Raw genomic sequence first — 86113 nt, 5'->3', positions numbered from 1 at the left:
CCCGGAAACCTCACCGCGCTGCGCGAGTTGGCGCTGCTGTGGGTGGCGGACCGGGTCGACGAGTACCTGAACGCCTACCGCAGCGAACACCGGGTCTCCAAGATCTGGGGCTCCCGCGAGCGGATCGTGGTCGGGCTGACCGGCGGCCCCGAGGGGCGCACCCTGATACGGCGTGCCGCGCGGCTCGCGGAGAAGGGCGCCGGCGGCGAGGTGCTCGCCGTGTACATAGCCCGCAGCGACGGGCTGACCTCGGCCTCCCCGAAGGAGCTGGCCATCCAGCGCACCCTGGTGGAGGACCTGGGCGGCACCTTCCACCACGTGGTCGGCGATGACATACCGGCCGCCCTGCTCGACTTCGCGCGGGGCGTGAACGCGACCCAGATCGTGCTGGGCTCCTCGCGCCGCAAGGCCTGGCAGTACGTCTTCGGGCCGGGCGTCGGCGCCACGGTCGCCCGAGAGTCCGGTCCGGACCTCGACGTCCACATCGTCACCCACGAGGAGGTCGCCAAGGGCCGCGGACTGCCCGTGGCCAGGGGCGCACGGCTCGGGCGGGCCCGGATCATCTGGGGCTGGGCGGTGGGCCTGGTGGGCCCCGCGGTCCTCGCGGTACTGCTGAACAGCGTCGCCCTCGGCCTCGCCAACGACATGCTGCTGTTCCTGACCCTGACGGTCGCGGCGGCCCTGCTGGGCGGGCTCTTCCCGGCGCTGGCCTCGGCGGCCTTCGGCTCGCTGCTGCTGAACTACTTCTACACCCCGCCCCTGCACCGGCTGACCATCGCCGACCCCAAGAACATCGTCGCCATCGCGATCTTCTTCGGTGTCGGCATGTCGGTCGCCTCGGTGGTCGACCTCGCCGCCCGGCGCACCCACCAGGCAGCCCGGCTGCGCGCCGAGTCGGAGATACTCTCCTTCCTCGCCGGGAACGTGCTGCGCGGCGAGACCAGCCTGGAGGAGCTGCTGGAGCGGGTCCGGGAGACCTTCGCGATGGAGTCGGCCGCGCTGCTGGAACGGGCGAGCGACACCGAGCCGTGGACCTGCGCCGGGCGCGCCGGATTCGGGCGCCCGCTGGAGCGGCCCGAGGACGCCGACGTCGACATGCCGGTCGGCGACCACATGGCGCTCGCGCTCACCGGGCGGGTGCTGCCCGCCGAGGACCGCCGCGTGCTCGCCGCCTTCGCCGCGCAGGCCGCCGTCGCCCTGGACCGCCGGCGCCTGCAGGAGGAGGCCGACCAGGCCCGTGCGCTCGCCGAGGGCAACCGCATCCGCACCGCCCTGCTCGCCGCCGTCAGCCACGACCTGCGCACCCCGCTGGCCGGCATCAAGGCGTCGGTGTCCTCGCTGCGCTCCGACGACGTCGAATGGTCCGCGGAGGACAGGGCGGAGCTGCTGGCCGCGATCGAGGAGGGTGCCGACCGGCTGGACCACCTCGTCGGCAACCTCCTCGACATGTCCCGCCTGCAGACCGGTACGGTCACCCCGCTGATCCGCGAGATCGACGTGGACGAGGTCGTGCCGATGGCGCTCGGGGGCGTCCCGGAGGGCAGTGTCGAGCTGGACGTGCCCGAGAGCCTGCCGATGGTCGAGGTCGATCCCGGGCTGCTGGAGCGGTCCGTGGCCAACCTGGTGGAGAACGCCGTCAAGTACAGCCCGAAGGAGTGTCCCGTGCTGGTGTCCGCCAGCGCCATAGCCGACCGGGTCGAGGTCCGCGTCGTGGACCGCGGGCCGGGCGTGCCGGACGAGGCCAAGGACCGGATCTTCGAGCCGTTCCAGCGGTACGGTGACGCCCCGCGCGGCGCCGGGGTCGGGCTCGGCCTCGCGGTCGCCCGCGGATTCGCGGAGGCCATGGGCGGCACCCTCGACGCCGAGGACACGCCGGGCGGCGGACTCACCATGGTCCTCAGCCTCCGCGCGGCAGGATCGCGTCCCGAGGCCCTCGTTGCGGGCCGGGACATCGCAGAACCAGAAAGGCAGGCCTCATGACCCGGGTGCTCGTGGTCGACGACGAGCCGCAGATCGTGCGCGCCCTCGTGATCAACCTCAAGGCGCGCAAGTACGAGGTCGACGCCGCGCCCGACGGCCGTACCGCCCTCGAACTCGCCGCCTCCCGGCACCCCGACGTGGTCGTGCTCGACCTGGGCCTGCCGGACATGGACGGCGTCGAGGTGATCAGGGGCCTGCGCGGCTGGACCCGCGTGCCCATCCTGGTCCTGTCCGCCCGGCACTCCTCGGACGAGAAGGTCGAGGCGCTGGACGCGGGCGCCGACGACTACGTCACCAAGCCCTTCGGCATGGACGAGCTGCTGGCCCGGCTGCGGGCCGCCGTACGCCGGGCCGAGCCGAGCGGGCCCGGCGAGGACGACCTGACGACCGTGGAGACCGAGGGCTTCACCGTCGACCTGGCCGCCAAGAAGGTCAACCGCGCGGGCAAGGACGTCCGCCTCACCCCGACCGAGTGGCATCTGCTGGAGGTCCTGGTCCGCAACACCGGCCGCCTGGTCAGCCAGAAGCAGCTGCTGCAGGAGGTGTGGGGGCCGTCGTACGGCACCGAGACCAACTACCTGCGCGTGTACATGGCCCAGCTGCGGCGGAAACTGGAGACGGATCCCTCGCACCCGAAGCACTTCATCACGGAGCCGGGTATGGGCTACCGGTTCGAGAAGTGAGCGGGCCGCGCAGTGAGCTGGGCTACGGCGCTGTCGGTGTGCCCCGGTACGCTTCAGGTATGAGTGCTGTTCCTCGTTCGGAAAAGCCGGCCGGCCGGTTCCGGCGCATGCTCGACCGGCTCTCCTCGTCGCAGGAGGACCTGGAGTCCGAGGAGCTGCGTGAGGACGCGGACGCCGCGGGCTGTACGAAGATCGGTGACTGCCACGACCGGCAGATCGTCACCGTAACTGGTACCTTGCGCACGGTCACCTTGCGTCCCCGCGCCGGGGTCCCCGCCCTGGAGGCCGAGCTGTTCGACGGCTCCGCCGCGCTGGACGTGGTGTGGCTCGGCAGGCGTTCCATCGTGGGCATAGAACCGGGGCGCAAGCTGATCGCATCGGGCCGGATCTCCATGAGCCGGGGCCGCCGGGTGCTGTTCAACCCGAAATACGAACTGCGACCCCTCGGACGGGAGTAGCCGGTGACGTCCCTCGACAAGCCGACCGAAGGCACCGACCAGAGTCCGCCCGACGGAACCGGCGATGCCCGTGCGGTGACCGAGGCCGCCCTGTTCGAGGCGTTCGGCGGTGTCCGCGGCATGGTCGAGACGGTCGTGCCGGGCCTGCTGTTCGTCGCGATCTTCACGGTGAACAAGGACCTGCACGTGTCGGCGCTCGCCGCGCTGGCCGTGTCCCTGGTCCTGGTCGTGGTCCGGCTGGCGATGAAGGACACCGTCAAGCACGCCTTCAGCGGCGTCTTCGGCGTGGCCTTCGGTGTCGTCTTCGCGATGTTCACCGGAAACGCCAAGGACTTCTACCTCCCGGGCATGCTCTACACACTGGGCCTGGCGCTGGCGTACATCGTCACGACCCTGGCCGGTGTGCCCCTGATCGGCCTCATACTCGGCCCGGTCTTCAAGGAGAACCTCTCCTGGCGCACCCGCAACCCCGGCCGCAAGAAGGCGTATGCGAAGGCGAGTTGGGCCTGGGGCCTGATCCTGCTCGCCAAGTGCGCGATCCTCTTCCCGCTCTACTGGTGGTCCGACACCACCAAGCTCGGCTGGGTCCTGGTCGCCCTGAAGATCCCGCCGTTCCTGCTGGCGGTCTGGCTCACCTGGATCTTCCTCGCGAAGGCCCCCGCGCCCATCGACGTCTTCGCCGAGATGGAGGCCGAGGAGAAGGCCGAGCAGGAGCGCAAGGCGGCACTGGCCACCGAGAGCGGCGAGTCGACCGGGGGACGGCACCGCCGGGAGGCCTGACCGACGGCGGCACCGCGGCTTCGCAACGGCCCGTGACCTGCGGAGGTCCCGGGCCGTTCGCATGGCCTCGACACCCTTGTGGCGACGGTGGCGGGTGGTGCCGCGGCACCGGCGTGAGCGGCGTGCGGCCGGTGGTCGGGGGCGGCGTACCTGAGCCTGTGCACGGGAAGGGCCCGGTGGATCGGATGATCCCCGGGCCCTCTGCGTGTCCTTGCGCCGGCTAGCTCTGCGTGTCCTCGCGCCGTACCGACAGCAGCTCCTCCAGCTGCTCCTCGCGGGCCTGGGCGGCCACGAAGAGGAGTTCGTCGCCCGGCTCCAGGGAGTCCTCCTTGGACGGGGTCAGGACGCGGGTGCCGCGGATGATCGTGACCAGGGAGGTGTCCTCGGGCCACTGGACGTCGCCCACCTGGGTGCCGGCCAGGGCCGACTCCTCGGGCAGGGTCAGCTCGACGAGGTTGGCGTCGCCGTGGCTGAAGCGGAGCAGACGGACCAGGTCGCCGACGCTCACCGCCTCCTCGACCAGGGCGGACATCAGACGCGGGGTGGAGACGGCCACGTCCACACCCCAGGCCTCGTTGAACAGCCACTCGTTCTTCGGGTTGTTGACGCGGGCGACGACGCGCGGGACGCCGTACTCCGTCTTGGCGAGCAGCGAGACGACCAGGTTGACCTTGTCGTCGCCGGTCGCGGCGATGACGACGTTGCAGCGCTGCAGCGCCGCCTCGTCCAGGGACGTGATCTCACAGGCGTCGGCCAGCAGCCACTCCGCCTGCGGCACCCGCTCCACCGAGATGGCGGTCGGGGCCTTGTCGATCAGCAGGACCTCGTGACCGTTCTCCAGCAGCTCGCCCGCGATCGAGCGGCCGACGGCGCCGGCTCCGGCAATGGCGACCCTCATCAGTGACCGCTCTCCTCTTCCGGGCCCTGGGTGAACGCCGCCTCGACCTTCTCGACGTCGTCCGACCGCATCATCACATGCACGAGGTCGCCCTCCTGCAGCACCGTCTGCGAGGTCGGCAGGATCGCTTCGCCGAGGCGGGTCAGGAACGCCACGCGGACGCCCGTCTCCTCCTGCAGCTTGCTGATCTTGTGCCCGACCCACTTCGGGGAGGCGTGCACCTCGGCGAGCTGCACCCCGCCGGTGGGGTCGCGCCACAGCGGCTCGGCACCGGAGGGCAGCAGCCGGCGCAGCATCTGGTCGGCGGTCCAGCGGACAGTCGCCACGGTGGGGATGCCCAGGCGCTGGTAGACCTCGGCGCGGCGTGGGTCGTAGATCCGGGCGGCCACGTTCTCCACCCCGAACATCTCGCGGGCCACGCGCGCGGAGATGATGTTGGAGTTGTCACCGCTGGAGACGGCGGCGAAGGCGCCGGCCTCCTCGATGCCCGCTTCGCGCAGGGTGTCCTGGTCGAAGCCGACACCGGTGACCCGGCGGCCCCCGAAGCCCGGGCCCAGCCGACGGAAGGCGGTCGGGTCCTGGTCGATCACGGCGACCGTATGGCCCTGTTGCTCCAGGGTCTGGGCGAGAGCGGAACCCACTCTCCCGCAGCCCATGATGACGATGTGCACGACCGTCCTTCCGAGGTCAAGAGTCATGACTTGGCCTTAACAGGTTCTCAGACCGAGGCCCAAAGCTACACACGGGCGCAGGGGGGTTGGCACCCACCTGCGCGGGTTCCCGTGATCACGGTCCGCGATCATGCGCGTGAGCAGCGTCAGCCATCCGCGTCGGCGGCCGCCGGGGCCGGGCGCCGGCGCGTGATGCTGCGCACGCTGCACAGGGTCAGGATTCCGAGGCCGAGGAGGGCGAGCGTCGCCCCGATCAGCTCTGCGGTGGCGGGCATGGGTCCTCCGAGGTGCGATGACAAGCGGGGTTTGCCATCTAGGCACGGAGAGCGCGCGGACTTCGGAATCCGCAATTCCATGCGCCCCTGATTTCACTCGTGAGGCAGATCCCTGAGACCGGGTGGGCGGCTGCCTGTTCGAAGGCCTACGATCCTCTCTCGTGTCCAAACTGACCGACGTGCCCAAACGGATTCTGATCGGGCGCGCACTGCGCAGTGACCGGCTGGGTGAAACGCTCCTGCCGAAGCGCATCGCACTCCCCGTCTTCGCCTCCGACCCGCTGTCCTCCGTCGCCTACGCGCCGGGGGAGGTCCTGCTGGTCCTGTCCATCGCGGGCGTGTCGGCGTACCACTTCAGCCCGTGGATCGCCGTCGCGGTCGTGGTGCTGATGTTCACGGTCGTCGCCTCCTACCGGCAGAACGTCCACGCCTACCCGAGCGGCGGCGGTGACTACGAGGTCGCCACCACCAACCTGGGCCCCAGGGCGGGCCTGACCGTGGCCAGCGCCCTGCTCGTGGACTACGTCCTCACCGTCGCCGTCTCCATCGCCTCCGGCATCGAGAACCTCGGCTCCGCGGTCCCGTTCGTGGTCGAGCACAAGGTGCTGTGCGCGACCGCCGTGATCGTGCTGCTGACGCTCATGAACCTGCGCGGTGTGAAGGAGTCCGGCAAGCTCTTCGCGATCCCGACGTACGTGTTCGTCGGCGGCGTCTTCATCATGATCGTGTGGGGCGCCGTACGCGGCCTTGCCCTCGGCGACACCATGCGCGCGCCGACCGCGGCCTTCCACATCAAGGCCGAGCACCAGGGCCTCGCGGGCTTCGCGCTCGTCTTCCTCCTGCTGCGGGCCTTCTCCTCCGGCTGTGCCGCGCTCACCGGTGTGGAGGCCATCTCCAACGGCGTCCCGGCCTTCCGCAAGCCCAAGTCGAAGAACGCGGCGACCACGCTCGCGATGATGGGTCTGCTGGCCGTCACCATGTTCTGCGGCATCATCGCCCTCGCCATGTCGACCAAGGTCCGCATGGCGGAGAACCCGGCCACCGACCTGATCCACAACGGTCACCCGCTCGGCTCCGGCTATGTCCAGAACCCGGTGATCTCCCAGGTCGCCGAGGCGGTCTTCGGCAAGGGCAGCTTCCTGTTCGTCGTCCTCGCCGCCGCCACGGCCCTGGTCCTGTTCCTCGCGGCGAACACGGCGTACAACGGCTTCCCGCTGCTCGGCTCGATCCTCGCCCAGGACCGCTACCTCCCGCGCCAGCTGCACACCCGCGGCGACCGCCTCGCCTTCTCCAACGGCATCGTGCTGCTCGCGGGCGCCGCGGCTCTGCTGACCGTCATCTACGGTGCGGACTCCACACGTCTGATCCAGCTGTACATCGTCGGCGTGTTCGTGTCCTTCACGCTCAGCCAGACCGGCATGGTGCGGCACTGGAACCGCCACCTCGCGGTCGAGCAGGACCAGGCCAAGCGCCGCCACATGATGCGCTCCCGCGCGATCAACGCCTTCGGCGCCTTCTTCACCGGCCTGGTGCTCGTCGTCGTCCTGGTCACGAAGTTCACGCACGGCGCCTGGGTGGCGCTCTTGGGCATGTGCATCTTCTACGCGACGATGACCGTGATCCGTAAGCACTACGACCGCGTCGCCGAGGAGATCGCGGCCCCCGAGGGCCCGGCCGACGACATGGTCCGCCCGTCCCGCGTGCACTCGGTCGTGCTGATCTCGAAGATCCACCGCCCCACCCTGCGAGCCCTGGCCTACGCCAAGCTGATGCGCTCGGACACCCTGGAGGCGCTGACGGTCAACGTCGACCCGGCGGAGACCAAGGCGCTGCGCGAGGAGTGGGAGCGGCGCGGCATCGACGTACCGCTGAAGGTCCTGGACTCGCCGTACCGCGAGATCACCCGCCCGGTGATCGAGTACGTCAAGAGCCTGCGCAAGGAGTCGCCGCGCGACGCGGTCTCCGTGATCATCCCCGAGTACGTGGTCGGCCACTGGTACGAGCATCTGCTGCACAACCAGAGCGCCCTGCGCCTGAAGGGCCGCCTGCTGTTCACCCCCGGCGTGATGGTCACCTCCGTGCCCTACCAGCTGGCGTCCTCCGAGGCGGCGAAGGTGCGGGCCCGCAAGCGGCAGGAGTGGAACGCACCGGGTGCGGTGCGGCGGGGTCCGGCGGCGGAGCGGCCGAAGGAGGCGTCGGCGGCCAAGGACTGAGCCCGGACGGAGCTGGGGCCTCGGTCTGTGGTGAACGGCCGGACGACAGCCACGTAGACTGGTGGGCTGTTGTCCGGCCGTTTCCCGTTCCCGATCTGGAGTCACCCCGCCATGCAGGCAGAAGAGAAGAAGTCGCTGGTCGGGGAGGAGTACGAGGTCGAGATCGGCCCCGTCGCCCACGGCGGCCACTGCATCGCCCGCACGGCCGAGGGCCAGGTGCTGTTCGTCCGGCACGCGCTGCCCGGTGAGCGAGTGGTGGCGAGGGTGACCGAGGGCGAGGAGGGCGCCCGCTTCCTCCGCGCGGACGCCGTACGGATCCTGGAGGCTTCCAAGGACCGCGTCGACGCCCCCTGCCCCTTCGCCGGGCCGGGCCGCTGCGGCGGCTGCGACTGGCAGCACGCCAAGCCGGGTGCCCAGCGCCGCCTCAAGGGTGAGGTGATCGCCGAACAGCTCAAGCGGCTCGCGGGCCTCACGCCCGAGGAGGCCGGCTGGGACGGCACGGTGGTGCCGGCCGAGGGCGACAAGCTGCCGGCCGGCCAGGTCCCGCAGTGGCGCACCCGCGTCCAGTACGCTGTCGACGCCGAGGGTCACGCGGGCCTGCGCCGCCACCGCTCGCACGAGATCGAGCGCATCGACCACTGCATGATCGCGGCAGAGGGCGTCAGCGAGCTGGGCATCGAGCGGCGGGACTGGACCGGCATGGAGTCGGTCGAGGCGATCGCGGCCACGGGCTCCCAGGACCGCCAGGTGATCCTCACGCCGCGTCCGGGCGCCCGGCTGCCCCTGGTCGAACTGGACAAGCCGGTGTCGGTCCTGAGGGTCGACGAGAAGTCCGGTGGCGTCCACCGCGTCCACGGCCGCCCCTTCGTCCGCGAGCGCGCGGACGGCCGTACGCACCGGGTTGCGGGCGGCGGCTTCTGGCAGGTCCACCCGAAGGCGGCGGACACCCTTGTGACGGCGGTCATGCAGGGCCTGCTCCCCCGCAAGGGCGAGATGGCCCTGGACCTCTACTGCGGAGTGGGGCTGTTCGCGGGGGCACTGGCCGACCGGCTCGGCGAGAAGGGCGCGGTCCTCGGCATCGAGTCCGGCAAGCGGGCGGTGGAGGACGCGCGGCACAACCTCGCGGACTTCCCGCGCGTCCGCGTCGAACAGGGCAAGGTCGAGTCGGTCCTGCCGCGCACGGGCATCACCGAGGTCGACCTGATCGTCCTCGACCCGCCCCGCGCCGGCGCCGGCCGCACCACGGTCGCCCACCTCTGCTCCCTCGACGCCCGCCGCATCGCCTACGTCGCCTGCGATCCCGCTGCGCTGGCCCGCGACCTGGCGTACTTCCGCGAGGGCGGGTACCGGGTGCGCACGCTTCGGGCGTTCGATCTGTTTCCGATGACGCACCATGTGGAGTGCGTGGCGATTCTGGAGCCGGCACAAAAGGGCGCCTGACCTGCTGTTTCTCGATCGAGTCCGGTCTTTGGCCGGTGGAGTCGACCGGGCGGGCCGTTCCGCTTCCCAGGAGGTGGCTTGGGGGCACGCGTTGCCGTGCGGTGGAAACCGGCCGCCCGCAGTCGTGTCCGGTGAGGTGCCCCCTGTAGCAACCCGCGTTCGACGGCCGGTCTCCCACCTGGGACGGGCCCGCCATGCTGGGCGGCCACCGCGCGACCGGGTGAGGCGGCTCTGTGCCGATCCACTCCAGGTGAGGTGTTCCACCGGCACGTAATCCGGGAGGACACGACAGCCGAGGACACGCGAGCGTCAGGTCGTCGATCAACAGGTCCGTTCGCCGGCGTTCGGCGGGCACGGAGGACGGGGAGAGGCGCGGTGCACCATGAGACCGCACGCGGCGACCTGGTGCTGGAGGTCGGGATCACCGGACCTCCGCTCGACCCGGACACCACCGACCGCCGCTTCGAGCCGTTCTGGCGCGCACGCTCCGCATCGCCCGCGACCCACCCCGCCACGGCCTCGGGCTCGCCGTCCGTGCGGAGTTCCCGGGGCACGACCGGGACTGAGGGGCGCGCACAGCCCCGATCGGGGATCGGCAGTCAGCCAGCCAGGAGTCGGCAGCCGCAGGGCCGCGGTCGGCAAAGGCCGACCCCGCGCGGGGGCCGACCCACACCAGATCGGTATCCGGCACGCGTGCTGCAACACGCTGAAGCGTTGGCCCGTCCGCGGCGACCTCCTGCACCAAACCGATGCGGTGCGCCTCGTCCCGGCCGACCTCAGTGCCTGGGGCGACCGCCGGCTGAAGGAGGACATGGTCCAGTCGTGTTCAGGGGTCGTACCCGCGGTTACCCGCTGGTGTCCCGAGCGCCCCACGAAGCCGCCTGACGGCCCCTCATCAGTAGGCGTGCCGGTCGGGCTTCGTCTCCCAGGCTTCGTATGCCGTCGCGCCCAGCTCCGGGAGGATCTGCTCGATGTGGATCCGGCGCCGGTCCATCGGCTTCTGGAAGTCCTCGTACTGGAAGGCGTCGTCGAAGCCGATCTTCCGCGTGGCGTCCAGGTCGCAGCTGAAGTAGACGTTGTCGATGCGCGACCAGTAGATGGCGCTCATACACATGGGGCACGGTGCGCCACTGATGTAGATCGAACAGCCCTGTAGCATCCGGGCCCGCTCCGGGACCGGGTCGGGGGAGCCTTCGGGGCGCTGGACGTATTCCAGGGTGCCCTCGTTGTGGTGCTCTTCCGGGATGGTGGGCGCCTGCGGGTTGAGGAGTTGGGACGCCTTGCGGATGGTCTCCACCTCGGCATGTGCGGTCGGGTCGCCGGTCAGGAGGACACGGTTCTGGCCACGGGCGATGATCTCGCCGTCCCGGGTGAGCACGGCGCCGAACGGGCCGCCCCAGCCGTGCTCCACCGACTCCGTGGCCAGCCGTACCGCTTCCGTCAGGAACTCCTTGTGATCCATGACGCCCTCCGCTCCGCACCAGCTAGGCATTCGATCGGCGAGTTGCGATAACTTGATTACCTTTCCCCCATTTGTCCCATAAGTCCCTTTGTGATTAGGCTACCTCGCATGAGCGCCAGCGCAAACCGCGGCCGTGGTGGGGCCGGAGCAACCGTGGTGACCTCGCAGAAGGTCGTCCCCGGTCGCGAGGAGGACTACAAACGCTGGCAGGAACAGGTGAACCGGGCCGTGCGGGTCTTCGACGGCTTCGAGGGAACGGAGCTGTACCCGCCCGACTCCGCCGAGGACAACCAGTGGGTCGTGGTGTTCCGTTTCTCGGACGTCGGCCGGTTGAGCGCCTGGCTCGGGTCGGCCAACCGCCGAGAACTCCTCGACGACGGCCGCGACTTGTTCGAGGAGGAGCCCTCCCAGGAGGTTCTGTACGGAGGGCAACCGGCTCAGGAAGCCGTGACGGCCGTCGTCTCCCACACGGTGCGGCCGGGTCGCGAGCAGGACTTCGAGCGCTGGCAGGACAAGGTCCTGAAGGCCCAGCAGAAGTACCCGGGTTTCATGGGGTCCGAACTCTTCGCGCCCGTCGAGGGCGTCCAGGACCGCTGGGTCGTTGTGTTCCGGTTCGACACCCGCGAACACCTCGACCAGTGGCTGCAGTCGGACGCTCGCAGGAAACTGCTGGACGAGGGGCGCGACTCCTTCGCCGACTACGACGTGCGCGAGATCGCGTCGGCCTTCAGCGGATGGTTCGGCTTCGGCGAAGGGGAGCAGGCGGGTGTCCCGCCCAACTGGAAGCAGGCCATGTCCGTTCTTCTCGCGCTCTATCCCACCGTCATGGTGCTCAACCTCACCGCAGGGCGCGCCCTCACGTATGCCGGCGTTCCGGGGTACCTCGGCCTTTTCATCTCAAACGTGCTGAGTGTTGCGATTCTGACCTGGATTCTGATGCCGCTGGTCGTCAACCGCACCCTGGCCTTCTGGCTGGCACCCGACCGGCCGCGTTCGCGCCGCACCGACCTGGCGGGTGCGGTCGTCGTGGCGGTGTGTTACGCGGTGCTCCTCGCGGTTTTCGGTCTCACCGTCTGAGGGCGTCACCCGCCGTCAACCGCCAAAGTGGATCAGTGGCTTGATGATGCCGTCGACCCTGGCTTCCATCATCCGGAATGCCCGTTCGACCTCGTCGAAGCCGAACGCATGGGTCGTCATCGGGGTGGGGTCCACCCTGCCGTGCTGCATCAGCCGGAAGATCCGCCTCAGGCGCTCCCTGCCCCCTCGGTTCAGCCCGCCGTGGACATGCTTGTCGGACATGCCGTATCCGAAGGGCTCCAGCGGGATCCTCAGCGGTTCAGGCACTTCGCCGTGATAGCCGACATTGGAGATGTGGCCGCCCGGCTTGGTGACGCGGAACGTCGCTTCCCAGGTACCCGGTGTGCCCAGCGCCTCGACGGCCGCATCCACACCCTGCCCGTCCGTCAGTTCAAGGACTCGCTCGACGGGATCGCAGTGCGTGTGATCGACGATCGCATCGGCGCCGAAGTGGCGGGCCAGGTCCTGTCGTTCGGGCCGCGATTCGACGGCGATGATGAATCCGGCGCCGCGCAGCCGACACCCGATGGTGGCAGAAAGGCCCACTGCTCCCTGAGCGAAGACGGCGACGGTCTGCCCGAAGTCGAGCTCGGCGTGTTCGGCGGCGACGAATCCGGTCGACAGCATGTCCGTCGCGTACAAAGCTTGGTGGTCGGACAGGTCCCCGGGAATCGGAGCGAGATTCGCCTGTGCGTTGTTCACGAGGAAGTACTCCGCCAGGCTGCCGTCCCTCTGCACGGTGAATCTGGCTCCGCCCATCATTCTGCCTCCGCACTGCGAGGACAGACCGCGCTGGCAGAATTCGCACTGAAAGCAGGGCGTGACTCCACCCACCGCCACGCGTTCACCTTCGGTGAGTCCTTCCACCGCGGAGCCGAGCGCATGGACCGTTCCCACGGCCTCGTGTCCCAGGGTGACATCGGGGGCGACCTGGATCGCTCCCCTCACCGTATGGACGTCGGAACTGCAGATCATCGCGGTGGTCGTACGCACCACGGCCTCATTCGGTCCCGGTTCCGGAATGCGTTTGTCGAGGACGGCGACCTCGCCGACCTTCCTCATGACGAAGGATTTCATGGTGTCCGCGGCAATCCCTGCCCGCCACGAGTCGTTTCGCTGCGGGCCGCGAGGTAGGCTGTAAAGGCCCGAACCATCCTGGCTCATCACTGAATAGCGTAAATGACGTCTTTTCAGCGTCGTGTACAGCAGCGGTCTGCGCAACTTCTCTGCCCGAGGACGTGCAGCGGACCGCGGTAGCCGGGGCAAGGAGTGCAGGATGAGCCGCCACACGCAGACTCGCGGTCTCGGCGGACTGTCGGTATGGCGGGATGACGCCGGTTACGAAGACATCCGCAGGGCCGTCGTCTGGAACGCGCTGACACCGGCGCGGTTCCCGGACGTCATGGTCCGCGCGGCGTCGGCCGGTGACGTCGTGGAAGCGGTGCGCCTGGCCCGGTCCCAGCGCCTCCAGGTCGCCATAAGGTCGGGGGGACACAGCTGGTGCGGGTCGCCTCTGCGCGACGGGGGCATGCTCATCGACCTGTCCGGGCTCCGCAGCTGTGACGTCGACCCCGCCTCCGCGACGGCGACGGTGCAGCCCGGTGTCACGGGCTCGCAGCTCACCGCGGAACTCGGCCGTCACGGACTTGCCTTCCCCACAGGCCACTGCGGGTCCGTCGCCGTCGGCGGATACCTCCTCAGCGGAGGGCTCGGCTGGAATTCCGGCGTCCGCGGGCCGGCGTGCGCCAGTGTCGAGCGGATAGAAGCCGTGACCGCGGACGGGGAACGGGTCACCTGCAGCGAGAGCGAGCACAGGGACCTGTTCTGGGCGGCCCGGGGAGCGGGTCCCGGCTTCTTCGCCGCGGTCACCGCCTTCCGCCTCAGGCTGTATCCCCACCCCGGCGCGATCACGAGCACCAGGTGGACCTTCCCCCTCGCGAACGTCACCGAGGTGACGCACTGGGCCACCGAACTGGCCGCAGGGCTGTCCCCGAACGTCGAGTTGAGCTTCTCCCTCGACATGGTTGACCCCGGTTCGAACCCGGGCCCCAAAGTGGTGACCGTCACCGGTACCGCCTTCGCCGCGTCGCGACAGGAAGCCGGCGAGTTCCTCCTGCCGCTGCGCCACTGTCCCCTGCGCCAGAGCTCCCTCTCCCGCCAACTGGACGAGCCGACGACGTTCAAGGCCCTGTACGACTCCTCCGCCGCCATGTGGCCTCCGCAACTCCGCTATGCGGCGGACACCCTGTGGTCGGACGCCGGCTTCCCCACGCTGCTCAGCGAACTCGCGGATGTCGTCGACTCGGCCCCTTCGAACAGATCGCTGGTCCTCGCACCGTTCTCGCCGGCCGGCCGGCCGGCGCCGGACATGGCCTTCTCGGTGCTCGGGGAGAGCTATGTCGTTCCCTACGCCGTCTGGGACGACCCCCGCCAGGACGCTGCCAACATCGCCTGGCTGCGGGAAGCGATACAGAGGGTGGAACCCCTCGGGACGGGGCACTACATCGCCGAGGCGGACCTCACCGCGGCCTCGTCCCGTGCCCGCCGCTCCTTCACCGCGGACGACTGGCAGCGCCTGCGCAGCCTGAGGGAGCGGTACGACCCGGACGGCGTCTTCTGCTCCTACCTGTCACCGGACGAGGCCGCGCTGTAGCGCCACTCCTCTGCCCGGGCGGCTCTCCGGTCACTCTCTGTCCAGTCGGCAAGACTCCTTGCGGTCGGTCCCGCGTCCGTGCCTGCTTGCGGCGTACCAGGACCAGGCCGCGCCGGCCGGTGACCGGCGACGACCGTCCGCACGAGCGGGCCCTGGCAGGGCCGGCACCCCGCAGGGCACGGGGCCACCGGGCGCGCGGCGAAGTCGGGGTTGAGCTGGTTGCCCGCCGCGCACGTCAGGCCGTCGAGGACCGGCGCTGGGTGCCGATGCCGGTGGGGACCGTCAGCAGGCCCGGACTCGGAGCGAGGACACCCGGTCCGCATCAGGAGGCGGCCGACAGCCGTTCATCGAGGACGGTGACACCCAGGACCGCTGCCACGGCGAGCTCGGCCCGGGCCGGCGTGGTGGCCACCTGCGCCGGGGTGCGGCGCGTTCCGTGGCCGAAGAGCCGGTATGCCAGGAAGCCGGTGAACAGGGCGCGGTACACGGCCACCGCAGCCCCGCCGGTGGTGGCGAGCCACAGCGTGCCGAGGAGCAAGACGAGCGGCACGACGAGTAGCCCGGCCGAGCCGGGCAGTGGCGCCGGTCCAGCATGCGGTGGTCGTGACGCTCATTTGACGCTCTGAGGCCTGACAGCCCGCCCGAAGGGCTGAGAAACAGTGTCACGTGGAGTGCGTGGGCGATTCCGGAGCCGGCCACCAAGGAGTCCTGCACGCTGCCGGCGGCCGGTTCCAGGGGCCGGTCAGCGGCGTCGCGTGGGTTGCGGCGCGGACAGGCTCTGGCCGGCGGCTCTCCATGCGCAGCTGCGCGATGGCCAGCCGGGTCACTTCCTCCCAGGAATCGCGGGGTACGGCTGCCGGCATGACACCGGGAAGGCGCGCTGTGAGAGGGAGGAAAACTTCCCCCGGACACGGTTCTCCGAGGCGGAACGGCCATGGAGAAAGTCCCCGAGTGGGAAATCAAGCGGGAGCGGGATCCCGTTATGGCGTCGTTCGTCCTGCCCGGCATCGCCGGTCGAAGCAGCTCGGGGCCGGGCCGAGGAGGGAGGCCCCCGTGACGACTCAGCTGCCCGTCGGCGGGGTCATACTCCCCCCGAAGGCCTCCAGGATCCGTTCCGCCGCCAGGGTCGCCGTCAACCGGCCCTCCCTGACCTGCCGTTCGAGGTCCGGCGCGGCCTCGCGTACCGCCGGGTCGGAGTGGAGGCGGCCGAGCAGTTCGTCGCGGACCATCGCCCAGGTCCAGCCGACCTGCTGGTCGCGTCGCTTGGCGGTCAGCCGGCCGGTGGAGCCGAGCAGGGTGCGGTGCTGTTCCAGGCGCTCCCAGACCGTGTCCAGGCCCGTCGCCTCCCGGGCGCTGCAACTCAGCACCGGCGGGGTCCAGAACGCCTCCTTGCCGTGCATCAGGCGCAGCGCGCCCGCCAGTTCGCGGGCGGCGGCCCTCGCGTCGCGCTCGTGCGGGCCGTCCGCCTTGTTGACGGCGATCACGTCGGCCAGTTCCAGGACGCCCTTCTTGATGCCCTGCAGCTGGTCGCCGGTGCGGGCCAGGGTCAGCAGGAGGAAGGAGTCGACCATGTCGGCCACCGTCGTCTCCGACTGGCCCACGCCTACGGTCTCGACGAGGATCACGTCGTAACCCGCCGCCTCCATCACCACCATCGACTCCCGGGTGGCCTTGGCGACCCCGCCCAGCGTGCCCGCGCTGGGGGAGGGGCGGACGAAGGCCGCGGGGTCGACCGCCAGGCGTTCCATGCGCGTCTTGTCGCCCAGGATCGAGCCGCCGGTGCGGGTCGAGGAGGGGTCCACGGCGAGGACCGCGACCCGGTGGCCCAGCGAGGTCAGCATCGTGCCGAACGCGTCGATGAACGTCGACTTGCCGACACCCGGCACCCCGCTCACGCCGATCCGCCGCGCCCGGCCGCTGTGCGGGAGCAGCTGGGTCAGCAACTCCTGCGCCAGCGAGCGGTGCGCGGGGCGCGTGGATTCCACGAGCGTGATCGCGCGGGCCACGATCGCTCGCTTTCCGTCCAGCACGCCCTTCACATACGTGTCGAGATCGATCCCCGCCACCCCGAGAGCCCCCGCTACAGCTCGTGGCCGAGGTCGGCCGACAGCCGCTTGACCAGGTCGTACGCCGCGTCCGGGATCACCGTCCCGGGCAGGAACACCTCCGCCGCGCCCATCTCCCGCAGAGTCGGCACGTCCTGCGGCGGGATCACCCCGCCGACCACGATCATGATGTCCTCGCGGCCCTCCTCGGCGAGCTTCTCACGCAGCGCCGGGACGAGGGTGAGGTGACCGGCGGCCAGCGAGTTCACGCCGACCACGTGCACGTCCGCCTCGACCGCCTGCCGGGCGACCTCCTCCGGCGTCTGGAACAGCGGGCCGACGTCGACGTCGAAGCCGAGGTCGGCGAACGCGGTCGCGACCACCTTCTGGCCGCGGTCGTGGCCGTCCTGGCCCATCTTGGCGACCAGGATGCGCGGGCGGCGCCCCTCGGCCTCCTCGAACGCGTCCACCAGGGCACGGGTGCGGTCCACGTTCGGGGACTGGCCTGCTTCGTTGCGGTACACGCCGGAGATCGTACGGATCTGGCTCGCGTGCCGGCCGTACACCTTCTCCAGGGCGTCGGAGATCTCGCCGACCGTCGCCTTGGCGCGGGCCGCGCGGACGGCCAGCTCCAGCAGGTTCTCCTTGCCGTCGGCGGCCCGGGTGAGCGCGTCCAGGGCGTGCTGGCAGGCCTGCTCGTCCCGCTCCGCGCGCAGCCGCCGCAGCTTCTCGATCTGCTGGGCGCGTACGGCGGAGTTGTCGACCTTGAGGACCTCGATCGCCTCGTCGCTGTCCACGCGGTACTTGTTCACGCCGATCACCGGCTGACGGCCCGAGTCGATGCGGGCCTGGGTGCGGGCCGCCGCCTCCTCCACACGCAGCTTCGGGATGCCGGCGTCGATGGCCTGCGCCATGCCACCCGCCTGCTCGACCTCCTGGATGTGCGCCCAGGCCTTGCGCGCGAGGTCGTACGTCAGCTTCTCCACGTACGCGCTGCCGCCCCAGGGGTCGATGACCCGGGTGGTGCCCGACTCCTGCTGGATGAGCAGCTGGGTGTTGCGGGCGATGCGCGCGGAGAAGTCGGTCGGCAGGGCGAGCGCCTCGTCGAGGGCGTTGGTGTGCAGCGACTGGGTGTGGCCCTGGGTCGCCGCCATCGCCTCCACGGCCGTACGCGTGACGTTGTTGAACACGTCCTGCGCGGTCAGCGACCAGCCCGAGGTCTGCGAATGCGTGCGCAGGGACAGGGACTTGGTGTTCTCCGGCTCGAACTGCGAGACCAGCTTGGCCCACAGGAGCCTGGCCGCGCGCATCTTGGCGATCTCCATGAAGAAGTTCATGCCGATCGCCCAGAAGAAGGACAGGCGCGGTGCGAACGCGTCCACGTCCAGGCCCGCTTCCCGGCCCGCGCGGAGGTACTCCACGCCGTCCGCGAGCGTGTACGCCAGCTCCAGGTCGGCCGTCGCGCCCGCCTCCTGGATGTGGTAGCCGGAGATGGAGATCGAGTTGTAGCGGGGCATCCGCTGCGAGGTGTACGCGAAGATGTCGGAGATGATCCGCATCGACGGCTTCGGCGGATAGATGTAGGTGTTGCGGACCATGAACTCCTTCAGAATGTCGTTCTGAATGGTTCCGGCCAGCTTCTCGGGCGGTACGCCCTGTTCCTCCGCCGCCACGATGTACAGCGCGAGCACCGGCAGCACAGCGCCGTTCATCGTCATCGACACGGTCATCTTGTCCAGCGGGATCCCGTCGAACAGCTGCCGCATGTCGTAGATCGAGTCGATCGCCACGCCCGCCATGCCGACGTCACCGGTCACGCGCGGGTGGTCGCTGTCGTAGCCCCGGTGCGTGGGCAGGTCGAAGGCGACCGACAGGCCCTTCTGGCCGGCCGCCAGGTTGCGCCGGTAGAAGGCGTTGGACTCCTCGGCGGTGGAGAAGCCCGCGTACTGGCGGATCGTCCAGGGCTGGTTGACGTACATCGTCGGGTAGGGGCCGCGCAGATACGGCGCGATGCCCGGGTAGGTGCCCAGGAAGTCCAGGCCCTCCAGGTCACGGCCGGTGTACAGCGGCTTGACCCCGATGCCCTCCGGGGTCTCCCACAGCGGCTCTTCGCTCCCGGTGGCCCGCGCGACGGCCGCACGCCACTGATCGGCACTGCCGTCGGCGACCGGTGTCCCCAGCTCGATGCCGGAGAAGTCGGGGATTCCCATCAGGACACTCCCATGCGGTCGAGGGTCGCGGACAGCACGTCGATGGCGTCGCAGCCCGCGAAGACGTACGAGTCGATGCCGGCGTACTCGCCCCGGCCCGCGAGGAACACATGCCGGGCGCCGGCTGCCCTGAGCGACTCGGCGGTCTGCTCGGCCTGTTCGGCGTACAGGGCGTCGCTGGAGCACAGCACGGCCTCGGTGGCGCCGCTGTCCTCGAAGGCGCCCTCGGTGACCGGCTCGATGCCGCCGGCCTGGAAGAGGTTGGCGGCGAAGGTGGCGCGCGCGGTGTAGGCGGCGGCCGAGCCCATGGTCGCCAGGAAGATCCGGGGGCGGGCGCCGGTCGCGGCCAGGTGGGCGTCGGAACGGGCGCGCAGGTCCTCGTACGCCTCGTCGCGGCGCACCCGCGGCAGACCGCCCGACGGCTGCTCCGGCGCGGGCTCGCGCTCCACCGGCTTCTCCGCCAGCAGCGGGAACTCGCTGACGCCGGTGATGGGTTCGCGCCGCTTGGCGAGCTTCTTGGAGCGCTCCGCCCAGGTCGTCGCCAGGTCCGTGCGCAGCCGGCCGGAGCGCAGCACGGCCGCCTGGCCGCCGTCGCGCTCGATCGTCCGGAAGAACTCCCAGGCGGCCGCGGCGAGTTCGTCGGTCAGCTGCTCGACGTACCACGAGCCGCCCGCCGGGTCGATGACCCGGGCCAGGTGGGACTCCTCGATGAGGATCGTGGAGGTGTTGCGGGCGATCCGGCGCGCGAACGCGTCGGGCAGACCGAGCGCGTGGTCGAACGGCAGCACGGTCACGGAGTCGGCGCCGCCGACCCCGGCGGCGAGCGTCGCGACCGTCGTACGGAGCATGTTCACCCACGGGTCGCGGCGGGCCATCATCACCGGCGAGGTCACCACGTGCTGCACCTGCGCGCCCGGGGCCCCGCAGACCTCGGCGACCCGGGCCCACAGCCGGCGCGCGGCGCGCAGCTTGGCGATGGTGAGGAACTGGTCGGCGGTGGCCGCGTAGCGGAACTCCAGCTGCCCGGCGGCCTGTTCGACGCTCAGCCCCGCCTCGGTGAGTTCCCGCAGACAGGCCACCCCGGTGGCGAGCGAGGCGCCCAGCTCCTGCGCGGCCGAGCCGCCCGCCTCGTGGTACGGCAGCGCGTCCACGGTCAGCGCGCGCAGCCCGGGGTACTGCTCGGCGCAGCGCGCGGCCAGGGCGGCGTACGGCGCGAAGTCCAGCGCGGTGCCGGTGCGGGCCTCGTACCCGAGCGGGTCGCCGCCCAGATTGCCGCGTACGGCCTCGGCGGCCACGCCCTTGTCCGCGTACAGCCGCAGCAGCGCCTCGGCGGCCCGCCCGGTGTCCCGGCCCGCGTCTAGCACGACCGGCGCCAGGTCGAGGTACACGCCCTCCAGCGCCCGGCCCAGCTCGCCGACCGGGATGCCGCCCTCGCCCAGCACGAGCCAGAGCGAGGTGCCGCCGTTCTCCAGGTCGGCCAGGACGGCGTGCTCCGCGAGGGCGGTGTGCCGCTGCCGTACGTCCCAGCCGCCCGCGGTGCTGCCCTCGGGGCGGCTGCCGCGCACATACGGCGCGAAGCCCGGCAGACCGGGGTCGGGCGCGGTGTCGCGCGCGGTGTACAGGGGCCGGGTGCGCAGCCCGTCCTCCAGCGTCGTGGACAGAGCGTCCTCAGCTGCCGCGCCCGAGACTTCCTTGCCCGACTTGCGCAGCACGCCCTCGACCAGGCGTTGCCACTGCTCGTGTGTCGCGTCAGGGAACTCGGCGGCCAGTGAGAGCCCGTCGTCAGGCAGGACCGTCATGGCTCGGATGCTAGGGCAGCATGCTCAAGTGAGTGCAGAGCGGGGGCTGTGAGGTTTCCCTCCTTGCGCTTGTGACCTGCGCCGCTCAGCCGTCGGAGGGCTCCTCGTCCGGGTCCGGCAGATCCGGTACGAGCGCGCACATCGCCGCGCGTTGGTCGGGGCCCATGGAGTCGGCGAGGGCCTGGCGGACGGTGCCGGCGAGCAGGGTGGAGGTCTCGCTCAGGAGGTCGCGGGACTTGTCGGTGAGGGCGACCTGGACGCCGCGCTTGTCGCCACACACGGAGGTGCGGGCGACCAGTCCGGCCCGCTGGAGGCAGGCGATCTGGTAGGTGAGCCGGGTCTTGGGGCGGCCGAGGAGGTCGGCCACCTGGGTCATGCGCAGTCCGGTGCGGGGCTGCTCCGCCAGCAGGCACAGGATCAGGAACTCGTCGTGGGAGACGTCGAGCGTCTCCTTCACGACCGACCGCAGCCGCTGCTCCACGGCGCCCGTGGCGGCCAGCAGGATCATCCAGGCGCGCAGCTCGGCGGGCAGCAGGCTGCCCGCCGAGGCGGGACATTCGAGCTGGTGGGCGGGGTGCGCGTCGGAGGCGGACATGGGTCGAGTCTACCTGTTGTCCAATTTTGGACCAGAAGGTTGTCCAGTTTTGGAGGAGTGGGTTGTTCAAATTTGGATGACGCGCTAGCGTGACCGTCATTCATCCAAATTTGAACCACTCGATTCCGGAGTACGACCATGACCGTCGCCGTGCAGACAGGCACCTGGCAGCTCGACCCGGCCGCGTCCACCGTGGGACTGCGGCACAAGACCATGTGGGGACTCGTGACCGTGAAGGGCACGTTCGCCGCCGTCGCCGGCGGAGGCGAGGTCCACGCCGACGGCTCGGCCAGCGGCACCGTGACCCTGGAGGCGGCCTCCCTGGACACCAAGCACGCCAAGCGGGACACCCACCTGCGCTCGGCCGACTTCCTCGACGCAGACAACCACCCCGAGATCACCTTCGCGGTGCGCGGCGCCGACCGCCTCGACGGCGACGGCGTACGGGTGACCGGTCAGCTGACCGTGCGGGGCATCAGCAGCCCCGTGACCTTCACCGCGCGCCTGACCGACGCGGACGCCGCAGCGCTCACCCTGGACGCCGAGTTCACCGTGGATCGCGAGCAGTTCGGCATGGGCTGGAACCAGCTCGGCATGATGCGCGGACTCACCACGGTGTCGGCGAGCCTGCGTTTCGCACGGGTCGAGGGATGAGCAGCCCGCTCAGCCCTTGAGGCCCAGCTCGGGCCGGCGCACGTCCTCGGTGGAGAGCGTCTGCGGGGTCGCCGTGAAGGCGCGCAGCCGGATGTGCGTGTACTTCTTCGTGGGCAACGGGAAGCCGCCCTTGGGCGCCCGCAGCTCGACGGTCGCCGTGGTGTGCGCGGGGATCGTGGCCGGGCCGTGCGCGAGCGTCCAGTACCGGCTCATGCCCTGACCCGTCGTCAGCATGTAGTGCGGGGTCAGCGCGGTGCTCCCGGTGTTGGTGACCTTCACCGTCACCGTCGAGAGGGTGCGCGCCGAGCCGTGCCGGGCCGCCGTGATGTCCATCCGCAGCGGCGGCCCGCCCGTCACCGCCAGGGTCGCGCTCACCAGCGCGGGCGTGATCAGCAGGACGACCGCGGCGACCAGGGCCGGCCTGCGGCGCGGACCGGTCAGCCACCGGGGGCGCGGCTGCCACGCGTTCCTGAACTCCGACAGGGGCACGGTGATCGCCGCCGCCAGCCACAGCGGCGTGTACATCAGGTAGTAGCCGTCCTGGGACCGGGTCGCCAGGTAGAAGGCGCACCAGGGCAGCACGGTCGCGGCCGGGCCCAGCCGCCGTACGAACAGCACGAACAGCACCAGCAGGGCCGCGGCGAGCAGCGCGCTCGCGTGGCCGTACCAGTCGAGCCGGTCGCTGCCGTGGGTGAAGTACAGGGAGATGTCGACCAGACCCTGGCCGTGCAGTACCGCGCCCTGGGTCAGCGGCAGGGCGACGCCCTCAAGCCACGGGCCCGGCTCGCTCACGATGAAGTACGCGTTGATCAGCAGCCAGGTGACGACCGCGATCCCGGCGATCCGCAGCACCACCCGCGCGGCCGCCCGCCCGCCGACTTCACCGCGGCGCAGGGCATAGATCCCGGCCAGCAGGAACGGCGTGACGAACCAGGGGAGTTGCTGTGCCGCGCACGCGGCCCCGATGCACACGGCCCGCGCGATCCCGGCGGGACCCAGCCGGCCGCCGGCGCCGAACCGCGGCCAGCGCACCACCACCGGCACCAGCAGGACCAGGCCGACGATCGCCGGGTAGCCCTGACGGGCGTACATCGGCAGGAAACCGAAGCCCAGACAGACCATCGTGGCCGCCGACCGCCACGGCGTCGGCAGCAGCCGCCACAGCATCACCGCGCCCACGATCAGTACGACCGTCACCGCCGCGGTCGCCGGGGCGCCGCCGTGGCCCAGGGCCAGGAACGGCACGGTGAGCAGCGGGGTCAGCGGCGGATAGCCGTACGTGAAGTCGTAGCCGCCGTCTATCGTCGGCGTCAGGGCGACACCCTTGGTGTGGAACAGCCACGGCCACGGCTGTCCGTACACCGTGTGCCCGTTGACCAGCTCCCTGGCGGCCTGCGTGGTCAGGACCGCCTCGTCGCCGCCGGCGTGGTTCAGCGCCCAGGCGCACAGGGCCAGGACGATCGCCGTGACCAGCACCACCAGGTCCAGGCGGGCCAGCGAGCGCGCCCGGCGGACCGTGAGCGCGAGCACGCCGGTCACGAGGATCGAGGCGTAACAGACCGAGATGGCCGCCGCGAGGACCAGGTTGTGGGTGGCCGCCTGCGTCCACACCGCGCGCGTCCCGATGAACAGGCTGACGTCGGCGAGCAGCGTCAGCACGCGATGCCACTGCGCGGGTGGCTCATGGAGCGTCGCGCGGGCGACCGGGACGGCGGACACCGCCGACTGCGTCCGCCGGCTGGCTGTCACCTGCTGGGTTTCTGCCAAGTGCACGGCATTGGACGCTAACGGCAGCCGGTGAGCGCGGCGTGGCGGCATGTGAAGAGTCCGGTATGAGGGCGGTAAGAAGCGGACGTAAACGTACATGTGACGCGGGTCGCTCCCGGCCGTGGCGCGCCGGAGCGGTCGCGCAGTGTGTCGTTGTTGGGCCGAACGGGTGACTTGGCGTAAGAATTGGCCGGTGCAGGCATGGAGTGCGAGTCAGGTCAGGGGGAGCCGGTGAGCCGCTACGACGTCACCGATGAACAGTGGGAAGGGCTCGCCCAGGTCGTGCCGCTGCGGGGCCGGGACGCCTGGCCGTCCGCGGTGAACCACCGCTCGCTGCCGGACGCCGAGACCGAGACGCGGCGCCGGTTCGTCGTCCTGCGCGTCAACGTCTTCGCCGACGCCCGGGAAGTCGCCGAGACCCTGATGGCCGGCGCGCCGGTCCTGCTCGACCTCTCCGGCGCGGAGACCGAGGTCGCCAAGCGCGTCCTCGACTTCAGCACGGGCGTGGTCTTCGGCCTGGGCAGCGGAATGCACCGCGTCGACCGCAACGTGTTCCTCCTCACCCCACCCGGCACCGAGGTGAGCGGGCTGATGGAGGGGGCGGGGGTGTCGAGGGGCTGAGGAGGCCTCCGGCGGCTGAGCGGTGGCCTTCGGCGGTTGGGCGGTGGCCTTCGGCGGTTGGGCGGGGCGTTCTCCGGCGGGCTGAGTGGATGCTTCGGCGGATGCGCGGAGCAAGGGCCGCGCGGGTGACCCGATGGGTCGGTGACGCGCCGGCCGTACCGGGTGGCCCCGGAACCCGGTCTTGCGTGGAGGCCGCGTGCCGGTGGCCCCCGATGCCGGTCGCTCGTTGTCACCCGACCGAGTGGCCCCTCGTCCCGTTTGCTCCCGCTCGACCGCCCGATCGTAGGAAGGTGCCGGCGCGAAACGGTTCGGCAGGTGGCGGGAGTTCTACGGTCCGGGCATGGCCGTGCCTTCCGTGTCCGCTGAGCCCCCCGCCGCCGACGCGCCCGCCGGGACCGTGCCCGCGCAGTCCCGGCGGTCCCTCGATGTGCGTGCCCGGATCACCGAGTTGCGGCTGTCGGCCTTCGCCGGGCACCGGCGGGCCGGGTTTCCGCTGGGGGCCGTCACCTTGTTCGCCGGGCCCAGTGGCGCGGGGAAGACGACCGCGCTCACGGCGTACGAGGCGCTGGCCCGGCTCGGGGGCGGAGCCTCGCTCTTCGAGGTGTTCCCGGACCCGGTGGCCTGTGTGCCGCAGCGGGCGCGCCCCGATGCCGGAGGGCGGCGCGGCTTCCGGATCGGCTGTACGGCCGACGGCGCCGAGGGGCCGGTCCGGCTCGACGTCGCCGTACAGGCCGAACCGGACCTCAGGATCGTGGGGGAGCGGCTGACCGCGGGCGGGGTCGTCCTGCTGGAGACAGCGCTGCGCGACCCCGGGCGCGGTACCGTCCAGGCCGCCTGGCACACCGCCGGCTCCGCCCCGGTGACCCGCGCCCCGCTCCCCGACGACCGTCTCGGCACCGCTCTGCTGCCGCTGCGCGTGGCGGGCAAGACCGACGGGCAGCGCCATGTGCTCGCCGCCGCCGAGCAGATGGTGGTCGCCCTGCGCTCCGTCTTCCCCTGCGACCCCCGCCCCGAGCGCATGCGCGCCCCCGTGCCCGCCGGTACCGGCCGGCTGCTGTCCGGCTGCGACAACCTCGCCGACGTACTGTGGCGCACCCGCGCGGAATGCGGCCGCCGGCACGGACTGCTGGTCGACGCCCTGCGCGCGGGCTGCGCGGGGCCGGTGACCGATCTCGTCGCGGAGCCGCTGCCGGCCGGCACGGTACGGGCGTTGCTCGACCGCGGCGACGGCCTGCGCACCGAACTCGCCCGGCTCGGCGACGGCGAACTGCGCTATCTCGCGCTGACGCTGGTGCTGCTGACCGGTCCCGGCGTCCTGGACGTGGACACCCCGGGCGAGGTGCCCGACGCCCTGCGTAGCCTCTCCGTCCTCGCCGACGGCTTCGACCGCGGCCTCGACCCCGCCCAGCGGCGGGAACTGCTGCGGACGGCCGCCCGGATGGGCGAGCGCGGGCACATCCGGTGCGTGGGCGCGGTGAGCGACGCCTCGTGGGCCACCGGGACCGAGGGCGTCACAGTGGTACACCTGGACGCGTGACGGAACCCCTCGACCTGGCCCGACTCCAGCGCAGGCTCGCCGAGTTCGCGGCCGCGCGCAACTGGCAGCCCTACCACACCCCCAAGAACCTCGTCGCCGCGCTTAGCGTGGAGGCTTCCGAACTGGTCGAGATCTTCCAGTGGTTGACGCCGGAGGAGTCCGGCCGTGTGATGGCGGACCCGGACACCGCGCACCGGGTCACCGACGAGGTCGCCGACGTCCTCGCCTATCTGCTGCAGTTCTGCGACGTCCTCGGCGTCGACCCGCTGGCCGCCCTGGCCGCCAAGATCGACCGCAACGAACGGCGCTTCCCGGTGCAGGGGGCGCAGGGCGCGTCCGAGCGCCCCCAACGGCCGGAGGGCTGAACTCCGCTATGACTCTCCGGAGTTGAATCGTCTGTCGAATCCGAATTGTTGTCCACAGATTTCCGTCTACCTCTGGCTTTTCACCCCGAGCGGTTTCACTCTGGGTAGTGACCAAGAGCGTTCAAGCGGGCGTGCGAGGAAGCACGCGGAAGGACGGGGGCGACGCATGGATGCGATAGGGCTCATCCTCACGAGCAGGCGTGCGCTGGCGTGTGGCGCCGACGCGGCCGAGATCATGGCGGAGGTGTGGCAGGCGCAGGCCCTGGCCCAGGCGATCGGCAGCAGGCTCGCGGTCTCCGGCCCGCCCGAGCTGCGCGGCGAGGCGCTCGGCCTGACCGAGCTGGCGGGCCGGGGCTGCGGGGTCCTGGACCCGCCCGAACTCGACCTGGGCGACCTGCGCGCCGCCCAGCTCACCGAGCTGGCCGACGCCCGCGAGACCCTGCTCTGCCTGGGGGGTCTGCTCGGCGAGGTCGGCATGGCCCTGGTCGGCATGGCCAGCGGGGCTGACGACGAGACGACGTACTGGCAGTGCATGGAGGCCATCGACGCGGCCGACGAGTCCCGTGACCGTGTCCTGGAGATGCTGCGCAAGCTGGCGGCGCGGGAGGAGGCCGTACAGGAGAGCGGCGATCAGAACAGCCTGAACGGCAACCGCAGCAGCCCGTCCGGCGTTTGAGGACGAGGCACGCCCGGCGGGCGATTTTCACCCGGCCGGGGACAGCCGTGCCGGGGGGTACCGGCGAGTCCCACGGACGCCTGGATCACGCTCGCCGGACTGGCCCGCGAGACCAGGCGCATCCGCCTCGGCACGCTGATGACGGCCGGCACCTTCCGGCATCTACGCCCACGTGTTCCGTGACGGCGACGTCGTCCCGATGGACGCCTCGGTCGTCCGGAAGGTGCTGGAGCCCCACGCCCCGTACGACGTGTCCGACGACGAGCCGGTCGAGTGGGTGCGGGCCGCCGACGGCAGTGACGCGGAGGTGTACACGGGACACGGGGTGTACCTCGACCGGCCGGGCCCCGGTGTCCTGGACATCATCGCCGAGCTGGCCAGTCGTACCGGCGCCGCGATCCCGCTGCTGAGCGAGCCGACGGCGATCGTGACCGGCGAGGAGGGGCTGCGGCACCTGTCGGAGGATCTGCGGGCGGGGGCTGTCGTCGTGCCGCCCGCCCTCCTGACCGGCCAGGCGATCGCACAGGTCCTCAGGCCGCGGCCGGAACCCCGGCAACGGCCGATGCTGCCGCCGTTCCCCTACCACCCGGACCTGATGACCACCGGATCGATCGTGGCGGCCGACGAGACGTGCGCGTGCTGCGGGCACGACCAGGGCTGGATCTACACCGGACCGGTCCACGGCGAGGACGTGCCGGAGGGACGGCTCTGCCCGTACTGCATCGCGTACGGCACCGCGGCCAAGCGGCACGGCGCGTTCTTCAACGAGGTCGAGGCGCGCCGGATGCCGGAGGAGGCGGCCGCGCTGATCCGTGAGCGCACCCCCGGCTTCGCGACCTGGCAGGACTGGGGCTGGCCCGCGCACTGCGGCGACGGAGCGGAGTTCCTCGGCGTGGTCGGGGCGAAGGAACTGGCGCCCCACCCGGACCCACTCGATCATCTGCGCCTGCGGTGCGCCGAGTGGGGCTGGGAGTCCGGGGCGACCGAGGAGTTCCTCGCGGCGCTCAACAAGGATGGGCAGCCGACCGCGTACCTCTTCCGCTGCCGCGCCTGCGGGACCCGTCTCGCCGAGGCCGACTTCACGTGAGCCGCCCCCCGGCGAAAGGCCGCCGCCGTGCAGCACGGCGGCGGCCCCCCATCTGCCTCAGCCGCGCTGCGCGAAGCCGTAGTCGAGGATCTTCGTCGCGTCCTGGAAACGCTGGTCCACCGAGGTGTCGGCGAGCACCGTGCCCACGACGGTCCGGCCGCCCCGGGTCGCCGCGAACACCAGGCAGAACTGTGCCTCCGGACCGGAGCCGGTCCTCACGCCGATCGCGCCCCGGTAGGAGCCGAGCAGCTTGTTGGTGTTCTCCCACGGCGCCATCGCGTGCGTTCCGCCGCCCGGCCGGTAGGACTGCATGTCCTTGTACACCGGGGTGCCGACGACCCGCTTGAACGTCGCGTTCTTCAGCGCGACGGCGGCCAGTTTCGTCAGGTCGCGCGGCGAGGCGTAGTTGTTGCCGTTGGACACCCCGTCGAAGGAGTCGAAGTGGGTGTTGGTCAGGCCCAGTTCGCGTGCCTTGCCGTTCATCTTGGCGATGAAGGACTTGGTCCGCTGGGCCGTCGTCGACCCGGTGCCGTAGGTGTCCGCGAGTGCGTAGGCCGCGTCGCAGCCCGAGGGCAGCAGCAGCCCGTACAGCAGGTCGCTCACCTTCATCGAGTCGCCGAGGATCAGGTTGGCGCTCGAATAGCGCTGGGTGTGCGTGGTGGGGTCGATGACGTAGTCCGTGTACTCCTTCTTGATCTTCACCTTCCTGCCGAGGTCCAGGTGCGGCTGGGACAGCACCACGAGCGCCGTCACGATCTTCGTCGTGGACCCGGTCCGCAGCCGTCCGTCCGGCGCCTTGCCGAACAGCGTCTTGCCCGTGGCCGGGTCGAACGCGTACGCGCCCTGGGCCGACACCTGCGGTGCCGTGGCCGCCTGGGCGGGAGCGGCCGCGAGGATGCCCGTACCGAGGACCGCACCCGCCAGTGCCGCGACGACGGCTCTTCTGCCGGCGCGGACTCCGTGGCCGTGGGACATGGTTCCCCCCTGAGTCAGTGGTCAGTTGACGGTTGATCACTATGCCGTAACTGTGGACGTTCCGTGTCGGAAGTGTGGGCTCCACCACAGCGCTACCGATCAGGGCCTGATCGGATGACCGGGTGCGCAAAGTGCTCCCTCTCGCCCTCACCGGCCTGTTCGCCCTGTCGGCATGCCAGTTCGCCGGTCACGACGACCCCGCCGGCAAGGCCCGCCACCTCAACACCACGGCGTCGTTCCCGCTGCGCGCCTACATCCCGGATCCCGCGTCGGACGGCGCCAAGGCCGTCACCCGGGCGCAGTGGATCCTCGGCAAGCAGTGCATGGTCCGGCTCGGCTTCGCCGGCTTCGCGACGCTCGACCCCAAGGGCGTCGAGTCGACCTACCCGGTCCGGCAGGGAACGCTCAGCAGCGAGGGCACGCCGGGGGACGACAGCCCGTACGGCGTCGTCGATCCCGACCTGGCCGCCGAGCACGGCTACCACAACCGGACACCGGACACCTCCGCCCAGCCCCAGGAGTGGCCCGCCGACCAGTACACCGCCCTCACCGGCACCTTCGAGTCCGGGGACAGCCACGTCTCGCACGGGCACCGCATCCCCGAGGGCGGCTGCCTGGGACAGGCGACACGGAAGATCTACGGCGCGCCGCCCAAGGCGGTGAAGGTCAACGGCGCGAGGCTGTCCGGCTATTACTCGCTCGCCCTCGCCCTGTGGAACGAGGCCCACGAGCAGGCGAGCAAGGACCCGGCCTGGAAGAAGGCCGACCGCGCCTGGTCGGCCTGCATGAAGAAGAAGGGCTTCCACTATCCGGACCCGGAGGAGGCGTCCCTGGACTTCGACTGGTTCGGGCACGAGAAGCCGTCGGCGAAGGAGAAGGAGACCGCGTCCGCCGACGCCCGGTGCAAGCTCGACACCGGTTACGTCCCCGCCGTGCACTCCCTCGACGTGCGCACGCAGAAATCCTTCATCGGCAGGAACAGGGAGAAACTGGAGGATCTGCGGGCGGCCGACGAACGGGCGGTGCGAAACGCCCGGACGATCATCAGCCACGCGTCCTGACCGGTGCACACGGAGAAAACCGGTGGGCAACGGGTTTTCCGAGCGGAAGACTCGGTCATGTGTTCCTGACGATCTCCACGCGCGGCGACGCCGCCCACCCGGCCACCGACCTCGGGTACCTGCTGCACAAGCACCCCGACAAGGCGCAGAAGTTCTCCACGTCCTACGGCACGGCGCACGTCTTCTACCCCGAGGCGGACGACCGGCGCTGCACGGCCGCGCTGCTGCTGGAGATCGACACGCTCGCACTGGTCCGGCGGGGCAAGGACAAGGGCCGCGGCGGCGCCCCCGACGCGGCGCTCGCGCAGTACGTGAACGACCGTCCCTACGCGGCCTCCTCGCTGCTCGCGGTCGCGCTGAGCGGCGTGTTCTCCAGCGCCCTGCGCGGCGTGTGCGCCGCCCGCCCCGAGCGGGCCGCCACCCCGCTGCCCCTGCGTATCGAGGTACCGGCCCTGCCCGCCCGTGGTGGCCCTGGCCTCGTACGACGGCTGTTCGAGCCATTGGGCTGGACGGTGACCGCCGAGCCCGTCCCGCTCGACACCGAGTTCCCGGAGTGGGGCGACTCGCGGTACGTCCGCCTGGTCCTGGAGGCGGAGACGCTGACCCTCGCCGAGGCGCTGCGCCATCTGTACGTGCTGCTGCCGGTCCTCGACGACGCCAAGCACTACTGGGTCTCCTCCGACGAGGTCGACAAGCTGCTGCGGGCCGGTGAGGGCTGGCTGCCCGCCCACCCGGAGCAGAAGCTGATCACCAGCCGGTACCTCTCCCGCCGCTGGTCGCTGACCCGGAAGGCGATGGAGCGGCTGGAGCTGGTGCGCCTCGCCGAGGCCGACGACAGCGAGGTCGAGGAGATCGACAACGCGGTCGAGGCCGAGACCGAGGCGGAAGAGCGGCCCACCCCGCTCGCCGTCCAGCGCAGGGAGGCGATCCTCGCCGCCCTGCGGGACTCCGGCGCCGCTCGCGTCCTCGACCTCGGCTGCGGACAGGGCGAGCTGGTCCGGGAGCTGCTGAAGGACGTTCGGTTCACCGAGATCGTCGGCCTCGACGTGTCCGTGCGGGCGCTCACCATCGCCTCCCGCCGGCTGAAGCTGGACCGCATGGGGGAGCGGCAGGCCGCCCGCGTCAAGCTGGTGCAGGGCTCGCTCGCCTACACCGACAACCGGCTCAAGGGCTACGACGCCGCCGTTCTCAGCGAGGTGATCGAGCACCTCGACCTGCCCCGGCTGCCCGCCCTGGAGTATGCCGTGTTCGGGCACGCCCGCCCGCGCACGGTCCTCGTGACCACCCCGAACGTCGAGTACAACGTCCGCTGGGAGACCCTGCCCGCCGGACACGCCCGGCACGGCGACCACCGCTTCGAGTGGACCCGGGAGGAGTTCCGCACCTGGGCGCACAAGGTAGCCGAACGGCACGGCTACACGGTGGAGTTCGGGCCCATCGGCCCCGAAGACCCCGAGGTGGGCCCGCCCACCCAGATGGCACTGTTCGTGATCAGGACCGAGAAGGAGGCGAAGGCAGCATGACCGAGTCGACAGAGCACAAGGGACGGGTCCTCCCCGTCACCGACCTCTCCCTCGTCGTCCTCGTCGGTGCCTCCGGCTCCGGCAAGTCCACCTTCGCCCGCCGGCACTTCAAGCCCACCGAGGTGATCTCCTCGGACTTCTGCCGCGGTCTCGTCTCCGACGACGAGAACGACCAGAGCGCGAGCAGCGACGCCTTCGACGTCCTGCACTACATCACCGGCAAGCGGCTGGCCGCCGGCCGCCGTACCGTCGTGGACGCCACCAGCGTGCAGCAGGACGCCCGGCGTCAGCTGATCGAGCTGGCCAGGAAGTACGACGTGCTGCCCATCGCCGTCGTGCTGGACATGCCGGAAGACGTGTGCGCCGAGCGCAACGCGGCCCGTACCGACCGCGCCGACATGCCCCGCCGGGTCATCCAGCGGCACATCCGCGAACTGCGCCGCTCTCTCCGGCACCTGGAGCGGGAGGGCTTCCGCAAGGTGCACGTCCTGCGCGGGGTCGAGGAGGTGGAGCACGCCACCGTCGTCACCGAGAAGCGCTTCAACGACCTGACCCATCTCACCGGCCCCTTCGACATCGTCGGCGACGTCCATGGCTGCTCCGCCGAACTGGAGGCACTGCTCGCCGAGCTGGGCTACGCCGACGGCGTCCACCCGCAGGGCCGTACCGCCGTCTTCGTCGGCGACCTGGTCGACCGCGGCCCGGACACCCCGGGCGTGCTGCGCCGGGTGATGTCGATGGTCGAGTCGGGCAACGCGCTGTGCGTGCCCGGCAACCACGAGAACAAGTACGGCCGCTACCTCAAGGGCCGCAAGGTCCAGCACACCCATGGGCTCGCCGAGACCATCGCGCAGATGGAGGGCGAGAGCGAGGAGTTCAAGGAGCGGGTACGGCGGTTCCTGGCGGGCCTGGTCAGCCACTACGTCCTCGACGGCGGCAAGCTGGTCGTCTGCCACGCCGGCCTGCCCGAGAAGTACCACGGCCGCACCTCCGGCCGGGTCCGCTCGCACGCCCTGTACGGCGACACCACGGGCGAGACCGACGAGTTCGGGCTGCCGGTGCGCTACCCGTGGGCGGAGGACTACCGGGGCCGCGCGGCGGTCGTCTACGGCCACACCCCGGTGCCGGAGGCATCCTGGCTCAACAACACCATCTGCCTGGACACCGGCGCGGTCTTCGGCGGCAAGCTGACCGCGCTGCGCTGGCCGGAGCGCGAGCTGGTCGACGTACCGGCCGAGCGGGTCTGGTACGAGCCGGCGCGCCCGCTGCGCTCCGAGGCGCCCGGCGGGCAGGACGGCCGGCCGCTGGACCTGGCGGACGTGTACGGCCGCCGGGCCGTGGAGACCCGGCACGCCGGCAGGGTGGCGATCCGCGAGGAGAACGCGGCCGCGGCCCTGGAGGTGATGAGCCGCTTCGCGACCGACCCGCGCCTGCTGCCGTATCTGCCACCGACCATGGCACCGACGCCGACGTCCCAGGTGGACGCCCGCGGCGGAGCCGCTGATGGACACTTCCTGGAGCACCCGGTGGAGGCCTTCGCGCAGTACGCGGCGGACGGCGTCGAGCGGGTCGTGTGCGAGGAGAAGCACATGGGCTCGCGGGCCGTGGCCCTGGTGTGCCGGGACGCGGAGGCGGCGCGCAAGCGGTTCGGCGTGGACGGGCCCACCGGCTCCCTGTACACCCGTACCGGACGGCCGTTCCTCGACGACGAGCGGGTGACCGAGGAGATCCTCGGCCGACTGCGCGCGGCGATCACGGACGCGGGCCTCTGGGACGAACTGGCCACAGACTGGCTGCTGTTGGACGCCGAGCTGATGCCGTGGTCGCTGAAGGCCTCGGGGCTGCTGCGCAGTCAGTACGCGGCCGTCGGCGCCGCGTCCGGCGCGGTGTTCCCGGGCGCGCTCGCGGCCCTGGAAGCCGCCTCGGCCCGGGGCGTCGACCTCACCGCACTGCTGGACCGGCAGCGGGACCGGGCCGCCGACGCGGCCGCGTTCACCGCCACCTACCGCCGTTACTGCTGGACCACGGACGGCCTGGACGGCGTACGCCTGGCGCCCTTCCAGCTGCTGGCCGTCCAGGGCCGCAGCCTCGCCGCGCTGCCGCACGACGAGCAACTGGCCCTGATCGACCGGCTGGTGGAGCACGACGGCACCGGACTGCTGCAGACCACCCGGCGGCTGTACGTCGACACCGGTGACCCGGAGTCGGTGCGCACGGGTGTCGACTGGTGGCTGGAGATGACCGGCCGCGGCGGCGAGGGCATGGTCGTCAAGCCGCTCGGCGCTCTGGTCCGGAACACGGACGGACGGCTGGTCCAGCCCGGCGTCAAGTGCCGTGGCCGGGAGTACCTGCGGATCATCTACGGCCCCGAGTACACCCGCCCGGACAACCTCGCGCGGCTCCGGCAGCGCTTCCTGAACCACAAGCGGTCCCTCGCCCTGCGTGAGTACGCTCTCGGCCTGGAGGCCCTGGACCGCCTCGCGGACGGGGAGCCGCTGTGGCGGGTGCACGAGGCGGTGTTCGGGGTGCTGGCCCTGGAGTCGGAGCCGGTGGACCCGCGCCTGTAGCCCGGCACGCCGGGCCAGGCCGCATCCGCTCGTCACAGAAGCCCTTGTGTCGCACACACATCTGTCCATATGGTGGACACCCGGTGCGACACAAGGGTGTTCGCGCGTCGCGCGGGGAGGGGTGGTGGACGTGGAGATCAAGAAGGTCGTGGTCCGTGAGGAGGAGCGGGGCACCGGCCGTCGGCCGGCGATCCTGGAGAAGCGGCCGACCCGCTGAGCATGCGCGTCCACCTGGTCACGATGCCCTGGCATCCGCTCGACCTTCCGTCACTGCAACTCGGCCTGCTGAACCGGCTGGTCCGGCAGGCCCGCCCCGAGGCCCAGGTGACGGAGTTCCACGGCTCCCTGCGCTGGGCCGAGTTCCTGATGGAGCGCTCCGGGGGCCGGCTGCGGCCGGGTGACTACGTCTCCGTCGGCGGCGACGCCATCTTCCACGGCCTCGGCGACTGGGTCTTCTCCGGCGTCCTGTACGACGATCCGGACTGGGGCCTGGCCCGGCTGCGGGACTACGCCGCCGACCGGGACGTCTTCGTCGACACGGCTGTCGCCATGCGGCCGTACGCCACCGCCTTCGTCGCCGCCTGCGCCGACGAGGTGCTGACGGCGGAGCCCGACGTCGTCGGGTTCACCACCACCTTCATGCAGAACATCTCCTCCCTCGCGCTCGCCCGCGAACTGAAGCGAAGACGGCCCGAGTTGACGGTCGTCTTCGGTGGCAGCAACTGCGACGGGCCGATGGGCCACGCCCTGCACCGCAACCACCCCTTCGTCGACCATGTGGTGCGCGGCGAGGCCGAGTACGCCTTCCCGGCCCTGTTACGGCACCTGGCCGAGGGCACCGAACCCGTCGACGTGCCGGGCCTGTGCTGGTGGGACGGCCCGGTGTCACGCGCCAACCCCGCGACCCGGCGGACCGTGGTCCCCGCCGACATCCCTTCGCCCGACTACGACCAGTGGCAGGCAGCGCTGGACGCCTCCCCGGTGCGGGAGTACGTCCATCCGAAGCTCGTGGTGGAGGGAGCGCGCGGCTGCTGGTGGGGCGAGAAGCACCACTGCACCTTCTGCGGGCTCAACGGCTCCGCCATGGCCTTCCGCGCCAAACCCGGGGAGCGGCTGTGGGCGGAGATCGACCGGCTGGTGCGCCGGCACCGCATCCTCGACGTGGTCACCGTCGACAACATCATCGACATGGCCTACTTCCGGGACTTCCTGCCCCGCGTGGCCGGGAGCGGCTGGGACCTGCGGCTGCACTACGAGGTCAAGTCCAACCTCACCCCGGCCCAGCTGAAGCTCCTCGGGGAATCCGGCACCGTGCACGTCCAGCCCGGCATCGAGAGCCTGGGCAGCAGGGTGCTGGACCTGATGGACAAGGGCGTCACCGGCGCCCGTAACGTCCGCACCCTGCGCGAGTGCGAGGACCACGCGCTGACCTGCTCCTGGAACCTCCTCTACGGCTTCCCCGGCGAGACGGCCGAGGACTACGCACCGGTGATCGACCAGCTCCCCGCGCTGGTCCACCTCCAGCCGCCGAGCGGCGCCCATCGCATCCAGCTGGAGCGGTTCAGCCCGCACTTCACCGACCCGGACCTCGGCTTCGGCAAGCGCCGCCCGGCCCGGATGTACCAGCACGTCTACGAGCTGCCCGAGAGTGAACTCGCGGACTTGGTCTACCTGTTCGACACCGAGGACGCGGGGATCGCGGGCCCGGTCGAGCGACGGCTTCTGGCCGCCGTCGCCGCGTGGCGGGCCGGGCACGCGCATTCCCGGCTGCTGTTGGAGGAGGACGGCGAGGAGCTGCTGGTGCACGACCGGCGGCACGGCCGGGCACCCGTCACCCACCGCTTCTCCGGCTGGCGCGCGGAGGCCCTGCGCCGCCTGGCGGACGGCCGTACCGTACCGGCGCTGCACCGGCTGCTGACCGCCGACGGCCACGGGCCGGCCGTCGACGCCCTGGTCAAGTGGGTGCAACAGGCCTTCGAGCTCGGCCTGTTGTTCCGCGACGGGACCACCTATGTGTCCCTGCCGACCTGGGGCGAGCCGGTCCGCCTGCCCGAGGGCGCCGTATGAGCGCACTGTCCGCCGCCGTGCCGTACCGGCTCACCGGACGGCGGGTCGAGGTGACCGGGCCGCTGGATCTGAGCGGCGCGGGGCGGGAGACGGCGGAGGCGGTGTGCTTCCTGCGCGAGTGCCAGAGCCAGGGCTTGCGGGTGACCTGGCGGGCCATCGGCAGACCGTCGTACGACACCGGGCTGCTGAGCCATCTGCCTCCCCCGACCGAACTGCCGGGCGCAGGAGGCGAGTTGGCGGTCTGGCGGGCCGGATACGTCCACGGCAGCCTCTACCACCGGCGCGGGCCCGGCTTCGTGGCCGTCCTCGACCGGCGGGCGGGGCTGGGCACGGCCGTACGGCTCACCCTCGACCACCCCGAGCTCCTCGCCGCTTTCCTCCGCCTCCAGGAGCCGACACCGGTGGGCGCGGTCGACCGGGAGGCCGTGGGCCTGCTCGTCGCCGAGCGGCTGGTGCTGGCCGCCGGAGGCTGGGCGGTGGCGCTGCCCCCGCGCATCCGGCGCTGGCCGGTGCCCTGCACGGCGATCTAACCGACCGGCCGCAGCCGCTGTCCGCACACCCCGACCCGGACCGTCTGCCCCCAGACCGTCGCCTGGACGGACACGTCCTGGAAGTCGGACGTGCGGGCGTGGAAGGTCATCGCCAGTTCGCGGTCGTCGACCGGCACCTCGGACGGCGCCGCGCTCAGCGGCCGGAACCAGAAGCCGAGCCCGGGACCGTCGTGCACCAGCGTGCCCGAGCGGTGGTGCCGGATGTGCGCGGTCGGTGCGCCGCGCAGATGGCGCCAGCCCAGGCGCCGGGTGATGTCGGCCATGGATCCCCCCTCGTCCGCGAACCCCTGTTTTTCGTCATAACGACGATAAGTGACAGTGTCGTTTCTCGTCAAGGGGACGAAAACAGGAGGGGTCGGAAACGGTCAACAAGGGCGTGAAGACGGGCGGGGACGGCCAGGATGGAGGCATGGCATACCACGTCGACTCCGAGGCCGGGCGGTTGCGCCGCGTGATCCTGCACCGGCCCGACCTGGAGCTCAAAAGGCTCACCCCCAGCAACAAGGACGCCCTGCTCTTCGACGACGTGCTGTGGGTGCGCCGGGCGCGCGCCGAGCACGACGGATTCGCCGACGTCCTGCGTGACCGCGGGGTCGCCGTCCACCTCTTCGGCGACCTGCTCACCGAGACCCTGGAGCTCCCCGAGGCCCGCGCCCTCGTCCTGGACCGGGTCTTCCACGAGAAGGAGTACGGTCCCCTCGCCGCCGACCACCTGCGCGCCGCTTTCGAGTCCCTGCCCGCACGCGAGCTGGCCGAGGCGCTCGTGGGCGGCATGACCAAGCGCGAGTTCCTCCAGGCGCACGCGGAGCCGACCTCCGTCCGCTTCCATGTGATGGACCTCGACGACTTCCTCCTCGGCCCCCTCCCCAATCACCTCTTCACCCGCGACACCTCCGCCTGGGTCTACGACGGGGTCGCGATCAACGCCATGCGGCTGCCCGCGCGGCAGCGGGAGACCGTCCACTTCGAGGCGATCTACCGGCATCACCCGCTGTTCCGTGACGAGATGTTCCATGTCTGGTCCCAAGGGCAGGCCGACCATCCCTCCACCATCGAGGGCGGCGACGTCCTGGTGATCGGCAACGGCGCCGTGCTGGTGGGCATGAGCGAGCGCACCACCCCGCAGGCCGTGGAGATGCTGGCGTACAAGCTGTTCGCGGCCGGCTCGGCGCGCACCATCGTCGCGCTCGACATGCCCAAGCGGCGCGCCTTCATGCACCTCGACACGGTGATGACCATGGTCGACGGCGACACCTTCACCCAGTACGCGGGGCTCGGCATGCTGCGCTCGTACACCATCGAGCCGGGGGTCTCCGAGAAGGAGCTGAAGGTCACGGACCATCCGCCGGAGCACATGCACCGCGCCATCGCCGCCGCCCTCGGCCTCGGCGAGATCCGGGTGCTGACCGCCACCCAGGACGTGCACGCCGCCGAGCGCGAGCAGTGGGACGACGGCTGCAATGTGCTCGCCGTCGAGCCCGGGGTCGTCGTCGCCTACGAGCGCAACTCGACCACCAACACGCATCTGCGCAAGCAGGGCATCGAAGTGATCGAGATCCCGGGCAGCGAGCTGGGCCGGGGCCGGGGTGGCCCGAGGTGCATGAGCTGCCCCGTGGAGCGGGACCCCGTATGACCGATATGTCTTATATATCTGATGTAGTCGATATGGCCGGTGTGGGCGGTGTGGCCGAGTCGACTCGCTGCGGCCGTATATAAATGCTGCTTGTCGTATAGAATTCCAAGCGTCATGTCCCCCCTGTCCCTGGAGCGCCCCATGGCGACTGTCCCGACCGCCCTCGCCGGCCGCCACTTCCTCAAGGAGCTGGACTTCACCGAGGAGGAGTTCCGCGGCCTGGTCGAGCTGGCGGCCGAGCTGAAGGCGGCCAAGAAGGCGGGGACCGAGACGCAGTACCTGCGCGGCCGGAACATCGCGCTGATCTTCGAGAAGACCTCGACGCGCACCCGCTGCGCGTTCGAGGTCGCCGCCGCCGACCAGGGCGCCCACACGACCTACCTGGACCCGTCCGGCTCGCAGATCGGCCACAAGGAGTCCGTGAAGGACACCGCGCGGGTGCTGGGCCGGATGTACGACGGCATCGAGTACCGCGGGGACAGCCAGGCCAAGGTCGAGGAGCTGGCGGCGCACGCCGGCGTGCCCGTCTACAACGGGCTCACCGACGACTGGCACCCCACCCAGATGCTCGCCGACGTGCTCACCATGACCGAGCACAGCGCCCGGCCGCTGACGGAGATCGCCTTCGCCTACCTCGGCGACGCCCGCTTCAACATGGGCAACTCCTACCTGGTCACCGGCGCCCTGCTCGGCATGGACGTGCGGATCGTCGCCCCGAAGGCCTACTGGCCCGCCGAGGACGTCGTCACCCACGCCCGCAAGCTCGCCGAGGCGAGCGGCGCCCGGATCACCCTCACCGAGGATGTCCGCGAGGGCGTGTCGGGGGCGGACTTCGTCGTCACCGACGTGTGGGTCTCCATGGGCGAGCCGAAGGAGGTGTGGGCGGAGCGCATCGCCGCGCTGAAGCCGTACGCCGTGACCATGGACGTCCTGCGCGCCACCGGCAACCCGGACGTGAAGTTCCTGCACTGTCTGCCGGCCTTCCACGACCTCGGCACCAAGGTCGGCCGCGAGATCCACGAGACCTACGGGCTCGACTGGCTGGAGGTCACCGACGAGGTCTTCGAGTCCGCCCACTCGGTCGTCTTCGACGAGGCCGAGAACCGCCTGCACACCATCAAGGCGGTGCTGGTCGCCACACTCGCCCGCTGACCCTGGTCCACCGCCCCGACCAGCCCTTATCCTGACCGGCGGCCCGGCACCACCCCAGCCCGAGCCGCCGCCGCGACCTCACCCGGTCGCCCGCACCACCCAGAAACGAGCACCACCCGCAATGCCCGCTCCCCGCATCAAGTCCCCGCACCTGCTCGTCGCCGAATCCGGCGCCGACCGCGAGGGCCACGGCCTCAAGCGCACGATGGGCCTCTTCCAGCTCATCTGCTTCGGCGTCGGCGCCATCGTCGGCACCGGCATCTTCGTCGGCCTCTCCGACTCCGTCGCCCAGGCCGGCCCGGCCGTCGTCGTCTCGTTCATCCTCGCCGCGATCACCTGCGTCTTCACCGCCTTCTCCTTCGCGGAGCTGGGCGGCGCGATCCCGGTCTCCGGCTCCTCGTACTCCTTCGCCTACGCCGGACTCGGCGAGTCCACCGCCTTCCTGGTCGGCTGGTGCCTGCTGCTGGAATACGGCATCTCCATCTCGGCCGTCGCCGTCGGCTGGAGCCAGTACGTCAACGAACTGCTGCACAGCCTCACCGGCGTCCAGCTCCCGTCCGCGCTGTCCGCGGGCCCGGGCGACGGCGGGATCATCAACCTCCCCGCCGTGATCGTCATCGCCATGGCCTCCGTCCTGCTGGTGCGCGGCGTGCGCGAGAGCGCCCGGGCGACCGCCGCCATGGCCGCGGTCAAGCTCGTCATCCTGCTGGCCTTCTGCGCCGTCGGCTACAGCGCCTTCAAGCACGGCAACCTCACCCCGTTCTCCCCGGCCGGTCTCGGCGGCATCGGCGCGGGCACCACGGCCGCGTTCTTCTCCTACATCGGCTTCGACGCGATCACCACGGCCGGCGAGGAGGCCAAGAACCCGCGCCGGGACATCCCGGTCGCGATCATGGTCTGCATGGGCATCGTGACCCTGCTGTACTGCGCGGTCGCGCTCGCCGCGATCGGCGCCATCGGCGGCAGGCAGGTCGCCGGCCGGCCCGCCGCCCTCTCCTACGTCGTCAACGAGGTCACCGGCTCGGCCGTCGGCGGCGGAGTGATCGCCTTCGGCGCGGTCGTCGCCATCGCCTCGGTCGTCCTCGCGGTGATGTACGGCCAGACCCGCATCCTGATGTCGATGTCCCGCGACGGTTTGATCCCGCGCGTCTTCGAGAAGGTCAACCCGAAGACCTCCACGCCGGTCGCCGGCACCCTGATCGTCGCCGTGGTCTTCGCGCTCCCGGCGGCCTTCGCCTCGCTCGACGCCGTGATGAACCTGTGCACCATCGGCACGCTCGCCATCATGGCCGTCGTCAACATCGTGGTGATCGCGCTGCGCCGCCGCGAACCGGGCCTCACCCGCAGTTTCCGGGTGCCGCTGTACCCGGTGGGCCCGCTGCTCGGCGTCGCCTTCTGCCTGTACCTGATGTACGAGACCGGCTGGCAGACCTGGGTCCAGTTCGCCGTGTTCCTCGTGGTGGGCCTGGCGATCTACGCCGGCTACGGCCGCCGGCACTCCACGCTGGCGCGGACGGCCGCCCCCGAGGTCACGCCGAGCGCCGACGCTGAGCGGGAACCGCAGGCAGTCTGAACCACACCGCCTTGCCCGACGGGGTGGGGCGGTGACCGCAGGACGAGCTGAGGGCGCGGATCAGCAGCAGGCCGCGCCCGCCCTCCTGCCAGACGTCGGGCTCCTCGATGGCCGGCGCGGTCAGCCGGCCGGGCGGCGCCGGGTCCGGGTCGTGCACCTCGACCTGGCAGCCGGTCGGCAACAGCTCCACCACCAGCTCTATCGGGCCGCGCCCGGCGGTGTGCTCCACCGCGTTGGCCACCAGCTCCGCCGTGAGCAGCTCAGCGGTGTCGCTGTCGGCCGGGTGCTCCACCTCGGCGAGGGCCGTACGCACCAGGGCACGGGCCACGGGTACCGCCGCTGCGGTGTGCGGCAGTGCGATGCGCCAGGAGGCCGGTTCGGTGGGGCGTTCGTGCAAGGCGAGTCCGTTCATGGAGCAGGCTGTCCTGCTTTCGACTGTGGGAATGGTACGGGCCCGGCCACTTCGGACCGTCGGCGGGCTTCGCCCGGGACCCTCGGCCCCGGTACGAGCGGCCTACCCAGGCGAACGCCCCGCCTCGCCCGCCCGCGCCCCTTGTTACGGCGCTGTCGCCGACCGGTGACGCACGTGACCGGATCCGGCCGATCGACCGGCGCTTGTCGCGCACTCGTGACGACAGTCACAAACAAGTGATAACTTCATGGGACAGCGCAACGTACGGCACCGCCGCCCTAGGAGGCCGCACGTCATGAGTCCCTTCACCGGCTCCGCCGCCCGCACCTCCGACTGGGAGCATCTGCGGGTCCGGCTCGCCGACGGGGTCGCCACCGTCACCCTCGCCCGTCCCGAGAAGCTCAACGCGCTCACCTTCGGCGCCTACGCCGACCTGCGCGACCTGCTGGCCCAGCTGTCCCGGGAGCGTGCCGTACGCGCCCTGGTGCTGGCCGGTGAGGGACGCGGCTTCTGCTCCGGCGGCGACGTCGACGAGATCATCGGCGCCACCCTCGGCATGGACACCGCCCAGCTGCTCGACTTCAACCGGATGACCGGCCAGGTCGTACGGGCGATCCGCGAGTGCCCGTTCCCCGTGATCGCCGCCGTCCACGGCGTGGCGGCCGGCGCCGGAGCGGTCCTGGCGCTGGCGGCCGACTTCCGCGTCGCGGACCCGACCGCACGCTTCGCCTTCCTCTTCACCCGCGTCGGCCTGTCCGGCGGCGACATGGGCGCGGCCTACCTGCTGCCCCGCGTCGTCGGCCTCGGCCACGCCACCCGCCTGCTCATGCTGGGCGAACCGGTCCGGGCCCCCGAGGCCGAGCGCATCGGCCTGATCAGCGAGCTGACGGAGGACGGCCGGGCCGACGAGGCGGCTCAAGCGCTGGCCCGCCGCCTGGCCGACGGCCCGGCCCTGGCCCACGCCCAGACGAAGGCGCTGCTGACGGCCGAGCTGGACATGCCCCTGGCGGCCTCGATCGAGCTGGACGCCTCGACCCAGGCGTTGCTGATGAACGGCGAGGACTACGCCGAGTTCCACGCGGCCTTCTCGGAGAAGCGCCCGCCGAAGTGGCGGGGGAGGTGAGCTTTCATGCGTGTGGCCATCATCGGTGGCGGCCCGGGTGGCCTGTACGCCGCCGCGCTCCTCAAGCGGCTCGATCCCACCCGTGAGGTCACCGTCTGGGAACGCAACGCCCCCGACGAAACCTTCGGCTTCGGAGTCGTCCTCTCCGACGAGACCCTCGGCGGGATCGAACACGCCGACCCCGTCGTCTACGAGGCCCTGCAACGCGACTTCGTCCGCTGGGACGACATCGACATCGTCCACCGGGGTGTCACCCACCGCTCCGGGGGCCACGGCTTCGCCGCCCTCGGCCGGCGCCGTCTCCTCGCGATCCTGCACGAACGCTGCCGCTCCCTCGGCGTGGACCTGAGGTTCTCCACCGAGGCGCCCCACCCGGACCCGCTCTCCGCCGAGTACGACCTCGTGATCGCCGCCGACGGAGTCAACAGCACGACCCGTGCCGCCCATGCCGATGTGTTCGGACCGCAGGTGACGACACACCGCTGCCGCTACATCTGGCTCGCCGCGGACTTCGCGTTCGACGCCTTCCGCTTCGAGATCGCCGAGACCGAACACGGCGTGATGCAACTGCACGGCTACCCCTACGCCCACCCGTCTCCCGACCCCCACCCCTCAACGAGGCCCTCCGGGCCGACGAATCAATTCGGCGCCTCCACCGTGATCGTCGAGATGCGCGAGGAGGTCTGGAAGGCGGCGGGATTCGACGACGTCACCCCGCGGGAATCCATCGAGCGCTGCGCCAAGATCTTCACCGACGCACTTCGCGGTCGCCCCCTGCACTCCAACAACTCGGCCTGGACCACCTTCCGTACGGTGGTCAACGACCGCTGGTCCCACGGCAACGTCGTCCTCCTCGGCGACGCCGCCCACACCGCCCACTTCTCCATCGGCTCCGGCACCAAACTCGCGGTGGAGGACGCGCTCGCCCTCGCGGCGTGCCTGCGCGAACAGCCCACACTCGCAACGGCGCTGGCGGCCTATGAGGAGGAGCGCAAACCCGTCGTCGCCTCCACCCAGCGCGCCGCCCGGGCCAGCCTCGAATGGTTCGAGGACCTCTCCCGCCACCTCGGCCAGCCGCCCCGCCAGTTCGCCTTCAACCTGCTCACCCGCAGCCGCCGCGTCACCCACGACAACCTGCGGCTGCGCGACGCCCACTTCACCGGGGCGGTCGAGCGCGAGTTCGGCTGTCCGCCCGGGACACCCCCGATGTTCACCCCGTTCCGGCTGCGCGGCCTGACCCTGCGCAACCGGGTCGTGGTGTCGCCGATGGACATGTACTCCGCCACCGACGGCGTCCCCGGCGACTTCCACCTCGTCCACCTCGGCGCCCGCGCGCTCGGCGGGGCCGGGCTGGTCATGACCGAGATGGTGTGCGTGAGCGAGGAGGGCCGCATCACGCCGGGCTGCGCCGGTCTCTACACCGGCCGGCAGGCCGAGGCGTGGCGGCGGGTCACCGACTTCGTGCACACCCGGGCGCCCGGCACCGCGATCGGCGTGCAGCTCGGGCACTCCGGCCGCAAGGGCTCCACGAAGCTGATGTGGGAGGGCATGGACGAGCCGCTGCCCCACGGCAACTGGCCCCTCGTCGCCGCCTCCCCGCTGCCGTACAAGCCGGGCAGCCAGACCCCGCGGCAGCTCTCCCGCGCTCAACTCACCGACGTCCGTGAGCAGTTCACCGCCGCGGCCTGGCGGGCCGCACGGGCCGGCTTCGACCTGCTCGAACTGCACTGCGCGCACGGCTATCTGCTCTCCGGCTTCCTCTCCCCGCTCACCAACCGGCGCACCGACACCTACGGAGGCTCGCCGGAGCGACGGCTCAGATTCCCGCTGGAGGTCTTCGACGCCGTACGCGCGGTGTGGCCGGCGGAGCGGCCCATGACGGTGCGCATCTCGGCCACGGACTGGGCCGGGGGCGGCACGACCGCCGAGGACGCGGTGGAGATCGCCCGCGCCTTCGCCGCGCACGGGGCCGACGCGATCGACGTCTCCACCGGGCAGGTGGTGGCCGAGGAGCGGCCGGAGTTCGGGCGGTCGTACCAGACGCCGTTCGCCGACCGGATCCGGCACGAGGCGGGTGTCCCGGTGATCGCGGTCGGCGCGATCTCATCCTGGGACGACGTCAACTCCCTGATCCTCGCCGGGCGTACGGACCTGTGCGCGCTGGGACGCCCGCATCTGTACGACCCGCACTGGACCCTGCACGCGGCGGCCGAGCAGGGGTACGAGGGGCCCGGTGTCGTCTGGCCGGCGCCCTATCGGGCAGGCAGCCGGCGCCCGCAGACCGGTCGAACGGACGCCCCGAAGCCGCGGCTGTCCCTCGGCGGGTGAGTTGTCGGTGCCGACTGCTGTACTCGACCCGTGAGCGTGATCTTCGAGTACTTCTGGGCGGCCGACCGGGACGTGGCGGTGGAGTGGGCGATCGGGCCGGGCGGGGACTGGCTCGGCGAGCGGCCACGCGAGGAGACGGGCGTGGACGGGTTCGACGTGAAGCGGATCGATGCGCACGTCGTGCTGGGCCAGTTGGTCGCATTCGCCGAGGGCAGGCCGTTCGACAGCCGGACCGGACCGCGGCTGGTACGGCCCGACCCGGACGAGGTGCCCTACCCCCACGACACGTGTCCCTCGGCCGGCACCGCCTGGGACAGCGGGGTGATCCTCGAGCGCACACCCGAGAGCTGGCGGGACACGCTCGCCGGGGTCGTGGAGGACGCCGTGCCGATGCTCTCGCTCCAGTGGTGCGACATCGAGGAGATGCGCTGGGACTACGAGGAAGCGGCGGAATGCGTGCGCATGTTCGCCGGCCTGGCGCGCCGGGCCAGGGCGGCCGGGGCGCAGTTGTACTGCCGGTTCTGCGCCTGACGCCTCACACCCCCGCGAACTCCGCCCCCGCGTCCCGCAGTCGCCGGTGCAGCCCCTGGAACACCTCCGCCGAGCGCACGCCCGGCCAGCCGGCGGGCAGCAGCCGGGCGGGCAGCCCCGGGTCGGTGTACGGCAGATGGCGCCAGGAGTCGAGGGCGAGGAGGTAGTCCCGGTAGGCCTCCTCGGGCGGGGTGCTCGTGCGGCGCTCCCAGGCGCGCAGCACCGGGGCGTGCGCGTCCAGGAACCGCTCGTGCTCCTTGGCGATCGCGGCCAGATCCCACCAGCGGGCGACCGACTCGGCCGTCGGGGCGAAGCCCAGGTGCTCGCCGCGGAAGAGGTCCACGTACGGATCCAGGTGCAGCCGGCGCAGGGTGTGCCGGGTCTCCTCGTACAGCCTCGCCGGGGCGATCCACACCCCGGGGGCCGCCGTGCCGAAGCCCAGGCCGGCCAGCCGGGAGCGCAGCACATGCCGCTTCTGCCGCTCCGACTCGGGCACGGAGAACACCGCGAGCACCCAGCCCGCGTCCGCCACGGGCGTGGTCGCGTAGATGCGCCGGTCGCCGTCCTCCAGCAACTGCCGTGCCTCCGGCGAGAGTTCATAGCCGGCCGCGCCCTGCTCGGTGCGGGCCGGCAGCAGCAGGCCGCGCCGTTTGAGCCGGGACACCGAGGAACGGACGGAGGGCGCGTCCACGCCGACCGCGGCCAGGAGCCGGATCAGCTCGGCGACGGGCACCGGGCCGGGCATGAAGCGGCCGTACGCGCCGTAGAGCGTGACGATGAGGGACCTGGGGGCGTGCTGCTCGGACACGTTGATCATTTTAGGTCGTCGGCATCACTGCCGGTCACCTTCGCTGCGCAGCCGGAAGCGCTGGAGCTTGCCGGTGGCGGTGCGGGGCAGGGCGTCGAGGAAGACGAACTCGCGCGGGCATTTGTAGGGTGCCAGTTCGGACCTGAGGAAGGTGCGCAGGGCCTCCGGGTCCCGCCGGGCGCCCTCGCGCAGCACGGTGTAGGCGACCACGAGCTGTCCGCGGGCCTCGTCCGGGCGGCCCACGACCGCCGTCTCCACCACGTCCGGGTGCCGCAGCAGCGCGTCCTCCACCTCGGGCCCGGCTATGTTGTACCCGGCGGAGATGATCATGTCGTCGGCGCGGGCCACATAGCGGAAGTAGCCGTCGGGCTCGCGGACGTAGGTGTCACCGGTGATGTTCCAGCCGCCGCGCACATACGTGCGCTGGCGCGGGTCGGCGAGGTAGCGGCAGCCGACCGGACCGCGCACGGCGAGCAGGCCGGGCTCGCCGTCCACCACCGGCGTGCCGTGCGCGTCCTGCACCCGCGCCTGCCAGCCCGGTACCGGCACGCCGGTGGTGCCCGGCCTGATCCGTTCGTCGGCCGCGGAGACGAAGATGTGCAGCAGCTCGGTCGCGCCGATGCCGTTGATGACGCGTAGTCCCGTGGCCTCGTGCCAGGCCCGCCAGGTGGCCGCGGGCAGGTTCTCGCCGGCCGACACACAGCGCCGCAGCGACGAGACGTCGTACCCGTCGAGCTGCTCCAGCATGGCGCGGTACGCGGTCGGGGCGGTGAACAGGACCGAGACGCGGTGCTCGGCGATCGCGGGGAGCAACTGGCGGGGGCCGGCCTGTTCCAGGAGCAGGGAGCTGGCGCCGGCCCGCATCGGGAAGACCACCAGACCGCCCAGGCCGAAGGTGAAGCCGAGCGGGGGGCTCCCGGTGAAGACGTCGTCCGCGCGGGGGTGCAGCACATGCCGGGAGAAGGTGTCCGCGATCGCCAGCACGTCCCGGTGGAAGTGCATGCACCCTTTCGGGCGACCCGTGGTGCCCGAGGTGAACGCGATCAGGGCCACGTCGTCGGCCGCGGTGCCGACCGCCGGGTACGGCGTGCCGGGTGCCGGGCGGTGTAGGAGGTCGTCCCGGCCGTCACCGCCGTACGTCGTGATCCGCAGGCCGGGTATGTCGGCCTTCGCCAGGTCCTCCACCGACCGGATGTCGCACAGCGCGTGGCGCACCAGGGCGATCTCGCACATGGTGGCCAGCTCGTGCGGGCGCTGCTGGGCCAGCACGGTGACGGCTATCGCGCCCGCCTTCAGCACGGCCAGCCAGCAGGCGGCCAGCCAGGGCGTGGTGGGGCCGCGCAGCAGCACCCGGTTGCCGGGGACCACGCCGAGGTCGCCGGTGAGCACGTGCGCGATCCGGTCGACCCGCGCGCGCAGCTCGCCGTACGTCCAGCTGGGCCCGTCCGGGGTGTGGAAGACCGGGCGGTCCGCCTCGGCGTGGTCGAGGAGTTCGGCGGCGCAGTTCAGCCGTTCGGGGTAGCGCAGCTCCGGCAGGTCGAACCGCAGCTCGGGCCACTCGTCGGGCGGCGGCAGATGGTCGCGCGCGAAGGTGTCGGCATGGGCCGAGCGGTGCATGGCGGTTCGCCCCCTTGTCGTGACAGACGTCGAGACGGGCGTCGTGGTGGGCACCGGCGTCCTGGTGGGCTCGCGGAACGAGCGTATCGTCTTGGTGACGGCAGTCAAGGTTGCGCGATAACGTGGGTGGGGAGCCGGGGTAGGCCAGGAGGGCGCCCGGCGGTGACGGGAAGGGCTGCCGTGGCCCGACCCCGCGACACGACGGGGAGGCCGCGGCGGCTCGACCCCGGACATGGTGCGAGGGGTCCTGCCGACCCGTCGCCGCAAGGCACTGGGGCGGGTCGCGGTGGTCCCGTCCCGGACGGTGAACGGGAAGGGCCAGGGTGGCCCGGACCGGAGGGAGGACCGGCAGTGCCCGCATTCTCGCTCGAACCGCAGCAGAAGGCCTGGTGTGCCGAGCTGCGCACGGTGGCCGCCGAACGGCTGCGTCCGCTCGCCGACAAGGGCGAGCCCGGACACGTCAATCGCCCGCTCCTCGCCGAGCTCGGCCAACTCGGTCTGCTCGCCCGGCTGTTCACCTCCGGCGCGCTGGATCTGTGCCTGATGCGGGAGTCCCTCGCCCAAGCCTGCACCGAGGCCGAGACCGCGCTCGCCCTGCAGGGCCTGGGCGCCCGTCCGGTGCACGCCCACGGCGGCCCCGCCCAGCGAGAGCGCTGGCTGCCCCGGGTCGCCGACGGCAGCGCGGTCGCCGCCTTCGCGCTGAGCGAGCCGGGGGCCGGTTCGGACGCGGCCGCGCTGTCCCTCGCGGCCGAGCCCGACGGCGACGGCCGCTGGCGGCTCACCGGCGCCAAGCGCTGGATCTCCAACGCCCCCGAGGCCGACTTCTACACCGTCTTCGCCCGCACCACACCGGGCGCCGGAGCCCGCGGCGTGACCGCCTTCCTCGTCCCCGCGGACCGTCCCGGCCTCACCGGCACCCCGCTGGACATGCTCTCGCCGCACCCCATCGGCGCCGTGGATTTCGACGCCGTGCCGGTCTCCGCCGACGACATGCTCGGCGAGCGCGACCGCGGCTTCGCCGTCGCCATGGACACCCTCAACCTCTTCCGGCCCAGCGTCGGCGCCTTCGCGGTCGGCATGGCCCAGGCCGCGCTCGACGCCACCCTCGGCCACACCCGCCGCCGCGAGGCCTTCGGCGGCCGGCTGAGGGACCTGCAGACCGTCTCCCACCAGGTCGCCGAGATGGCCCTGCGCACAGAGGCGGCCCGGCTGATGGTGTACGCGGCGGCGACGGCGTACGACGAAGGCGCGGCGGATGTGCCGGGGCGCGCCGCGATGGCCAAGCTGCTCGCCACCGAGACCGCGCAGTACGTCGTCGACGCCGCCGTCCAGCTGCACGGCGCCCGCGCCCTGCGCCGCGGCCACCTCCTGGAACACCTCTACCGCGAGGTGCGCGCCCCGCGCATCTACGAGGGCGCGAGCGAGGTCCAACGGGGCATCATCGCCAAGGAGTTGTACGCCAAGACCGAGGAGGCCCCCCGGTGACGACCGAGCGCGTCAACCCGCCCGAGCTGTCCCCGCCCACGGGGTTCTCGCACGCCGTGGTCGCCTCCGGCTCACGCGTGGTGTTCCTCGCGGGCCAGACCGCCCTCGACGCCGACGGCAAGGTCACCGGGGACACGCTCCCCGAGCAGTTCGAGCGGGCCCTCGGCAATCTCCTCGCGGCCCTGCGCGCGGCCGGCGGCACCCCCGCCGACCTCGCCCGGGTCACCGTCTACGCCACGGACGTCGCCGCGTACCGCGCCCACGCCGGCCGACTGGGCCGCGTCTGGCGGGACTTGGCGGGCCGGGACTACCCGGCGATGGCCGTCGTACAGGTCGTACGGCTGTGGGACGAGCAGGCGATGGTGGAGCTGGACGGTTTCGCGGTGCTGCCGTAGGCAGCCGGGGTCAGGCCGCTGTGGCGAGCCGTTCCGCCGGGACGCGGCACGGCGGGACCACGCTGCCGTCCGGGTGCAGTTCGCCCGTGTCGTCGAACACGATCGAGCCGTCGCACAGCAAGGTCCAGCCCTGCTCGGGGTGGGCGGCCACCGGGTGCCGCAGGGCGGGGCCGGACGCGGGGCACGAGGACTGGTTGGAGCACATGGCGCACCTCCACATCGGGATGTGAGGGGCCGGCGGATGCGGCCGCCGCCCGTCATGCTTAGACCATGCTCCCGTCGTGAACGCCCCGGAACAGCGCGCCGTGAAGCGTGACAACTCCCGGACAACTCCCGAACGGTTCCATGACGCGCCACCGATGGAGTGACGATCACGTACGGTGACACGGCCGACCGGTACGAGTGGAGACCCCCGTCCCCACGGAACCGGGAGGTTCCCCATGCCCGTTCGCCCCGCCCTCGCCGCGGCCCTCGGCGCCGCCGCCCTGCTGTGTGCCGCCGTCGGCCCGGCCGGCGCCGACCCCTCCGAGACCGTCACCGTCGACACCGCCGGCCATATCGCGTCCGACGGCACCATCACGCTCTCCGGCAGCTACCGCTGCACCGCCGGCACCGGGCCGGTGTTCGTCAGCTCCTCGCTCAGCCAGAGCGACGCCCAGGTCAAACACGGCATCGGCGGCGGCGTCGCCCAGTGCGACGGCGCCCAGCACCGGTGGCAGAACACCGGCAAGGCCGACTCCGAGGCCCTCAAGACCGGCCCGGCCCATGTGCAGGCCACACTCATGGAGCTGCGCCCCTCGGGCCTCGCCCCGCTACCCGCGTTCCACGCGGTCACGGACCAGGACATCACCCTCGACCAGCGGTGAACGGCGGCCTCGGCGTGCACGCCGTGCGCCGCCGAGGCCCTTCCGGAGGCGCCCGGCGCGGCCGTCACATGCCGTGCATCGGCGACTCGTCGCTGCACGTGAGATGGATCGTCAGATCGGCCGGACCGGCGTCGTGCCGCTTGTTGCCCGTGCCGTGCGGGTGCCCGCCGGGCTTGATCCAGCGGCTGGCGTTTTCGTTGGACCGGTTGTCCAGGACGTCGGCCGCCTCCTCGGAGAGCCGGGTGCCGTTCCGGGCGGAGAGGCCGTGGCCGCCGCCGTACGCGTGCTGTCGGGCGGGGCAGAGCACCTCGTGGCGGGTGCCGTCGGCACCTCCGGGAATGAGCGTGCCGGCGACGTGCTGCGGCGGCTCCGGTGGGTCGGCTAGCGCCGCCGCCGGTACGACGGAGCAGCCGAGCAGGGCGAGGGCTCCCGCGGCGTCGGTGAAGCGGTCCTCCGCCGGCCGGTCCTCGATGTGACGGCCTTCGGGCAGCCGGTGGTCGGCCAGGCGGTCCCCGTTCAGACGCTCTTCGGTCAGACGATCCTCGTCCAGGCAGTCGTCGGCCAGACGGCCACCGCCCGGCGGCGAGGGGGACTCGGGCGCGCCCGACCTGGTCCGCAGGGCCGTGCTGATGGCGCCCATCACCTCCACCCACTCGGTGGACACCAGCCGGCGCCGGATCGAGCTGCCGATCACGGGACGGGCCGGCAACACGATCGAGCCGGGGAGCCCGCGGTCCGCCAAGGACGCCCCGTCCGGCTACCGCCTGCTCCACCTCCTCGACGCCAGAGGCGTGCCGGGAATCGCCAAGTGGGTGCAGCTGCGGCCCGGTTGCTGACCTCCCACCGTCCCCTGCCGCCGGAGGCCGGGCGGCCCCGCCCACGGGCCGCCCGGACGCTTCCCCTTCCCCGCACCACCCCGGGAGATCCGCTGGAACAGCCTGTCCGGCGTCAGCCGCGTCGCCGTCGGCCGCTGGACGGCGTCACCCGGGCGGGCGCCTTCCTGTTCGTCCCCGGCAAGTTCCGCACTGGTGGCAAGAGCTGGTGCTGGGTGCAGCACGACGGCGGCCGGTACCGCACGATCTCCATCGCCGACGGATTCGGCCACCAGGACGAGCTGGTCCGCGACTCCCGCCCGAACGCCCCCTGGTTCCGCCGGGGCTGAACCGTGGTCACCCCTGCGCCGGCCCCGGCACCGGCCGGCGCAGAGCCGCCACGAACTTGTACCGCGAACCCCGGTACACCGAGCGCACCCACTCCACCGGGGTGCCCTCCGCGTCCCGCGAGTGCCGGGACAGCAGCAGCATCGGCAGCCCCACGTCGGTGGCGAGCAACTGCGCCTCGCGCGGGGTGGACAGCGAGGTCTCGATCGTCTCGTCGGCCTCGGCGAGATGGACGCCGTACACCTCGGCGAGCGCCGTGTACAGCGAGGGGTAGGTCGCCAGCGAGCGGCGCAGGCCGGGGAAGCGCCGCGCGGACAGGTGGGTCGTCTCGATCGCCATCGGGTCGCCGCTGGCCAGCCGCAGCCGCTCGATGCGCAGGACACGCTCGCCGATGCCGATGCCGAGCAGCTCCGCCAGCCGCTGGTCGGCCGGGATCTCCCCGATGTCCAGCACCTGAGAGGCGGGAGTCAGGCCCTGGGCGCGCATGTCCTCGGTGTGCGAGGTCAGCTGGAGCGTGCGGTACAGCTTGGGCTGGGAGACGAAGGTGCCCTTGCCCTGGATCCGGTCCAGCCGGCCCTCGCCGACGAGTTCCGTGAGCGCCTGCCGGATGGTGGTCCGCGAGGTGTCGAACCGGACGGCGAGCTGCCGCTCGGCCGGCATCGCCGAACCGGGCTGCAACTCCTCGGCCATGGCGAGCAGTCGCTGTTTGATCCGGTAGTACTTCGGCACGCGCGCGGTGCGGCCGGATGCCCCTGCGTGCGGCTGGGCACTGCTGACGTCGGTGGTCATGCCTGCCTTCCCGGCTGTGTCGACGGTCTCCCGTTATAGCGACCAACTGCCCTATGGTCTAGTCCAACTCGCCCGCTCAGGTCCGGCCCAACCGATGGCCGGGCGAAAGGGGCGGATGCGGACGGGGGCGCTCCGGTGACGTTCTCGTAACGGCCGGAATCGGCTTCCCGAACCACCCTTGACACCCCGAAAGGTCTAGGCCAAGCTCCACCGTACTGGTCTACACCATTAGTGGCCAGGTCCCGAGCCCTACGTGCAACAGCGTCGTACGCAGGTCACCGCCGAGGGCGTGGGGGGTTAGTGGCATCCCTGAGGAGGGTGGCGTGAAGCGCAAGCTCGCTGCCGCGATCGTGATCGCGGGCATGATGGTCTCCGTTGCGGCGTGTGGCGGAAACGACGGCAAGGACAGCGGCAAGGACGCGGGACCGGACAGCTGGAAGGGCCAGACGCTCACCGTCTGGACCATGGACGGCTCCGCGCCGCCGCAGTGGAGCAAGGACGTGCAGGCCGCGTTCGAGAAGAAGACCGGCGCAAAGCTGAAGTTCGAGATCCAGAAGTGGGACGGGATCCAGCAGAAGATCACCACCGCCCTCTCCGAGGACAACCCGCCGGACGTCCTGGAGGTCGGCAACACCCAGACCCCGGCCTACGCGGCCACCGGCGGCCTCGCCGACCTCGCCGACCTCAAGAAGGAGATCGGCGCCGACTGGACGCCGTCGGTCTCCCAGTCCTCCGTGTACGACGGCAAGCAGTACGCCGCCCCCTGGTACTTCGCCAACCGCGTCGTCATCTACAACAAGGCGATCTGGGCGAAGGCCGGCATCAAGTCCACCCCGAAGACCCGCGACGAGTTCTTCAAGGACCTGGACACCATCGGCAAGAAGACCGACGCCGAGCCGCTCTACCTGCCGGGCCAGAACTGGTACTTCTTCGACGGCCTGACCATCGGCCAGGGCGCCGACCTGGTGAAGAAGCAGGGCGACAAGTACGTCTCCAACCTCGCCGACCCCAAGGTCGCCGCGGCCATGGAGACCTACAAGAAGTACGCCTCCTACTCCAAGGCACCCAAGGACAAGGACGAGGCCACCCCGCAGCAGGCCACGATCTTCGCCAAGGGCAAGACCGGCGCGTTCATCGGCATGGGCTGGGAGGCCGGCACCGCCATCCAGGCCAACAAGGCCATCGAGAAGGACCTCGGCTACTTCACCATCCCCGGCGCCACCGCCGACAAGCCCGAGGGCGTCTTCCTCGGCGGCTCCAACCTCGCCGTAGCCCAGAACAGCAAGAAGCAGTCCCTGGCCAAGGAGTTCCTGAAGGTCGCCCTGTCCGACCAGTACGAGGGCGAACTGGCCAAGCTCAACGGCGTCATCCCGAACAAGACGTCCCTGCAGAGCAACCTCCAGGGCAACGGCGCCGCCGAGGCCGCCGCGCCCGGCGCCGCGGTCGGGGGCACCACCCCGCTGATCCCGGAGTGGGCCGCGGTGGAGAACACCCCGAACCCGATCAAGGCCTACATGACCGCGGTGCTGAACGGTAAGTCCCCGGCGGACGCCGCCAAGCAGGTCGAGGGCGAGATCAACAAGCGCCTGGCCCAGCAGAACTGATGACCCTGCCGGGGGCGCCGCGGCAGGCGCCCCCGGCTCAGTCGTTCGTACGGCCGGTTCGGCCACGGAAGAGATGGCAACTCATGTCAGTGCAGACCCAAGGCACGGACACGGCCGGGGAGCCCGCTGTCCGCAAGGCCCGGATACCGGGGCCGCCGCGGGGCGCGGACCGTGACTCCGGGTCCCCGTCCCGCCGCGGTGCCGCCGCCCCCTACCTCCTGCTGCTGCCCGCACTGCTGGCCACAGTGGTCCTGCTCGGCTGGCCGCTGGTCAAGAACGGCATGCTGTCGTTCCAGAACCTCAACCCGCGGCAGCTCATCCAGCACCTCACCGAGTGGAACGGCGTCGACAACTACCGGCAGGTGCTGTCCGAGTCGGAGTTCTGGCACGTCCTGGAGCGCTCCGTCTTCTTCACCGTCGCCAACGTCGTCCTCATCATGGGCATCGGCACCCTGATCGGCCTGTTGCTGGCCCGGCTCGGCAGGAGGATGCGGCTGCTGCTCATGGTGGGCCTCGTCCTCGCCTGGGCCATGCCCTACGTCGCGGCCACCACCGTCTACCAGTGGCTGTTCGCCCAGCGCTTCGGCGTCGTCAACTGGGTGCTGGACAAACTGGGTTGGCACTCCATGGCCGACTACAACTGGATGGGCTCCCAGTTCTCCACCTTCTCCGTGGTCATCCTGCTGATCGTGTGGCAGTCGGTCCCGTTCGTGGCGATCAACCTCTACGCCGCCACCACCACGATCCCCAGGGAGCTGTACGAGGCCGCGTCCCTGGACGGCGCCGGCGCCTGGCAGAGCTTCACCTCGGTGACCCTGCCCTTCCTGCGGCCGTTCCTGTACGCCACGACCTTCCTCGAGGTCATCTGGGTGTTCAAGTCGTTCACGCAGCTCTTCGCGATGAACGAGGGCGGCCCCGACCACCTCACCGAGACCCTGCCGATCTACGCCTACGTCGAGGGCGTCGGCAACCAGCACTTCGGGGTCGGCGCGGCCATCTCCTTCCTGACCATCCTGGTGCTGCTCGTCATCACCTCGTACTACCTGCGCATGGTGCTCAAGCAAGAGGAGGAGGAGCTGTGAAGCGCTCGCTCTTCGGCCGTATCTGGCCCAACGCGACCGCCGTCGTCCTCTTCGTCGGCTTCGTGTTCCCCGTCTACTGGATGTTCGCGACGGCCTTCAAGCCGACCGGCGACATCATCGCCGAGAACCCGGTGTGGTTCCCGACGAACGTCACCCTCGGCCACTTCAAGAAGGCCGTCGACGCCGACCACTTCTGGACCCTGGTCGCCAACTCCATCACCGTCACGGTCCTGTCGGTCGTCTTCTCGCTCGTCATCGCCCTGTTCGCGGCCTTCGCCCTGGCCCGGATGCGGTTCCGGGGCCGACGCGGGCTCATCGTGACGTTCATGCTGGCGCAGATGGCCCCCTGGGAGGTCATGATCATCGCCATCTACATGATCGTCCGCGACAACGACATGCTGGACAGCCTGGTCCCGCTCACCGTCTTCTACACGATGATGGTGCTCCCCCTGACCGTCCTGACGCTGCGCGGGTATGTGGCCGCCGTGCCGAAGGATCTGGAGGAGGCGGCGATGGTCGACGGCTGCACCCGCACGCAGGCCTTCGTCCGGGTCATCTTCCCGCTGCTCGCGCCCGGACTGATGGCGACCTCGCTGTTCGGGTTCATCACCGCCTGGAACGAGTTCCCGCTCGTCCTGATCCTCAACAAGGACGTCGAGAAGCAGACCCTGCCGCTGTGGCTGTCGCAGTTCCAGACCGCCTTCGGCGACGACTGGGGCGCCACCATGGCCGCCTCGTCCCTGTTCGCGCTGCCCATCCTGATCCTCTTCATCTTCCTGCAACGCAAGGCTGTCAGCGGCCTGACCGACGGCGCCGTGAAGGGATGACACCGCCGATGACCACACTCGCCACCGGCCCGGACACCCTCACCCGGGACGCTCTCGCGGTGCTGCAGCCGGGGTTCGACGGCACCACCGCGCCCGACTGGGTGCGCCGCCGCCTCGGTGAGGGCCTTGCCTCCGTCGCCCTGTTCGGCCGCAACGTCGTCAGCGAGGAGCAGGTCACCGCCCTCACCGCCGAGCTGCGCGCCGAACGCGACGACCTGCTGGTCGCCATCGACGAGGAGAGCGGCGACGTCACCCGCCTGGATGTGCGCACCGGCTCCTCCTTCCCCGGCAACCACGCCCTCGGCGCCGTCGACGACCCCGGCCTCACCCGGGCCGTCTCCCGCGAGCTGGGCCGGCGCCTGGCCGCCTGCGGCGTCAACTTCGACTGGGCGCCCTCCGCCGACGTCAACGCCAACCCCGACAACCCCGTCATCGGCGTCCGCTCCTTCGGCGCGAGCACCGACCTGGTCGCCCGGCACACCGCCGCCTGGGTCGAGGGCCTGCAGTCCACCGGCGTCGCCGCCTGCACCAAGCACTTCCCCGGCCACGGCGACACCAACGTCGACTCCCACCACGCCGTACCCCGCATCGACGTCGACGCCGACACCCTCTACGCACGCGAACTGCCCCCGTTCCGTGCGGCCATCGCCGCCGGCACCCGGGCGATCATGAGCGCCCACATCCTCGTCCCGGCCCTCGACCCCGACCGGCCGGGCACCCTCTCCCGCCGCATCCTCACCGAGCTGCTGCGCGACGAACTCGGCTACCGGGGCCTGGTCGTCACCGACGGCATGGAGATGCGCGCGATTTCCGGCACGTACGGCCTGGAGCACGGCGTCGTCCTCGCGATCACCGCCGGCGCCGACGCCATCTGCGTGGGCGGCGGGCTGTGCGACGAGGGCACCGTGCTGGGGCTCAGGGACGCGCTCGTGGCCGCCGTACGCTCCGGCGAACTGCCCGAGGAACGGCTCGCGGACGCGGCGGCCCGGGTGCGGGACCTGGCCGCGTGGACCGCAGGGGCGCGTGCCGCCGCCTCCCAGACCGTGCCCGAGCCCGAGGTCGGCCTGGTCGCGGCCCGCCGCGCGCTGAGAGTGACCCGGGCCGGCGCCGCCGTACCGACCGGTAAACCTGTGTACGTCGCCCAGTTCGAGCCGGCCCGCAACATCGCCGTCGGCGACCAGACCCCGTGGGGCGTGGCCGCCGAGCTGGAGCGGCTGCTGCCCGGCACCGCGTCCGGGTCCTTCACCGGTGAGGGCGCCGGATCGCAGGCCCTCGCCGCCGCCGACGGCCGCCGGATCGTCGCCGTGGTCCGCGACGAACACCGGCACGACTGGATGCGCTCCGCCCTCGACACCCTGCTCGCCGCCCGCCCCGACACCGTCGTCGTGGAGATGGGCCTGCCGCAGGCCGCCCCGCGCGGCGCCCTGCACATCGCCACCTACGGCGCCGCCCGGGTCTGTGGTGTGGCGGCGGCGGAGGCCGTCGTCGCGGGCTGACCGAAGCGGCCACCACCGGCCGCCCGCTTCATCGCGGGCGGCCCGATCCATCGTGCTCTTCTCCCGGATCCCAACCGCACCTGCTCGCACGTGTTGTCCAGAGGAATCGCATGCAGACGCCCCACCCCCACCTCCACCGAGCAGCCTCCACCCGCCCCTACTTCAGCGCCGACGGCGAGACCTACCTCGCCCCGACCCCGCTGCGCCACATCGAGAAGTCCCAGCCCCTCAGGGTGCTGTCGGACGAGGACTTCGCCTTCTGGCAGACCTACGGCTACGTCGTCGTACGGGAGGCCATCACCCCCGGCGAGGCCAAGCAACTCCTCGACTTCGCCTGGCAGTTCCAGGGCCTCGACCCCGACCGCCCCGACACCTGGTACGAGGAACCGGAGTTCCGCTCCGAACTCGACCGGCACCTGTTCATCTACGGCTTCGTCGAGGCCTACCACCACCAGCTCCTCTGGGACAGCCGCCAGACCCGGCGGGTCTACGACGCGTTCGTGGACGTGTGGGACTGCCCGGAGCTGTGGGTCACCCTGGACCGGCTCAACCTCAACCCGCCCAACACGCGGACCCGTTCGCGCTCCCTGATCGAGCCCACCGACGAGGGCTTCGACATCGAGCTGCACTGGGACGTCGACACGACCCTCGCCGTCCTCCCGCAGCGCGTCCAGGGCATCATCGCTCTCCACGACACCCGGCCCGAACTCGGCGGCTTCCAGTGCGCCCCCGAGCTCTTCCGCCGCTTGGAGGAGTGGCGCGTGGCCCAGCCACCCGGCCGCGACCCGGTCCGCCCCGGCACCGACCGCGCCGAGTTCCCGGTGATCCGCCCCGACCTCCAGGCGGGCGACCTGCTCATCTTCAACGGGCTCCTGGCGCACGGCGTGGCACCGAACCTCTCTGACAACGCTGTCCGAGCCGTCCAGTACCTGTCGATGATGCCCGCCCTGGAGGAGGCGACCGCCCTGCGCGACTCCCGCGTCCACTCCTGGCGCACCCTCGCGACCCCCGACTGGAACGCCACCCTCCTCGGTGACGCCCGTGAGCCGGAGGCCGACCGCTACGGCCCCGCCACGCTCACCCCGCTCGGCAGAAGACTGCTCGGCCTGGACTCCTGGACCACCGCCGCGGAAGAGGCACAGTGAACCGGATCTGCCTCTGCCTGCCCACCAACCGGGCCTGCTCCGCCACCCTCACCGCCCTCCACGACGAGGCCGCCCACGCCACCCGGCGCTTCGGCGCCGACGTCCAGCTGCTCATCCTCGACTCCTCCGACGCCCGCACCCGCGCCGAGCACGCCCGCGTCGTCGCCGGACTCCACCCGGTGACCGGCGTCACCGTCCACCACTTCGACGAGGACGCCCAGCGGACCTTCCTGCGCCGGACGATCGAGCGAGCGGGACTGGCAGAGCCCGGCCGCCTCCTGCACCTGATGCTCCCGCCCGCCGTCTCCTACGGCGCCTGCACCAACCGAGCCTTCCTGCTCGCCGCCGCCCTCGGCTGCGACTCGCTGCACCGCAGGGACTCCGACAGCGCCTACCAACTCCACGCCGGACACCCGGTGTTCCCTGTCCACCATGAGCTGCCCTGGCTGGGCGGTCCAGCCGCCGAGGCCACGGCCGCCGGCCTGCACACCGACCTCGACCCGTCGCTGCTGGGCCGCCCGGTGTCACTGGCCGGAGCCTCCTTCATCGGCGAACTCTCCGTCGACATAGGGGAGATACGCCACCTGGACGAGGGCGTGTACCACGACGTCGTCAGCCTCTGGGCGCCCGGCGACTGGCCCGAGGAACGCAAACGGAACCTGGTCGAGGAGTCCTTCACCGGAGCGGGCACGGCACCCTTCACCGGCGACCGGGCGACCCTCACCGTGGTCGACCCCATGCGCGTCGACATGTGCAACATCGCCTTCGACCGCGCGATCTACGAACGCATCCCACTCCCACCCGCCACCGACACCATCGGCAGCGACTACTTCCTCCTCCATCTGGTCCACGACGTCGGCCTGCCCGGCATCCTGCACAACCGGCACATAGAGAACTTCCACACCCCCGAACGCCGCACCGACACAGGTTTCCCGGCCTACCAGCGGCGATTCGTGAAGTTCCTGCTGTCGATGCTCTACTTCCACCGCGTCTACGACCGCATGGCCGTGGAGGGCGCCGGTCTGCTGGACGAGCGGCATCAGGTACGGCCCGACCGGATCGTGGAGTTCCTGCGGGAGAGCACGGGCCTGGACCGTGCGGAGAACGTGTGGCGACTGGACCGGGTGGACACGGCATACCGCAAACTCGGCGGCCGTTACGCCAACGTCGCCAGCCAACTGGCCGAGGTGCGCGACCAGTTACTGGACGAGGCCGTGTCGGACATCGAGGACTACGCGTACCTCGTCGAGGCTTGGCCGGCACTTATGGAAGCGACCAGCACATGAGTGCCCCGAAGGGGCGCGAGGAACTGCGCGACCTGCCACAGCGAACCCGCAGAAGTCCACTCGGCGAACCCCTCACCACAGAACTCGCCGCAGCCGAATCCGACCGCATCATCTACGACCTCACCGGCATAGAGCACCAATACGACGCCCTGATGGGCGAGTTGCCCGGCATCCACATCCGCTTCGCCCTGAAAGCATGCCCCGTGGACGGAGTCCTCCGCTGCCTCGCGGAGCGCGGCGCAGGCTTCGACGCAGCGAGCCCCGCCGAGATCACCCAAGCCCTTCACTCCGGCGCGCAACCAGACCGCATCCACTACGGCAACACCATCAAGTCCGACCAGGACATCGCCGAAGCCCACCGCCTGGGTGTCCGTACCTTCGCCACCGACAGCGTCGAGGACGTCACCGCCATCGCCGCGCACGCGCCCCGCGCCCGGGTGTTCTGCCGCCTCGCCACCAGTGGGGACGGCGCCCTGTGGGGCCTGAACCGCAAGTTCGGCTGCTCCCCCGACGACGCCGTCCGCGTGCTGGAGACGGCCCGTGAGGCCGGACTCACGCCGGCCGGCCTGTCCGTGCACGTCGGCTCCCAGCAGATGACCGGCGAGGCCTGGCAGCAGGCCCTCGACGCTCTCGCCGGGACCCTGACGGCGCTGGCCGGGCGGGGGATCGTACCCGACCACGTCAACCTCGGCGGCGGCCTGCCCGCGCTCGGCTACCGGGACCGCCACGGCAACCCCCTCGACCCGCCGCTGGACAAGATCTTCACCGTGCTCCGCGAGGGCATGGACCGGCTGCGCGGCCTCACCTCCTCCCCGCTCGACTTCCTCATGGAACCGGGCCGCCACCTGGTCGCCGACCACGGTGCCGTGCGCGCCCACGTCTCCCGGCTGACCCGGCGCCGGCAGCTGGACGGAACCGAGGCCCACTGGCTCTATCTGAGCTGCGGCAAGTTCAACGGGCTCTACGAAATGGACCAGTTGACCCACCGGATGGTGTTCCCGGACCACCTTGAGGCGCGGGAGCACGTCTTCGCCGTCGTCGCCGGTCCCACCTGCGACAGCGACGACGCCTACGGCGCGGGCCGGTACCCGGTGCGCGTGCCGGCGTCCGTCACCTCCGGCGACCCGGTCTGGATCCTCTCCGCCGGCGCCTACGCCACCAGCTACATGACCCAGGGGTTCAACGGCGTCCGCCCGCTGCCCTGCGTGTGCGTCCGCGGCCAGGAAGGACACCACTGACATGACCCACCTGATACGCGGCATCACCGAGGCCGACTGGCCCGAGGTCGTGGCCCTGGAAGCGGAGGCGTACGCGGACACCTCCTTCACCGAGGGGGAGGCCGCGCTGCGCTCCCGGGCCGCGGCGGGCAGCTGCTTCGTCCTGGACCTCGACGGCCGGATCGCGGGCTATGCACTGGCCCTGCCCTACCCGATGTTCCGCTGCCCCGACCTGACCCGCGCCGAGCAGGCCGCCCACTGCTCCACCAACCTGCACCTGCACGACCTCGTCGTCACCGCGCCCCTGCGGCGCAGAGGGCTCGGCAGCCGCATGGCCCGCCACCTGACGGACGCGGCCCGCACCCGCGGTTTCCGCACCGTGTCCCTGATCGCCGTCGCAGGCAAGGAACCCTTCTGGCGGGCCAACGGCTACCGCGCCCACCACGAGGCGCATGTCCCGGCGGGCTACGGCAGCGGCGCGGTGTACATGTCGGCGCGGATCACGGCCGTACGGAAGGCGAGCTGATGCCCACACCCTCCTTCCCACGCGCCAAGTGGTCGATCGCGGCGCTGTTCTGCTTGCTCGGCTTCCAGTACGGCACCTGGGTCTCCCGCCTTCCCGCGCTCAAGACCCGGCTGGACCTGGGTGCCGGGGAGGTGGGCCTGCTGCTGATGGTGTGCGGGGCCGGCGCCGCGGCCTCCTTCCCGCTGGTCGCCGTCCTGATGCGGCGCCTCGGTTCCCGGCGGCTGTCCCTGGCCTCCGCCCTCGGCCTGGTGGCCGTACTGGCCGCCCTGTCCGCCGTACCGAACTACCCGCTCGCCCTCCTGGCCGTCTGCGCCGACGGAGTCGCGGTCGGCTGCCTCAACGTCGCCATGAACGCCCAGGGCGCCGCGCTGGAGAAGGCGTACGACCGCACCGCCATGTCCCAGCTGCACGCCACCTTCAGCGCCGGTCTGCTCACCGCCGCCCTGCTGACCTCGGGCGTGACCACGCTGACCGCGTCGGTGCCGGCGCATTTCGCCGTGGCCGGGGCGCTGTTGCTGCTCCTGCTCGCCGGCGCCCGCTCCGGGCTGCTCACCCATACGGAACCGGGCACACCGGGCGAGCCGAAGCGGAACCGCCGCCCGGCCCTGCCCTCCTGGACGACCCTGCTCATGGGCTGCGCCATGGCCTTCGGCACGATCACCGAGGGCGCGATGAACGACTGGTCGACGCTCTACCTGAAGGACGTCGTCAAGGCCTCGGCGTCCGTGGCGCCGCTGGGCATCGCGGTCGTCTCCGTGATGATGCTGCTGGCCCGCCTCCGCGCGGACCGCTGGCGCAGCCGCTGGGGCGACGGCCGGGTGGTACGGGCCGGCAGCGCGGTGGCCGCCGCCGGCCTGGCCCTCGCCCTGCTCGCCGGCGGGCTGGTCCCGACCCTGCTCGGCTTCGCCTGCGTCGGCCTCGGCGCGGCCGCCGTCACCCCGTGCGTCTACGTCGCCGCCGCCGGCCACGGCTCCGACGCCCTGGCCCTGGTCGCCGCGATGGGCACCACGGGCCTGCTGGCTGGCCCGGCCCTGATCGGCTTCGTCGCGAGCACCACGAGCCTCACCCTCGGCATGGCGACCGTCGCCGCGTCGGCCCTGATCGTGACACTGACCGCGTTCCGGATCCCCTGGCCCGCCCACCGCACCCCGGCACCCGCGGCCGAACCCCGCCCATCGTTCAGCGGTCCCTGAGGATCTCCAGATGGTGGCGGTTCTGCATGATGCCGAGGACGTTGGCTGAGGGATCGACGCCCGAGGCGACGATGAAGTCCCTGTTCTTATCCGTGGCGGGATGGCACGGGCGTCGATGCGATGGTGCCGACAGCTTTGAGGGTCCGCAGGACGGGCGCCGTCTCCAGGGTGCGGATTGCCTTCACCGAGCCCAGGCCATGGGTGAGGTAGTGGTACAGCCCTGCGGTGTCCCTGCACAGGGCGTGAGCCACGAGGTTGGTGGGACCGGTGGTGTGGGCCACGAAGGCGAGTTCCTCATGGTGGGCCAAGGTTGTGGCCACCTCGTCGAGATGGGCGGGAGCGACTGCCATCCACAGCAGGACCCTGGCGCTGCCACCCAGGAGCGCGGGATCGATCTCCACATCGAAGAAGATCGCTCCGCAGTCGCGGAGGCTGTCCAGCCGACGCGACACCGTCGCGGGCGACCAGCCTGTGGTGGCGGCGAGGTCGCCGACACCTGTTCGGCCGTCCTGCCGCAGGGCTTCCATCAAGGCGTGGTCCGCGGGGGAGAGCCGCACCTGCCGGTACCGCTCCGGGGAGAGGGGCTCGTTGCGGCTGGTGGGTTTCGCGCCGCCCAACAGGCGAAGCTGTCGTGGTCTGAGGGCATTGGCGCTCATGCGCCACGGGGTACGCCAGCCGACATAGGTGTGCAGCAGATGGTGGGCGGACACGGCGCTGAGCCCGACACTGGGGGGCAGCTCGTGCAGGAGCAGGGAGTGGCCGTGCGCCGTACCGAGCGGGGTTTCGAGCACCGCGACGATCTCGGTGCCGCCACCGGTGAGATAGACCCACGATGTGTCCGGGCGCCGGATCAGTGCATGGGCGAGATCCAGTGCGGTCTCGGGGGCGGCGGTCAGCCGCAGCAACCACTGCTCATGGCCCGTCAGATGGGGGTCGGGCAACCCTACGACGCGGAGCGCGGCGTGCTCGCGCAGCCTGTCGTAACGACGGGAGACCGTCTGCGGGGAGACCGACAGTACGTGGGCTATCTGTGTGAAGGGGGCACGTCCGTCGATGTGCAGCGCATGGATCAAGGCGCGATCGAGGTCGTCGAGCATTCGCACACCATCCTTCACGCACCGCGTGGCAGGCCGCGGCGAGTCGCCGGAGGCGATGCCTGCACACGTCGGTGCTCCGCTCGGTCTGGACCCGGGTCCGGCGGCCCGGAAGTCGAAGGGGAGGAGTTTGTCGCCGTCGACCGTGGCGGCGAGCGTTCGCCGCCACGGTCGACGGTCAGCCCCTGATCACCGACTTGCAGCGCATCAGGAACTCGGCGAGATAGCCGTCGTGCGGCATGCCGGACTCCATCCAGTGTGTCGGGTGATCTCCTACGTAGACGTTGCTGATCGACGGATCTTCCAGCAACTGTTCGACGAGGTGGGCATCGTGGGTGATCGCTGTCAGGACGAGGCTGTTCCGCAGTGGCCCGATGCCTGCCTCACGCGTCCACGGAGCGACCCAGACGCAGGGAAGGGGGAGCTCGACGGAAGCCTGCGGCGCGTCGGGCCGGTCGAGCTGATGGACGGCGGGGCGCAGTACGGCGCTGCCGTCGCCCAGTTCGTCGATGACGCCGTCGCCGCCGAGCCACGGCCTGGCCCCCGACGCCTTGTGGAGCAGGTGCGCCTCGAATGCCTTGGCCGTCGCGAGCGGTTGGACGGGGAAGACCGCCCGGGGATCCTCGGGCGGCAGGCTGGGCACGGAGGAGAGGCGCTCGGCGAACGCCTCGCAGAGCGGAGCCGGGTCGCCTGCCACGAAGACGGCGGTGGTGTTGACGCAGCCCGTGCCGCCCTTGCCGCTGACCGAGTCGACGATCGTGTCGAGATGGTCCCGCCAGCTCATCTCCTCGGTCAGGAGAATCTTCGATCGGCCAGGACCCTGCGGCAGGACCGAGGGGGCCGCGGCGTACTTGCGCACCACGTCGTCGCCGCCGTAGACCAGCCCCAGGTCCGCGCCCCGCAGCAGGGCGTCAGCGGTGGCGTGGTCGGTGGGCAGCAGTGCCACCTGGTCGTTGCCGAAGCCGGCGGCGCGCAGTGCGGTGACCAGCCGGTGCGGCGTGAAGGGCTCGCGCCGGGAGGGCCGGACGGCGACGCGGTAGCCCAGCGCGAGCGCCTCCGGCCAGAGGCTGTGCGGCCCGGGGTGGTTGCCGGCAGCGTGCACGGCGAAGACGCTTCCGCGCCGTGTCCACACCGCGCGGCCGGTACGGGTCAGCGGGTCGTCCCAACGCCTCACCGCTCCGGTCGGCCGGGCGCGCTCCACGCTGTGGTGGGCCTTCTTCATCCGGGCCGCGATGGCCCGGGTGGTCGACCGCACCACGGAGATCGGTATCCCGCCGACGCGACTGACCAGGTGTTCGTACGCCTCGGCCGACTGGTCACTCAGCGTGGCGGTCGCGAAGAGGTCGGCGGCGCGGCTGATCATCCCGATCCGGTCGTCGACGGGGGGAGTGGAAGCCCGGTGCAGGGACTTCATCGTGCGGTCGACGAACAGGGAGGGCACCAGGCTCAGTTCGGCGACCTCCCGGCCCGCGACATCGTGGACGGCCGTGCGGCTGCGGGACCTGAACGCGCCCTGCGGCCCGAGGGCGTCGAGCTGCACCGCATCGGCGTCGGGGTTCGCCATCAGTAGACCCCCTCGATCACGGTCTCGTTCTCGAAGGTCGCCACCGGAGCGATGTCCGCCACCGCGTCACCGACCTGACCGGCCAGGGGCTCGATCCGGGTTGCCACATCCCGCTCCAGGTTGTTGGGCAGGAAGAACGACTTGCTGACGTGGTTGACCAGGACGCGGCCGCGATCGCCGTACGCGACCGGTTGGAGCGTTTCCGGATCGACGACACGGAACGTCACGTAGGGGCTGTAGGAGTCGAAGACGCAGCCGGCGTCCTCCGGGAGGCCCGGGCGCTCACCGGCGAACCCCAGGATCATGGTGCTGCCGTAGTTGCCGCACAGGACCGTCTTCGGGAAGACCTCGGTCTTGTAGAGGTAGCGGGAGTCGGGATCCAGCTGGGTGCCTCCCCAGCGGATGGCCCGGACCTTCTCGTCGACGAGTTCGGCCAGGTCGTCACGGCGTGCGAGGCGCTCCAGCAGTGGGGGCGTGATGGTCAGGACGCCGATGTCCTGGGTGCGCAGCACGAACGCCGCCTGGTCGATGAGGTGTTCGGTGTAGGCGTCGGCGTGGACCCGCTGACCGCCGGAGATCAGTTTCTTCACCCATCGGGGGTCGAGATCGACGGTGAAACCGTGGCGGCCGTGGCTGGTCGCGGACCTGCGGAAGTACTCCCCGACGATGTGTGGGCCCGTGGGGACGAGGCCGAGCCAGTCGGCGCCGGCGGGGAAGCCGTGGGCGTCGAGGTTGGCGTTGCTCCAGTGGACCATGCGCCGCAGCCAGTCCCGGAGCAGGACGACCCGCTTGGGCGCTCCTGTGGTCCCACCGCTCTCGAACACTCCGACCACGTCGGGGCGTTGGCCGTAGCCTCGGGGGATCAGGTCCTCGGCACGGACGGTGCGCAGTTCGGCCGCCACGTTGGGGAAGAGCCTGAGGTCTTCGTGGGTGCGGATGTCGCTACGGGGATCGAAGTGCAGGGTTTTGGCTCGCTCCAGCCAGAACGGCGAGCCCGTGTCGGGATTGAAGTGCCACTCCATGGCGGCCTGGATCAGGTCGTCCGGCTCCGGACGCACATCGAGGGGGAGGTCGAGGACCTGTGTGGTGGCTCGCGGCACGGGAACTCCTTCTGGGCGTACGAGGTGAGAGTGGGACTGCCCCGGCGGAGACGCGCTGCCTCCGCCGGCGCACCGGAGTGGTGAACGGAGCACGGAGCTACAGCTCGACGATGACGGCACCGACGTGCCGCCCTTCGATCACCTCCAGCAGGGCCTGAGGGGCGTGTTCGATGCCCTTGATCCGCACGTGGGGAAAGACCACGTCCCCCGCGCGAAGCCACGCACCGAACCTCTCGGTCCACTCCCTGCTGTCGTCGAAGTCGTCCGAGCTGAAGCCGCGCATCACGATCCGCTTGTGGATGAGCGGCAGCGAGTCCAGCTCGACGGGTGCGGTGGTGCCGGTGCCGTCCTCGGACAGCTGTCCGGACAGGGCGCCGATCAGGACGAAGCGGGCGCCCGGGCGTGCCACCTCCACGGCGGCTCGCAGCTGTTCGCCTCCGACGTTGTCGAAGAAGACGTCGATGCCGTCCGGTGCGGCCTTCGCCAGCTGCTCGGTGAGCGGTGCGGCACCGCGGACGACGGCCGCGTCGTAGCCGAGCTCGTTCACGAGACGGTCGGCCTTGTCCTGCGAGCCGGTGCTGGCGATGACGCGGCCGGCGCCCAGCCGCTTGGCGATCTGCCCGGCCATCGCACCGATCCCGCTCCCGCCCGCGGACACGAACACGGTGTCCCCGGGACGGAGTTCGACCCCTCGCGTCAGTCCCGCGTACGCCGTCCAGCCCTGCTGAAGGTGGGTGATCGGGTCGGGAAGCGCCTCGGTGTCCAGCCGCGCGCACTCATCCGTGGGGACGACGGCGTACTCACGCCAGCCCAGCCAGTGCGACACCAGATCGCCCGGCCGCAGTGTGCCGCCCTCGGGGGCGGAGACGACCTCGCCGATCGTCGCCCCGACGAGGGTGTCGCCGGCGTCGAGCACGGGGAACGGCGTGTCCTGCGTTGCACCCGCGATGAGTATGCGCAGCGTGGCGAAGACGTGGAAGAAGACATTGCGTACCAGCACCTCACCGTCCCCCGGCGGGGCCAGGGGTGTCTCGACGACAGTGAAGTGCTCCAGCCGCGGAAGCCCGTCGGGCCTGGCCGCGAGGCGGACTTCTCTCTGGGTAGCGGGCAGGGCTGCCATTCACGCTCCTGAACAGGAAGAACGCACGGATGTGAAGCCCCGGTGCACACGGAGTGACCAGGGAGTCCCAGCGTGGAGCGATCACGGTCGCCGACTCCAGTCACGGCGCTGCACTGGAACATTTCTTCCATCCGAGACGCCTGGCTGAAGGAAGCTCACACCGGGGGCCGGCCTGAGCGTCCCCTCCGTGGCGTCGCCGGCCGGGGTGCGTGCACGGGGCCGCCGCGTGGGAAATCGCCACCGCAGGCGTCCCCGATGGAAGGAATCCTCCATCTTCCTGCTCTGGCTGGAGGCCCCGGATCCGTCCCTCCACGCTGACTCGTGGTCGAACTCGATGCCCTGATCCCAGGGGATCGGGTCGGCGCGTCGACAACGGTGGAGAGGAACCCCGATGACTGCTGAGCGTGTGCTTGCGCCGACTCCCACAACGGCGTACCGATGGCGGTGGCTGGCGCTCACCGCCCTGCTGCTCGGTGAGGCCATGAACCTGTTGGACGCGACCATCGTGCAGGTCGCCGCACCGGCGATCCACGCCGATCTGGGCGGGTCGGTGTCCGACATCCAGTGGTTCACGACGGCCTACACCCTCCCGTTCGCGGTGCTGTTGATCACCGGTGGCCGGTTGGGCGACATCGCCGGCCGACGGCGGCTGTTCGTCGTCGGCGTCACGGGATTCATGGTCGCGTCCACCGCCTGCGCCCTGGCACCCACGGTGGGTCTCCTGATCGCCTTCCGTGTGGTGCAGGGGGCAGCGGCGGCGGTGATCATTCCCCAGACCATCGGCCTGATCAAGACCATGTTCTCCGGCGACGAGATGTCCAAGGCCCTGGGCAGCATCGGCCCGGTGATGGGCCTGGCCGCCGTCTGCGGTCCGGTGCTCGGCGGTGTCCTGACCCATGCCGACCTGTTCGGCTCGTCGTGGCGCGCGACATTCCTGGTCAACGTGCCCGTGTCCCTGGTCGTGCTGGCCCTGAGCCCCAAACTGCTGGAGAACCGCGCTCCCAAGCGGCCCACTCTCGATCTCACTGGCACGCTCCTGGCCACGATCGGTGTCGGGCTCGTCGTCTATCCCCTCATCGGTGCCGACATCTCCGCGATGTCCGCGTGGAGCTGGGGGGCCGTCGTGGCCGGTCTGATCGTGATGGTCGTGTTCGCGCTGCACCAGCGCGGTGTCGCCGCCGCCGGCCGGAGCCCGGTGGTGGAGCCGAGCCTGTTCGCGCACCGGGGTTTCCCGGCCGCCCTGGTGACGTCGACATCGTTCTTCGCGGTGACCAACGGTCTGATGATGGTCATCGTGCTGCAGCTCCAGCTGGGGCTCGGCACCGATGTGCTCAACGCGGGGCTGACCCTCGCTCCCTGGTCGGTGGGCCTGGCCGTGGCCTCCTGGGTGGCCGGCGCCCATCTGGTCCGGCGCTACGGGCACCGCATGATGTCCCTGGGCCTCGCCGTACTCCTGCTCGGAGCACTGGCAGCCATCGCCGTCTACCACGCGGCGGACCCCACGTCCTACCCCAAGCCGCTGCTGATCGCGCTGGGTGTGGTGGGTCTGGGAGTCGGGCTCTTCAGCCCGGCCTTCTTCACCATCGCCCTCAAGCCGCTGCAGCCGCAGGAGATCGGGTCGGCCGCCGGACTGCTGAACGCCGTGCAGCAGCTGGGCGCCACGCTCGGGGTCGCCATCCTGGGCAGCGTCTACCTCAACAGCGCAGAGCCCGGCGGTCCTTCGGCCGCTCTGCACGCCGTCCAGATCGCCTTCTGGGTCGCCGTAGCGCTGGTGGTGGTCAGCTTCGTCACCAGCAGGCTGATGCTCGAGAAGGATGCTTCGGACAAGGCCGGGGCACAGCACTGATCGAGCCACACTCCTGAGCGGTCCATGCGGCGGCCTCACGGTCGCCGCATCGGTGTGTCTGAGCACACCACGGCTTCATGGCCGTACGCGCGACGCCGGAGCAGTCCGTCGGGTACGGGCGAGATCCGTGATCATCGGGCTCGCGGCCTTGACGTTCTGCAGCACCGGGCTGGTCTCGAGGGTGTGGATCGCGTCGAGGGAGCCGAGGCGCCGGGCGAGGTAGTGGTGCAGGTCGGCAGGGTCGCGGCAGAGCGCCTGGGCCACCAGGTTGGTGGGACCCGTGGTCGCGGCGACGAAGGCGAGTTCGTCGTGGCCCGCCAGGGTCGTCGCCACGTGATCCAGATGCGCGGGGCTCACCGACATCCACAGAAGTGCCCTGGTGTTGGCGCCGAACAGCCCGGTGTCGACCTCGACGTCGAAGAAGAGGGCGCCGCCTGTCTGCAGATCGGCCAGGCGGCGCGCGACGGTGACGGGGGACCAGCCGGTCGCCTGGGCGAGTTCCGCGTGACTGGCACGCCCGTCCTTCTGCAGCGCAACCAGCAAATCGGCGTCCCCGTCGCTCAGCTGACGCGGCACGGGGACGTATGCGGTGTCGGCGGCCTCGTCCGAACGCAGGATGCGCTGCTGCTCCTCGCTGAGGGTGTTCGCGCTCCGGCGCCAGTTCGTGGGACCTCCGAGGTACATGTGCAGCAGGCAGTGAGCAGACACGGCCGTGATGTTGTTGGTGCGGGGGATGTCGCGCAGCAGCAGGGAGTTGCCGGCGGCGGCGTCGGTCGGGGTGTGGATGATCGCGACGATTTCGGTGCCGCCGGAGGTGAGTTTCACCCACGACGTATCCGGTCGACGGGCCAAGGCGTGAGCGAGGTCCTGTGCGGAGCTCGCCGCGGCGGTGAGTCTGACGAGCCACTGTGTCTGACCGGCTCGGTGGGGGTCCGCGAGGCCGACGACACGCAGCGATGCCTCGTCCCGCAGCCGTCGGTAGCGGCGGGCGATCGTCTGGGGCGATACGTCGAGTGCGGCAGCGATCTGGCTGAATGGCGCGCGGCCGTCTATGTGCAGCGCGTGTATCAGGGCACGGTCCAGGTCGTCGAGCATGCACGCATCCTTCAGTGGGGGGCTGCTCCGTGGAATAAAGTCGAAGATAGCGCAGAGCACGCTACCATTGCAGCCTCAGAGGCCCGCAGAATTCCATCAGCTAGCCGCTCATCAGCGATACTCTCACCTGGTCGGCATCGTGCGCAGCGAACCACTGATCGGCCCCTTCTCTCTCTTTCAAGCTTCATCTGCCAGGCGAATGTTCCAGCCATTCCGATGAGCCTTTTCGAGCCTCGCGTCTACAGGAATGTAGACCGCGTCTTTTCGGTGAACTGACCTCATCTTGGGGAGGATTTTATGGTCGAGTTGAAGACGCCTTCGGCCGGCGTCGGGCAGACCGCGCTCTTCGTCGCGTGGATGCGGCAGTTGGAAAGCGAGCGTCCGGATGCGCTGTTCCGGGACCCGCTCGCCGCTGCGATGCTCTCGGCGCTGGCCGAGGACCCGGTACTGGCCGATGTGGCCGAGGTGATCAAGCAGACCCACAACAGCGCGCGCGGCTTCCCCACGTACTTCGCGGTACGCACACGGTTCTTCGACGACGAGGTGCTCTCCGGGGTACGGCGCGGGATCCGCCAGGTCGTCACGCTGGCCGCGGGCGTGGACGGTCGCACCGTCCGGCTGGACCTGCCGGCCGGGACGCGCTGGTTCGAGGTCGAGCTGCCGGAGATGACCGCGTTCAAGGACGCCCTGATCGAACGGTCCGGCCTGCCCCTCGGGTGCGAGCGCCACGGCGTGGCCGCCGACCTGCGGGAGGACTGGCAATCGGCCCTGCGAGCTGCGGGTTTCGACCCGTCGCAGCCGACGGTCTGGCTGGTCGAAGGGCTCCTGATGTACCTGACCGACGCCGCGGGAGACGCGATCCTGGCCGGTGTCACCGAGCTGTCCGCCCCAGGAAGCCGGCTCATGCTGGAGCACCTCCAGGCGGCGATGCTCCAGGAGGCGGGCAGGCCCGTGCGGGAGCGCGTCGAGGAGCAGGGCGCCTCATGGCTGTCCGCTCGCGACGACCTCATGTCCTGGATGGGCGGCCACGGTTGGGAGGCGGAGGTGTACGCGGGCGACGACCCCCGGATCGGACACGGGCGTACGGTGGCACCACTCCCGGCCTGCTGGCTGGCCACCGGCACGCTCACTCGCCCCGCCGGAACGTCCGCTGCCTGACGGGTATTTTTGGAATCACCAAGTTCCCGGACTCGGCGGGAGAGAATCCGGAATCCTGAATTCCGTTGATGACGGCCTGACCTCCGTCATCGCAGGTGGTTTTTCTGGCTGAAATGATGCGGTGCATTGCACTGCGATTTTGCCGGATTCAGTACGGGGGATATCGTGCAGCAGGATCGTGCGTGCCATGTCTTTGAACAGGTCTTTCCGTCAACACCCGACACGGACCTGCCGCGGCTTATGACTCAGCGGCGTCCCCGGGTCCATGAGACGGACGCACCCGTGTCGCCGACACACTCCAGGGAATTCACCCGCCGATTGTCAAACCGGCGCGCGGGAGCTACCCGCGCCGAGACGTCCGGGGTGGCATCCCTGCCCGCCGAATACGTTCGCGGCCAAGGGGGCGGCGGCAATACCGACGCACGCATCACCCTCGTTCACTTCGCCGTCACCGGTGTCTCCGCGACCACCCGAGGCTCCCCGCAGTCGGCCGGTCCGACTCGCCGCACCGCATCCGTCCCGCCATCCGGCCCGCGCCACCGCGGACTCCTGCGGCCCACCCACCACCCCACGAGGACAGCGGAGGAAACGCATGTCTGACGACACCGCACGCCCCCACCTCCCGGAGGCGTACCGCTTACGAAGTAGCAGCCGCTCCGGCGAGTCCGCGTCCCGGGCGCCCGGGAGCCACTGTGTGGTGCTGGGGGCCAGCATCGGCGGGCTCTTCGCCGCCCGGGTGCTGTCCGACACCTTCGACCGGGTGACGGTGATCGACCGGGACGTGCTGACGGAGACGGCCGAGAACCGGCGCGGGGTGCCCCAGGGCCGTCACGCGCACGCGATCCTGCCCGCCGGCACGAAGTGGCTCCAGGAGATGTTCCCCGGTCTGCTGGCGGAGTTCGAAGCCGAAGGCGTGTCGGTGGTCCGGGAACCCACCGAGATGCACTTCGCCCCGGGAGGCCACCTCCTGAGCCAGGAAGGCCGCTACGCCGACCCCATTCCCACGTATCAGCCGAGCCGTCCTCAGCTGGAAGACCGCGTACGTTCCCGGCTGCGGGCGTCGCCCAACGTCGAGATCACCGACCGCTGCGAGGCGACGGGACTCATCAGCTCCCCGGACGGACGCCGCGTCACCGGCGTCCGCGTCGCGCACCGTGACGACGCGGCGGAGCAGGGGTTCGCCGCGGACCTGGTCGTCGACGCGACGGGGCGCGGCGGCCGTACCACGCGATGGCTCGCGGATCTGGGCTACGAGCAGCCGCGGGAAGACCGGATCGCCGTCGACATCAAGTACGTCAGCCGGAACCTGAGGGTGGCACCGGGCTCTCTCGGCCGCAGAAAGGTCGTGATCGTCGGGGCCTGCCCGGGAAGGCCCACCGGCGCCACGTTTCTCCAGCACGGTGAGGACCACTGGATGCTGACACTGATCGGCTACGGCGGACATCACCCGCCCGTCGACCCGAGCGGGTTCCTGGACTTCGCCAAGCCCATCGTCCCCCCCGACGTCTTCGAGGCCCTCTGTGCCGCCGAACCCCTCGACGACCCGGTCGCGCACCGCTATCCGGCGAGCGTACGCCGCCGCTACGAGCGGCTGCAGCGGTTCCCTGACGGACTCCTCGTGTTCGGCGACGCGATCTGCAGCTTCAACCCCGTCTACGGTCAGGGGATGTCCGCCGCCGCGCTGCAGGCCGGGGCGCTCCAGGAAGCGCTCGCCCGCGGCGGGGACCAGTTGCCGCGCCGCTTCTTCAAGGCGGCCGCACGGCGCATCGAGGTCGCCTGGCAGATGGCCGTCGGCAGCGACCTGTCGCTCCCCGAGGTCGCCGGCCCGCGCCCGCTCCCGGTGCGTATGACCAACGCCTTCTTCGGCTGCCTGCTGAGCGCCGCGGAACACGACTCGGCGCTCACCCAGGAGTTCGTCAAAGTCAGCTCACTGCTTTCTCCGCCCACGATCCTGCTCCATCCCGTCACCGTCGGACGGATGGTCCTCGGAAACCTGCGCCACCGAGGAGCCCCGGAGGCCCGGTAACCGGCGCAACCGTCTTTCTGTCGCTCCGTACAGCCGGAATCACGAACGCGGCCCCGCGGTGCCGTGCAGATCACTCATGCCTTTACGTGGAAATTGAATTCTCGGTGAAGCGAGAATTCCGACCTTGACTCCAGAGTTTTCGGAGACCTAGCGTTCCAGTGTCGAGAAATCCGAAGGGAATGATTCGGAATGTCGAATCCGGTGGTTTCCACCGTCGTACGGACTCCTGACCGCGGCGAGCTCGTGAAGCGCGCCGAGGGCTTGCGGGAGCTGCTGTCCGAGCATGCCGTCGAATGCGAACGCGAGCGCAGTCTTGCCGCAGGCGTCGTTTCCGCCATGACCGAGTCGGGCCTGCTGCGGCTGATGACCCCGCGACGGCACGGGGGTTACGGGACGGACATGCGCACCCTGCTCGATGTCGCCACCGAACTCGGCCGCGGGTGCTGCTCCGCGGCCTGGATCGCGGGCGTGCTGAACGCCGGGAACTTCGTGGCGTCCCTGTTCCCTCCGGCCGCCGGTGACGAGGTGTGGGGCGAGGACCCCGACGCCCGGTGCGCCCTGGTCCTGGGGCTCCCCGCACCGGACGTCGAGCACGTCGACACAGGCGTCGTCGTCAGCGGCCGGTGGGCCTACGTCTCGGGCTGCCTGCACGCCCAGTGGATCAGCGCCCTGATCGCCGTCCCCACCGCCGAGGGCCGGCCCGACATCAACTTCGCCCTGATGCGGGCCGACGAGGTCGACATCGAGGACACCTGGCACTTCGCCGGGATGCGCGGCACCGGCAGCAACACCGTCGTCGCCGACCGGCTCTTCGTGCCCCGCCACCGGCTGGTGCCCTACCTGCCCATCCTCAACGGCGAGACCGACGGTGTGGTCGACCCCGACCTGCCCTACCGCAACAGCCTGACCGGCCTGTTCGCCATCGGGCTGATCGGCGCGCTGATCGGCGGGGCCGAAGCCGCCCTCGACTTCGTCCGGGACAAGGGCCACAGCCGTCCCGTGGCGGGCTCCACCTACCGGAACCAGACCCAGTCGCCGACATTCCAGCTCGACCTCGCCGAAGCCACCTCGAAGATCGACACGGCCAAGCTGATCGCGGCCCGCATCGCGGACACCGTCGACGAGTACGCGCGGGCCGGGATCAACACGGATCTGACCGTGCGCGCCCGCAACCGGCTGGAGTCCGCCCAGGTCGGCAGGCTGTGCCGGGAAGCAGTCGACACCCTGCTGACGGCACACGGCTCCTCCGCCTTCAACGAGACCAATCCGCTGCAGCGGCTCTGGCGCGACATCAACGTCGGCAGCCGGCACGCCGGGTTCGGCATGGGCATCCCCGAGCAGGTCTACGGCCGCGCTCTGGTCGGCCAGGACCCCCGCGACATCAGCTTCATCGTCTGACCGAGACGCGACCGAACCCGTACGTCCGCCTCTCACACCGAAGGACACCCATGGCAGAGCCTCGAATACCCGTCGACGAGTCCGAGCTGCGCGACCACAACCGCGCCATCGTCGAGCAGTACATGAACACCCGCGGCGAGGACCGGCTCCGGCGGCACCTCCTCTTCACGGAGGACGGCGTCGGCGGCCTGTGGACCACGGAGAGTGGTGAACCGATCGTCATCCGCGGCCGCGACCGGCTGGGGGAGCACGCCGTCTGGTCGCTCAAGTGCTTCCCCGACTGGGCCTGGATCAACATCGAGATCTTCGACACCCAGGACCCCGACCGTTTCTGGGTCGAATGCGACGGTGAGGGCAAGATCCTCTTCCCCGGATATCCCGAAGGCCACTACCGCAATCACTTCCTCCACTCCTTCCTGTTCGAGAACGGGAAGATAAAGCAACAGCGCGAGTTCATGAACCCGTGCCAGCAGTTCCGCTCCCTGGGAATCGAAGTCCCGCGCGTCGAGCGTGAGGGTATCCCCACCTGACAGGTGATCCGCGTAAACGCGGGCCATCGCGATCCGGCAGTAAATCCTCTCCGCCTGACGGGGGAACAGTCGTGGGACATGCAGTAACCGAAATCCAGCGGGCCAAAGCCCTGCAACAACCCGAATGGAACGATCTTTTACAGGTTCAGCGCGTCAGGGAGATTCTCGGCTCCCGCCCGCCGCTGGTCCGCGTGGACGACGTACACACCCTCAAGTCGTTGCTCGCGTCCGTCGCCGCGGGCGAAGCGCACGTGGTGCAGGCGGGGGACTGCGCGGAGGACCCGGAGGAGTGCACCGCGGAGCACGTCCGCCGAAAATCCGCCGTGCTGGACCTGCTGGCCACCACGCTGAAGATGGTCACCGGCAAGCCCGTCCTCCGGGTGGGACGCATCGCGGGGCAGTTCGCCAAGCCGCGCTCCAACTCCTTCGAGCAGGTCGGCGACCTGGTTCTGCCGGTGTACCGCGGGCACATGGTCAACAGCCCGGAACCCGACCAGGAGAGCAGGCAGCCCGACCCGCTGCGCATCCTCACCGGGTACATGGCGGCCGGCGACATCGTGGATCACCTGGGATGGCGCGCACCGGCTCTGCGGGCATGGCCGAGCATCGAGCCGCTGGTGTGGACGAGCCACGAGGCTCTCCTCCTGGACTACGAAGTCCCGATGCTCCGCGCGGTCGGAGACGGCAGGCGTTGGCTCGGTTCCACGCACTGGCCGTGGATCGGTGAACGGACCCGCCAGCTGGACGGCGCCCATGTCGAGCTGCTCGCCGATGTCGTGAACCCCGTGGCCTGCAAGGTCGGCCCAGCCATGACCGTCGAAGAGATCACGTCCCTGTGCGAGCGTCTCGACCCCCTCAGGGAGCCCGGTCGCCTCACCCTGATCGCGCGAATGGGCGCCGACGTCGTCGGCGACCGGCTGCCACTCCTGGTCGCGGCGGTCCGCTCAGCGGGTCATCCCGCGATCTGGATGTGCGACCCCATGCACGGCAACACCGTCACCGCACCGGACGGCAGGAAGACCCGCTTGCTGACCACCCTGGCCCGGGAGGTCGTCGGCTTCCGGCGCGCGGTGGCGGCGGCCGGCGGAGTGGCCGGCGGCCTGCACCTGGAAACCACCCCGGACGACGTGACCGAGTGCGTCGCCGACGTCTCCGCCCTCGGCTCGGCCACTGGCCGGCACACCACCTTCTGCGACCCGCGACTCAACTCGCGGCAGGCCGTCTCCCTGGTCACGGCCTGGTCCGACGCTCTGTGAACACCACCGCTGTCTCGGCCACATCGCTGGAAAGGAGTTACTCGATGGCCGGCCTACCCCCCATCGCGTCGTACCCGTTGCCCGCCGCGGAGAGCCTGCCCGAGAACCTGGCGCAATGGATTCCGCGCCCGGAGCGCGCCGTCCTGCTCGTCCACGACATGCAGCGCTACTTCCTCAACGCCCTGCCGGAGCCGCTGCGCACCGAGCTCGTCCACAACGCCGCCACCCTGCGCAAGCGCTGCACCGCTCTCGGAGTGCCCGTGGCGTACACCGCTCAGCCCGGGCGGATGACGGACGAGCAGCGAGGGCTGCTGAAGGACTTCTGGGGCCCGGGCATGCGCGCGGACCCGGCCGACCGGCAGGTGACGCCGGAGCTGGCCCCTGACGACGACTGGACGTTCACCAAGTGGCGGTACAGCGCCTTCTTCCGTTCGGACCTGCTGGAGCGCATGCGCGCCGCAGGCCGTGACCAGATCGTTCTCTGCGGCGTGTACGCACACGTCGGCATCCTGGCGACGGCCCTCGACGCCTTCACCAACGACATCCAGACGTTCCTGGCCGCCGACGCCCTCGGTGACTTCTCCGAGAACCACCATCGGCTCGCGCTCCACTACGCGGCCCAGCGCTGCGCGATGGTCGTCCCGTCCACGGAGGTGTTCGCATGAGCAGCGGCGACCTGCTCGGCAGCGTGCTGAACCTGGAACCGCCCGCGTTCGCCCTGCTGCACCGGCCGGAGTGCGGGGTGCCGGACAGCGTGGACATCCTGGTCGGCGACGTGTCGCTGCCCAGGACACTGGCGGACATCCCCCTCGGCGAGGCGGGGCCCGAATCGCCGCGGACCGACCACGACGTCCTGGTCGTGGTGCCGTACCGGCAGATCACCGAGCGGGGGTTCACGGCACCCGATGACGGTGCGCCGCTCATCGCCGTGTCGGTCACCCGTCAGGCCAGGGTGTCCGTGCCCGAGGTCCTCCTGCGACTGCCGAACGCCCCGACACACACGACGGCCCACGGCTTCGACGTGGACGACGAACGGTACGCCGAGACCGTACGACGGGTCGTCACGGACGAGATCGGCACGGGCGAAGGCGCCAACTTCGTCATCAAGCGCTCCTTCGTGGCCGACATCGGCGACTACTCGCTCCGCAGCGCGCTGGGGTTCTTCCGCCGTCTGCTGGAACGGGAGCAGGGCGCGTACTGGACCTTCCTCATCCACACCGGGCAGCGCACCTTTGTCGGGGCCACACCCGAGCGGCACATCTCGGTGAGCGACGGCAGCGCCGTGATGAACCCGATCAGCGGCACCTACCGCTATCCCCCTGCCGGCCCCACCCTGGAAGGCGTCACCGAGTTCCTCGCGGACCGCAAGGAGACCGACGAGCTGTACATGGTCGTCGACGAGGAACTCAAGATGATGGCCCGCATCTGCGAGGGCGGCGGCCGGGTGCTGGGCCCGTACCTCAAGGAGATGGCGCGGCTGGCCCACACCGAGTACTTCATCGAGGGCCGGACCCACCGCGACGTGCGCGACATCCTGCACGAGACGATGTTCGCCCCCACCGTCACCGGCAGCCCGTTGGAGAGCGCGGCACGAGTCATCCGCAAATACGAACCCGAAGGCCGTGGCTACTACAGCGGAGTGGCCGCCCTGATCGGCCGGGACGTGAACGGTGAACGCTCGCTCGACTCCGCCATCCTCATCCGCACCGCCGACATCGACGGACACGGCCGGGTCCGCATCGGTGTGGGTGCCACGCTGGTGCGTCACTCCGACCCGGGCTCCGAGGTCGCGGAGACACGTGCCAAGGCTTCGGGGCTCCTTGCCGCCCTGGAGGCCGGAGGCACCCGCCGCTTCGGCGCGCACCCGGAGGTCCGCGCCGCCCTCAGCCGTCGCAACACCGGCATCGCCGAGTTCTGGCTGCAGGACAGTGCGAGCCGCCGGCCGGCGGTCACCGGGCTGGACGGCCTGAACGCACTGGTCATCGACGCGGAGGACACCTTCACGGCGATGATCGGACACCAGCTCCGCGCCCAAGGCGTCCACGTGACGGTCAGCCGCTTCGACGAGGCCTACGAGTCCGACGGCTACGACCTCGTCGTGATGGGACCCGGTCCCGGTGACCCTCGTGCTGCCGACGACCCCAAGATCGGTCATCTCCGTTCGGCGATCGACGGCCTGCTGGAGCAGCGGCGGCCCTTCGTCGCCGTGTGCCTGAGCCATCAGGTGCTCAGCCTGGCCCTTGGCCTCGACCTCGTCCGCCGGGAGGTTCCCAACCAGGGGGTGCAGCGGGAGATCGACCTGTTCGGCCACCGCGAACGCGTAGGTTTCTACAACACGTTCGCCGCCCGCAGCGCCGAGGACAAGCTGGACGTCGAGGAAATCGGCCTGGTGGAAGTGAGCCGTGACCAGGGAACCGGTCACGTGCACGCCCTCCGCGGGCCAGGTTTCGCCTCGATGCAGTTCCACGCCGAGTCGGTCCTCACCGTGGACGGGCCGCGCATCGTCGGACAGACCATCCGAGAGGTGCTCGGCCGTGCGCGTTGACATCGCATGGTGGGAGCTCGACGGATCCCCGCAGACCATCGACTCCCTGCGGGAGCACCTGCGGGACGGCACCGTCGAGGCCTGGCGCGAAGTCCCAGGCCTGCGGCTGAAGTTCTGGATGGCGGACAGACAGCACAACCGCTGGGGCGCCGTCATGCTCTGGGAGTCGGATCGTCCGGCCGACCTCCCGGCGAACCGCGCCGCCGAACTGATCGGCCGCCCGCCCACTCATCGGACCAGTTTCGACGTCGAGGCCACGGTCGAAGGGGCGTACGCCCTCAGCGAGCTGCAGGGGCTCGGACCCGTGTTCGCGTCGGCCACGACACCGCTCACATCCACACGGGGGAACGAGACACAGTGCACGAATACATAGTGGTGGACGCTTTCGCACGCCGTCCGCTCGAAGGCAATCCCGTGGCCGTCTTCTTCGACGCCGCCGACCTGACCGCCGAGCTGATGCAAGGCATCGCCCGGGAGATGAACCTGTCCGAGGTCACCTTCGTCCTGCCGCCGGAGCAGGGAGGTGACGCCCGGATCCGCATCTTCACGCCCGTCAACGAGCTGCCGTTCGCGGGCCATCCCCTGCTCGGTACGGCAGTGGCCCTGGGCCACACCCTGAAGGAGGACCGGCTCCTTCTGGAGACCGCCATGGGGGTCTTCCCGTTCCAACTCCACGACGACGAGGGCATCCCATCAGCGCGGATGGAGCAGCCGATCCCCACGTGGGAGCCGTACGAGCACCGCGCAGAGCTGCTGGAAGCGCTCGGGGTCAAGGGTTCCACAGCGCCGGTCGAGATCTACCGCAACGGTCCGCGGCACGTCTTCGTGGGGATCGGGAGTGTTGCCGAACTTTCGGCCCTCACGCCGGACCACCGTGCCCTGAGCCGTTTCCCGGACATGGCGGTCAACTGCTTCGCCGGCGAAGGCACCCACTGGCGGACACGGATGTTCTCGCCCGCCTACGGAGTCGTCGAGGACGCGGCGACCGGCTCAGCCGCCGGTCCTCTCGCCGTCCACCTGGCGCGGCACGGACTCGGCGCGTACGGGGACAGGCACCAGATCCTCCAGGGCGTCGAGATGGGCCGTCCCTCGCTCATGCTGGCGACCGCGGACGGCGCGGGCGATCGCGTCCGAAGCGTGCAGGTCGGCGGCCACGGCGCCATAGCAGCCCGCGGCACCCTCTACGTCTAGCGAGGACCACGTGAACACGAGCCAGTTCGAAAGCCTCACCGGCGAGGTCGACATCGACTTCCCCGAGTACGACAACCCACCGGCCGACCCCATGCCGCTGGTCCACCAGTGGATCGCCGAGGCCACCGCGCGCGGCGTGCGGGAGCCCCGCGCGCTGGCCCTGGCGACCTCCGACAGCCGGGGACGGGCCTCCAGCCGCATCGTCTCCCTCACCGAAGTCGACGACCGCGGGCTGGTCTTCGCCAGCCACAGCACCAGCCAGAAGGGCCGCGAACTCGCCGTCACCGGATGGGCCTCCGGCCTGCTCTACTGGCGGGAGACCGGCCAGCAACTCATCCTCTCCGGCCCGGTGTCACAGCTCGGCGACGCGGATTCCGACGCCCTCTGGTTCGGCCGGCCGATCCCCATGCACTCCATGTCCTCCGTCTCCCGGCAGAGCGAACCGCTCGATGACATGGCGGCCGTGGCGGACCTGCGAGCCGAAGCGGCCCGGGTGGGAGCTGCCGGCACTCCGCTGCCCCGCCCGGCCCGCTTCGTCGGGTACCGGCTGACTCCTGTCGCTGTGGAGTTCTGGTGCGCCGACTCCGAGCGACTGCACCGCAGGCTGCGCTACGACCGCTGGGACCACGGGTGGCGTACGTGCCGACTCCAGCCCTGACCTGCAACGAACCGGAGAGGACACGATGGAACGCCCAGCTCTGACGCATGCGATGGCGAGGGTTCCCGGACCGGTGACCGTGGTGACCACGATCGACGGCACCGGCAAACGCTGGGGATTCACCGCCAATTCGTTCAGTTCCGTCTCCCTGGACCCGCCCCTCGTCCTGGTCTGCCTGAACAAGACCGCCAGCACGCACGAAGCGTTCACGTCCGCCGACCGTTTCCTGATCAACGTGCTCGCGCGCGGTCAGGACGCAGTCGCGCGGCGCTTCGCCCAGTCCGGAGTCGACCGGTTCGCCGCGGGCGACATGGCGACCTGCGAACTCGGGCTGCCCGGCTCGCACGGCGCCTGCGCCCGCGTCGCCTGCTCGATGCACTCCATCGTCGACGCGGGGGATCACAGCATCCTCATCGGCCGCGTGGTGGACACCTACGCGGACGACCGGACACCGCTCGTGTACTACAACCGGGCCTTCGCCTACCCGGCCGCCGCCACCGGGGCAAGGGCCGAGGAGCCGGTGAAGATCCTGCACCTGGCGGACTGGTGAGCGCCGCCATGACGGCCGCGGTGAAGGTCACCGTCATCTACTACTCCGCAACGGGCCATGTCGCCGACATCGCTCACGAGATGGCGGAGACGGCCGAGAAGGCGGGCGCCGAGGTCAGGTTGCGCAGAGTCCGGGAACTGGCGCCGCAGGCCGTCGTCGAGTCCCATCCCGCGTGGGCCGCCCACGCCGCGGCGTCGGCCGAGGTCCCGGTGGCCGAGGCCGAGGACGTCCTGTGGGCCGACGCCGTTCTCATGGGGTCACCGACGCGGTTCGGCAACATCTCCGCCCAGCTCAAGCAGTTCATCGACACCCTGGGCGGTGCCTGGCGCAAAGGCGAACTGGCCGACAAGGTCTACAGCGGCTTCACCTCCACGGGCAGCCCGCACGGAGGCAACGAGTCCACGCTGCTGGCCCTGATGCACTCCTTCCACCACTTCGGCGGAATCGTCGTCGCCCCCGGATTCACCCACCCGGACAAGTTCGTCGACGGCAACCCCTACGGCACCGCGCACCACGACGCCGGCGGCACCGCACCGGTCGGTGAGATCACCCGCAACGCTGCCCGCGTCCAGGCCGAACGCGTCGTGAGACTCGCGCAGGCCGTCGTCGCCGTGTCCGACGGAAGCCGATAACGCTTCCGTCCCCCGCGCGGGACGCGGAGGGCAGTCCCCGTCGATGCCGCTGCCCGCCGACAGAAGCCCGGCCATCGGTCCTCGTCGGCCCTGTCCGCGTTCCTACCGGCCGGAGAGCCCCTACGTCCCCCCGAGGAGCTCTCCGGCCCGGCACCCCACCAGAGCACACCGACCAACCAACAGTCAGCAGCCGCTGCGACCCCAGGGAGAGTCATGTCCCGCCGCCTGTTCACGTCGGAGTCCGTGACCGAGGGCCACCCCGACAAGATCGCCGACCGGATCAGCGACACGATCCTCGACGCCCTCCTCAAGGAGGACCCGCGGTCGCGGGTCGCCGTGGAGACCCTGATCACCACCGGCCAGGTCCACGTCGCCGGGGAGGTGACCACCACGGCGTACGCGGACATCCCCGGTCTGGTCCGCGAGGCGGTCCTCGACATCGGCTACGACGCCTCGAAGAAGGGCTTCGACGGCCGCTCCTGCGGGGTGTCCGTCTCGGTCGGCGCCCAGTCCCCGGACATCGCGCGGGGCGTGGACCCGGCCGGCGAGGCCGATGACGCCCTGGAGACGCAAGGGGCGGGCGACCAGGGACTGATGTTCGGGTACGCCTGCGACGAGACGCCGGAACTGATGCCTCTGCCCATTCAGCTGGCGCACCGGCTCTCGCACCGGCTCTCCCAGGTCCGCAGGGACGGCATCGCACCGTATCTGCGTCCGGACGGCAAGACGCAGGTCACCGTCGAGTACCTGGGCAGCCGGGCGGTCCGCCTGGACACCGTGGTCGTCTCCGCACAGCACGCCGCCGACGTCGATCTCGAAGGCCTGCTGGCCCCCGACATCCGTTCGCACGTCGTCGAGCACGAACTCGCACGACTGGCGGCCGACGGCATCGAGCTGGACACCGAGGGCTACCGGCTGCTGGTCAACCCCACCGGCCGGTTCGAGATCGGCGGTCCGATGGGCGACGCCGGCCTGACCGGGCGGAAGATCATCATCGACACGTACGGCGGCATGGCCCGCCACGGCGGCGGCGCTTTCTCCGGCAAGGACCCGTCCAAGGTGGACCGCAGCGCCGCGTACGCGATGCGCTGGGTCGCCAAGAACGTCGTCGCCGCCGGGCTCGCCCGCCGCTGCGAGGTCCAGGTCGCCTACGCCATCGGCAAGGCCGATCCGGTCGGGCTGTTCGTGGAGACCTTCGGCACCGCCACCGTGCCGCAGACGGCCATCGAGTGCGCCATCCAGCAGGTCTTCGACCTGCGCCCGGCCGCCGTCATCCGCGACCTCGACCTGCTGAGGCCCATCTACGCCCAGACCGCGGCCTACGGCCACTTCGGACGCGAACTGCCCGACTTCACCTGGGAGCGCGTCGATCGTGTGGATGCCCTGCGTCGCGCAGCGGGGTGCTGAGATGAGGATCGCCGTCACCGGCTCCATCGCCACCGATCACCTGATGACATTCCCCGGCCGCATCGCCGACCAGCTCCTGGCCGACCGGCTGGACCACGTCTCGCTGTCGTTCCTGGTCGACACCCTCGAGATCCGGGACGGAGGCGTAGCCGCCAACATCGCCTACGGGCTGGCAACCCTCGGACATTGCCCGCTCCTGGTAGGTGCCGTCGGTGCCGACTTCGACCCCTACGGCCGGCGGCTGGCCGAGCGGGGCGTGGATGTCTCAGGGGTCCACACCTCCACCACACGCCATACGGCCCGCTTCCTGTGCACCACCGACCCGGCGGGCAACCAGATCGCCTCCTTCTACCCGGGAGCGATGACCGAAGCATCCGCCATCGACCTGGTCGACGTCGTCCGCGACCATGGCGGCGTCGACCTCGTCCACATCGGCGCGGACGAGCCCGACGCCATGCTGCGCCACACCCGCGCCTGCCGCACCCATGGCCTCGCCTTCGTCGCCGATCCGTCCCAGCAGCTCGCCAGGCTCGACGGCGAGGCGATTCGCGAACTGGTCGACGGTGCCGACCTCTTGTTCACCAACGAATACGAACACGGACTGCTGCTCGCCAAGACGGGCTGGACGCGAGCCGACGTCCTGAAGCGGGTCGGCACCTGGGTGACCACCCTCGGCGAGAAGGGCAGCCGCATCGAACGTGCCGATGACCCCGCCCTCGACGTTCCCGCAGTCCCGGCGGCGACGGTCGCCGATCCGACCGGGGTCGGAGACGCCTTCCGGGCCGGATACCTGGCCGCGCTGACCATGGGCCGGCCCGCCGTGGCCTGTGCCCGGTCGGGATCCGCCCTGGCAGCACTCGCCCTCTCCTTCGTCGGCACCCAGACCTACGCCGCCTCCCCGGCACGCCTGCGCGCACTGCTGGCGGCCGTATACGGCCCAGACGTCCGTGCGGCTACGGACCTGCCGTCAGGAGACGAACGTTCATGACCGCACCCACCCTGGCCCTCGCGCCTGCGGCAACGATCCGACGGGGTCCTGCCGAACTGATCGCGGCCGGCCACCGGTCGTACTCGTTCGAGTTCTTCCCGCCCGGGTCCGCCACAGGCGAGCGAGCCCTGTGGAGTGCGTTGCGCCGTGTCGAATCCCTGGACCCGGCTTTCGTGTCCGTGACATACGGAGCAGGCGGATCCTCCAGGGCACGAACCGCCGCCCTCACCGAACGGATCACGGAGGACACGACGCTGCGCGCCGTGGCCCACCTCACGGCGGTCGGCCACTCGAAGGCGCAACTGCGCGCGATCATCGGCCGCTACGCCGACGCCGGCATCCGTGACGTGCTCGCGCTGCGAGGAGACCCGCCCGGCGACCCGCAAGGGCCATGGATCCCCCACCCGGGCGGGCTGAACCACGCCGCGGAACTCGTGGAACTCATCCGCGAATGCGGCAACTTCAGCATCGGTGTGGCAGCCTTCCCCGAGCGGCATCCGCGCTCGCCCGACTGGGACAGCGACATCCGCCATTTCGTGACGAAGTGCCGGGCCGGCGCGGACTACGCCATCACTCAGATGTTCTTCCGGGCCGAGCACTATCTCCGGCTGCGCGACCGGCTCGCGGCCGCAGGATGCGACACGCCTGTCATCCCCGAGATCATGCCCGCCACTCGTTACGACCGGATCAGCCGATTCGCCGGCCTCAGCAACGCCTCGTTTCCCGACGATCTCGCGATGCGCCTGCGGACGGCGCGGTCCGACCCGCGCGAGTCCCACCGCATCGGCGTGGACCACGCCACCGAACTCGCCCAGCGACTGCTCGACGAGGGCGCCCCCGGCCTGCACTACATCACGCTCAACAACTCGTCCGCCGCCATGGACATCCACCGCGGGCTGCGCCTGCCCCTGGCACCCGGTCACCCGGTTCGAAGGCGCACGACGAGATCGTCGGCACGCCCGGGGGTATCAGGCGTGTCTCCGGGCGGGCCGGTGGTACCGAGGGTGGTCTGTCCAC

At 70.9% G+C, this 86113-nt stretch carries 78 protein-coding genes and 2 pseudogenes; 56 read left to right on the top strand and 24 right to left on the bottom strand.

Features of this window, described 5'->3' with window-relative positions:
* From AB0M27_RS27610 to AB0M27_RS27595, 4 genes are all read left to right on the top strand, one after another.
* The coding region (locus tag AB0M27_RS27610) for an ATP-binding protein (RefSeq protein ID WP_365725146.1) at positions 1-1980 on the top strand (1980 nt) is incomplete at its 5' end.
* Positions 1977-2663 (top strand): response regulator, encoded by a 687-nt coding sequence (locus AB0M27_RS27605; RefSeq protein ID WP_365725144.1) that lies wholly within the window; start codon positions 1977-1979, stop codon positions 2661-2663. The genes AB0M27_RS27610 and AB0M27_RS27605, both read left to right, overlap by 4 nt.
* Before the next feature lie 59 nt (positions 2664-2722).
* Positions 2723-3121 carry an OB-fold nucleic acid binding domain-containing protein gene (locus tag AB0M27_RS27600; RefSeq protein WP_351806002.1) on the top strand — a complete coding sequence of 133 codons (399 nt, stop codon included), beginning with the start codon at positions 2723-2725 and terminating at the stop codon, positions 3119-3121.
* Positions 3122-3124: 3 nt separating this feature from the next.
* Positions 3125-3901 carry a DUF3159 domain-containing protein gene (locus AB0M27_RS27595; protein WP_365725140.1) on the top strand — a complete coding sequence of 259 codons (777 nt, stop codon included), beginning with the start codon at positions 3125-3127 and terminating at the stop codon, positions 3899-3901.
* A 220-nt stretch (positions 3902-4121) separates the two neighbouring features.
* Here the strand turns inward: AB0M27_RS27595 and AB0M27_RS27590 are convergent, their stop codons facing one another.
* The 3 genes from AB0M27_RS27590 to AB0M27_RS27580 form a co-directional block, all read right to left on the bottom strand.
* On the bottom strand, positions 4122-4799 hold the full coding sequence (locus AB0M27_RS27590; RefSeq protein WP_365725138.1) for a TrkA family potassium uptake protein: 678 nt from the start codon (positions 4797-4799) through the stop codon (positions 4122-4124).
* On the bottom strand, positions 4799-5470 hold the full coding sequence (locus AB0M27_RS27585) for a TrkA family potassium uptake protein (protein ID WP_365725154.1): 672 nt from the start codon (positions 5468-5470) through the stop codon (positions 4799-4801). The genes AB0M27_RS27590 and AB0M27_RS27585 overlap by 1 nt, the downstream gene beginning before the upstream one ends.
* Before the next feature lie 146 nt (positions 5471-5616).
* Positions 5617-5745: a hypothetical protein gene (locus tag AB0M27_RS27580; protein ID WP_365725155.1), complete on the bottom strand. Its 129-nt coding sequence runs from the start codon at positions 5743-5745 to the stop codon at positions 5617-5619.
* Between the two features lie 161 nt (positions 5746-5906).
* Here AB0M27_RS27580 and AB0M27_RS27575 point away from each other — a divergent pair, with 161 nt between their 5' ends.
* Positions 5907-7958, top strand: coding sequence for an APC family permease (locus AB0M27_RS27575; RefSeq protein WP_365725133.1), 2052 nt, complete (start codon positions 5907-5909; stop codon positions 7956-7958).
* Between the two features lie 111 nt (positions 7959-8069).
* Entirely contained in the window at positions 8070-9398 is a 1329-nt protein-coding gene (locus AB0M27_RS27570; protein WP_365725131.1) for a TRAM domain-containing protein, read from the top strand.
* An 895-nt stretch (positions 9399-10293) separates the two neighbouring features.
* Here the strand turns inward: AB0M27_RS27570 and AB0M27_RS27565 are convergent.
* A complete protein-coding gene (locus tag AB0M27_RS27565) occupies positions 10294-10860 on the bottom strand; it encodes a nucleoside deaminase (protein ID WP_365725130.1) in 567 nt (188 codons plus the stop codon).
* A gap of 108 nt (positions 10861-10968) precedes the next feature.
* On the opposite strand from AB0M27_RS27565, the gene AB0M27_RS27560 reads away from it, so the two are divergent.
* Entirely contained in the window at positions 10969-11937 is a 969-nt protein-coding gene (locus AB0M27_RS27560; protein ID WP_365725128.1) for an antibiotic biosynthesis monooxygenase, read from the top strand.
* 15 nt (positions 11938-11952) lie between these two features.
* On the opposite strand, the gene AB0M27_RS27555 is transcribed toward AB0M27_RS27560, so the two are convergent.
* Positions 11953-13101: an alcohol dehydrogenase catalytic domain-containing protein gene (locus AB0M27_RS27555; RefSeq protein ID WP_365725126.1), complete on the bottom strand. Its 1149-nt coding sequence runs from the start codon at positions 13099-13101 to the stop codon at positions 11953-11955.
* 112 nt (positions 13102-13213) lie between these two features.
* Here AB0M27_RS27555 and AB0M27_RS27550 point away from each other — a divergent pair, with 112 nt between their 5' ends.
* Positions 13214-14590 (top strand): FAD-binding oxidoreductase, encoded by a 1377-nt coding sequence (locus tag AB0M27_RS27550; RefSeq protein WP_365725124.1) that lies wholly within the window; start codon positions 13214-13216, stop codon positions 14588-14590.
* Between the two features lie 322 nt (positions 14591-14912).
* Here AB0M27_RS27550 and AB0M27_RS27545 read toward each other — a convergent pair whose 3' ends face one another.
* The 5 genes from AB0M27_RS27545 to AB0M27_RS27525 form a co-directional block, all read right to left on the bottom strand.
* The gene (locus tag AB0M27_RS27545) at positions 14913-15167 is read right to left on the bottom strand and encodes an EamA family transporter (RefSeq protein ID WP_365725152.1); all 255 of its coding nucleotides are present in this window, start codon (positions 15165-15167) and stop codon (positions 14913-14915) included.
* 484 nt (positions 15168-15651) lie between these two features.
* Positions 15652-16656, bottom strand: coding sequence for a methylmalonyl Co-A mutase-associated GTPase MeaB (meaB, locus tag AB0M27_RS27540; protein ID WP_365725122.1), 1005 nt, complete (start codon positions 16654-16656; stop codon positions 15652-15654).
* A gap of 14 nt (positions 16657-16670) precedes the next feature.
* Positions 16671-18845: a methylmalonyl-CoA mutase gene (scpA, locus tag AB0M27_RS27535; protein WP_365725120.1), complete on the bottom strand. Its 2175-nt coding sequence runs from the start codon at positions 18843-18845 to the stop codon at positions 16671-16673.
* Positions 18845-20644 carry a methylmalonyl-CoA mutase family protein gene (locus AB0M27_RS27530; RefSeq protein ID WP_365725117.1) on the bottom strand — a complete coding sequence of 600 codons (1800 nt, stop codon included), beginning with the start codon at positions 20642-20644 and terminating at the stop codon, positions 18845-18847. The genes scpA and AB0M27_RS27530 overlap by 1 nt, the downstream gene beginning before the upstream one ends.
* Before the next feature lie 85 nt (positions 20645-20729).
* On the bottom strand, positions 20730-21239 hold the full coding sequence (locus AB0M27_RS27525; RefSeq protein ID WP_365725116.1) for a MarR family transcriptional regulator: 510 nt from the start codon (positions 21237-21239) through the stop codon (positions 20730-20732).
* A 138-nt stretch (positions 21240-21377) separates the two neighbouring features.
* Here AB0M27_RS27525 and AB0M27_RS27520 point away from each other — a divergent pair, with 138 nt between their 5' ends.
* Entirely contained in the window at positions 21378-21893 is a 516-nt protein-coding gene (locus tag AB0M27_RS27520; RefSeq protein ID WP_365725115.1) for a YceI family protein, read from the top strand.
* Between the two features lie 9 nt (positions 21894-21902).
* Here AB0M27_RS27520 and AB0M27_RS27515 read toward each other — a convergent pair whose 3' ends face one another.
* On the bottom strand, positions 21903-23612 hold the full coding sequence (locus AB0M27_RS27515) for a hypothetical protein (RefSeq protein WP_365725150.1): 1710 nt from the start codon (positions 23610-23612) through the stop codon (positions 21903-21905).
* Positions 23613-23861: 249 nt separating this feature from the next.
* Between AB0M27_RS27515 and AB0M27_RS27510 the strand changes: the two genes are divergently transcribed.
* The 6 genes and pseudogenes from AB0M27_RS27510 to AB0M27_RS27485 all read left to right on the top strand — a co-directional run bounded on the left by AB0M27_RS27510 (position 23862) and on the right by AB0M27_RS27485 (position 27946).
* Positions 23862-24281, top strand: a complete 420-nt coding sequence (locus AB0M27_RS27510; protein WP_365725113.1) for a cell division protein SepF — start codon at positions 23862-23864, stop codon at positions 24279-24281.
* Between the two features lie 340 nt (positions 24282-24621).
* Positions 24622-25818, top strand: coding sequence for an ATP-binding protein (locus tag AB0M27_RS27505; RefSeq protein ID WP_365725111.1), 1197 nt, complete (start codon positions 24622-24624; stop codon positions 25816-25818).
* Entirely contained in the window at positions 25815-26183 is a 369-nt protein-coding gene (locus AB0M27_RS27500) for a nucleotide pyrophosphohydrolase (protein WP_365725109.1), read from the top strand. Before AB0M27_RS27505 ends, AB0M27_RS27500 begins: the two co-directional genes overlap by 4 nt.
* Before the next feature lie 166 nt (positions 26184-26349).
* Positions 26350-26859, top strand: coding sequence for a DUF6099 family protein (locus tag AB0M27_RS27495; RefSeq protein WP_365725107.1), 510 nt, complete (start codon positions 26350-26352; stop codon positions 26857-26859).
* 69 nt (positions 26860-26928) lie between these two features.
* Positions 26929-27018, top strand: a pseudogene (locus AB0M27_RS27490) (LLM class F420-dependent oxidoreductase); the annotation flags it as partial.
* A 13-nt stretch (positions 27019-27031) separates the two neighbouring features.
* Positions 27032-27946, top strand: a complete 915-nt coding sequence (locus AB0M27_RS27485; RefSeq protein ID WP_365725102.1) for a CbrC family protein — start codon at positions 27032-27034, stop codon at positions 27944-27946.
* 57 nt (positions 27947-28003) lie between these two features.
* On the opposite strand, the gene AB0M27_RS27480 is transcribed toward AB0M27_RS27485, so the two are convergent.
* On the bottom strand, positions 28004-28921 hold the full coding sequence (locus tag AB0M27_RS27480; protein ID WP_365725100.1) for a D-alanyl-D-alanine carboxypeptidase: 918 nt from the start codon (positions 28919-28921) through the stop codon (positions 28004-28006).
* A gap of 122 nt (positions 28922-29043) precedes the next feature.
* On the opposite strand from AB0M27_RS27480, the gene AB0M27_RS27475 reads away from it, so the two are divergent.
* The 5 genes from AB0M27_RS27475 (at position 29044) to AB0M27_RS27455 (ending at position 36669) form a co-directional block, all read left to right on the top strand.
* A complete protein-coding gene (locus tag AB0M27_RS27475) occupies positions 29044-29982 on the top strand; it encodes a hypothetical protein (protein ID WP_365725098.1) in 939 nt (312 codons plus the stop codon).
* 59 nt (positions 29983-30041) lie between these two features.
* Positions 30042-31505, top strand: coding sequence for a 3' terminal RNA ribose 2'-O-methyltransferase Hen1 (locus AB0M27_RS27470; RefSeq protein ID WP_365725096.1), 1464 nt, complete (start codon positions 30042-30044; stop codon positions 31503-31505).
* On the top strand, positions 31502-34072 hold the full coding sequence (locus AB0M27_RS27465; RefSeq protein ID WP_365725094.1) for a polynucleotide kinase-phosphatase: 2571 nt from the start codon (positions 31502-31504) through the stop codon (positions 34070-34072). The genes AB0M27_RS27470 and AB0M27_RS27465 overlap by 4 nt, the downstream gene beginning before the upstream one ends.
* A 219-nt stretch (positions 34073-34291) precedes the next feature.
* On the top strand, positions 34292-36139 hold the full coding sequence (locus AB0M27_RS27460) for a RiPP maturation radical SAM C-methyltransferase (RefSeq protein ID WP_365725092.1): 1848 nt from the start codon (positions 34292-34294) through the stop codon (positions 36137-36139).
* Positions 36136-36669, top strand: coding sequence for a DUF5825 family protein (locus AB0M27_RS27455; protein WP_365725091.1), 534 nt, complete (start codon positions 36136-36138; stop codon positions 36667-36669). Before AB0M27_RS27460 ends, AB0M27_RS27455 begins: the two co-directional genes overlap by 4 nt.
* A gap of 53 nt (positions 36670-36722) precedes the next feature.
* Here AB0M27_RS27455 and AB0M27_RS27450 read toward each other — a convergent pair.
* Positions 36723-36953 (bottom strand): annotated as a pseudogene (locus AB0M27_RS27450) (SPFH domain-containing protein); the annotation flags it as partial.
* A gap of 146 nt (positions 36954-37099) precedes the next feature.
* On the opposite strand from AB0M27_RS27450, the gene AB0M27_RS27445 reads away from it, so the two are divergent.
* The 3 genes from AB0M27_RS27445 (at position 37100) to AB0M27_RS27435 (ending at position 41048) form a co-directional block, all read left to right on the top strand.
* The gene (locus tag AB0M27_RS27445; protein ID WP_365725089.1) at positions 37100-38323 is read left to right on the top strand and encodes an arginine deiminase; all 1224 of its coding nucleotides are present in this window, start codon (positions 37100-37102) and stop codon (positions 38321-38323) included.
* 141 nt (positions 38324-38464) lie between these two features.
* Positions 38465-39475: an ornithine carbamoyltransferase gene (gene argF, locus AB0M27_RS27440; RefSeq protein ID WP_365725148.1), complete on the top strand. Its 1011-nt coding sequence runs from the start codon at positions 38465-38467 to the stop codon at positions 39473-39475.
* Positions 39476-39596: 121 nt separating this feature from the next.
* Positions 39597-41048 carry an amino acid permease gene (locus AB0M27_RS27435; protein ID WP_365725087.1) on the top strand — a complete coding sequence of 484 codons (1452 nt, stop codon included), beginning with the start codon at positions 39597-39599 and terminating at the stop codon, positions 41046-41048.
* On the opposite strand, the gene AB0M27_RS27430 is transcribed toward AB0M27_RS27435, so the two are convergent.
* Positions 41005-41460: an ATP-binding protein gene (locus AB0M27_RS27430; RefSeq protein WP_365725086.1), complete on the bottom strand. Its 456-nt coding sequence runs from the start codon at positions 41458-41460 to the stop codon at positions 41005-41007. The two genes, AB0M27_RS27435 and AB0M27_RS27430, sit on opposite strands and share 44 nt — an antisense overlap.
* Positions 41461-41755: 295 nt before the next feature.
* On the opposite strand from AB0M27_RS27430, the gene AB0M27_RS27425 reads away from it, so the two are divergent.
* From AB0M27_RS27425 to AB0M27_RS27415, 3 genes are read left to right on the top strand one after another with little or no spacing between them, the layout of a single operon-like run.
* Complete coding sequence (locus AB0M27_RS27425; protein WP_365725084.1) at positions 41756-42583, top strand: enoyl-CoA hydratase family protein; 828 nt, start codon at positions 41756-41758, stop codon at positions 42581-42583.
* Between the two features lie 6 nt (positions 42584-42589).
* The gene (locus AB0M27_RS27420) at positions 42590-44911 is read left to right on the top strand and encodes a bifunctional salicylyl-CoA 5-hydroxylase/oxidoreductase (protein WP_365725083.1); all 2322 of its coding nucleotides are present in this window, start codon (positions 42590-42592) and stop codon (positions 44909-44911) included.
* A 30-nt stretch (positions 44912-44941) separates the two neighbouring features.
* Positions 44942-45442, top strand: a complete 501-nt coding sequence (locus tag AB0M27_RS27415) for a hypothetical protein (protein WP_365725081.1) — start codon at positions 44942-44944, stop codon at positions 45440-45442.
* Positions 45443-45446: 4 nt separating this feature from the next.
* Here the strand turns inward: AB0M27_RS27415 and AB0M27_RS27410 are convergent, their stop codons facing one another.
* Both AB0M27_RS27410 and AB0M27_RS27405 read right to left on the bottom strand, forming a co-directional pair.
* A complete protein-coding gene (locus AB0M27_RS27410; protein WP_365725079.1) occupies positions 45447-46259 on the bottom strand; it encodes a PaaX family transcriptional regulator C-terminal domain-containing protein in 813 nt (270 codons plus the stop codon).
* A gap of 15 nt (positions 46260-46274) precedes the next feature.
* On the bottom strand, positions 46275-47867 hold the full coding sequence (locus tag AB0M27_RS27405; protein ID WP_365725078.1) for an AMP-binding protein: 1593 nt from the start codon (positions 47865-47867) through the stop codon (positions 46275-46277).
* A 351-nt stretch (positions 47868-48218) separates the two neighbouring features.
* Here AB0M27_RS27405 and AB0M27_RS27400 point away from each other — a divergent pair, with 351 nt between their 5' ends.
* Positions 48219-49352, top strand: a complete 1134-nt coding sequence (locus AB0M27_RS27400; RefSeq protein ID WP_365725077.1) for an acyl-CoA dehydrogenase family protein — start codon at positions 48219-48221, stop codon at positions 49350-49352.
* On the top strand, positions 49349-49747 hold the full coding sequence (locus AB0M27_RS27395; RefSeq protein ID WP_365725076.1) for a RidA family protein: 399 nt from the start codon (positions 49349-49351) through the stop codon (positions 49745-49747). The genes AB0M27_RS27400 and AB0M27_RS27395 overlap by 4 nt, the downstream gene beginning before the upstream one ends.
* A 10-nt stretch (positions 49748-49757) precedes the next feature.
* Here AB0M27_RS27395 and AB0M27_RS27390 read toward each other — a convergent pair whose 3' ends face one another.
* Positions 49758-49952 carry a DUF5999 family protein gene (locus AB0M27_RS27390; protein WP_365725074.1) on the bottom strand — a complete coding sequence of 65 codons (195 nt, stop codon included), beginning with the start codon at positions 49950-49952 and terminating at the stop codon, positions 49758-49760.
* A 235-nt stretch (positions 49953-50187) separates the two neighbouring features.
* Between AB0M27_RS27390 and AB0M27_RS27385 the strand changes: the two genes are divergently transcribed.
* Positions 50188-50613 (top strand): DUF6299 family protein, encoded by a 426-nt coding sequence (locus AB0M27_RS27385; RefSeq protein ID WP_365725072.1) that lies wholly within the window; start codon positions 50188-50190, stop codon positions 50611-50613.
* Positions 50614-50677: 64 nt separating this feature from the next.
* Here the strand turns inward: AB0M27_RS27385 and AB0M27_RS27380 are convergent, their stop codons facing one another.
* Positions 50678-51253, bottom strand: coding sequence for a hypothetical protein (locus AB0M27_RS27380; protein WP_365725070.1), 576 nt, complete (start codon positions 51251-51253; stop codon positions 50678-50680).
* Here AB0M27_RS27380 and AB0M27_RS27375 point away from each other — a divergent pair.
* Together AB0M27_RS27375 and AB0M27_RS27370 are read left to right on the top strand one after the other, a co-directional pair.
* Complete coding sequence (locus tag AB0M27_RS27375; protein WP_365725067.1) at positions 51243-51449, top strand: galactose oxidase-like domain-containing protein; 207 nt, start codon at positions 51243-51245, stop codon at positions 51447-51449. The genes AB0M27_RS27380 and AB0M27_RS27375 overlap by 11 nt on opposite strands.
* Positions 51422-51775: a hypothetical protein gene (locus AB0M27_RS27370; protein WP_365725066.1), complete on the top strand. Its 354-nt coding sequence runs from the start codon at positions 51422-51424 to the stop codon at positions 51773-51775. Before AB0M27_RS27375 ends, AB0M27_RS27370 begins: the two co-directional genes overlap by 28 nt.
* 7 nt (positions 51776-51782) lie before the next feature.
* Here AB0M27_RS27370 and AB0M27_RS27365 read toward each other — a convergent pair whose 3' ends face one another.
* Positions 51783-52562, bottom strand: a complete 780-nt coding sequence (locus AB0M27_RS27365; protein WP_365725063.1) for a GntR family transcriptional regulator — start codon at positions 52560-52562, stop codon at positions 51783-51785.
* A 323-nt stretch (positions 52563-52885) separates the two neighbouring features.
* On the opposite strand from AB0M27_RS27365, the gene AB0M27_RS27360 reads away from it, so the two are divergent.
* The 9 genes from AB0M27_RS27360 (at position 52886) to AB0M27_RS27320 (ending at position 62938) form a co-directional block, all read left to right on the top strand.
* Positions 52886-54166, top strand: coding sequence for an extracellular solute-binding protein (locus AB0M27_RS27360; RefSeq protein ID WP_365725061.1), 1281 nt, complete (start codon positions 52886-52888; stop codon positions 54164-54166).
* 83 nt (positions 54167-54249) lie between these two features.
* Positions 54250-55248, top strand: coding sequence for a sugar ABC transporter permease (locus AB0M27_RS27355; RefSeq protein ID WP_365725059.1), 999 nt, complete (start codon positions 54250-54252; stop codon positions 55246-55248).
* The gene (locus AB0M27_RS27350; RefSeq protein WP_365725058.1) at positions 55245-56075 is read left to right on the top strand and encodes a carbohydrate ABC transporter permease; all 831 of its coding nucleotides are present in this window, start codon (positions 55245-55247) and stop codon (positions 56073-56075) included. The genes AB0M27_RS27355 and AB0M27_RS27350 overlap by 4 nt, the downstream gene beginning before the upstream one ends.
* 8 nt (positions 56076-56083) lie before the next feature.
* Positions 56084-57571, top strand: coding sequence for a glycoside hydrolase family 3 N-terminal domain-containing protein (locus AB0M27_RS27345; RefSeq protein ID WP_365725057.1), 1488 nt, complete (start codon positions 56084-56086; stop codon positions 57569-57571).
* A gap of 110 nt (positions 57572-57681) precedes the next feature.
* Positions 57682-58716 carry a phytanoyl-CoA dioxygenase family protein gene (locus tag AB0M27_RS27340; RefSeq protein WP_365725055.1) on the top strand — a complete coding sequence of 345 codons (1035 nt, stop codon included), beginning with the start codon at positions 57682-57684 and terminating at the stop codon, positions 58714-58716.
* Entirely contained in the window at positions 58713-60002 is a 1290-nt protein-coding gene (locus AB0M27_RS27335) for a DUF6271 family protein (protein WP_365725053.1), read from the top strand. Before AB0M27_RS27340 ends, AB0M27_RS27335 begins: the two co-directional genes overlap by 4 nt.
* On the top strand, positions 59999-61240 hold the full coding sequence (locus AB0M27_RS27330) for a type III PLP-dependent enzyme (RefSeq protein WP_365725052.1): 1242 nt from the start codon (positions 59999-60001) through the stop codon (positions 61238-61240). Before AB0M27_RS27335 ends, AB0M27_RS27330 begins: the two co-directional genes overlap by 4 nt.
* Before the next feature lies 1 nt (position 61241).
* Positions 61242-61745, top strand: a complete 504-nt coding sequence (locus tag AB0M27_RS27325) for a GNAT family N-acetyltransferase (RefSeq protein WP_365725050.1) — start codon at positions 61242-61244, stop codon at positions 61743-61745.
* A complete protein-coding gene (locus tag AB0M27_RS27320; protein ID WP_365725048.1) occupies positions 61745-62938 on the top strand; it encodes an MFS transporter in 1194 nt (397 codons plus the stop codon). The genes AB0M27_RS27325 and AB0M27_RS27320 overlap by 1 nt, the downstream gene beginning before the upstream one ends.
* Positions 62939-63024: 86 nt before the next feature.
* Here the strand turns inward: AB0M27_RS27320 and AB0M27_RS27315 are convergent, their stop codons facing one another.
* The 4 genes from AB0M27_RS27315 to AB0M27_RS27300 all read right to left on the bottom strand — a co-directional run bounded on the left by AB0M27_RS27315 (position 63025) and on the right by AB0M27_RS27300 (position 67816).
* Complete coding sequence (locus AB0M27_RS27315; RefSeq protein ID WP_365725046.1) at positions 63025-64035, bottom strand: AsnC family transcriptional regulator; 1011 nt, start codon at positions 64033-64035, stop codon at positions 63025-63027.
* A gap of 175 nt (positions 64036-64210) precedes the next feature.
* Positions 64211-65596: an aldehyde dehydrogenase family protein gene (locus AB0M27_RS27310; protein ID WP_365725045.1), complete on the bottom strand. Its 1386-nt coding sequence runs from the start codon at positions 65594-65596 to the stop codon at positions 64211-64213.
* The gene (locus AB0M27_RS27305) at positions 65596-66696 is read right to left on the bottom strand and encodes a phenazine antibiotic biosynthesis protein (protein WP_365725043.1); all 1101 of its coding nucleotides are present in this window, start codon (positions 66694-66696) and stop codon (positions 65596-65598) included. The genes AB0M27_RS27310 and AB0M27_RS27305 overlap by 1 nt, the downstream gene beginning before the upstream one ends.
* Positions 66697-66793: 97 nt before the next feature.
* A complete protein-coding gene (locus AB0M27_RS27300; protein ID WP_365725041.1) occupies positions 66794-67816 on the bottom strand; it encodes an NADP-dependent oxidoreductase in 1023 nt (340 codons plus the stop codon).
* A 391-nt stretch (positions 67817-68207) separates the two neighbouring features.
* Between AB0M27_RS27300 and AB0M27_RS27295 the strand changes: the two genes are divergently transcribed.
* Positions 68208-69662, top strand: a complete 1455-nt coding sequence (locus AB0M27_RS27295) for an MFS transporter (protein WP_365725039.1) — start codon at positions 68208-68210, stop codon at positions 69660-69662.
* Positions 69663-69737: 75 nt separating this feature from the next.
* Here AB0M27_RS27295 and AB0M27_RS27290 read toward each other — a convergent pair whose 3' ends face one another.
* Positions 69738-70757, bottom strand: coding sequence for an Lrp/AsnC family transcriptional regulator (locus AB0M27_RS27290; protein WP_365725037.1), 1020 nt, complete (start codon positions 70755-70757; stop codon positions 69738-69740).
* Positions 70758-71054: 297 nt separating this feature from the next.
* On the opposite strand from AB0M27_RS27290, the gene AB0M27_RS27285 reads away from it, so the two are divergent.
* The 15 genes from AB0M27_RS27285 to metF form a co-directional block, all read left to right on the top strand.
* On the top strand, positions 71055-71915 hold the full coding sequence (locus AB0M27_RS27285) for an SAM-dependent methyltransferase (RefSeq protein WP_365725035.1): 861 nt from the start codon (positions 71055-71057) through the stop codon (positions 71913-71915).
* A gap of 592 nt (positions 71916-72507) precedes the next feature.
* Positions 72508-73941 carry an FAD-binding monooxygenase gene (locus AB0M27_RS27280; RefSeq protein ID WP_365725033.1) on the top strand — a complete coding sequence of 478 codons (1434 nt, stop codon included), beginning with the start codon at positions 72508-72510 and terminating at the stop codon, positions 73939-73941.
* Between the two features lie 189 nt (positions 73942-74130).
* On the top strand, positions 74131-75339 hold the full coding sequence (locus AB0M27_RS27275; protein WP_365725031.1) for an acyl-CoA dehydrogenase family protein: 1209 nt from the start codon (positions 74131-74133) through the stop codon (positions 75337-75339).
* 50 nt (positions 75340-75389) lie between these two features.
* The gene (locus tag AB0M27_RS27270) at positions 75390-75869 is read left to right on the top strand and encodes a PhzA/PhzB family protein (protein ID WP_365725029.1); all 480 of its coding nucleotides are present in this window, start codon (positions 75390-75392) and stop codon (positions 75867-75869) included.
* A gap of 71 nt (positions 75870-75940) precedes the next feature.
* On the top strand, positions 75941-77125 hold the full coding sequence (locus AB0M27_RS27265) for a 3-deoxy-7-phosphoheptulonate synthase (RefSeq protein WP_365725028.1): 1185 nt from the start codon (positions 75941-75943) through the stop codon (positions 77123-77125).
* A 44-nt stretch (positions 77126-77169) separates the two neighbouring features.
* Positions 77170-77790 carry an isochorismatase family protein gene (locus AB0M27_RS27260; protein WP_365725026.1) on the top strand — a complete coding sequence of 207 codons (621 nt, stop codon included), beginning with the start codon at positions 77170-77172 and terminating at the stop codon, positions 77788-77790.
* Positions 77787-79670, top strand: coding sequence for an anthranilate synthase family protein (locus AB0M27_RS27255; protein ID WP_365725024.1), 1884 nt, complete (start codon positions 77787-77789; stop codon positions 79668-79670). Before AB0M27_RS27260 ends, AB0M27_RS27255 begins: the two co-directional genes overlap by 4 nt.
* Positions 79660-80043 (top strand): hypothetical protein, encoded by a 384-nt coding sequence (locus AB0M27_RS27250; RefSeq protein ID WP_365725023.1) that lies wholly within the window; start codon positions 79660-79662, stop codon positions 80041-80043. The genes AB0M27_RS27255 and AB0M27_RS27250 overlap by 11 nt, the downstream gene beginning before the upstream one ends.
* On the top strand, positions 80028-80861 hold the full coding sequence (locus tag AB0M27_RS27245) for a PhzF family phenazine biosynthesis protein (protein ID WP_365725020.1): 834 nt from the start codon (positions 80028-80030) through the stop codon (positions 80859-80861). The genes AB0M27_RS27250 and AB0M27_RS27245 overlap by 16 nt, the downstream gene beginning before the upstream one ends.
* A gap of 10 nt (positions 80862-80871) precedes the next feature.
* On the top strand, positions 80872-81519 hold the full coding sequence (phzG, locus tag AB0M27_RS27240) for a phenazine biosynthesis FMN-dependent oxidase PhzG (RefSeq protein ID WP_365725019.1): 648 nt from the start codon (positions 80872-80874) through the stop codon (positions 81517-81519).
* A gap of 25 nt (positions 81520-81544) precedes the next feature.
* Entirely contained in the window at positions 81545-82069 is a 525-nt protein-coding gene (locus tag AB0M27_RS27235; protein ID WP_365725017.1) for a flavin reductase family protein, read from the top strand.
* 8 nt (positions 82070-82077) lie between these two features.
* Positions 82078-82701, top strand: coding sequence for an NAD(P)H:quinone oxidoreductase (gene wrbA, locus AB0M27_RS27230; protein ID WP_365725015.1), 624 nt, complete (start codon positions 82078-82080; stop codon positions 82699-82701).
* 213 nt (positions 82702-82914) lie between these two features.
* On the top strand, positions 82915-84108 hold the full coding sequence (gene metK / locus AB0M27_RS27225) for a methionine adenosyltransferase (protein ID WP_365725012.1): 1194 nt from the start codon (positions 82915-82917) through the stop codon (positions 84106-84108).
* A gap of 1 nt (position 84109) precedes the next feature.
* Positions 84110-85096, top strand: coding sequence for a carbohydrate kinase family protein (locus AB0M27_RS27220; protein ID WP_365725010.1), 987 nt, complete (start codon positions 84110-84112; stop codon positions 85094-85096).
* A partial coding sequence (metF, locus tag AB0M27_RS27215; RefSeq protein ID WP_365725009.1) for a methylenetetrahydrofolate reductase [NAD(P)H] occupies positions 85093-86113 on the top strand: 1021 nt, incomplete at its 3' end. The genes AB0M27_RS27220 and metF, both read left to right, overlap by 4 nt.

The sequence above is a fragment of the Streptomyces sp. NPDC052107 genome, from assembly GCF_040680215.1.
Lineage (GTDB): Bacteria > Actinomycetota > Actinomycetes > Streptomycetales > Streptomycetaceae > Streptomyces.
This window is presented reverse-complemented; position numbering and strand designations above follow the sequence as displayed.

What these genes read in the sequence shown, in the direction of transcription:
- AB0M27_RS27435 (WP_365725087.1), top strand. Translation starts at nt 39,597, where the DNA reads ATGCCCGCTCCCCGCATCAAGTCCCCGCACCTGCTCGTCGCCGAATCC.
- AB0M27_RS27380 (WP_365725070.1), bottom strand. Translation starts at nt 51,253, where the DNA reads ATGGGCGCCATCAGCACGGCCCTGCGGACCAGGTCGGGCGCGCCCGAG.
- AB0M27_RS27455 (WP_365725091.1), top strand. Translation starts at nt 36,136, where the DNA reads ATGAGCGCACTGTCCGCCGCCGTGCCGTACCGGCTCACCGGACGGCGG.
- AB0M27_RS27255 (WP_365725024.1), top strand. Translation starts at nt 77,787, where the DNA reads ATGAGCAGCGGCGACCTGCTCGGCAGCGTGCTGAACCTGGAACCGCCC.
- AB0M27_RS27220 (WP_365725010.1), top strand. Translation starts at nt 84,110, where the DNA reads ATGAGGATCGCCGTCACCGGCTCCATCGCCACCGATCACCTGATGACA.
- AB0M27_RS27385 (WP_365725072.1), top strand. Translation starts at nt 50,188, where the DNA reads ATGCCCGTTCGCCCCGCCCTCGCCGCGGCCCTCGGCGCCGCCGCCCTG.
- AB0M27_RS27560 (WP_365725128.1), top strand. Translation starts at nt 10,969, where the DNA reads ATGAGCGCCAGCGCAAACCGCGGCCGTGGTGGGGCCGGAGCAACCGTG.
- AB0M27_RS27510 (WP_365725113.1), top strand. Translation starts at nt 23,862, where the DNA reads ATGGAGTGCGAGTCAGGTCAGGGGGAGCCGGTGAGCCGCTACGACGTC.
- AB0M27_RS27530 (WP_365725117.1), bottom strand. Translation starts at nt 20,644, where the DNA reads ATGACGGTCCTGCCTGACGACGGGCTCTCACTGGCCGCCGAGTTCCCT.
- AB0M27_RS27430 (WP_365725086.1), bottom strand. Translation starts at nt 41,460, where the DNA reads ATGAACGGACTCGCCTTGCACGAACGCCCCACCGAACCGGCCTCCTGG.
- AB0M27_RS27600 (WP_351806002.1), top strand. Translation starts at nt 2,723, where the DNA reads ATGAGTGCTGTTCCTCGTTCGGAAAAGCCGGCCGGCCGGTTCCGGCGC.
- AB0M27_RS27390 (WP_365725074.1), bottom strand. Translation starts at nt 49,952, where the DNA reads ATGTGCTCCAACCAGTCCTCGTGCCCCGCGTCCGGCCCCGCCCTGCGG.
- AB0M27_RS27405 (WP_365725078.1), bottom strand. Translation starts at nt 47,867, where the DNA reads ATGCACCGCTCGGCCCATGCCGACACCTTCGCGCGCGACCATCTGCCG.
- AB0M27_RS27520 (WP_365725115.1), top strand. Translation starts at nt 21,378, where the DNA reads ATGACCGTCGCCGTGCAGACAGGCACCTGGCAGCTCGACCCGGCCGCG.
- AB0M27_RS27325 (WP_365725050.1), top strand. Translation starts at nt 61,242, where the DNA reads ATGACCCACCTGATACGCGGCATCACCGAGGCCGACTGGCCCGAGGTC.
- AB0M27_RS27355 (WP_365725059.1), top strand. Translation starts at nt 54,250, where the DNA reads ATGTCAGTGCAGACCCAAGGCACGGACACGGCCGGGGAGCCCGCTGTC.
- argF (WP_365725148.1), top strand. Translation starts at nt 38,465, where the DNA reads ATGGCGACTGTCCCGACCGCCCTCGCCGGCCGCCACTTCCTCAAGGAG.
- AB0M27_RS27295 (WP_365725039.1), top strand. Translation starts at nt 68,208, where the DNA reads ATGACTGCTGAGCGTGTGCTTGCGCCGACTCCCACAACGGCGTACCGA.
- AB0M27_RS27505 (WP_365725111.1), top strand. Translation starts at nt 24,622, where the DNA reads ATGGCCGTGCCTTCCGTGTCCGCTGAGCCCCCCGCCGCCGACGCGCCC.
- AB0M27_RS27330 (WP_365725052.1), top strand. Translation starts at nt 59,999, where the DNA reads ATGAGTGCCCCGAAGGGGCGCGAGGAACTGCGCGACCTGCCACAGCGA.
- AB0M27_RS27235 (WP_365725017.1), top strand. Translation starts at nt 81,545, where the DNA reads ATGGAACGCCCAGCTCTGACGCATGCGATGGCGAGGGTTCCCGGACCG.
- AB0M27_RS27550 (WP_365725124.1), top strand. Translation starts at nt 13,214, where the DNA reads ATGAGCCGCCACACGCAGACTCGCGGTCTCGGCGGACTGTCGGTATGG.
- AB0M27_RS27555 (WP_365725126.1), bottom strand. Translation starts at nt 13,101, where the DNA reads ATGAGCCAGGATGGTTCGGGCCTTTACAGCCTACCTCGCGGCCCGCAG.
- AB0M27_RS27270 (WP_365725029.1), top strand. Translation starts at nt 75,390, where the DNA reads ATGGCAGAGCCTCGAATACCCGTCGACGAGTCCGAGCTGCGCGACCAC.
- scpA (WP_365725120.1), bottom strand. Translation starts at nt 18,845, where the DNA reads ATGGGAATCCCCGACTTCTCCGGCATCGAGCTGGGGACACCGGTCGCC.
- AB0M27_RS27365 (WP_365725063.1), bottom strand. Translation starts at nt 52,562, where the DNA reads ATGACCACCGACGTCAGCAGTGCCCAGCCGCACGCAGGGGCATCCGGC.
- AB0M27_RS27605 (WP_365725144.1), top strand. Translation starts at nt 1,977, where the DNA reads ATGACCCGGGTGCTCGTGGTCGACGACGAGCCGCAGATCGTGCGCGCC.
- AB0M27_RS27410 (WP_365725079.1), bottom strand. Translation starts at nt 46,259, where the DNA reads ATGATCAACGTGTCCGAGCAGCACGCCCCCAGGTCCCTCATCGTCACG.
- AB0M27_RS27340 (WP_365725055.1), top strand. Translation starts at nt 57,682, where the DNA reads ATGCAGACGCCCCACCCCCACCTCCACCGAGCAGCCTCCACCCGCCCC.
- AB0M27_RS27300 (WP_365725041.1), bottom strand. Translation starts at nt 67,816, where the DNA reads ATGGCAGCCCTGCCCGCTACCCAGAGAGAAGTCCGCCTCGCGGCCAGG.
- wrbA (WP_365725015.1), top strand. Translation starts at nt 82,078, where the DNA reads ATGACGGCCGCGGTGAAGGTCACCGTCATCTACTACTCCGCAACGGGC.
- AB0M27_RS27425 (WP_365725084.1), top strand. Translation starts at nt 41,756, where the DNA reads ATGAGTCCCTTCACCGGCTCCGCCGCCCGCACCTCCGACTGGGAGCAT.
- AB0M27_RS27280 (WP_365725033.1), top strand. Translation starts at nt 72,508, where the DNA reads ATGTCTGACGACACCGCACGCCCCCACCTCCCGGAGGCGTACCGCTTA.
- AB0M27_RS27525 (WP_365725116.1), bottom strand. Translation starts at nt 21,239, where the DNA reads ATGTCCGCCTCCGACGCGCACCCCGCCCACCAGCTCGAATGTCCCGCC.
- AB0M27_RS27420 (WP_365725083.1), top strand. Translation starts at nt 42,590, where the DNA reads ATGCGTGTGGCCATCATCGGTGGCGGCCCGGGTGGCCTGTACGCCGCC.
- AB0M27_RS27460 (WP_365725092.1), top strand. Translation starts at nt 34,292, where the DNA reads ATGCGCGTCCACCTGGTCACGATGCCCTGGCATCCGCTCGACCTTCCG.
- AB0M27_RS27285 (WP_365725035.1), top strand. Translation starts at nt 71,055, where the DNA reads ATGGTCGAGTTGAAGACGCCTTCGGCCGGCGTCGGGCAGACCGCGCTC.
- AB0M27_RS27570 (WP_365725131.1), top strand. Translation starts at nt 8,070, where the DNA reads ATGCAGGCAGAAGAGAAGAAGTCGCTGGTCGGGGAGGAGTACGAGGTC.
- AB0M27_RS27345 (WP_365725057.1), top strand. Translation starts at nt 56,084, where the DNA reads ATGACCACACTCGCCACCGGCCCGGACACCCTCACCCGGGACGCTCTC.
- AB0M27_RS27375 (WP_365725067.1), top strand. Translation starts at nt 51,243, where the DNA reads ATGGCGCCCATCACCTCCACCCACTCGGTGGACACCAGCCGGCGCCGG.
- AB0M27_RS27315 (WP_365725046.1), bottom strand. Translation starts at nt 64,035, where the DNA reads ATGCTCGACGACCTCGATCGCGCCTTGATCCATGCGCTGCACATCGAC.
- metK (WP_365725012.1), top strand. Translation starts at nt 82,915, where the DNA reads ATGTCCCGCCGCCTGTTCACGTCGGAGTCCGTGACCGAGGGCCACCCC.
- AB0M27_RS27310 (WP_365725045.1), bottom strand. Translation starts at nt 65,596, where the DNA reads ATGGCGAACCCCGACGCCGATGCGGTGCAGCTCGACGCCCTCGGGCCG.
- AB0M27_RS27290 (WP_365725037.1), bottom strand. Translation starts at nt 70,757, where the DNA reads ATGCTCGACGACCTGGACCGTGCCCTGATACACGCGCTGCACATAGAC.
- AB0M27_RS27275 (WP_365725031.1), top strand. Translation starts at nt 74,131, where the DNA reads ATGTCGAATCCGGTGGTTTCCACCGTCGTACGGACTCCTGACCGCGGC.
- AB0M27_RS27320 (WP_365725048.1), top strand. Translation starts at nt 61,745, where the DNA reads ATGCCCACACCCTCCTTCCCACGCGCCAAGTGGTCGATCGCGGCGCTG.
- AB0M27_RS27565 (WP_365725130.1), bottom strand. Translation starts at nt 10,860, where the DNA reads ATGGATCACAAGGAGTTCCTGACGGAAGCGGTACGGCTGGCCACGGAG.
- AB0M27_RS27480 (WP_365725100.1), bottom strand. Translation starts at nt 28,921, where the DNA reads ATGTCCCACGGCCACGGAGTCCGCGCCGGCAGAAGAGCCGTCGTCGCG.
- AB0M27_RS27580 (WP_365725155.1), bottom strand. Translation starts at nt 5,745, where the DNA reads ATGCCCGCCACCGCAGAGCTGATCGGGGCGACGCTCGCCCTCCTCGGC.
- AB0M27_RS27465 (WP_365725094.1), top strand. Translation starts at nt 31,502, where the DNA reads ATGACCGAGTCGACAGAGCACAAGGGACGGGTCCTCCCCGTCACCGAC.
- AB0M27_RS27445 (WP_365725089.1), top strand. Translation starts at nt 37,100, where the DNA reads ATGGCATACCACGTCGACTCCGAGGCCGGGCGGTTGCGCCGCGTGATC.
- AB0M27_RS27260 (WP_365725026.1), top strand. Translation starts at nt 77,170, where the DNA reads ATGGCCGGCCTACCCCCCATCGCGTCGTACCCGTTGCCCGCCGCGGAG.
- AB0M27_RS27590 (WP_365725138.1), bottom strand. Translation starts at nt 4,799, where the DNA reads ATGAGGGTCGCCATTGCCGGAGCCGGCGCCGTCGGCCGCTCGATCGCG.
- AB0M27_RS27495 (WP_365725107.1), top strand. Translation starts at nt 26,350, where the DNA reads ATGGATGCGATAGGGCTCATCCTCACGAGCAGGCGTGCGCTGGCGTGT.